The 114831-nt window shown below is 35.5% G+C and carries 129 protein-coding genes, 1 pseudogene, 1 riboswitch and 2 other annotated features (1 of these 133 only partly in view); of the genes and pseudogenes, 45 read left to right on the forward strand and 85 right to left on the reverse strand.

What is annotated here, in order from left to right:
• Positions 1 to 419: 419 nt before the first annotated feature.
• From P2Q73_RS12100 to P2Q73_RS12130, 7 genes are read right to left on the reverse strand one after another with little or no spacing between them, the layout of a single operon-like run.
• Positions 420 to 785 (reverse strand): Na+/H+ antiporter subunit G, encoded by a 366-nt coding sequence (locus P2Q73_RS12100; protein WP_082355309.1) that lies wholly within the window; start codon positions 783 to 785, stop codon positions 420 to 422.
• Positions 763 to 1047: a Na(+)/H(+) antiporter subunit F1 gene (locus tag P2Q73_RS12105; RefSeq protein ID WP_053591564.1), complete on the reverse strand. Its 285-nt coding sequence runs from the start codon at positions 1045 to 1047 to the stop codon at positions 763 to 765. Before P2Q73_RS12105 ends, P2Q73_RS12100 begins: the two co-directional genes overlap by 23 nt.
• Positions 1047 to 1529: a Na+/H+ antiporter subunit E gene (locus P2Q73_RS12110; RefSeq protein ID WP_275787521.1), complete on the reverse strand. Its 483-nt coding sequence runs from the start codon at positions 1527 to 1529 to the stop codon at positions 1047 to 1049. The genes P2Q73_RS12105 and P2Q73_RS12110 overlap by 1 nt, the downstream gene beginning before the upstream one ends.
• Positions 1530 to 1547: 18 nt before the next feature.
• On the reverse strand, positions 1548 to 3032 hold the full coding sequence (locus P2Q73_RS12115) for a Na+/H+ antiporter subunit D (protein ID WP_275787524.1): 1485 nt from the start codon (positions 3030 to 3032) through the stop codon (positions 1548 to 1550).
• The gene (locus tag P2Q73_RS12120) at positions 3025 to 3363 is read right to left on the reverse strand and encodes a Na(+)/H(+) antiporter subunit C (protein ID WP_275787526.1); all 339 of its coding nucleotides are present in this window, start codon (positions 3361 to 3363) and stop codon (positions 3025 to 3027) included. The genes P2Q73_RS12115 and P2Q73_RS12120 overlap by 8 nt, the downstream gene beginning before the upstream one ends.
• Positions 3364 to 3365: 2 nt before the next feature.
• Positions 3366 to 3788 (reverse strand): Na(+)/H(+) antiporter subunit B, encoded by a 423-nt coding sequence (locus tag P2Q73_RS12125; RefSeq protein WP_053591561.1) that lies wholly within the window; start codon positions 3786 to 3788, stop codon positions 3366 to 3368.
• Positions 3775 to 6186 carry a Na+/H+ antiporter subunit A gene (locus P2Q73_RS12130; protein WP_275787529.1) on the reverse strand — a complete coding sequence of 804 codons (2412 nt, stop codon included), beginning with the start codon at positions 6184 to 6186 and terminating at the stop codon, positions 3775 to 3777. Before P2Q73_RS12130 ends, P2Q73_RS12125 begins: the two co-directional genes overlap by 14 nt.
• A 343-nt stretch (positions 6187 to 6529) precedes the next feature.
• On the opposite strand from P2Q73_RS12130, the gene P2Q73_RS12135 reads away from it, so the two are divergent.
• Positions 6530 to 7216: a universal stress protein gene (locus P2Q73_RS12135; protein WP_053591559.1), complete on the forward strand. Its 687-nt coding sequence runs from the start codon at positions 6530 to 6532 to the stop codon at positions 7214 to 7216.
• A 185-nt stretch (positions 7217 to 7401) separates the two neighbouring features.
• Here P2Q73_RS12135 and P2Q73_RS12140 read toward each other — a convergent pair whose 3' ends face one another.
• Positions 7402 to 7797, reverse strand: coding sequence for an SRPBCC domain-containing protein (locus P2Q73_RS12140; protein ID WP_275787532.1), 396 nt, complete (start codon positions 7795 to 7797; stop codon positions 7402 to 7404).
• 41 nt (positions 7798 to 7838) lie between these two features.
• Complete coding sequence (locus P2Q73_RS12145) at positions 7839 to 9053, reverse strand: MFS transporter (RefSeq protein WP_156350781.1); 1215 nt, start codon at positions 9051 to 9053, stop codon at positions 7839 to 7841.
• 157 nt (positions 9054 to 9210) lie between these two features.
• Between P2Q73_RS12145 and P2Q73_RS12150 the strand changes: the two genes are divergently transcribed.
• On the forward strand, positions 9211 to 9912 hold the full coding sequence (locus P2Q73_RS12150) for a YetF domain-containing protein (RefSeq protein WP_082355386.1): 702 nt from the start codon (positions 9211 to 9213) through the stop codon (positions 9910 to 9912).
• 160 nt (positions 9913 to 10072) lie between these two features.
• On the opposite strand, the gene P2Q73_RS12155 is transcribed toward P2Q73_RS12150, so the two are convergent.
• Together P2Q73_RS12155 and nagZ are read right to left on the reverse strand one after the other, a co-directional pair.
• Positions 10073 to 10846, reverse strand: coding sequence for an alpha/beta fold hydrolase (locus P2Q73_RS12155; RefSeq protein ID WP_275787535.1), 774 nt, complete (start codon positions 10844 to 10846; stop codon positions 10073 to 10075).
• A gap of 4 nt (positions 10847 to 10850) precedes the next feature.
• On the reverse strand, positions 10851 to 12512 hold the full coding sequence (nagZ, locus tag P2Q73_RS12160) for a beta-N-acetylhexosaminidase (protein ID WP_275787538.1): 1662 nt from the start codon (positions 12510 to 12512) through the stop codon (positions 10851 to 10853).
• A 151-nt stretch (positions 12513 to 12663) separates the two neighbouring features.
• Between nagZ and P2Q73_RS12165 the strand changes: the two genes are divergently transcribed.
• Together P2Q73_RS12165 and P2Q73_RS12170 are read left to right on the forward strand one after the other, a co-directional pair.
• The gene (locus tag P2Q73_RS12165) at positions 12664 to 12984 is read left to right on the forward strand and encodes a winged helix-turn-helix transcriptional regulator (protein ID WP_053591556.1); all 321 of its coding nucleotides are present in this window, start codon (positions 12664 to 12666) and stop codon (positions 12982 to 12984) included.
• Positions 12985 to 13001: 17 nt separating this feature from the next.
• Positions 13002 to 13931: a DsbA family protein gene (locus tag P2Q73_RS12170; RefSeq protein ID WP_275787541.1), complete on the forward strand. Its 930-nt coding sequence runs from the start codon at positions 13002 to 13004 to the stop codon at positions 13929 to 13931.
• A 130-nt stretch (positions 13932 to 14061) separates the two neighbouring features.
• On the opposite strand, the gene P2Q73_RS12175 is transcribed toward P2Q73_RS12170, so the two are convergent.
• Complete coding sequence (locus P2Q73_RS12175; RefSeq protein ID WP_275787543.1) at positions 14062 to 14538, reverse strand: cupin domain-containing protein; 477 nt, start codon at positions 14536 to 14538, stop codon at positions 14062 to 14064.
• A gap of 2 nt (positions 14539 to 14540) precedes the next feature.
• Positions 14541 to 15128 carry a histidine phosphatase family protein gene (locus P2Q73_RS12180; protein ID WP_275787546.1) on the reverse strand — a complete coding sequence of 196 codons (588 nt, stop codon included), beginning with the start codon at positions 15126 to 15128 and terminating at the stop codon, positions 14541 to 14543.
• A gap of 120 nt (positions 15129 to 15248) precedes the next feature.
• Between P2Q73_RS12180 and P2Q73_RS12185 the strand changes: the two genes are divergently transcribed.
• Positions 15249 to 16007: a MerR family transcriptional regulator gene (locus P2Q73_RS12185; RefSeq protein ID WP_275787549.1), complete on the forward strand. Its 759-nt coding sequence runs from the start codon at positions 15249 to 15251 to the stop codon at positions 16005 to 16007.
• A 15-nt stretch (positions 16008 to 16022) separates the two neighbouring features.
• Here P2Q73_RS12185 and P2Q73_RS12190 read toward each other — a convergent pair whose 3' ends face one another.
• The gene (locus tag P2Q73_RS12190; protein WP_053592277.1) at positions 16023 to 16439 is read right to left on the reverse strand and encodes an NUDIX hydrolase; all 417 of its coding nucleotides are present in this window, start codon (positions 16437 to 16439) and stop codon (positions 16023 to 16025) included.
• Positions 16440 to 16462: 23 nt separating this feature from the next.
• Entirely contained in the window at positions 16463 to 16798 is a 336-nt protein-coding gene (locus P2Q73_RS12195) for an MGMT family protein (RefSeq protein WP_056831037.1), read from the reverse strand.
• A 155-nt stretch (positions 16799 to 16953) separates the two neighbouring features.
• Here P2Q73_RS12195 and P2Q73_RS12200 point away from each other — a divergent pair, with 155 nt between their 5' ends.
• From P2Q73_RS12200 to P2Q73_RS12210, 3 genes are all read left to right on the forward strand, one after another.
• A complete protein-coding gene (locus P2Q73_RS12200; RefSeq protein WP_053591550.1) occupies positions 16954 to 17277 on the forward strand; it encodes a PadR family transcriptional regulator in 324 nt (107 codons plus the stop codon).
• Positions 17270 to 18307, forward strand: a complete 1038-nt coding sequence (locus P2Q73_RS12205) for a DUF4097 family beta strand repeat-containing protein (RefSeq protein ID WP_275787553.1) — start codon at positions 17270 to 17272, stop codon at positions 18305 to 18307. The genes P2Q73_RS12200 and P2Q73_RS12205 overlap by 8 nt, the downstream gene beginning before the upstream one ends.
• A 323-nt stretch (positions 18308 to 18630) precedes the next feature.
• A complete protein-coding gene (locus P2Q73_RS12210; RefSeq protein WP_053591548.1) occupies positions 18631 to 19011 on the forward strand; it encodes a YmaF family protein in 381 nt (126 codons plus the stop codon).
• A gap of 152 nt (positions 19012 to 19163) precedes the next feature.
• Here the strand turns inward: P2Q73_RS12210 and P2Q73_RS12215 are convergent, their stop codons facing one another.
• The 4 genes from P2Q73_RS12215 to P2Q73_RS12230 all read right to left on the reverse strand — a co-directional run bounded on the left by P2Q73_RS12215 (position 19164) and on the right by P2Q73_RS12230 (position 22055).
• Positions 19164 to 19781 carry a trimeric intracellular cation channel family protein gene (locus P2Q73_RS12215; protein ID WP_275787558.1) on the reverse strand — a complete coding sequence of 206 codons (618 nt, stop codon included), beginning with the start codon at positions 19779 to 19781 and terminating at the stop codon, positions 19164 to 19166.
• An 83-nt stretch (positions 19782 to 19864) separates the two neighbouring features.
• Positions 19865 to 21046 (reverse strand): amidohydrolase, encoded by a 1182-nt coding sequence (locus P2Q73_RS12220; RefSeq protein WP_275787560.1) that lies wholly within the window; start codon positions 21044 to 21046, stop codon positions 19865 to 19867.
• Positions 21047 to 21061: 15 nt separating this feature from the next.
• The gene (locus P2Q73_RS12225; RefSeq protein ID WP_275787563.1) at positions 21062 to 21253 is read right to left on the reverse strand and encodes a hypothetical protein; all 192 of its coding nucleotides are present in this window, start codon (positions 21251 to 21253) and stop codon (positions 21062 to 21064) included.
• Between the two features lie 319 nt (positions 21254 to 21572).
• A complete protein-coding gene (locus tag P2Q73_RS12230; protein WP_275787566.1) occupies positions 21573 to 22055 on the reverse strand; it encodes a hypothetical protein in 483 nt (160 codons plus the stop codon).
• Positions 22056 to 22250: 195 nt separating this feature from the next.
• On the opposite strand from P2Q73_RS12230, the gene P2Q73_RS12235 reads away from it, so the two are divergent.
• The 4 genes from P2Q73_RS12235 to P2Q73_RS12250 all read left to right on the forward strand — a co-directional run bounded on the left by P2Q73_RS12235 (position 22251) and on the right by P2Q73_RS12250 (position 24560).
• Entirely contained in the window at positions 22251 to 22511 is a 261-nt protein-coding gene (locus P2Q73_RS12235; RefSeq protein ID WP_275787569.1) for a hypothetical protein, read from the forward strand.
• Between the two features lie 127 nt (positions 22512 to 22638).
• Positions 22639 to 23523 carry a GNAT family N-acetyltransferase gene (locus P2Q73_RS12240; RefSeq protein WP_275787572.1) on the forward strand — a complete coding sequence of 295 codons (885 nt, stop codon included), beginning with the start codon at positions 22639 to 22641 and terminating at the stop codon, positions 23521 to 23523.
• A gap of 18 nt (positions 23524 to 23541) precedes the next feature.
• Positions 23542 to 24105: a GNAT family N-acetyltransferase gene (locus P2Q73_RS12245; protein ID WP_275787575.1), complete on the forward strand. Its 564-nt coding sequence runs from the start codon at positions 23542 to 23544 to the stop codon at positions 24103 to 24105.
• A 2-nt stretch (positions 24106 to 24107) separates the two neighbouring features.
• Positions 24108 to 24560 (forward strand): MarR family winged helix-turn-helix transcriptional regulator, encoded by a 453-nt coding sequence (locus P2Q73_RS12250; protein ID WP_275787577.1) that lies wholly within the window; start codon positions 24108 to 24110, stop codon positions 24558 to 24560.
• Between the two features lie 305 nt (positions 24561 to 24865).
• Here P2Q73_RS12250 and dnaN read toward each other — a convergent pair whose 3' ends face one another.
• The 4 genes from dnaN to P2Q73_RS12270 form a co-directional block, all read right to left on the reverse strand.
• Positions 24866 to 26002, reverse strand: coding sequence for a DNA polymerase III subunit beta (gene dnaN / locus P2Q73_RS12255; protein ID WP_275787920.1), 1137 nt, complete (start codon positions 26000 to 26002; stop codon positions 24866 to 24868).
• Positions 26003 to 26137: 135 nt separating this feature from the next.
• Positions 26138 to 26614, reverse strand: a complete 477-nt coding sequence (locus P2Q73_RS12260) for a DinB family protein (RefSeq protein ID WP_275787581.1) — start codon at positions 26612 to 26614, stop codon at positions 26138 to 26140.
• A 40-nt stretch (positions 26615 to 26654) separates the two neighbouring features.
• The gene (locus P2Q73_RS12265; RefSeq protein ID WP_275787584.1) at positions 26655 to 27674 is read right to left on the reverse strand and encodes an STAS domain-containing protein; all 1020 of its coding nucleotides are present in this window, start codon (positions 27672 to 27674) and stop codon (positions 26655 to 26657) included.
• Between the two features lie 25 nt (positions 27675 to 27699).
• Positions 27700 to 28548: a GNAT family N-acetyltransferase gene (locus P2Q73_RS12270; RefSeq protein ID WP_275787587.1), complete on the reverse strand. Its 849-nt coding sequence runs from the start codon at positions 28546 to 28548 to the stop codon at positions 27700 to 27702.
• A gap of 67 nt (positions 28549 to 28615) precedes the next feature.
• On the opposite strand from P2Q73_RS12270, the gene aroD reads away from it, so the two are divergent.
• Entirely contained in the window at positions 28616 to 29368 is a 753-nt protein-coding gene (aroD, locus tag P2Q73_RS12275) for a type I 3-dehydroquinate dehydratase (RefSeq protein ID WP_275787923.1), read from the forward strand.
• A 32-nt stretch (positions 29369 to 29400) separates the two neighbouring features.
• On the opposite strand, the gene P2Q73_RS12280 is transcribed toward aroD, so the two are convergent.
• Genes P2Q73_RS12280 through P2Q73_RS12290 form a run of 3 tightly spaced genes read right to left on the reverse strand, consistent with a single transcriptional unit; the run spans position 29401 to position 30898 of the window.
• Positions 29401 to 29847, reverse strand: coding sequence for a GNAT family N-acetyltransferase (locus P2Q73_RS12280; protein WP_056831062.1), 447 nt, complete (start codon positions 29845 to 29847; stop codon positions 29401 to 29403).
• The gene (locus P2Q73_RS12285; RefSeq protein WP_275787590.1) at positions 29848 to 30354 is read right to left on the reverse strand and encodes a methylated-DNA--[protein]-cysteine S-methyltransferase; all 507 of its coding nucleotides are present in this window, start codon (positions 30352 to 30354) and stop codon (positions 29848 to 29850) included.
• Entirely contained in the window at positions 30347 to 30898 is a 552-nt protein-coding gene (locus P2Q73_RS12290; RefSeq protein ID WP_275787592.1) for a bifunctional transcriptional activator/DNA repair enzyme AdaA, read from the reverse strand. The genes P2Q73_RS12285 and P2Q73_RS12290 overlap by 8 nt, the downstream gene beginning before the upstream one ends.
• Positions 30899 to 31022: 124 nt before the next feature.
• Between P2Q73_RS12290 and P2Q73_RS12295 the strand changes: the two genes are divergently transcribed.
• Entirely contained in the window at positions 31023 to 31937 is a 915-nt protein-coding gene (locus tag P2Q73_RS12295; protein WP_275787595.1) for a DNA-3-methyladenine glycosylase family protein, read from the forward strand.
• A gap of 22 nt (positions 31938 to 31959) precedes the next feature.
• On the opposite strand, the gene P2Q73_RS12300 is transcribed toward P2Q73_RS12295, so the two are convergent.
• Positions 31960 to 32877 (reverse strand): stalk domain-containing protein, encoded by a 918-nt coding sequence (locus P2Q73_RS12300; RefSeq protein ID WP_275787598.1) that lies wholly within the window; start codon positions 32875 to 32877, stop codon positions 31960 to 31962.
• A 135-nt stretch (positions 32878 to 33012) separates the two neighbouring features.
• On the opposite strand from P2Q73_RS12300, the gene P2Q73_RS12305 reads away from it, so the two are divergent.
• The 3 genes from P2Q73_RS12305 (at position 33013) to asnB (ending at position 37090) form a co-directional block, all read left to right on the forward strand.
• A complete protein-coding gene (locus tag P2Q73_RS12305; protein ID WP_056831072.1) occupies positions 33013 to 33912 on the forward strand; it encodes an ABC transporter ATP-binding protein in 900 nt (299 codons plus the stop codon).
• Positions 33905 to 35140 carry an ABC transporter permease gene (locus P2Q73_RS12310; protein WP_056831074.1) on the forward strand — a complete coding sequence of 412 codons (1236 nt, stop codon included), beginning with the start codon at positions 33905 to 33907 and terminating at the stop codon, positions 35138 to 35140. Before P2Q73_RS12305 ends, P2Q73_RS12310 begins: the two co-directional genes overlap by 8 nt.
• A gap of 105 nt (positions 35141 to 35245) precedes the next feature.
• On the forward strand, positions 35246 to 37090 hold the full coding sequence (gene asnB / locus P2Q73_RS12315; protein ID WP_056831076.1) for an asparagine synthase (glutamine-hydrolyzing): 1845 nt from the start codon (positions 35246 to 35248) through the stop codon (positions 37088 to 37090).
• Positions 37091 to 37159: 69 nt separating this feature from the next.
• On the opposite strand, the gene P2Q73_RS12320 is transcribed toward asnB, so the two are convergent.
• From P2Q73_RS12320 to dapD, 3 genes are all read right to left on the reverse strand, one after another.
• Entirely contained in the window at positions 37160 to 37582 is a 423-nt protein-coding gene (locus P2Q73_RS12320) for a hypothetical protein (protein WP_056831079.1), read from the reverse strand.
• 378 nt (positions 37583 to 37960) lie between these two features.
• Positions 37961 to 39085, reverse strand: a complete 1125-nt coding sequence (locus P2Q73_RS12330) for an N-acetyldiaminopimelate deacetylase (protein WP_275787605.1) — start codon at positions 39083 to 39085, stop codon at positions 37961 to 37963.
• An 11-nt stretch (positions 39086 to 39096) separates the two neighbouring features.
• Positions 39097 to 39810 (reverse strand): 2,3,4,5-tetrahydropyridine-2,6-dicarboxylate N-acetyltransferase, encoded by a 714-nt coding sequence (dapD, locus tag P2Q73_RS12335; protein ID WP_056831083.1) that lies wholly within the window; start codon positions 39808 to 39810, stop codon positions 39097 to 39099.
• A 229-nt stretch (positions 39811 to 40039) separates the two neighbouring features.
• Between dapD and P2Q73_RS12340 the strand changes: the two genes are divergently transcribed.
• The 4 genes from P2Q73_RS12340 (at position 40040) to P2Q73_RS12355 (ending at position 44105) form a co-directional block, all read left to right on the forward strand.
• Entirely contained in the window at positions 40040 to 40852 is an 813-nt protein-coding gene (locus P2Q73_RS12340; RefSeq protein ID WP_275787608.1) for an ABC transporter ATP-binding protein, read from the forward strand.
• Between the two features lie 2 nt (positions 40853 to 40854).
• The gene (locus tag P2Q73_RS12345) at positions 40855 to 41556 is read left to right on the forward strand and encodes a hypothetical protein (RefSeq protein WP_275787610.1); all 702 of its coding nucleotides are present in this window, start codon (positions 40855 to 40857) and stop codon (positions 41554 to 41556) included.
• Between the two features lie 312 nt (positions 41557 to 41868).
• Positions 41869 to 43524 (forward strand): ribosomal protection-like ABC-F family protein, encoded by a 1656-nt coding sequence (gene abc-f, locus P2Q73_RS12350; RefSeq protein ID WP_275787613.1) that lies wholly within the window; start codon positions 41869 to 41871, stop codon positions 43522 to 43524.
• A 158-nt stretch (positions 43525 to 43682) separates the two neighbouring features.
• Complete coding sequence (locus P2Q73_RS12355; protein ID WP_275787616.1) at positions 43683 to 44105, forward strand: DUF4395 domain-containing protein; 423 nt, start codon at positions 43683 to 43685, stop codon at positions 44103 to 44105.
• 36 nt (positions 44106 to 44141) lie between these two features.
• On the opposite strand, the gene P2Q73_RS12360 is transcribed toward P2Q73_RS12355, so the two are convergent.
• The 13 genes from P2Q73_RS12360 to P2Q73_RS12420 form a co-directional block, all read right to left on the reverse strand.
• Positions 44142 to 44864, reverse strand: a complete 723-nt coding sequence (locus P2Q73_RS12360; protein ID WP_275787619.1) for a hypothetical protein — start codon at positions 44862 to 44864, stop codon at positions 44142 to 44144.
• Positions 44865 to 44883: 19 nt separating this feature from the next.
• A complete protein-coding gene (locus P2Q73_RS12365; protein WP_275787621.1) occupies positions 44884 to 45348 on the reverse strand; it encodes an NUDIX hydrolase in 465 nt (154 codons plus the stop codon).
• A gap of 180 nt (positions 45349 to 45528) precedes the next feature.
• Positions 45529 to 45675, reverse strand: a complete 147-nt coding sequence (locus tag P2Q73_RS12370) for a hypothetical protein (protein WP_156350784.1) — start codon at positions 45673 to 45675, stop codon at positions 45529 to 45531.
• A gap of 248 nt (positions 45676 to 45923) precedes the next feature.
• The gene (locus P2Q73_RS12375; RefSeq protein WP_053591518.1) at positions 45924 to 46643 is read right to left on the reverse strand and encodes a YebC/PmpR family DNA-binding transcriptional regulator; all 720 of its coding nucleotides are present in this window, start codon (positions 46641 to 46643) and stop codon (positions 45924 to 45926) included.
• 98 nt (positions 46644 to 46741) lie between these two features.
• Positions 46742 to 47170 (reverse strand): DUF1801 domain-containing protein, encoded by a 429-nt coding sequence (locus P2Q73_RS12380; RefSeq protein WP_275787626.1) that lies wholly within the window; start codon positions 47168 to 47170, stop codon positions 46742 to 46744.
• A 172-nt stretch (positions 47171 to 47342) separates the two neighbouring features.
• A complete protein-coding gene (locus P2Q73_RS12385; RefSeq protein WP_156316829.1) occupies positions 47343 to 47861 on the reverse strand; it encodes a DUF2179 domain-containing protein in 519 nt (172 codons plus the stop codon).
• Positions 47862 to 48164: 303 nt separating this feature from the next.
• Positions 48165 to 49877: a methyl-accepting chemotaxis protein gene (locus P2Q73_RS12390; RefSeq protein ID WP_275787629.1), complete on the reverse strand. Its 1713-nt coding sequence runs from the start codon at positions 49875 to 49877 to the stop codon at positions 48165 to 48167.
• A gap of 296 nt (positions 49878 to 50173) precedes the next feature.
• Entirely contained in the window at positions 50174 to 50608 is a 435-nt protein-coding gene (locus P2Q73_RS12395; RefSeq protein ID WP_275787631.1) for a GNAT family N-acetyltransferase, read from the reverse strand.
• Positions 50609 to 50621: 13 nt separating this feature from the next.
• Complete coding sequence (locus P2Q73_RS12400; RefSeq protein WP_275787926.1) at positions 50622 to 51080, reverse strand: SRPBCC family protein; 459 nt, start codon at positions 51078 to 51080, stop codon at positions 50622 to 50624.
• 10 nt (positions 51081 to 51090) lie between these two features.
• On the reverse strand, positions 51091 to 51522 hold the full coding sequence (locus P2Q73_RS12405; protein ID WP_056833089.1) for a MarR family winged helix-turn-helix transcriptional regulator: 432 nt from the start codon (positions 51520 to 51522) through the stop codon (positions 51091 to 51093).
• 40 nt (positions 51523 to 51562) lie between these two features.
• Positions 51563 to 52036, reverse strand: coding sequence for a low molecular weight protein-tyrosine-phosphatase (locus tag P2Q73_RS12410; protein ID WP_275787635.1), 474 nt, complete (start codon positions 52034 to 52036; stop codon positions 51563 to 51565).
• A 17-nt stretch (positions 52037 to 52053) separates the two neighbouring features.
• The gene (locus tag P2Q73_RS12415; RefSeq protein ID WP_275787638.1) at positions 52054 to 52461 is read right to left on the reverse strand and encodes a hypothetical protein; all 408 of its coding nucleotides are present in this window, start codon (positions 52459 to 52461) and stop codon (positions 52054 to 52056) included.
• A complete protein-coding gene (locus P2Q73_RS12420) occupies positions 52458 to 52670 on the reverse strand; it encodes a helix-turn-helix transcriptional regulator (protein WP_053591508.1) in 213 nt (70 codons plus the stop codon). The genes P2Q73_RS12415 and P2Q73_RS12420 overlap by 4 nt, the downstream gene beginning before the upstream one ends.
• A 155-nt stretch (positions 52671 to 52825) precedes the next feature.
• Here P2Q73_RS12420 and P2Q73_RS12425 point away from each other — a divergent pair, with 155 nt between their 5' ends.
• The 3 genes from P2Q73_RS12425 to P2Q73_RS12435 all read left to right on the forward strand — a co-directional run bounded on the left by P2Q73_RS12425 (position 52826) and on the right by P2Q73_RS12435 (position 54853).
• The gene (locus P2Q73_RS12425) at positions 52826 to 53206 is read left to right on the forward strand and encodes an NUDIX hydrolase (RefSeq protein WP_056831100.1); all 381 of its coding nucleotides are present in this window, start codon (positions 52826 to 52828) and stop codon (positions 53204 to 53206) included.
• 84 nt (positions 53207 to 53290) lie between these two features.
• The gene (locus tag P2Q73_RS12430) at positions 53291 to 54154 is read left to right on the forward strand and encodes an AraC family transcriptional regulator (RefSeq protein ID WP_275787642.1); all 864 of its coding nucleotides are present in this window, start codon (positions 53291 to 53293) and stop codon (positions 54152 to 54154) included.
• A gap of 228 nt (positions 54155 to 54382) precedes the next feature.
• Entirely contained in the window at positions 54383 to 54853 is a 471-nt protein-coding gene (locus tag P2Q73_RS12435) for a VanZ family protein (protein ID WP_275787645.1), read from the forward strand.
• Positions 54854 to 55206: 353 nt separating this feature from the next.
• Here P2Q73_RS12435 and P2Q73_RS12440 read toward each other — a convergent pair whose 3' ends face one another.
• From P2Q73_RS12440 to metG, 5 genes are all read right to left on the reverse strand, one after another.
• Complete coding sequence (locus P2Q73_RS12440) at positions 55207 to 55734, reverse strand: GNAT family N-acetyltransferase (RefSeq protein ID WP_275787648.1); 528 nt, start codon at positions 55732 to 55734, stop codon at positions 55207 to 55209.
• Between the two features lie 3 nt (positions 55735 to 55737).
• A complete protein-coding gene (locus P2Q73_RS12445) occupies positions 55738 to 56544 on the reverse strand; it encodes a nucleotidyltransferase domain-containing protein (protein WP_275787651.1) in 807 nt (268 codons plus the stop codon).
• Between the two features lie 74 nt (positions 56545 to 56618).
• On the reverse strand, positions 56619 to 57812 hold the full coding sequence (gene thrS, locus P2Q73_RS12450) for a threonine--tRNA ligase (protein WP_275787654.1): 1194 nt from the start codon (positions 57810 to 57812) through the stop codon (positions 56619 to 56621).
• 140 nt (positions 57813 to 57952) lie between these two features.
• Positions 57953 to 58166 (reverse strand) — a binding site (T-box leader).
• 337 nt (positions 58167 to 58503) lie between these two features.
• The gene (locus tag P2Q73_RS12455; protein ID WP_275787657.1) at positions 58504 to 59838 is read right to left on the reverse strand and encodes a CoA-disulfide reductase; all 1335 of its coding nucleotides are present in this window, start codon (positions 59836 to 59838) and stop codon (positions 58504 to 58506) included.
• Between the two features lie 692 nt (positions 59839 to 60530).
• The gene (gene metG / locus P2Q73_RS12460) at positions 60531 to 62183 is read right to left on the reverse strand and encodes a methionine--tRNA ligase (RefSeq protein ID WP_275787660.1); all 1653 of its coding nucleotides are present in this window, start codon (positions 62181 to 62183) and stop codon (positions 60531 to 60533) included.
• A gap of 48 nt (positions 62184 to 62231) precedes the next feature.
• Positions 62232 to 62492, reverse strand: a binding site (T-box leader).
• Between the two features lie 105 nt (positions 62493 to 62597).
• Between metG and P2Q73_RS12465 the strand changes: the two genes are divergently transcribed.
• Positions 62598 to 63137 carry a hypothetical protein gene (locus tag P2Q73_RS12465; RefSeq protein ID WP_056831118.1) on the forward strand — a complete coding sequence of 180 codons (540 nt, stop codon included), beginning with the start codon at positions 62598 to 62600 and terminating at the stop codon, positions 63135 to 63137.
• Between the two features lie 91 nt (positions 63138 to 63228).
• On the opposite strand, the gene P2Q73_RS12470 is transcribed toward P2Q73_RS12465, so the two are convergent.
• Positions 63229 to 65265: a catalase gene (locus tag P2Q73_RS12470; RefSeq protein ID WP_056831119.1), complete on the reverse strand. Its 2037-nt coding sequence runs from the start codon at positions 65263 to 65265 to the stop codon at positions 63229 to 63231.
• A 181-nt stretch (positions 65266 to 65446) separates the two neighbouring features.
• Positions 65447 to 65548: riboswitch (SAM riboswitch) on the forward strand.
• Between the two features lie 109 nt (positions 65549 to 65657).
• Between P2Q73_RS12470 and P2Q73_RS12475 the strand changes: the two genes are divergently transcribed.
• The 5 genes from P2Q73_RS12475 to P2Q73_RS12495 all read left to right on the forward strand — a co-directional run bounded on the left by P2Q73_RS12475 (position 65658) and on the right by P2Q73_RS12495 (position 70002).
• Complete coding sequence (locus tag P2Q73_RS12475; protein WP_481747157.1) at positions 65658 to 66824, forward strand: acyl-CoA dehydrogenase family protein; 1167 nt, start codon at positions 65658 to 65660, stop codon at positions 66822 to 66824.
• Positions 66825 to 66846: 22 nt separating this feature from the next.
• Positions 66847 to 67716: a transporter substrate-binding domain-containing protein gene (locus tag P2Q73_RS12480; RefSeq protein WP_056831123.1), complete on the forward strand. Its 870-nt coding sequence runs from the start codon at positions 66847 to 66849 to the stop codon at positions 67714 to 67716.
• Between the two features lie 81 nt (positions 67717 to 67797).
• Positions 67798 to 68505, forward strand: a complete 708-nt coding sequence (locus P2Q73_RS12485; protein ID WP_275787666.1) for an amino acid ABC transporter permease — start codon at positions 67798 to 67800, stop codon at positions 68503 to 68505.
• A gap of 12 nt (positions 68506 to 68517) precedes the next feature.
• Positions 68518 to 69231, forward strand: a complete 714-nt coding sequence (locus P2Q73_RS12490) for an amino acid ABC transporter permease (RefSeq protein ID WP_275787669.1) — start codon at positions 68518 to 68520, stop codon at positions 69229 to 69231.
• A gap of 15 nt (positions 69232 to 69246) precedes the next feature.
• Positions 69247 to 70002: an amino acid ABC transporter ATP-binding protein gene (locus tag P2Q73_RS12495; RefSeq protein WP_275787672.1), complete on the forward strand. Its 756-nt coding sequence runs from the start codon at positions 69247 to 69249 to the stop codon at positions 70000 to 70002.
• A gap of 114 nt (positions 70003 to 70116) precedes the next feature.
• Here P2Q73_RS12495 and P2Q73_RS12500 read toward each other — a convergent pair whose 3' ends face one another.
• Positions 70117 to 70320 (reverse strand): helix-hairpin-helix domain-containing protein, encoded by a 204-nt coding sequence (locus P2Q73_RS12500; RefSeq protein WP_275787676.1) that lies wholly within the window; start codon positions 70318 to 70320, stop codon positions 70117 to 70119.
• A 23-nt stretch (positions 70321 to 70343) separates the two neighbouring features.
• A complete protein-coding gene (gene fabI, locus P2Q73_RS12505; protein ID WP_275787679.1) occupies positions 70344 to 71123 on the reverse strand; it encodes an enoyl-ACP reductase FabI in 780 nt (259 codons plus the stop codon).
• 354 nt (positions 71124 to 71477) lie between these two features.
• Here fabI and P2Q73_RS12510 point away from each other — a divergent pair, with 354 nt between their 5' ends.
• The 7 genes from P2Q73_RS12510 to rbsK all read left to right on the forward strand — a co-directional run bounded on the left by P2Q73_RS12510 (position 71478) and on the right by rbsK (position 77474).
• Positions 71478 to 72482: a LacI family DNA-binding transcriptional regulator gene (locus tag P2Q73_RS12510; protein ID WP_275787682.1), complete on the forward strand. Its 1005-nt coding sequence runs from the start codon at positions 71478 to 71480 to the stop codon at positions 72480 to 72482.
• An 11-nt stretch (positions 72483 to 72493) separates the two neighbouring features.
• Positions 72494 to 73450 (forward strand): nucleoside hydrolase, encoded by a 957-nt coding sequence (locus P2Q73_RS12515; protein ID WP_275787685.1) that lies wholly within the window; start codon positions 72494 to 72496, stop codon positions 73448 to 73450.
• A gap of 27 nt (positions 73451 to 73477) precedes the next feature.
• The gene (locus P2Q73_RS12520) at positions 73478 to 74080 is read left to right on the forward strand and encodes an ECF transporter S component (protein WP_053591489.1); all 603 of its coding nucleotides are present in this window, start codon (positions 73478 to 73480) and stop codon (positions 74078 to 74080) included.
• A gap of 78 nt (positions 74081 to 74158) precedes the next feature.
• Positions 74159 to 74902, forward strand: coding sequence for an energy-coupling factor transporter transmembrane component T (locus tag P2Q73_RS12525; RefSeq protein WP_253278915.1), 744 nt, complete (start codon positions 74159 to 74161; stop codon positions 74900 to 74902).
• The gene (locus tag P2Q73_RS12530; RefSeq protein ID WP_275787690.1) at positions 74899 to 75774 is read left to right on the forward strand and encodes an energy-coupling factor ABC transporter ATP-binding protein; all 876 of its coding nucleotides are present in this window, start codon (positions 74899 to 74901) and stop codon (positions 75772 to 75774) included. The genes P2Q73_RS12525 and P2Q73_RS12530 overlap by 4 nt, the downstream gene beginning before the upstream one ends.
• Entirely contained in the window at positions 75752 to 76558 is an 807-nt protein-coding gene (locus tag P2Q73_RS12535; RefSeq protein WP_275787693.1) for an energy-coupling factor ABC transporter ATP-binding protein, read from the forward strand. The genes P2Q73_RS12530 and P2Q73_RS12535 overlap by 23 nt, the downstream gene beginning before the upstream one ends.
• Before the next feature lie 19 nt (positions 76559 to 76577).
• Complete coding sequence (rbsK, locus tag P2Q73_RS12540) at positions 76578 to 77474, forward strand: ribokinase (RefSeq protein WP_275787696.1); 897 nt, start codon at positions 76578 to 76580, stop codon at positions 77472 to 77474.
• A 204-nt stretch (positions 77475 to 77678) separates the two neighbouring features.
• On the opposite strand, the gene tatA is transcribed toward rbsK, so the two are convergent.
• Positions 77679 to 77882 (reverse strand): twin-arginine translocase TatA/TatE family subunit, encoded by a 204-nt coding sequence (tatA, locus tag P2Q73_RS12545; RefSeq protein WP_056831137.1) that lies wholly within the window; start codon positions 77880 to 77882, stop codon positions 77679 to 77681.
• Between the two features lie 277 nt (positions 77883 to 78159).
• Here tatA and P2Q73_RS12550 point away from each other — a divergent pair, with 277 nt between their 5' ends.
• The 4 genes from P2Q73_RS12550 to P2Q73_RS12565 all read left to right on the forward strand — a co-directional run bounded on the left by P2Q73_RS12550 (position 78160) and on the right by P2Q73_RS12565 (position 82708).
• On the forward strand, positions 78160 to 78417 hold the full coding sequence (locus P2Q73_RS12550) for a hypothetical protein (RefSeq protein WP_156316826.1): 258 nt from the start codon (positions 78160 to 78162) through the stop codon (positions 78415 to 78417).
• Between the two features lie 87 nt (positions 78418 to 78504).
• Complete coding sequence (locus P2Q73_RS12555; protein ID WP_275787701.1) at positions 78505 to 79278, forward strand: gluconate 2-dehydrogenase subunit 3 family protein; 774 nt, start codon at positions 78505 to 78507, stop codon at positions 79276 to 79278.
• Positions 79279 to 79298: 20 nt separating this feature from the next.
• Entirely contained in the window at positions 79299 to 81014 is a 1716-nt protein-coding gene (locus tag P2Q73_RS12560; protein ID WP_275787703.1) for a GMC family oxidoreductase, read from the forward strand.
• 281 nt (positions 81015 to 81295) lie between these two features.
• Positions 81296 to 82708 carry a cryptochrome/photolyase family protein gene (locus tag P2Q73_RS12565; protein ID WP_275787706.1) on the forward strand — a complete coding sequence of 471 codons (1413 nt, stop codon included), beginning with the start codon at positions 81296 to 81298 and terminating at the stop codon, positions 82706 to 82708.
• Positions 82709 to 82777: 69 nt separating this feature from the next.
• On the opposite strand, the gene P2Q73_RS12570 is transcribed toward P2Q73_RS12565, so the two are convergent.
• Complete coding sequence (locus P2Q73_RS12570; RefSeq protein WP_345798849.1) at positions 82778 to 83173, reverse strand: SgcJ/EcaC family oxidoreductase; 396 nt, start codon at positions 83171 to 83173, stop codon at positions 82778 to 82780.
• 98 nt (positions 83174 to 83271) lie between these two features.
• Here P2Q73_RS12570 and P2Q73_RS12575 point away from each other — a divergent pair, with 98 nt between their 5' ends.
• Both P2Q73_RS12575 and P2Q73_RS12580 read left to right on the forward strand, forming a co-directional pair.
• Positions 83272 to 83643, forward strand: a complete 372-nt coding sequence (locus P2Q73_RS12575) for a YkvA family protein (RefSeq protein ID WP_275787709.1) — start codon at positions 83272 to 83274, stop codon at positions 83641 to 83643.
• A 97-nt stretch (positions 83644 to 83740) separates the two neighbouring features.
• Positions 83741 to 84922, forward strand: a complete 1182-nt coding sequence (locus P2Q73_RS12580; protein WP_053591479.1) for an aminotransferase class I/II-fold pyridoxal phosphate-dependent enzyme — start codon at positions 83741 to 83743, stop codon at positions 84920 to 84922.
• 38 nt (positions 84923 to 84960) lie between these two features.
• Here P2Q73_RS12580 and P2Q73_RS12585 read toward each other — a convergent pair whose 3' ends face one another.
• From P2Q73_RS12585 to P2Q73_RS12645, 13 genes are all read right to left on the reverse strand, one after another.
• Positions 84961 to 86625: a sensor domain-containing protein gene (locus P2Q73_RS12585; RefSeq protein ID WP_275787714.1), complete on the reverse strand. Its 1665-nt coding sequence runs from the start codon at positions 86623 to 86625 to the stop codon at positions 84961 to 84963.
• A 273-nt stretch (positions 86626 to 86898) separates the two neighbouring features.
• Positions 86899 to 88293, reverse strand: a complete 1395-nt coding sequence (locus P2Q73_RS12590; protein ID WP_053591477.1) for an MATE family efflux transporter — start codon at positions 88291 to 88293, stop codon at positions 86899 to 86901.
• A gap of 349 nt (positions 88294 to 88642) precedes the next feature.
• Positions 88643 to 89002 carry a hypothetical protein gene (locus tag P2Q73_RS12595; protein WP_053591476.1) on the reverse strand — a complete coding sequence of 120 codons (360 nt, stop codon included), beginning with the start codon at positions 89000 to 89002 and terminating at the stop codon, positions 88643 to 88645.
• A 125-nt stretch (positions 89003 to 89127) separates the two neighbouring features.
• Positions 89128 to 89598 carry a glutathione peroxidase gene (locus P2Q73_RS12600; protein ID WP_056830707.1) on the reverse strand — a complete coding sequence of 157 codons (471 nt, stop codon included), beginning with the start codon at positions 89596 to 89598 and terminating at the stop codon, positions 89128 to 89130.
• 21 nt (positions 89599 to 89619) lie between these two features.
• Positions 89620 to 90054 carry a MarR family winged helix-turn-helix transcriptional regulator gene (locus P2Q73_RS12605; RefSeq protein WP_275787720.1) on the reverse strand — a complete coding sequence of 145 codons (435 nt, stop codon included), beginning with the start codon at positions 90052 to 90054 and terminating at the stop codon, positions 89620 to 89622.
• Positions 90055 to 90201: 147 nt separating this feature from the next.
• Entirely contained in the window at positions 90202 to 90729 is a 528-nt protein-coding gene (locus P2Q73_RS12610) for a GNAT family N-acetyltransferase (RefSeq protein WP_275787722.1), read from the reverse strand.
• Positions 90730 to 90731: 2 nt separating this feature from the next.
• The gene (locus P2Q73_RS12615) at positions 90732 to 91607 is read right to left on the reverse strand and encodes a DMT family transporter (RefSeq protein ID WP_275787724.1); all 876 of its coding nucleotides are present in this window, start codon (positions 91605 to 91607) and stop codon (positions 90732 to 90734) included.
• Between the two features lie 27 nt (positions 91608 to 91634).
• Positions 91635 to 92156 (reverse strand): tubby C-terminal domain-like protein, encoded by a 522-nt coding sequence (locus P2Q73_RS12620; protein WP_275787726.1) that lies wholly within the window; start codon positions 92154 to 92156, stop codon positions 91635 to 91637.
• Between the two features lie 203 nt (positions 92157 to 92359).
• Positions 92360 to 93307 (reverse strand): NAD-dependent epimerase/dehydratase family protein, encoded by a 948-nt coding sequence (locus P2Q73_RS12625; RefSeq protein WP_275787729.1) that lies wholly within the window; start codon positions 93305 to 93307, stop codon positions 92360 to 92362.
• Between the two features lie 481 nt (positions 93308 to 93788).
• On the reverse strand, positions 93789 to 94514 hold the full coding sequence (locus P2Q73_RS12630) for an IucA/IucC family C-terminal-domain containing protein (RefSeq protein ID WP_275787731.1): 726 nt from the start codon (positions 94512 to 94514) through the stop codon (positions 93789 to 93791).
• Positions 94515 to 95327, reverse strand: a complete 813-nt coding sequence (locus P2Q73_RS12635) for an ABC transporter ATP-binding protein (protein WP_053591469.1) — start codon at positions 95325 to 95327, stop codon at positions 94515 to 94517.
• Positions 95328 to 95357: 30 nt separating this feature from the next.
• Entirely contained in the window at positions 95358 to 96413 is a 1056-nt protein-coding gene (locus P2Q73_RS12640) for a FecCD family ABC transporter permease (protein ID WP_053591468.1), read from the reverse strand.
• Positions 96410 to 97414, reverse strand: a complete 1005-nt coding sequence (locus P2Q73_RS12645) for a FecCD family ABC transporter permease (protein WP_275787736.1) — start codon at positions 97412 to 97414, stop codon at positions 96410 to 96412. Before P2Q73_RS12645 ends, P2Q73_RS12640 begins: the two co-directional genes overlap by 4 nt.
• Positions 97415 to 97611: 197 nt before the next feature.
• Here P2Q73_RS12645 and P2Q73_RS12650 point away from each other — a divergent pair, with 197 nt between their 5' ends.
• A complete protein-coding gene (locus tag P2Q73_RS12650; RefSeq protein WP_275787932.1) occupies positions 97612 to 98589 on the forward strand; it encodes an ABC transporter substrate-binding protein in 978 nt (325 codons plus the stop codon).
• Positions 98590 to 98674: 85 nt separating this feature from the next.
• Here the strand turns inward: P2Q73_RS12650 and P2Q73_RS12655 are convergent, their stop codons facing one another.
• From P2Q73_RS12655 to P2Q73_RS12685, 7 genes are all read right to left on the reverse strand, one after another.
• Entirely contained in the window at positions 98675 to 99577 is a 903-nt protein-coding gene (locus P2Q73_RS12655; RefSeq protein ID WP_056830724.1) for a DMT family transporter, read from the reverse strand.
• A gap of 107 nt (positions 99578 to 99684) precedes the next feature.
• Complete coding sequence (locus P2Q73_RS12660) at positions 99685 to 101136, reverse strand: magnesium transporter CorA family protein (protein WP_056830726.1); 1452 nt, start codon at positions 101134 to 101136, stop codon at positions 99685 to 99687.
• A gap of 118 nt (positions 101137 to 101254) precedes the next feature.
• A complete protein-coding gene (locus P2Q73_RS12665) occupies positions 101255 to 101422 on the reverse strand; it encodes a hypothetical protein (protein ID WP_172794360.1) in 168 nt (55 codons plus the stop codon).
• 58 nt (positions 101423 to 101480) lie between these two features.
• On the reverse strand, positions 101481 to 101969 hold the full coding sequence (locus P2Q73_RS12670) for a YndM family protein (RefSeq protein WP_275787743.1): 489 nt from the start codon (positions 101967 to 101969) through the stop codon (positions 101481 to 101483).
• Positions 101970 to 101973: 4 nt separating this feature from the next.
• The gene (locus P2Q73_RS12675; RefSeq protein ID WP_345798850.1) at positions 101974 to 102960 is read right to left on the reverse strand and encodes a cytochrome c oxidase assembly protein; all 987 of its coding nucleotides are present in this window, start codon (positions 102958 to 102960) and stop codon (positions 101974 to 101976) included.
• A gap of 16 nt (positions 102961 to 102976) precedes the next feature.
• Positions 102977 to 103456 (reverse strand): DUF2243 domain-containing protein, encoded by a 480-nt coding sequence (locus tag P2Q73_RS12680; RefSeq protein ID WP_275787746.1) that lies wholly within the window; start codon positions 103454 to 103456, stop codon positions 102977 to 102979.
• Between the two features lie 522 nt (positions 103457 to 103978).
• On the reverse strand, positions 103979 to 105019 hold the full coding sequence (locus P2Q73_RS12685; protein WP_275787747.1) for an ATP synthase beta subunit C-terminal domain-containing protein: 1041 nt from the start codon (positions 105017 to 105019) through the stop codon (positions 103979 to 103981).
• Positions 105020 to 105205: 186 nt separating this feature from the next.
• On the opposite strand from P2Q73_RS12685, the gene P2Q73_RS12690 reads away from it, so the two are divergent.
• Positions 105206 to 105604: a VOC family protein gene (locus tag P2Q73_RS12690; protein WP_056830734.1), complete on the forward strand. Its 399-nt coding sequence runs from the start codon at positions 105206 to 105208 to the stop codon at positions 105602 to 105604.
• Positions 105605 to 106056: 452 nt separating this feature from the next.
• Here P2Q73_RS12690 and P2Q73_RS12695 read toward each other — a convergent pair whose 3' ends face one another.
• The 12 genes and pseudogenes from P2Q73_RS12695 to P2Q73_RS12750 all read right to left on the reverse strand — a co-directional run.
• Entirely contained in the window at positions 106057 to 107001 is a 945-nt protein-coding gene (locus P2Q73_RS12695; protein ID WP_275787750.1) for a hypothetical protein, read from the reverse strand.
• Positions 107002 to 107074: 73 nt separating this feature from the next.
• Complete coding sequence (locus P2Q73_RS12700) at positions 107075 to 107851, reverse strand: hypothetical protein (protein WP_275787753.1); 777 nt, start codon at positions 107849 to 107851, stop codon at positions 107075 to 107077.
• Between the two features lie 44 nt (positions 107852 to 107895).
• Positions 107896 to 108327, reverse strand: a complete 432-nt coding sequence (locus P2Q73_RS12705) for a hypothetical protein (protein WP_275787756.1) — start codon at positions 108325 to 108327, stop codon at positions 107896 to 107898.
• Between the two features lie 243 nt (positions 108328 to 108570).
• A pseudogene (locus P2Q73_RS12710) lies at positions 108571 to 108819 on the reverse strand (serine hydrolase domain-containing protein); the annotation flags it as partial.
• A gap of 31 nt (positions 108820 to 108850) precedes the next feature.
• Positions 108851 to 109357 (reverse strand): GNAT family N-acetyltransferase, encoded by a 507-nt coding sequence (locus tag P2Q73_RS12715; protein ID WP_056830737.1) that lies wholly within the window; start codon positions 109355 to 109357, stop codon positions 108851 to 108853.
• Positions 109358 to 109527: 170 nt separating this feature from the next.
• A complete protein-coding gene (gene clpP / locus P2Q73_RS12720) occupies positions 109528 to 110103 on the reverse strand; it encodes an ATP-dependent Clp endopeptidase proteolytic subunit ClpP (RefSeq protein ID WP_056830739.1) in 576 nt (191 codons plus the stop codon).
• 15 nt (positions 110104 to 110118) lie between these two features.
• Entirely contained in the window at positions 110119 to 110937 is an 819-nt protein-coding gene (locus P2Q73_RS12725) for an RNA polymerase sigma factor (protein WP_056830741.1), read from the reverse strand.
• A gap of 78 nt (positions 110938 to 111015) precedes the next feature.
• A complete protein-coding gene (locus P2Q73_RS12730; RefSeq protein WP_056830743.1) occupies positions 111016 to 111573 on the reverse strand; it encodes an isochorismatase family protein in 558 nt (185 codons plus the stop codon).
• Positions 111574 to 111717: 144 nt separating this feature from the next.
• Positions 111718 to 112089, reverse strand: coding sequence for a DoxX family protein (locus P2Q73_RS12735; protein ID WP_056830745.1), 372 nt, complete (start codon positions 112087 to 112089; stop codon positions 111718 to 111720).
• A gap of 121 nt (positions 112090 to 112210) precedes the next feature.
• Positions 112211 to 113404 carry a nucleoside transporter C-terminal domain-containing protein gene (locus P2Q73_RS12740; RefSeq protein WP_275787766.1) on the reverse strand — a complete coding sequence of 398 codons (1194 nt, stop codon included), beginning with the start codon at positions 113402 to 113404 and terminating at the stop codon, positions 112211 to 112213.
• Positions 113405 to 113822: 418 nt separating this feature from the next.
• Entirely contained in the window at positions 113823 to 114137 is a 315-nt protein-coding gene (locus P2Q73_RS12745) for a hypothetical protein (RefSeq protein ID WP_275787769.1), read from the reverse strand.
• Positions 114138 to 114206: 69 nt separating this feature from the next.
• Positions 114207 to 114831, reverse strand: the 3' portion of a protein-coding gene (locus P2Q73_RS12750) for a GNAT family N-acetyltransferase (protein WP_275787772.1). The gene runs 167 nt beyond the window's last position; the window shows 625 of its 792 coding nt (coding positions 168-792); the start codon falls outside the window, past its right edge; its stop codon occupies positions 114207 to 114209.

Below are 114831 nucleotides of genomic sequence, written 5' to 3' on the forward strand. Positions count from 1 at the left end.
ATACTAATCGAAAAAATGTAAGTGATAAAAACTTGCTTTTTTATAGCATAAGGGTTTCCTAAATGAAAAGCGGATAATAGTTTATTGGAGTGGAAGGCGGCGACTCCAGCCGGAATAGCAAATGTTTTCTGCACCGAAAGCGAAGCGTCAGGTGCATGAGCTGAAGACCCTGGACTGAGCGTAGCGAAATTAGTTTTTGCGACGAGCTTGCGCAGGAGCAACATTTTTTCTGCGACGAGCTTTGCGCAGGAGCAAGGGAAGCGGTTGAAGCCATGCCGGTGGAAAGCGTCCGCCTGGAACGGAAATTAACGAGTCCTAAATAAAAATCGAGTATGTGAACGACTTGTCGTTCACATACTCTTATAGAAATCTCAGTGAGGACTTTTTAGTGCCCTCGCTAAATCTTGGAAGGTGTTGATTTACTTACTTTTCTCTTCTGGAAATAAAACTTCCTTCAATTCGTCCTCCGCTGAAGAATTAGAAAGTTTCACTCCTGAACGATACGCCGCACGAGTTATGAGATGCCCCGAGACAGGTGCTGTTAAAAAAACAAATATAATCCCTAAAATTAACCTTACGCTAATAAATGCATCATGTACCCAAAAATAAACAAACGCTCCAGAAAGGGATAATAATACAGCTAACGTAGAGCTCTTAGTAGCCGCATGTGAACGGGTATAAATATCAGGGAGAGTTATAATACCAAAAGCACTAATAACACTCATAATACTAGCTAATAAGATTAATATAGCTGCACCAAGTTCAATTATCTGACTTGCGCTCAACGATAATCCCCCTTTCGATGTACTTCGAGAATGCAATTGTACTAATAAAAGCAAGAATACCTAAAATAAGAATCGCCTCTAAAAAGGCCATTGTTTTTAATACCATCGAAATAACAGCAATCGAAGATAGAAGATTGACACCAATCATATCTAAAGCTATTGCACGGTCTGGCATCGTTGGCCCTTTAATCATTCGAAAAAGAGCAATCGATATGGAAATGGCAAAAAAGGCGAGTGCAACTAAAAGAATCATCTCTATCATCAACGTGTCACCTCCATAATCGCTTTTTCAAATCGCTCAATTGATCTTAATACATCTTCTTTTGATTTCTCAATATCCATCGCATGAATATAAAACATATCACCTTCAGGATTTACTTCCATTACGACAGAACCTGGAGTAAGTGTTAATAACATGGCGAGTGCTGTGATTTCCCAGTCACCTCGTAGTTCAGTTTTATAAGTGAAAATCCCAGGTTTAATTTTATGTCTAGGATTTAATATTTGTTTAATAATTATAATGCTTGAAAACGTTAGCTCTGATATGAAGATAAATATAAGTTTTAATATAGAAACTAATCTTCTTAAGTAGAATTGCGTACCAAAAAAACGATGCATTAAAAAGATAATCCCTATCCCTACAAGGAAACCAGCGATAAAGGTTGTAATTCTTAGCTCATCTTCATCCTGTAATAACATCCATAAAAACGCGATAAACAAATTAAGTAAAAACTGTGCAGGCATGTATATTCACCTCTTCCTCTACTTTTCTCCACCTAAAACCGCTTCAATATAGATAGCGGGATTGACAAGAGTTTTTGCAGCATCACTTACATAGGTAGATATAAATTCTGCCCCAAGTCCTAGTGAAGCTGTTCCAATGGCTAATAAAACAATTGGAATTAGCAATCCTTTCTTAAGTGGCATTTCTTCTCCTAAACTAATAATTGTTTCACCGAAGAAGGAGTTTAAAAATATGCGAAGTAGTGAATACAACACCACAATACTAGATATAAATGCTAAAGCCAATAAAATATATGAACCTGCTTCCACCGCTCCTTGCCCTACCAGTATTTTCCCAACAAAACCACTTAGTGGAGGTATTCCTGTAAGAGACAATGTAACGATGAAAAATAGCCACCCAAACATCGGATAGTTCCGAATAAGACCACTTATCTCATCTATTTTATTTTTTCCAGTAAGTAGAATCATCGTACCGACAAGTAAAAATAACATAGCCTTTGCAATCATATCGTGGATAATGTAATAAATAGATCCTTCAATCGAAGCGGGTGTCGCAACTGCTAGTCCAATTAAAATAAATCCAACTGCAATGACTACATTATAAGCAACAATTTGACGCACATCCTTGAACGCAATCGCTCCCATACAACCTGCCACAATAGTGATTCCTGCCATTACACCGATTAAACTATGCGTAACATCTGGTTCATGATAAAAAATCAGCGTAAAAGTACGGAACAATGCATATATTCCTACCTTCGTTAGTAAAGCTCCAAAAAGTGCGGCTACTGCAGTCGGAGGAACACTATAAGAACCTGGAAGCCAATAGAATAATAACAATCCTGCCTTTAAGCTAAACACTAGCAAAAAGACGATGGCTATCGTTGTAAGTAATGGATCTTGTCCTGCTTCTGCTACTCTTTCTGCTAAATGAGCCATATTTAAAGTTCCAGTTGTGCCATATAGAAAAGCTAATGCTACTAAGAAGAACCAAGATGCAACCACATTTATGACCACGTACTTAATCGATTCTCTTAATTGTACCTTTTCCCCTCCAAGCGTTATAAGCGCATAAGAGGCTAAAAGCATCACTTCGAAACAAACGAATAAGTTAAACATATCACCAGTCAACAAAGAACCATTTACCCCTGCTATTAAAAATAATACAAATGGGTAGAAAAACATTTTCTCATGTCTTTCTCCGATTGAAGAAAAGGCATAAATTAAACAGATTGCTGTTACAATACTTGCTGTTAATACTAGTAACATGGAAAAAGAATCTGCGACAAAAAGTATCCCAAATGGAGGCTCCCAACCACCAAAATCTAACCGCAGAATACCTTCCGATTGAATGGTATTTAAAACAAAGACACTAACACACGCCACTCCAATCATTGCTAACAAACTAATGATTCTCTGTAAACGTATATACGAACGTAGAAATACGAGTATCACTCCCACCATAATCGGAATGATTAACGGCAAAACAATTAAATTATTCATCATTTGTTCCTCGCAATGCATGAAGATCATCCTGCCTATTTACTTGATAAGATCGAAAAGCTAAAACAAGTAAAAAGGCTGTCACCGCAAAGCTTATAACAATAGCAGTTAAAATCAATGCTTGTGGGAGAGCATCTGTATAAGGAGCGTCTGCCTGCTTCAATAAAGGTACATTACCTTTTTTTAAGCCTCCAATTGTTAAGATCAACAAATGAACTGCATGAGACAGAACAGCGGTCCCTAAAATTACTCGAATAATATTTCTAGAGAGGATCAAATAGGTTCCAACGGCTGTTAGTATTCCGATTAATATCATAATTAACGTTTCCATCTCTACTCATCCTCACTTATACTCAAAATAATTGTTACAACTACTCCGACAACGGTTAATGCCACACCAGCCTCGAAAATAGTCACTGTGGTGAGCTCTGTTTTCCCAAAGATAGGGAGATCAAAGTAGCCAAAAGACTGCGATAAAAAAGGCACACCCAAAATTATAGAACCAAATCCTGTAGAAGTTGCCATTAACACACCTAAGGCAGCTACTAGTTTAAAATCAAAGGGAAGACTCTTGCTGATCGATGCTATATCATGTGTTAAATAAAGTAGCACGATAGCAGATCCAAGCACTAAGCCACCTATAAATCCACCACCAGGTTTATTATGACCAGACAAAAACAAATACACACCGAAAGTCAGTATAATAAACACAACAATTCTAGTAACTGTCCGTAAAATAACATCATTGATCTTCAATGTCTTCTGCCCCCTTCTTTGCTCGTAACTTAATGAGAGTATAAACTCCTAAGCCGGCAATAAAGAGTACAACAACCTCTAACATCGTATCAAATGCACGGAAATCCCCTAAAATGGCATTCACAATATTTGCTCCACCAGCTAGTTCATAAGCATTTTCAAAAAATACCGATATCGATGCAAATGAATTGTAATTGATGACTGAAAAACCTATTAGCATGACAAATGCCCCAACAGCAATCGAGATGATTGCATTAATCATCTTATTATTGGATGATGATTTCTCTTTCTTCCAATCCGGTAAATGAGAAAATGCCAAAAGAAATAAAGCCGTAGTGACAGATTCTACAACAAGCTGGGTTAGCGCCAAATCTGGAGCACGGAATATAACGAAAAAGATAGAGATAGCGTAACCCAAAACACCATTCAAAAGAACTGCTGTCACACGAGATTTCGCAAATATCATTGCAACTGCAGCAATCGCCATTACGCCAACAAGTATACCTTCATACACTCGAATTGGAGCATTGTTAGCAGTGCTAAACGAAAATGCTGATGAAAATAATAAAAAGCCACCTGAAGTTACTATAAAGAACAAATAAATATAAACTAAATAATCTCTCAAAAATCCAGTCATATAAGACTTCGTTGTTAATGTAGAACTTACTTCACTGTCTGCAAGCAACCTATTATAAAACGCATTAAATGTGTAATTTTGAGAAAATAAGCTGTATATTGGCTTCCAACTTTTTAGTCGATAATACAGTATTGCCCCTACCAAAATAACACCAATCGTCATAAGTAATTCTGGTTTAATTCCATGCCAGGCAGAAATTTTCGGAGTGAGGCTTTCTGCCTCCGCGAATGTCGGATATACACTAAACATCGCTGGACGTAGTATATATTCACCTAGTAAATTAGGGAATAAGAATATACCTACCACAAATGCAACTAATATAAATGGAGAAATAAGCATTCCTATAGGTGCTTCATGAATTGGTTTGTCTAACTTTTCTGGTTGAGCTGGTCCTAAAAATGTTTTAAAAATGATAATCATACAATAAACAAACGTAAAGACACTTGCTATCCACGCTACGATTGGGAAAATGATACCTATGGAGTCGAGCGAGAAGACATTAGCATCAGTAATAGCTACTGTGGCTGCAAAAAACATCTCTTTACTTAAAAAACCATTAAAAGGTGGCAATCCTGCCATCGATAAACTTCCTATTGCAGCAATCGTAAATGTAAACGGCATGAGTGCCATTAACCCACCGAGCCTTCGTATGTCACGGGTCCCAAGTTCATGATCGACAATTCCCACTACCATGAACAAAGCACCCTTAAAGGTTGAGTGATTGATCATATGAAAAAGTGCGGCAAAAGTTGCTTGCGTATAAATAATCGAATCCTTCGAATACCCCAAATGAAGTGCAATCGACCCTAAGCCGAGAAGACTCATAATTAGACCTAGCTGACTAACAGTTGAATACGCTAGCAAAGCCTTTAAATCTGTTTGTCGAATTGCATTCAAAGAACCCCAAAATAATGTAATCATACCTACTCCACTAACCGCCCAAAACCAAACTTGTTCTCCACCAAAAATAGGTGTAAAACGGGCTACTAAGTAAATACCAGCTTTAACCATTGTAGCGGAATGTAAGTATGCACTCACGGGAGTTGGAGCTTCCATCGCATCAGGTAACCAAATATGAAATGGAAACTGTGCTGATTTTGTAAACGCCCCTATTAATATCAAAATCATTGCTGGTATAAAAAACGAGTGATCTGTCATCTCGCTTAGACTTGAAATAATCTCACGAATACTATATGTCCCAGTCATAGAGTGAAGCATTATAAATCCAATAAGCATCGCTACTCCGCCACTCACGGTAATAAGCATTGCTTTTTGAGCTCCTTGTCTTGAGCCTTTACGATGATGCCAAAAGGCGATTAATAAGAAAGAAGAAACACTTGTTAACTCCCAAAATACATATAAAACCATTAAGTTGTCCGAGAACACAACTCCCAGCATGGCACCCATGAATAGTAGTAGGTAGCAATAAAAATGTTGAAGGGATTCTTTAGATGAAAGATAAAAAATAGAATATAGAATAACTAAACTACCTACACCAGTTATAAGTAAACCAAATATCATACTTAAACCGTCTAAATAAGTAGTGAAATTAATTCCTAAATGAGGTATCCATTCATAAGTATGGATATATGTTTTACCACCTGCTATCGAGGGAATTAGCCTAGCAAGCATGACTAACAAAAAAATAGGGACTAAAAGGACAAACCAGCCTACATGAATTTTGGTAAATCGCCTATATATAAACGGTACGATTGCCGCAATAATAAATGGAATAACAATAATTAAACTAACAGGGAACAAAATTTAACCTCCTACTTGACAAATTTTGTAGAATTGTAATTTTACAGAATTATTTCATTTGAACTAGATGCTTGACTATACCACTAACTAGTAGCATAATAGGAATCCATATGGAGTCCTTATGTATTTTTGGAGATTTTTGAGGTGTAGTACAATGAAAGATTTGTGCCCATTCCTTGCCATGGGATATAAACCTAATTGAGGGATGCATGAATATACTTTGTAAATTATACACTAAATAAGCGCTTTTCGCACTTGAAGTGCTTGAGGATTAAACAATTTGAGATGAAATTAAATGGAAAGACGATAAAATTATTTAGCTGAAAAAGAGGTGTAGACTACCGTGAAACACACGAAAGGCAGAATGGATGAGAGTATATTGGTCTGCGTATACTATGGTCCTAATGGCGAACGTTTAATAAGAAGAGGTCATAAGATGGCTACTATAATGGATTGCCCTCTCTATATTCTTACAGTTGACCCTCTTCCATACGATGCATTCGATGCCGAGAAATCAAGTTATATTGAACAATGGCAGAATTTAGCTGAAGAACTAGAAGTAGACGAATTTATCATTCGCGATAACGAAAAACGCCCTTCACCAAAAGTAATAAAAGAAGTAGCTCATAAACATAATATAACCCAAATAATTATTGGACAAACTGCCCAAAGTAGATGGGAAGAGATTACAAAGGGCTCTTTTATGAATGTGTTATTACGTGAAATTCCTTTTGTTGATTTCCATGTTGTTTCCGTAGAACGATCTGTCAAAGACGAGGAAGATGGCATTTTCGAAAAAGGAGTACGTGCGTATTTGGTCGCGGATGGCGATGATTATAAAGTATCCTTTACATGTGCTAAAAACATGTGCCAAGAAGGTATTTTCTTTAAAGAAATTGGTACAGATTTTGATAATGGGATTTTTAAATTCATGCATAACAGCAAGATGCACCAAGTCCATATTCAAGAGAACCTGGTAACAGACAACTCTCAAGTTCCAGACGGGTGCAATGTTAAGATTAAACAATAATTTTTAAAGGAAACTCCGATGAGTTTCTTTTTTTTGAGCTTTTTGGCATTCGCGCTGGCAGCAGGCTGCCAAGGCGCGAGTGCCGTTGTCTTCTCTAAATAAGGATTAAAGAAGATTCTATTGTGTGATGCTCATGAGCACGAAGAATGAGCCCTAATAAAATGAACAATTATCAATAACTTAGCCTAAATAAAAGGAATTTCGTTACCTTCTATTAAGGCTTTTAAATTTGCTAATGACTCATCGAAGCCACCTGAATTCATCGTCACTCTAGCCCCATTATCTTCCTTTTCTATTACAAAGGATAGAAGAGTTTGTTGCGAGTCCAAATAAAGAGAAAATTCCTTATAAGTTCTTAGAACTACAATAGTTAAAGGCATCGTCAGTTTCTCGGAAAGATTATTATGCACACTAGGCATTAACGTAAATGTCGCTTTCTCCCCTACTTTCAGATTAGGTATTTCCCACGGAGAACCCGGAACATACCATCGTGAGATTTTCTTCTCTTCCGTTATAGCATCCCAAACAGTTTCTATATCCCCATCAATCCACACTGAACTTATATGTTCCATATCACTCATTACAATTTCTCCTTCTTTTAATAGAACCCCCTATTTCTTCTTTACTTTTGAACCGCTATTTTGCGATCTGTTGGTAAGGCAAGCGCAACCAATCCGATAAGGGGTAGCGTTGAAACGATAATCATCGTTGTGTATACACCGACGTTATCCATTAATATACCTATTAAGACCGCCCCTATTGCACCCATACCAAAGGCAAGTCCAACTGTTAAACCCGCCATAGTACCAATTTTACTAGGTACAAGTTCTTGTGCATAAACGACAGTGACTGAAAAACTTAACATGATGGAGAATCCAATAATTACTAGTAGTAAAACAACTGCCCAAATTGGGACATGCGGCAAAATGAGGCTTAAAGGAATTGGAACAGCCATTGAAAGTAAAATGACGTTTTTTCTACCAAATCTGTCTGCCATTGGACCACCAAAGAATGTCCCAACTGCTCCTAACACAAGGAATATAAAAATAAAAAGCTGTCCTTTTTTAATCGATAAATCGTAGTTTTCCATCAAATGAAAAATATAAAAGTTTGTCATATTAGTTACGTAAAAAGATCTCGCAAAAATAATGATCATTAAAAGTGTAAGTGCTATACCCACTTGTTTTTTAGAAAGAGGTGGCAAAGAAGAAAGTATTGTTTTTTTCCTTTTAGAAAGTTTCTCAACTTCTAACTCTTTCTTATACCAAATAGAAATTCTGGATAATAGAAAAATACCAATAGCTGCAACAATTAAGAAAAGTGCAGCCCCCTTTTGACCAAATGGTACTAGAATAAATGCACTTATTAATGGAGCAAGAGCTTGTCCAGAGTTCCCTCCGACTTGATAAATGGATTGCGATAGCCCTCTTTTAGAACCAGCAGCCATAAAGGAAACACGAGAACCTTCTGGGTGAAATATGGCAGAACCAAAACCAAGGAATACAACGGAAACAAGAATCATCCAATATTCGGTAGAAAATGCAATACCCGCTATCCCAACAAAGGAACTTATCATACCTAGCGGAAGTGCATATGGCATAGGTTTTTTATCACTTATAAAACCTACTACCGGTTGTAAAACTGAAGCGACGATATTCAACATGAAAGATATTAAACCTAACTGTGTAAACGTCAATCCTCTTTCTTCTTCTAAAACCGGAAACATTGCTGGAATAACCGATTGTAGTGAATCATTAAACAAATGACAAACTCCGATCGCAAACATAATAGGATAAACTGGATTTCCCATTTTATGCGAGGCATTAGCTATAGACATATCTTTCACATTCTTTCTAAGATTGATATACATGAATAGTTTTATTATAGCGCAAATTTCGACAATTAATTATAAATTAACAAGAAAGCAAGAATAGTTACTTTTTTCTAGGCAACACTAAATAGAAGTCATTTTAAAAGAGGTGTTTGAAATGAATATGGATACATTTTTCGAGTTAAACTTTTGGGAAATGTTAATTAGAACAACTTTTTCCTTTATAGTGCTATTAATATTAGCAAGAATATTAGGAAAGAAACAGCTGAGTCAATTGACCTTTTTCCATTACATCACAGGAATAACAATAGGATCTATTGCCGCTGAGATTGCCGCACAACACGAAACACCTTTTCTTGATGGCCTAGTATCACTAGTGTGGTGGACACTTCTTACACTATTAATGAGCTTTATATCACTGAAATCTCCGAGAGCACGTGTCTTAATAGATGATGAACCTACTATTATTATTAAAGACGGACAACTTGTGGTGAAGTCTTTAAAGACTGCTCGTTTACATATGGATGATGTGTTAATGCTGCTACGAGAACAATCTATTTTTTCCATACAAGACGTACATTATGCAGTTCTGGAGACAAACGGAGAATTGAGTGTATTTAAAAAAGTAGGTCAGCAAGAAGCTACTAAGACAGACGTAAAGGCTACAATTACTCTTCCAACATTTTTACCTTCTGAAATAATAGCGGATGGTAAAATAGTACAAAAAAATCTTACTGAATTAGATTTATCTGAGGAGTGGGTAATGAAAAAACTTCGAAAACAAGGAATCGATTCAGTGGATGAAGTGTTTTATGCACAAGTACAAACGAATGGTTCCTTATACATTAGTTTATATAATAAATAACATACACTTTTTAGAAGACCAATTCACAGAAAGTCGGTCTTCTATTAACATTAAAAACCAGAAAAAAAGGGGCTTTTAAATAGACTTTTGCTACATTTTAAAGGGTTGGTCGTGACTATCGTCACGACCAACCCTTCTTTTCAGGAAAACGTTTTCGAGTTCATCTTTCTTCAAAGATTTTAACCAGTTCTTTTGGCGCCTCGTACATACTCATATGTCCTACATCCTTTAGCACTACTTGTTTTATATTAACTCCATATGCCGTGAAGGTTTTCTCAGATGGGATAAGTTGATCTTCTGCCCCAGCAACAAGCACTACTGGTAATTTAGTAATATTAATTATTTCTCTTCGATCTTTTCTATCTCTCATTGCCATTAGAGCATTCTTAGCACCAATTGGAGAAGTTGAATATCCAATTTTAATCGCTTCCTCCACTAAGTTTTGATGACTTTTCACGTTATTTGGTGCAAATAGTTTTGGTATTAATCCGTCAACAAATACTTCTATCCCCTCATCGTCTATTTTTAGAGCTGAAGTATCTCTTCCTTTTTTAGCCTCCTCTGAATCGGGGAATCCTGTTGAGTGTATTAAGGAAAAACCATTTAATCGTTCGCTATATTTTTCTGCGAATGCGAGTGTTATATAACCACCTAAAGAATGACCAAGCATTGTTACCTTGTCTAGCTCCAAAGAATCTAAAAATTGGTGGATGAAGTCCGCATAATCGTCAATTTGATTCACATTATCCTGCACCTCCGATTCTCCATGACCCGGTAAATCTATCGCAATTACACGATACTGATTAGCAAGTAGTGGAACTACTCTACTCCAATATGCAGAACTTCCACAAAAACCATGAATTAGAAATAATACCTCTCCCTGACCTTCATCTATATAAGCTACACTTGAACTTTTTATTTGCACTGTTTTCATCTTTTCATCTCCCTAATATTTGTTCGATAGTTTGGTTTAACTCTTCTATGTTTACCCTATCTACTCGCTCATTACTCAGTTTATACTTTTCTTTTAATAAAAGGATTCTTTCCACACTGGTATTTATTCTTTCCTCTGAAATCTGTCCTTCATTAACAGCTAATAAAATGGAGTCTATCGCTTCCTTAATATTGACATAATCATGAGCAATTAAAACAATATCGTTACCAGCTTTCACTGCTTCTACAGCAGCCTCCCCAATTTTATAATTATCTAATATCGCCCCCATCGTCATATCGTCCGTTATTACAACACCATCGAACTTCAGCTTCTCCCGCAGTATATTTGTGATTAACTCATTCGACATCGAAGAAGGATAAGTCGGGTCAATTTTTGGCATAAGAATATGTCCAACCATAACAACGTCTGTACCATTTTTTATCGCATCGTTAAAAGGTATTAATTCTAATGCTTGTAATTCTTCTAAACTCTTTTGAATAATGGGTAGCTCTTTATGAGAATCTACAGCTGTGTCACCGTGCCCAGGGAAATGCTTCACTACTGGAATAACTCGTTGATGTTGAATGCCCTTCATCGTTTGAATTCCAAGGGTACTAACAATGCGTGCATTGTTTCCGAAGGAACGATCCCCAATAACCGGGTTTTTAGGATTGCTATTTATATCTAGTACCGGTGCGAAATCAAGATTGAAGCCAAACGCATTTAACTCTTTTCCTAAAAGATTACCAATATTATAAGAGAGTGAAGAATCGTTTAGCCTCCCAATTTCTTGATTTGTAGGCAATTGTATAAGTTCAGGTAGTCTGGAAACTCTCCCGCCCTCCTGATCAACACCTAGAAATATAGGAAACTTATTTTTCTCATTCTCTCCTTTCAATTCATTTAATAAGGAGATGGATTGATTGACATCCTTCAAGTTATCTTTAAATAAAATTATTCCACCAACTTTATCATTGGAAATTAGCAATCTTGACTCTTTAGACAAGCTAGTTCCGTCTATACCAGCGAAAATCATTTGCCCAACTTTTTCTTCCAAACTCATTTCCTTAATAACCGCGATATCAGTACTAACCTCCTCTTTAACTTCTGTAAAAATCGAAATATGGTCAACTTTAGGATTAGGTATACTTTCTGTTGGCTTTGGCAGCACCCACTTAAGTTGATACGTCGAAGTAACATTATATACAAGAATAATTTGATTGGTCTTTGCATCTTGATAACTTCGGACTTCATCAGCTTGTCCCTTTAGTTTCTTAATATCCTCTAATTCGATTTGCTGAATTTCTGGTGAGCTTGAGCGTATATCAAAAACAAGATTGGTGAGATGACCGATTGTTGCATCTTTAGAAAAATAGTCTTCATAAATCTTCGAGGAAAGTTCGTTCATTTTCTCTGGAGTCCCCCATAATTCATGGACTTCCTGAATATCTGTTTCTCCCACGAAAAACGGAATATCCCAGGCTTGACCCTTTTCTGCCTCATCAAAAACGAGAGAAACAAGATTCTCATTTTCTAAAGGCGTTTCTCTTATGGGTACTTCCTCCTGATGATTACCTTCTTTTATTTCTTGTTTGTTTCCCAAATACATTTTTACTGCAATCATAATGATAAATACTAAAAGGATTATCCCTACTTTTTTAATCATTTCAGAACCTCCTGCATAATAACCTTTCCCTCTCTGCTTTCTCTATTCTTATCCAATATTCCTTTATATTATAATTTTTAATATAATTATTATACTTGATATATTTTTTATATCATAATATACTTCTATTAGAATCGAGGGAATGAATAACATGAAAATTTGCCCATATCTAGAATCATCCTTTCAAATACTTGGCAGACGATGGAACGGTTTAATCGTGCATTACTTATCCAATTGCCCAAATTATACAGCTCATTTCTCAGACCTGAAAAAGGACTTAACTGATATTACACCTCGTGCTTTATCGTTAAAATTGACGGAACTTGCAGAACACGGTTTAGTCGAGAAGAAAATGAGCACGGAGCAGTCAGTTCAAATCTCCTATCACCTAACAGATACAGGTCAGGAGCTTGCGGAAGCACTTAAACCAGTGCATGCTTGGGCAAAAAAACATATTTCTTTAGAAAATTAATGAAAAGAGGGACAGATATGACGAATAAAAACGCTATGATGTGTGACTTAGAAACAGGTATATGCGGTCCTGTTGATGAAGGAAATACTGTAATGGGGCTAATCGACCTAACTGCTCCAAACAAAAAAATAGATGTATATTATGTTACGGATCCAATTTGTTCACACTGCTGGGCTCTAGAACCCACATTACGTAAATTTGTAGAAGAATACGGAAATTATATTAATATGCATACTTTAATGGGTGGTCTACTCGAAAAATGGGATGGATTTGCAGATGTTGCTAATGGAATTTCTGGACCAGCGGATGTCGCTGCCCATTGGCGAGAGGTAGGAGACCACACTCGTATGCCAATAGATGGATCATTTTGGTTAGAAGACCCTGTGTCATCTTCTTATATTCCATCTCGTGTATATAAAACCATTCAACAATTAGATGCAAACTTAGCACCTATTTTTTTACGTAAAGCGAGAGAAGCTGTATTTCCATTTAATAAAAACATTGCAAGTGATGAAGTATTAATCGACATCATCAATGAAATGGGATTAAAAGGTGAGGCAATTGTGAAAGAATCTCACCTTGCAGCAGCACAAGCTAGCCTGGAAGAAGATTTTAAAATGGCTAGTAAATTAGGTGTTCGAGGATTCCCTACTATTATTTTCTTAAACGAAGAACAAAAAGGAGTTAAAGTGGTAGGGGCCCGTCCATATGAATATTATGTGCAAGCATTACAACAAATGCTTCCTGATGAAAATATTCAACCTAAGAAGGCTCCAAAGCTACAAAATATATTAGTAAAAGAAGAGCTATTATTCTCCCGTGAAATTGAAGAATTATATGGCTTAGATCAACAGGATATTGCTTCATTTGTTGAAAAGGAATTAGTCGAAGGATCCTATTATGTGGATAGAGTACTTGGAGAGAATTATTTTAAGCTGATTAAATAAATAGGAAAATGCCCTCAAGTTTTAGTCTTGAGGGCATTTTAGTGATTACTTTTGCATTGTCGTTAATTACTTTAGTTCGTCTTTTTCCATCGTTGCTTACCAACCATATTGGTCTCTCTTTGCCAATACCTTATAATTTTTCATACGCCAGCTTGCGAATGATTTGTTCGTGCTGTGGATATTTGTCTAATAACTCGCTTTGAGTGAAAAGCTCGAAATCTTCATATTCAAACCCTGGTGCAACCATGCATCCAACGAGAGAAAAAGATCCATTCTCCATAACCGAGGACCCGAAAATAGAGTTTTTCGGTACAAGGACTTGTGGGGTTTCTCCATTTTCAATATCCAATCCTACCTTGTGCTCTACGTAGTTACCATCCTCATCAATCACATGCACTAATAACGAGCTACCACCATGAAAATACCATAGTTCATCGGACTTCAGACGGTGAAAGTGAGATACATCATCAGCTCCTAGTAAAAAGTAAATGCTAGTATATAACTTTCTACTGTTTACTGATTCTTCAGAAGCAAAGGTACTTTTAAAATATCCTCCTTCTGGATGAGGTTCTAACCCAAGATGTTTTATGTAATATTCTGCATCCATCATTAAACTTCCCTCGCTTCTAAGTGCTTCATACAATTAAACAAATGACATAAATTTTTATTTTCCTTTAATTCAACGACCGTTACAGATGTATTCCCGATATCCTTTGAAAATTCTCCATTAGGAATAAGTGCATTTAATAGTCTACTAATGAAGCCTCCGTGACTTACCACTAATACCCGTTTGCCTGGATGTGCTTGTTTCACATCTTCTATAAAAGACATCCCTCGAGAAATAATGACCTCTTCTGGCTCAAATCCCAAGTCCTGATTTCTCCATGCTGCTCCCCATTTGGCTACACGTTCTTCTTCGGTCGTTCCTTCTATTATGCCCCCACCAATTTCTCCTAACCGCTTATCTGTAAAAAGTTCAGCTCCAGATTGTTTTTCAGCTATGATCTCTGCAGTTTTTTTCGCTCGAATTAATGGACTTGTATATATGACATCCCATTCTTCCAATTGAATTCTATCGGCAACGCGCTCTGCCATTTCAATTCCTTCCTCATCTAACGGAACATCTGTATTTCCTTGCGCTCTTCCTTCTTTGTTCCAAGCTGTCACTCCATGCCGCACAAACCCTATTGTTGTCATATACTATTGCCCCCTCATACTTAGTTCTTTAAGTATAATAAAATGAAACAAAATGAACAATTCATACTTGACCTTGACGTTGCGTAAAGGTTTAGACTGTACTTATTAGGAGGTGATAGCGTGGAATATACGGTGCAAAAGCTTGGCCAGCTTGCAGGAATTAGTACCAGGACTCTTCGATATTATGACGAGATCGGGTTGCTTAACCCCGCACGCATTAATTCATCTGGCTATCGTATTTATGGGTCTGCTGAAATAGATAAACTGCAACAAATTTTGTTTTATAGGGAGCTTGGAGTGAATCTAGATCAGATTAAAGAAATTATGACTTCTGATACATTCGACCGTTCCATTGCACTGAAAGAACATCGAGAAAAACTGTTAGAAAAAAGAACGCAATTGGATTTATTAATTGCAAACGTCAATAAATCCATTCAACAAACGGAGAGGGGAATTATCATGTCTGATAAAGAGAAATTTGAAGGGTTTAAGCAAAAACTGGTGGAAGATAATGAGAAACAATATGGGAAAGAAATTCGTGAAAAGTACGGAGAGGAAGCAGTAAATAAATCCAACGCAAAAGTAAAAGGAATGACACAAGCTCAGTATGAAGAAGTTACGAATTTAGCAGAGGAGATTGCAGTAAATTTAAAAGCAGCAATTGCAACTGGTGATCCTAATAGTGAACTTGCTCAAAAGACAGCAGATTTACATCGCCAATGGCTAAGCTTTTACTGGAACGAGTATACGAAAGAGGCACATGCAGGTGTTGCTCAAATGTATGTGGACGATGAACGGTTTACCGCATATTATGATAAAATTCAACCTGGTGCGGCTGAGTTTTTAAGAGATGCAGTTCACATATACACAAAAAACTAAAAGGCATATTGCCTTTTAGTTTTTTTGCATGGAGATAACTGTTTGGATAATGTCTACATCTTCAGGATAGGCAAGAGGCAGCTTAGAAAGTTCATCCACTGGTTGCCAAGCAATTTCATGAATAAATTCGTCTGGATCTTGAATTGTAATTTCTCCGCTGACTATTTCGACTAAGAAATAATCTACTTTGTAGGATATTCCATAGTCGCTCAGTACCCCACTTTTGTAATGAACATTTTCCAATGTACGTACTCTGAAACCTGTTTCCTCCCAAAATTCTCTTTCGCAGCATTCTTCAAATGTTTCTCCTTCTTCTAGTGTGCCTGATGGAACAGTCCATTTCTTCTCTTCTCCCGGAGCAGCTTGAAGTACCATTAAAATTTCATTTTGATCATTTATACAAATTCCTGCTGCACCTTGCCAGCTAAACATATCCATTCCATTTCCTCTTCTCTTTAAATAAGATCTTCTTCAAATACAAGTACCTCAGATGCAAATCTGGACTTTTCTAAATCCACAAGACCATTTTGTCGAAAGCAAACTCCCTCATCTTCTAACATAGTCCTTTGTGAATAAGCAGACTCTTCATCCGGAATGGCAATTTCTCCTTTTGCATTAACCACACGGTGCCAAGGTAAACTGTGCTTGGCACTCATTGAATGCAGAATGCGCACTACTTGTCTTGCTCCCCTAGGGCTCCCTGCAATCTTAGCAATTTGCCCATATGTCATGACCTTCCCTGCGGGAATCGACTTTATTATTTTAATAACTCTTTCGGTAAAAGGGTTCATCACGTATCAATCCTTTCATTAATTCCGATTATAACTGATTCCTGACAAATATTTTATACTATTTTACTTAGTACCTTGCATAGAATAATACTAAATGATATATTACTATCAAAGGTACTGTTTATTGAATAGTAGTGAAGGGAGTGAAAGAAAAAATGAATATCCAGTTTAAAAAAGGCGTATTGAACCTTTGTGTGCTAGTTCTATTAGATAAACAAGATCGTTATGGATATGAGCTTGTCCAAAAAATATCAGATCAAATCTCTATATCGGAGGGCTCTGTTTATCCATTACTACGTCGATTGACAAAGGAAGGTTACTTCACAACTTATTTACAAGAATCCACAGAAGGTCCACCACGAAAGTATTACAAGCTGACAGAGTTAGGAAGAACTTATTTACATGAACAGTTAAATGAATGGAAAACCTTTACAAATGGTGTAAACAATCTAATCGAAGAAGGTGTAAAAAATGACTGAACAACAATTTCTAAGGGAACTGGAGCTTGCTTTAACGAAACTACCTACGGAAGAACGAAATGATATTCTATCAGACATAAAAGAATATTTTAGAAACGGTCGTGAAGATGGAAAAACAGAAAGCGACATCGCCGTTTCTCTAGGCTCTCCAAAAGAAATAGCACAGGAGATCCTAGAAAGCCATGTACCAGAAAAAATAGAAACAACCAATAAAATGATACACGTTCCTCACTCTAATTTTTCTAACGTGATGATGGATATAGATTATGGCTCTCTTAATGTTTTTCCTTCTGAAACAGATGAAACGTTTATTGAATTAATAGGTGAAAATGAAAAATTAGAACTAATAGCGGATGTAGTAAATGATACATTGTCGATTCAATTAAAAACAAAGAAATTCAATTTTTTTAGCTTTTTGTTCCTGATTAAAGAAATGAAAGTGAACGTAGCACTGCCGAAGAAACTATATTCGTCCATCGTCATGAAAACGGATAACGGTCGTATTCGAGCAGAAAAAATTCTTGGGAAAACAATAAAGGTCACTTCTGACAACGGAAGTATTGGTTTAAAAGAATTTGCCTCTACTGTTTTAGATGTAGAAACAGACAATGGTCGAATTGATTTGGAAAAAATTCAAGTCGATAAGCTTTCTACTCAAACGGATAATGGACGTATTGAACTCCGAAATATAGATGCTATACAAATTCGAGCAAAAACGGATAACGGACGAATTATGATGGAATATGTAAACGGTAATATCACTGGGAAAACAGATAACGGCAGAATCTCCCTGCTGACTACTACCTTGGATCGTATGATTGATCTTGAGACAGATAACGGTAGTATTCTTGTAGAAGCTGAAAATGAACCTACAAATGTAACGATTCAGGCCAAGACAGATTTTGGAGGAATTAATATTTTAGGTGAAAAAAACTCACGTACAGTGATTGGTCTAGGAACAAATAAAGTTAAGCTTTCTTCTGATAATGGTAAAATTACAGTAATTACGAAAAGTCGAGCAATGAATTAATTATAAAAGAGCGTTTGTATAAGCCCAATTATACGACGCTCTTTATTAGTTTTAATAACGAAAGAAAGTGTAACCTTTGAAAAAAGATTGATTAAATTCATGTAGAATCATCAAAATCTAAGTATAAACAAACCTCGTAATTCAACTTTTATAAAACATTTCATTGTTCAACAAAAAAACGTCACTCCTTCTTGAATCAACGCCATCGTACTTGTGATCATGTCCTAAAAGGAGATTGTACTACTCTCATTTCTAATACAGTTTGTATCCTTATTTATCTCAATTACATAAGTTATTGAAAATAGCAAAAAGGAGTTGTACATTTGGAAATCCCTGTTTCTGGATTCATGTATCATTCAGACGATTCGGATCCTCAGCATTCCCACCAACTTTTTATCACTTCATGGGATGGCAGACCCGTCCCTGCCCATGTCCACGAATTTAGAGGAGTTACTTCTTTTGATGCGGGACATAATCACAGATACGCTGGAATTACTGAACCAGCACCAAGTGGAGTCCAACACACTCATCGATACTTTACCTTTACATCTGTGGACGATCAACATCAACACGAAATTCGTGGAGTTACTGGTCCAGCTATTCCTCTTCCTAATGGCGGTCATTATCATGAGTTTAGTGGGGTTACTACTATAGATGGAATGAATCCTCATAGGCACAATTATAGCGGGAGAACTAGTTTATAAGCATTTGGGGTTTATACAAGTATGAGCATAAACAATACAACTTAAAGATACGAATAGTTTTTGAAATTTTCTCGGTTGATGTTATAAAAAGTTTTAATATTACGCCAACCTTCCCAAAGTATTGTTTTGAAGGCTAGCAATATCTTGTTTTTTTATTTGCCCATACTTCTTTTATTTTCAATGTTGCGTGGTAAATTCCAGTTAAAATAGACGGATAATAGCCTTAATATAACAATTACGATTAAGAGGGAATATGTGGAATAGGGACCGCGTATCCAATTTAAACCAATGGCGAGACCAGCTAATACTGCCCATAAGGCATAAATTTCTGAACGAAAAATCATCGGTTTTCGACCTGCAAACACATCTCTTATAATCCCACCACCTGCTCCTGTCATGGAAGCAGCTATAATTACTGCAATTAATGGAGCATCAATAGATACAGCATAATTTGCACCTTGAATGGCGAATGCTGCTAAACCAATGGCATCAAAAAACACTACCCAATTTTTCCAATTACTTATCCTTTCATTCGGCAATATATAAATTATAGTAATAGTCACAAATGCTATTTCAAATAAATAACCTTGTAACCATATATTCTCAATTGGTATTCCAATTAATAAATTTCTAACAAGACCGCCTCCGAATGCGGTTGTAAATCCTAAAAAGTAAATACCTAATATATCATAATCCTCTTCTATTGCGACAAAGACACCACTTATCGCAAAAGCAATGGTACCAATGATGTTAAGAATATCCCAAGTCAAAGCGTCGATTCCTCCTTTCTAAATGTCCCGGTTTAATCGCAAAAGAGTCGTTCAAAATGAAAATTTTGAACGACCCTACTTTTTTATTCTTGCATACTACAAACAACTTGTCCGACGGCTTTTGCTGCAACTAAAAGAGAATCTTCGTCGATATCAAATTTGGGATTATGGTTGAAATATGGCTTATCAACGCCTTTTGGTGTACACCCGATATAAAAGAAACAAGCAGGGAACTTTTCTGCATAGTAAGCAAAATCTTCGGAAGGTGCCATTGGCGGAACTTCTTTTACTTCTGTGATTTCTTTTATAGTCGCATTTTTAAGTGCTACTGCCACTTTTTCTGTAAGTTCAGGATTATTGTACAAAGGCGGATAGTCTGGTGTATACGTAAGTTTACAACTTACACCGAACTCTTCCTCCAGGCCTTTGACAAGTCGTTTTACTTCACGTTCCATCGTTTCTTTCGTTTCAACAGTCATGTAACGGATATCACCTTCAAGCTCTACGCTATCTTTTATCACATTAAAGGTACCAGCTCCATCAAACGATCCAATTGTAATTACCCCTATGTCAAATGGACTTAGTCGGCGGCTTATGATGGTTTGAACTGCGGTTACAAAATGAGCACCCGCAACAATTGCATCATTTGCTAAATGTGGCGAAGAACCATGCCCACCTTGGCCTTGAATTTTCAATTTCATGTAGGCCCTTCCATTAAAAGCATAGCCTTTATTGTAACCAACCATTCCAACAGGAGCAATTGGCAGTAAGTGAATTCCATACACTTCATCTAAATCATCCAACAGTCCAGATTCGACTATACTTTTCGCTCCACCTGGTGGAACCTCTTCAGCATGCTGATGAATTATTTTAATAGTTCCGGATAGTTCTGATTTCAGTTGAATTAAACAGTCTGCCAGAACTAACAAGTAAGCTGTATGACCATCATGTCCGCATGCATGCATGACGCCCTCATTTTTCGACTTGAAAGTAACGGGCGTTTCTTCTACAATTGGAAGCGCATCAAAATCTGCCCGTAATCCAATTGTTTTTCCTGGTTTTCCTCCTACTATTGTTACAATAATTCCGTAACCATTTCCGACGTTTGTTTGTACCTCGACGTTTTTTCCTTTGTAAAAGTTCACAATATATTGAGCCGTTTTTTCTTCTTTAAATGATAATTCAGGATGTTCATGTAAAAAACGGCGAATTTGAATCATTTCATCTTTACGTTCATCCAACATTTTCATTAATTTTTCTCTCATATCTGACAAACTCCTTTATGAAGCTTCATTTTTGCCTGCATTATTTGGAACCAAGAAGATAATTGATAACAATGCAATGACTGCGAAAATTACATTTGCAACAATACCTGCAGTTGCAACTGCATCTACTCCGCTTTTGTCTGCAATCATAGCATAAACAGACGCTGAAATCGCAACCCCGAAAGCTGAACCAAGGGAACTCTCCATTTTAGTATCTCCCTTATTATATCTCTTATAATTGCAGATTTTGCAATCCAAGGGTATACATCGAAATAACATAGGGAACTCAAAGCTAGAAACGAGCATTAATTAGGGGAATTCGAAGTTTGATTACTTGTTATAAACCCCGATCAAAACACATCTTGAATCAGTACTTTACGATAAATATAAAGAATCCATTTTGTGAAAATCATTAATCAAAATGGATTCTTAATCCAAATTCTGCGTTTCTGCCTTTCAAATCTTTTTTCATATTTCTTCTTTAACTATCCTGCCTTGTTAGTTGAAGAACATATACGAATATTAGTCACAAGGAAAAAATGAAGTCACCTAAATTATTTGGTTTATTTTCCGTAATTCTTGCTTCTATTAAAGGTCCCGTTTTTATAAAAAGATAAGAATCTTCAAATTCAAATACAAGTGTGGTTAAGATTTCGATATTCTCATCTTTATATCCGTATCCGCTTACTTTATTAATCAAATTATCTTTAAAATAAAATAGTGAGCCAATTATGATATGTTGATGTGGCGAAATGTCTGGTTCTTCCACATAGTCTAACGGTTCAGGGGTTTCCTGTTCGTTCATGATGAGGTGATCATCACCATCCTCGTCTTCAAACCAAATTATATTCCAATACCAAATTTCTAAAGTATCTGGGTTATTAATCTTTAAAACATATTCTGAAGAAAAAAGAACCAAATCATCTCCTCTAACATGAAGTTGAGTTGCATATATACCTTTCAATAAACATCCCTGCACCTGCTTAAGACTTTGCCATTCTATTTTCATTTTTTCATCCTCTTTTCCTTACTGTGTACTTCAACTAAACTGATGGGTTAATAACAAAAATTATGAAAAACGAAACATTCCAATATATGGTACGTATTATAAATGAGATAGTGATTTCAGTATAAAAAACATTGGTAAATGAGGTGTACCCTGCTTGATACTAATCTTAGTAAGCAGAATGGAGAGGAAAATAATATGATAAGACCAAATAGTAAATACGCAGCATATTCACTAATGTTAAGTATCATAGCTTTTGGTTTAATGCTTTCTCATTTCTTTTCGTCTTCTATAAAAGATTTACCATTCATTATTGATATTGCTTTTATTTTATTAGGGATATCGTTTCTTCTATCTTCTAATACCGAAATAAATAGCAGAAAATCTTTTTATATCCACTTGATATGCGGAACTGTAATTATTGTTATTTCTTTACTTAGTATTTATAAACAACTTTAATTTAAAATTGTTTGGCTTTTCTATATGACAGGAATGAATAGATTGACTATTGCACCCTAGAGATATTTAATATATATTTTATGTATATAAATAGTTTATACACATAAAGTATTTAAGGAGTTTATTTATGAGCGTTTCTTATACGGTGGAGAAAGACTATAAAAATAACAAAAAATTAAGAGAAAGCTTCAATGATTTAGCCAGTTCTATATTCGGTATCCATTTTGAATCTTGGTTTGAACATGGCTATTGGTCGCACAAATATATACCTTATTCTTTTACTAATGAAAATAAGGTGATAGCAAATGCTTCGGTTAATCTTATCGACGTAGTAATTGATAGTGAAATCAAGAAAGCAGTACAAATCGGAACTGTTATGACGGATCCTACTTATCGTAAACAAGGACTTGCCAGAAAGCTGATGGAGATAATTTTAGAAGATTATAAGGATGTCGATTTCTTCTATTTGTTTGCTAATTCTAACGTTCTAGATTTTTATCCAAAATTCGGTTTTGACGTGTATGAGGAGACACAATATTCCATGAAATTTAATGGAAGTAGCAACTATAATAATGGCTTTAAAAAATTATCTGGACATGACAATGAAGATTTAACGTTCATCTTTGACCACTCTTCAAAAGGTAAATTTGTATCTGACTTTTTCGCAACAAGGAATACGAATGAACTCCTAATGTTTTATTGTATGTACGTATTTCCAGAGAATATCTTTTATATTCCACAAGAAGATGTGATTGTCCTATGTAAAAATGAAGGTAACACTTTACATATTTTTGATGTGTTATGCGTGCATTCATATAATATAACTGAGTTAGCTAAGTATTTAGCTAATGAAGATACTAGCGACATTGTGCTTCATTTTACTCCCATAGGCGACACAACCATGTTTACAACTAAACCTTTTAAAGACAGTGAAACACTGTTTGTAAAATATAATCATCCACACACAAGATTACCTAAACATTTTAAACACCCTATTACATCACAGGCTTAAGAAAGGAAGAAGATACTTATGATTAACGATACATTCCCAATAATTGAAACAGAGCGTTTAATACTTACAGAAATAAAAAAAGCACATGCAGAGGATATGTTCCAATACTTATCAGATCCAGAAGTTATGAAATATTATGGGATAAGCCCTTTTACTACGATTCAGGATGCTTTGGACGAAATGGATTGGTACAATCAAATTCGTCTAGCGAAGAAAGGGATTCGATGGGGAGTATCTCTGAAAGAAAGTCATCAAATTATCGGAAGCTGCGGTTTCCTAAATTGGGAGCAAAAACATTTCCGCGCAGATATCGGGGCAGAATTGTCTAGAGAGCATTGGGGAAAAGGCATCATGTCGGAGGTTTTCCAGGCTATACTTAGTTACGGATTTCAAAGGATGAATTTAGAACGCATTCAGGCAATTATTGAACCTTTAAACATTGCATCACAAAAGCTAGCAGAAAAAAATGGATTTGTTAATGAAGGATTACTTAGAAAGTATGAATATGGAGATGGGAAATTCGATGATTTATTTATGTATTCTATCTTACGGGAAGAGTTCCAGATAAAGAAGGGCTTATAGAAATGGAAGACATAAAAGAAATCAGTGTGTATGTGAAGGAAGCTTTTGCTTTATTAGAAAAAGTAAATTCACAAGTTGCAAAAGAATTTGCCGCATTATTAGAGAACGAATTAACGCCAAAGCAACTCCTTATCCTACGTACTGTTCGGGATGAGGAAAGCATAACAGCAAATGAATTATCGGAGAGGTTATCATTATCACCCAGCTCTGTCAGTCAACTATTAAATAGATTGGAAGCAGGAAAATACCTCAAAAGAGAAATCAATGTAAACAATCGCCGAGAAGTTATCGTGATATTGGGTGACGAAGGTAAGTCGCTTTTTAAAGAATATGAAAAAATCGATGAATCCATTATTGAAAAATATTATTCGGAGTTTACAATTGATGAGGTCAAGACTTTCAGAAATCTTGTGCTAAAATTATATAACACCATTGAGTCGAAGAAGGGCTCGTAAATAGCATCGGAACATTTTTCTCTTCGGTAATTAAAGATTAAAATATCCCTATACAGTTAAAGAAGAGCCCGTATTGTTAGATAACGGGACTCTTCTTTTATTTTAAAAACAGCTATTTGGTTTCAGACATTGCCCCCTTCCAAGAGGAAAAACAGATGGGCTCGGTTTGAATATAATCATTTTTATTATCTGGACAGAAAAATTTTTATCCGGTCACATTTCTGTTTATTCGGTCAGAAATTTCTTTATCCAGTCATATTTCTAATTATTCGGTCAGAAATTTATTTATCCGTTCATATCTAAAATCAATATGTACGAACTGGGACAATTAATTGTAATAGAGTATCATCTTGAGCTGAGTTAATAATAAATGGACGCATGGCACCAGTTAGTTGGATGACTATATCTTGTCCATCAAAAGCTTTTAAAGCATCCATCATGTATTTTGCACTAAATGAAATTTTTATGCCTTCCCCTTCCATTGTTGATAATTCAATTTCCTCTTCGACGTTTCCAATCTCTGGAGAACTAGAGGATACTTCTACTTTTTTTCCTTCCAATGAAGATAAGCGAACAATGTTATTCCGTTCTTCACGTGCCAATAAAGATGCTCGGTCTATCGATTGATATAAAGCCTTGCTATTTAAGGTAAGAATCGTTTTGTACTCTATCGGAATTAATCGAGAGGTATCTGGATAGTTTCCTTCTAGTAAACGGGAGTAGAATAACACATCTTTCGTTTTAAATAATACTTGTTGGCTCGTCATTACGATATAAACAGGTTGAGCGGAGTCTCCAATAATTTTGCTTAACTCATTTAGGCTTTTCCCCGGAATTACTACATTAAATTCTCCTTCTGGCGGCTGCTCTAAAATGAGTTTAAGGCGAGCTAGACGATGACTATCTGTAGCTACACAAGTAAGTTCTCCATCTTTAATTTGCCAGTGGACCCCTGTTAATACAGGACGACTTTCAGATGCGGATACTGCAAATACCGTTTCACGCACAAGAGATTTTAATAAATCAGATCCAATTTCAAACTGTGAATCATCCTGAATCTCTGGGAGCAATGGATAGTCAGATGGGTCTAATCCAATTATATGAAACTCGGACTTACCAGAACTTATATACGTATGATTATTTTCTTTCACTTCTATTTCTACATCACTAGTTGGTAGCTTCCTTACAATTTCATTGAACATTCGAGCTTGCAAAACAATGGAACCTTCTTCTATAACGCGAATTACTTGATCCCCATCTTCTTCCGACTTTATAAAGGTTTGAATTGTAACATCTGAATCACTACCTGTTAAGTGTAATCCTTCTTCGGTGAGTTCCAATTTTATCCCCGTTAATATTGGAATGGTTGTTTTAGAACTAACAGCTTTCATTACATCATTTAATCCATCTAATAAACGGTGTCGCATCATTTCAAATTTCATCATTTTACCCCACTTTGTTTTTTCGATTCTTACAAACTATTCAATTAAAATGTAACATTATGAAAATTTATTTGCATCCGTTTTTATAAATATAAAAAGCCCTATCACAAAAATTGTGATAGGACATTAAATTTTCTATTTAGAAGCAAGACCTTTACCGATCAAATTAGCTGAAATAGGCTTTTTCCCAATTTCTCGAGCCCACACAGATAATTGTCCAATATGATGAATTTCATGAGCGATTATATGTCGTATGACTTCGCCCCATGTATCCGTCTCAACCCTACCATCAGGCATTGTATCGTAAAAAAGCTGATTTTCCATATTTTCATTCCAAGCAAGAACAAATGGCTCTACGTCTGATTTGAATCTTGCATCTAACTCTTTCACTTTTTCCAACGTATTGTAATCATCAAATCTCTCTTGAAAGTCTGGTTTTCCTTGCAGTATACGAATCCAGCTCCACTCGACATCCACAATGTGAAAAAGCGTATGCAATATTCCCCCTACTCCGCCCGTTCTCACTAAGAGAAGTTCTTCTTCGCTAACTTCTTCACACCATCGATACCACTCTTCCCTAACCATCCAATTGTAACGAAACATCATTTGCAAGAAAATCTCCCCCGATTCCCATACTGTAACTAATAATTACTTAAATGATTCTTCTTCCCATTTGCCCTAAAGCATAGTGAATGCCATGTTGAAGCGTTTGAAAGCAATCGTATTTCGATAGTTGTACATCTGATTGTGTAATGACCATACTTAAAGCCGGAGAAATGCCTACTAAGACAGTCTTAACTCCAATCAAAGAAGTAGCGGATGCAATATTTTCAATTAACCGAGCTGTGTACTTGCTAATATTTTCATCTAAACCAGTTAAATCAAGTATTAAGTAGTTTGCTTTATAGTTCGGTATATTATTTAATGTTTTTTCGACTAACTCCAATGAACGCTCTTCATCATATTTACCAATAAGCGGTACAACAACGATACCTTCCAACACGGGTATAATTGGCGAAGATAGCTCTTTTACAAGTTCAGAAAGGTCTCTTGTTTTATCTTCTACAAGTGCTTCTAATTGCATAATTTGTTCCATTTGTGTTCTTTTAGCTAATTCACTTATATTATTATTTACTGTTATATCTGAAGGGAAATACTTTACTTCGGTATGCTCGTAACCTTCTAATTGATAATGAACAACCTCGTACCAAATATTAATTCCTAATATTCCAGTCAATATTCCGGCATAGTGAGCTGGAATATATTTTCCACCTACAGACCTTCCTTGTGCTTCATTTATTTTATGTTCCCAACTATTTTTAAATTTGGCTTTAAAGGTATTAGCTTCTAAATCTAATTCTTCAATAACCGTAAGTCCCCAACCTGCAGAAGCATAAGTGGCCGTAATTAGCTTTGCAGCTTCTTCAACACCAACAGACTTCATGTTTTGAAAGTATTCTCCTACAACGAGCCCTTGTCTAAATCCTGTTGTTTCGAAGACCAATTGAGAAGCTTCCTCTCCTGTGATTTCCTCAATTGTTTCTAAGAATGATCGCATAGCTGAAGAAATCCAAAAAAGCATGGCATCTTGTTGTTCAAACATGAGTTTCCCTGTTTCCAAGTCCCAACTAAAATCGATACCATTTACTTTTATATTTGCTTGTTTCTCCATCTTTTATAATCTCCTTTTCTTGCTATTACCTTATAAATTTTAAATGAACTGAATCCATTAGCTTTTGATAACCAATTTCCTGATAGATTTTATTAGAAGTAGGATTTAGCATATCTGTGTAAAGTACACAAAACTGAAATTCCTTCAAAAGCTCTTTACTTCCCGCAGCTACCATTGTGCGTGCATATCCTTTTTTGCGCTGCTCTTTTGGTGTAAATACTAGTGAAACAGTCACACCATTCTCAGTAGGTCTTGCTTTTTTCATCATAGATACTATCTTTCCTTCATTTTCCCATAAAAATACTTCATTTGCATCTAACATCACTTTTACTTTCTTTTTTATTTCTTGCGGCCCCGTTTTTGGAAGTCCTGTATCCCCTTCAAAAAGGCTATACCATTTTTCTATAAGAGGTGCATCTTCTAAAGTTGCATAGCGCCATGTACCAGGACTCATTTCCAACGATTCAACCACCTGATCTAAACGATACAATCCTTGATCCATTGCGATTGAATAGCCTTGTCCTGTTTTCTCCCGCCATTTTTCTGCAAATTTGTATGCCCATTCTTTTACACTAATGATAGATTCTATTTTGATTGATTGTGCCATTAACTCTTGGATACATAAATCGATATAGGCTTCCATTCGAATTTCATCCACAAAAATAATATTAAATGGATGTGGAGGTGTCATTTGAAAAAGTGCTAACAACTCGCCATTTTCTTCAATCGTCGCCATGTAAGGATTATCATATTTCCCCTCTTTTATTCCTTGTAGTACGCCTAAAAACAAGCTAAACCTATCCTCATTTTTAAGTAAGAAAGGTGTAGCCATTTGAGCAAACTCCTCCGCATTTTCATACTGTCTAAAAATCATATTAACATCCCCCTTTGTATCTTTGTATGTTACTATAACTTAAAATACTGCTAGAGGGGAGTAAATGATGAAAGTTATTTCAATACGCAATATACATATTGGAGAAGGTATGCCTAAGATTATCGTTCCACTCATGGGGAAAAACTTAGAGCAGCTTCTTGTGGAGATTAAAACAATACAACAAGCCAGTCCAGATATTGTTGAATGGCGTGCGGATGCACTGGATGAAGTTGAAAGCTTAGAAGTGGTGTTAAAGACACTTTCTACAATTCGTGAAGCATTGTACCCTACTCCCTTACTGTTTACATTTAGAAGTCACCGTGAGGGTGGAAATAAAAAAATTGAGGACATTTATTACAAGCAATTACTTTGTAAAGTAGTGCAATCAAGACAAATTGATTTGATAGATGTAGAGTTATTTGATCCAAATGTAAGTGAAATAGTGGAAGTTGCTAAAATCAATAACGTCTACGTTGTCATGTCCAATCATGACTTTGAAAAAACTCCTGTGAAAGAAGAAATTATATTTAGGTTACAAAGAATGCAGGAATTAGGCGCAGATATCCCCAAAATAGCTGTAATGCCTAAACTTCCAACGGATGTTCTAACGCTTTTGGATGCTACCTATACGATGAATTCACTCTATGCAGATCGGCCAATTATAACAATGTCTATGGCTTCTACTGGCGCTATTAGTCGGATAGCTGGACAAGTTTTTGGGTCAGCAGCAACATTTGGTGCTGGAATAGAAGCCTCTGCTCCTGGTCAAATACCAGCAATTAAACTTCGAAGAATATTAGAAGTCCTAAATACAAATTAGAAAAAGAAGCTGTCCTCTTTGGGCAGCTTCTTTTATAGTTGCTTAGCTAGACGAATCATATCTACACAAGCAATTCCATTTTCAATAATCTCCTCTTCATAATGAAGAATGAAAAAGTCTTTATCTACACCTGTTATACGAAATCCACATTTTTGATAGAGAGCCAGCTGTCCAATACTGGAGTTACCAGTCCCAATCTCCATTATTTTATACCCTTGTTGCTTTGCTCTCTCTATTGCATCTAGGACAAGTAACTTTCCAATACCCCTTCCCTGTTGCTGCTCCGCTACTGCTACATTCACAAGCTCTACTGTTTCAGGTCTTGTTGGAAGCAATACATATACCCCTATTGTATTCCCATTTTGCTCCGTTATATAGCATTCTCCACGTTCCACATACTGTTTCACCAATTTTTCAGATGGATCTGCAAGTAATAGTAAATCTATTGGATATGCTTCTTTTATTCGCTTTGTTTGCATTTATGCTTCACCGGTTTCTAGTTTTAATAGTTTTTCTTTCATTTCTAATCCACCTCTGTAGCCCGTTAATGTCCCATTCTTTCCTACTACTCGGTGGCAAGGAATAGTAATAAGGACTGGATTAGCACCAATTGCTGTACCAACTGCTCGAATAGCGGTAGGATTATTGATCAATTCAGCGATTTCTGAATACGATTTCTTTTCTCCATAAGGAATTTTTCTTAAAGCATCCCAAGTAGCTAGTTGAAATGTAGTACCCTTTAGATCCGTTGGGAATGTAAATTCACGTCTTAGTCCATCTAAATACTCTTTAATTTCATTCGTATATGAGGTTAAAGCCTCATCACTCTCTACAAATTCATATTTTGGGAAGCGCTTCTTCACCCAAACTTCCATTTCTTCATATGACTTGTCTGGTGAACCTACATAACATAACCCTGATTCTGTTGCAGCAATATAAAATTTCCATTCGTTATGGATGAAATACATCCAATATAGTTTACTCATCAGAGCAGTTCCCCTTTTTTCTAAATTGAATTGGTGTATATCCTGTGACTCTCTTAAATAGTGTAATGAAATAGGGAATATTGGACATCCCTATCTCGTCGCCTATTTTACTAAGTGATTTATTAGTAGTCGTTAGCAATTTTTTTGCTTTCGCAATTCTAACTTGTTGCAAATATTCTAAAGGGGATATTCCCAATACTTTCTTAAATGTTTTTTGTAAATGAAAGGGACTTCCATGACCTATATCTGCAAGAAAAGCCAACGTGACCCGTTCATGAAAGTGTTGATCTATATATCCTGTAATTTGTTCAATCCATTCCTCATCAGGCAGTCGCAATCCAGTTGGCTTACAACGCTTACACGGTCGATAACCATCCTCAATTGCTTCATTAGCTTCTGTATAGATTCGTACATTTTCTTTTTTCGGAATTCGAGATTTGCAAGATGGCCTACAAAATATCCCTGTCGATTTGACTGCGTATAAGAAAACATCGTCATATGCTGAATTATTTTGAATAATTGCCTCCCAATGCTCGTCAATCATGAAATCACCTCCACTTTTAGTATACTTTTATTTTCTTAAAAAAGCTGATTGTCACATAATAATAGCAAGATAACGAAACTTTTTCCGTATATAATAAAATAAAAGTCAAGGAGGTGGTAACCATATGTTTTGGAATGAAGAAGATGAGCAAATCATTATAAATACACCTTCAAATTTTTCTTTTAAGCAGAACCTTCACTATTTATCTAGGTCTACGAATGAGTGCTTGTTTCTTATTAAAGAGGATAAGGTTAGAAAAGCCATTACTGTAGGTGAATATACAACTCTAATAGAAATTAAAGAACGAGATGACCACTCACTAGTTGTAGATTTTTTAGGAGATACAAGACCTCTAAGTATTAAAGCTCGTGAACAAGTAGCAGCATATATTATCGAATGGTTTGATTTGAAAACAGATATGAGTACCTTTTATGAGCTCTCTATTAAGGACCCCATTCTTCAAAAAGCTGTTACTAAATTTAATGGGCTACGTATTATGGGGATTCCAGATTTATTTGAAGCAATGGTTTGGGGTATATTAGGCCAACAAATCAATTTAACCTATGCTTATACATTAAAGAGACGATTAGTCGAACAGTATGGTCGATCAGTTATGTTCGAAGGTAAACAGTATTGGGTGTTCCCTTTGCCTCGGGACATATCGCAACTTTCAATTAAAGATTTAGCAGACTTAAAAATGACGGTAAAAAAATGTGAATACTTAATAGATGTAGCAAATCTAATAGATTTGGGATTACTTTCAAAAGAAATGCTTTTAGAAACAAAAGAGATAAAAAAAGCAGAAAAATTACTTACTAGCATACGTGGTATTGGTCCATGGACTGCTAACTATGTTCTAATGCGCTGCCTACGATTCCCTTCTGCATTTCCTATTGACGATGTGGGGCTTCATAATGCTCTCAAACATATAACAGGTTCTCAGCAGAAACCTTCAAAAGATGAGATTTTACAGCTTGCACAAGCTTGGAAGGGCTGGGAAGCTTATGCAACCTTCTATTTATGGAGATTTTTATACTAGAATATAAAAAAGCCCATCCTCCTCATTTAGAGTTGGATGGGTTGTCGAGAATAAGTATTTCCAATATGTCTTCAGAAACATATGTTTCATTGTCTTTAACAACTGGCTTTTCTTTAAATTTTCGAAGACTTCGATTGTAGCCATACATCTCTTCTCCACGCTTAATAGTAATTGAACTGTTTCCTAATTTTAAATAAACGATATTACGCTTTGGATGGTAATTCACTTTGTATCCTAGCTGCTCCGCTACTTTTCGAAGAGGAATCATTTTCGTGCCATTTTGCATAAAATGATCTTTCTCTATGATTTTTTGAACTTCTTTCATTTCAGGAGACTGATAGTTGATAGCTACTATTTTACTCGGTGCAGTTTGTGCTGGAATACTTTTGGTTTCTATCGTATAAAATACGATGAGTTCTTTTCCTCTTAAATCCTTTTGCGTTACTTTTTCTCCACGTTCATTTACTAAAACTGTTTCTTTGTCTATCTTAAGTTTCAATTTTTTATCTAAACTTAAGAATTGCTCATCAAACTTCCCAACTTTTACTGAGCTTGAATTTTTAGCGTCATGCACGATTACTAGCTCTGGAGAAATTTGAGCTGGATATATCATAAGCATCGGCTTATTTTTGTCATAATACGCGTCTATTCGTTGCCCTTTTTGGAAAAATTCCTTTTTCACTTCTTTTGTTGTTCCGCTATTAAACAAAAGAGTGTCATTCGAAACTTTAAAATTGGTAATAATAGGTTCTTTGTCTTCACTTTCAACAGTAAGGGTCACTAAGTCATCCGTTTTTACGATATCTTTTATTACTCCAGATGATTTTATAAAGTTCGTTGTATCCTGGTTGACTTCTTCCATGTCTGCATTAACGACCGGGTAATTAAATAAAAAGGTGGTTAATAGGATTACTCCAGCAAATATGCTTAGTTTTTTCATCAAATCTCTCCTTTTACTCCATATTATAGAATTTGACGTAGCTTTTACAAAAACGTTACAAAAAAATTGAAACATTATCCAAATGTAGTACGTATACATGAAAGGATACAAAAAATTAGAGAATGGAGTCTGTATATGACACTATCTATCAATCAAGTAACGAAAAGATATCAAGACTTTGTGGCCGTTGATAATCTCTCTTTCGAAATTGAAAAAGGAGAGATATTTGGATTAATTGGCCAAAATGGTGCAGGTAAAACAACTACGTTTCGTATGATTTTAGACCTTCAAGAAACAACCGAAGGCTCTATTACTTGGGATGGAAAAAATATTAATGCCATCGATCGAAATGTTCTAGGATATTTGCCTGAAGAACGTGGTATATTCCCTACTATGAAAGTAGAAGAACAACTGTATTTCTTCGGTGAATTAAGAGGGAAACATCGAAAAGACCTACATAAAGAGGTAGATTACTGGATCAAGCGTTTTGAACTAGAAGATAAAAGAAAAGCAAAAGCAGAGACTTTGTCCAAAGGGAATCAACAGAAGGTCCAACTGATTGCAAGCTTTATCCATCAACCAGAATTTCTTATTTTGGATGAACCGTTTAGTGGTCTAGACCCTGTTAATAAGGATTTATTGAAAGGTGCCATTTTGGAATTAAAGGACAAAGGGACAACGATTTTGTTCTCTAGCCACCAGATGGAAAATGTGGAGGAGCTTTGTGATCATCTTTGTCTATTAAAACGTGGTGTCTCTTTGTTTGCTGGTAGTTTGTTAGATTTGAAAAAACAATACGGAAAGACAAAGCTGATGGTTCGGTCTGATATTCCAAAAGAAGCACTGGCTAATTTGAATGGTGTTAAAGATGTTCAAGTTGGAAAAGAGCAGTATACCCTTACTTTAGAAGACGAATCGTATGCTCAATCCATTTTTGACTTTGTTTCAAATGGGAAGTATATAGAGAAGTTCAGTTTAGATTATTTATCCTTAGATGAAATTTTCAAAGATAAGGTTGGTGGAACACATGTCTAAGTTTTGGCTTCTCGTCAAGCAGTTATATACACAAAAAATCAAAGCAAAATCATTTATCATCTCAATTATTATATATGTCGGTGTTATTAGTGTGTTCATGTTTTGGTCTGATATTAAGGAAGCATTTTTCCAAGATGAGCCGTTGCAAGTTGCTTTATTGAATGAAACCGAAGCGGACATCGAGGCTCTATTCCAATCAAGTAATGATATTGAATTTACTTTCCCTACCGAAGAGATAGAAGAAGTAGAAAAACAAGTAGTGGACGGTGATTTTGATGCAGCTATTTTTATAAAAGATCAAGATCAATCATTAGCTGCAGAAATCGCAACTTTCGAGCCTCTCACATTTAACGACCAGCAAAGCATATCTGCTCAACTACAGTACGCAGGGAAGCTTTATGAAGTTCAACAGCTTAACTTAACAGCGGAGCAAGCGGAAAAAATTCTTCAGTCGGAAACGGTTATTTCGATGAAAAGTTTAGATGAATCTGCAACAGGAAAAAGTGAAGATGAAAAAGCAGCTGGTATTGGTGCTTCCATGCTTGTTGGATTTATAATTTATTCCTTTGTTATGAGCTTTTTATCGATGATCACAACGGATGTTGCATCAGAAAAAGGATCACGTGTACTAGAAGTATTACTTGCAAGCGTTAAGCCATCCACACACTTTATGGCGAAGCTAACAGGGACATTTTTATTGGCACTCACACAAATTGGCGCACTCTTACTTGTCCAGGGTCTTTTGTTTATGGTCATTGATGGGGGTTCAAAATGGGATACCGTTATAGAGATTGTTAATGAATTATCGTATTCATTTATCGGGTATGCGGTTCTGTTTTTATTGTTAACGATATTGTTATTTTTAATCATTGGAGCTTTGCTTGGTTCACTCGTATCGAAGGTAGAAGAATCTAGCCAAGCGATGATGCCAGCAATGATGCTTGGAGTTATCGGATTTTATGTACTGCTATCCGGAATGTATAGCCCGGATACATTGATCATTAAAATATTCTCTTATATCCCCTTTACTGCGGGGATGGTAATGCCACTTCGAATAGGAGCTACAGATATATCCTCATTCGAGCCAATGCTCTCTATGCTTATTTTAATAGGTACAGTTATTTTGATGTTCTTACTTAGCCTGTCCTTCTACAAGCGAAGTGTGCTAACATATAGCTCTGGTGGAATCATTCAAAAAATTAAAACAGTACTTAAAGTCACAACTTGACATTTCCTCAATAATCGTAAAAGTTTTTACTTTTACGATTATTTTTTTTGGCTCAATTGAGCAATTGCTGCATAAAATAATTCATGAAAGAAGGGATGCGAATAAATGTGTGGAATCACTGGTTGGATTCATTTTAATAAAGACTTACGAAACGAGCTGCCTATTGTAAAAAAAATGACGGAAACTCTAAGTAGACGAGGACCAGATGACAATAATATATGGTTTGGTCCCCATACGTTACTAGGTCATCGGCGATTAACTGTAGTCGATCCTGTTGGAGGAAAACAACCCATGGTCAAAACGTATGAACATAACCAATATACACTTACGTACAATGGAGAATTGTATAATACAGAAGACCTTCGAAAGGAACTGTTGAAACGTGGCCATACTTTTTCTGGTCATTCAGATACGGAGGTTTTATTGACTTCTTATATTGAATGGAAAGAAAAATGTGTTGATTATTTTAATGGTATTTTTGCTTTTGCAATATGGGATGAAACAGAACAAAAGGCTTTTATCGCAAGAGATCGACTTGGAGTTAAGCCACTATTTTACGCAGAAAGAAATGGCGGATTACTATTCGCCTCCGAATTAAAAGCACTTCTTGCCCATCCAGATATTCCAACGAAAATCACTCGAGTTGGCATGGCAGAAATAATTGGTTTAGGACCATCACGTACTCCTGGATCAGGTGTATATGATGGAATTAATGAATTACGTCCCGCACATGCCATGACCTTTTCAAAAAATGGACATCGTATTTGGCGCTATTGGAATGTAGAAAGCAAAGAACATACGGATTCCTTAGATGAAACGATAGAAAATGTGCGTTTCCTCGTAACTGATGCCGTAGAGCGACAACTAGTATCAGATGTACCTCTTTGTACGTTTCTTTCAGGTGGCATAGACTCTAGTATTATTACTGCAATTGCAGCCAATGCATATAAACATGATAACAAGGCCCCTCTCCACACCTACTCAATTGATTATGAAAACAATCAACAACACTTCCAAGGAAATGCATTTCAACCAAGCGACGACCGGCCATGGATCCAAAAAGTCTCCAATAGTCTCGGTTCACTTCACCACTACTCCATCATTAGTCAAAACCAACTCGTTGAATATTTGACAGACGCTGTACACGTTCGAGATCTTCCAGGAATGGCGGATATTGATTCTTCTTTACTCTGGTTTTGTAAAGAAATTAAACAAAATTTTACAGTTGGTCTATCTGGCGAATGTGCGGACGAAATCTTTGGTGGGTATCCTTGGTTTCATCAAGTAGCCAATTCCGATAGTGTCTTCCCTTGGATACGTTCAAAAAATGAACGGAATTCTCTACTTAATGATAGCTGGCACAAAAAACTAAATATAGATGACTATGTAGAAAATGCATATAATACGACACTCATAGAAACTCCATTATTGGATGGTGAAACAGAAATTGAAGCTAAACGAAGACAATTATTCTATCTGAATATGACTTGGTTTATGACGACTTTACTTGACCGAAAAGATCGAATGAGCATGGGCGCAAGCTTGGAGGTACGTGTTCCTTTTGCGGATCATCGTTTAGTGGAATATGCATGGAATATTCCATGGGATTATAAAATGGTAGGTAATCAAGAAAAAGGAATTCTAAGAAAAGCATTTCAAGGTATTCTTCCTACCGAAGTACTTTACAGAAAGAAGAGCCCTTATCCGAAAACCCATAATCCTGTTTACTCGGAGAAAGTTCAAAGCTTACTAAAGGAACAGTTATTAGATAAAAACTCCATACTGCATGAACTTTTTCATGCACATCGACTAAGTGATTTAATAAATTCGAATGGAGATGCCTTTAAAGTCCCTTGGTTCGGCCAGTTAATGTCTGGTCCGCAATTATTAGCTTATTTGGCTCAATTGCATATTTGGTTTAGGGATTATAATGTAGAACTTGTGGATTAATACCGAGAACAAATGAATTTAAAACAAAACGGTTTCCATAAGGACCGTTTTGTTTTCTTGTTGAATTATTTAACGTTTTTTACTACTAAACGCAATGAAAAACACAACTATTATTAATAGTAGCAAAAGAAATGGTAAAACTTTTTCCAGCCAGTAAGAAGGCTTTTTGTGTATAAACTCTGCTTTTACCCATTGTTTTTCTCCTGCTTCAACTGCAATTGCTTTATCTGATTGTATTCCCTTTATCTCATAATATTTTGTTCCTATTGGATAGTAGTTAGATGCATTACCAACGTGTTTGCCAGTTCTATTATTAGCTTTGGTTTCTACGTATCCTATAGCCTTGCCTATTTCACTTTCACCTACTTCTTCCTCTTTCACTTCGTAAACATTTCCATCCCATACAACAAAAAAATAAGCCCACTCTAAAGCATGAACAGTTGGAGTAATAGAAAATAGAATTAATATAAAAAACATTGCTACTCTTTTCATTAATATCCACACCCCACATTAATCATTTTTTTTTGGCTCTGTTATCATTTCCTTATGTACTCATTGTTACCAGGAAGTTTTTTAATCTCATTCCAAGCAGCGATCTCATCTTTTCTCTTTTTCCCTTTGTTCTTAGGATCTGCAAAGTAACACGTGAAAATTGATTACATTCAAATGTTGTTAAGTATGATGAGTCCTTCTTTTTTTCCTCTAACCAGTAGAAATTCCTAAAATCATTTTCATTTAAATCTTTAGATACAAACTGGTCGCATCGCTGTCGCCGCTATGTCTATTGATACGTTCTTTATGTAAATCGGTTTCATAACCTATTCAAAGAAAAAGGAGCGACCCATTAAGTTGGGTAGCTCCTTATTTTTATTAGCATGAAATTTTACGAATATAGGCATCTACAAATGGAACAAGATAATCAATGACCGCTTCATTTGGATTTAATTTTGCATGGTGCAATCCAAAAGAAGAATCTACCCCTGCCCAGAATAACATACCAGGAATTTCTTGTAGGAAGTACCCGAAATCCTCTCCAGTCATTGCAGCGTCACATAAGATAGCGGTAGTTTTTTTGTCTTGCTCAGCAAACGCTAAAAACTCATTAGTTATAGCTACTTCATTTTTAACTTGGTAATAAGAAGAACCATAATCGATATGAATATCACAATCAAACGCCATTTCAGTTGCTCGACAAAACGACTCAATTTTTTCTTTTATTGTCGACATTGTTTGGGCATCCATTGTTCTAATAGTGCCTTCTAAACGTGCTTGACCAGAAATTATGTTTTGAACTGTCCCGGAAGTCATTTTTCCTATTGTAACAACCGCTGGATCCATAGGGTTTATTGATCTACTAACAATTGTTTGCAGTTGTAGTAAGAGAGTCGCTGCTGCAATTGACATATCTCTTGCCTGATGTGGAAATGCAGCATGGCCTTCCTTCCCTACTAAATCAATAAATAGTTCGGATGTGTTTGCAAACAGCAGTCCTGGTCTAGTTGCAACAGTTCCTACTGGATACTCAGGTGCAATATGAAAGGCATATATTTGATCAGGTACAAGCTCCGGCTGCTCCAATTTCAACCATTCTCTCATTGGTAATGCTCCACCAGGACCTTCTTCTGCAGGCTGAAATAGAATAACGACATGATCATTAACAGGATTCTCCACAAGGGACTTTAACAGCCCAAGCGCTACCGTCATATGCACATCGTGTCCACAAGCATGCATCTTATCTGTATGCTCGGATTTGAATGGAAGATCCGTAGCTTCAGAAATAGGCAAACCATCAATATCCGTACGCCAACCTATCGTTTTTGTCGCATTTGTGCCCTCTACTCTAACTACTATTCCTGTTTTCCATGTAACAATTTTCAATCTTTCCTGGGGAAGTGAATGAATCTGCTCCAATAAATAAGCATTTGTTTTCACCTCTTGGAAGCCCAGTTCAGGAATACGGTGCAAATCCCGTCGAATTTCAAGTAAAGACTTCATAGGACACCTTCTTATAATTGACGTAGTTCTTGCATGATTTCCGTTTTAGATCTTGTTTTATCATCAATTTCTTTAATGACTTTAGCAGGTGTTCCAGCAACTACTGTATACGGAGGAACATCCTTCGTCACAACAGCTCCAGCAGCAACTACTGCACCTTTTCCAATTCTACATCCCTCTAACACAACTGCATTTGCACCGATTAGTACATCATCTTCCACAATAACCGGAGTTGCACTAGGCGGCTCAATTACTCCAGCAAGCACTGCTCCTGCGCCGATATGACAGTTATTTCCTACCGTTGCTCGTCCACCAAGAATTGCTCCCATATCGATCATTGTACCTTCACCAATAACGGCACCAATATTAATAACAGCACCTAACATAATAATAGCGTTATCGCCAATGCTCACTTGGTCACGAATAATCGCACCTGGCTCGATTCGCGCATTAATTCCCTTTAAATCTAAAAGTGGAATGGCAGAATTTCTACTTTCATTTTCTACAACTACATCTTCAATTTGATCTTTGTTTTCATTTAAAACTGGCTCAATTTCAGACCATTCTCCAAATAACACAAGAGAATTACCTTCTCCAAATACTTTTGTTTGTTCACCAAAAGAAATTTGATTGATGTCCTTCCCTTTTATGTATACCTTTACCTGTGTTGATTTTTTTGCATGTTGAATATAAGAAATAATTTCATACGCGTCTAGTTGCTTCATCCTCTGTTACCTCCTAAAATTATGTGTCAATTGTACAGGAATTTTTATAAAAAATCACGAATTTAAATACATTTCTCTAAATTTAATTGAAAATAAAGTTTTTTTGCATTTTATTACAAGTAGATTACTGGTGCCAGGCACCAGTAATCTACTTGTAATAGTGGTTTGGATAAATTTTCAAAATGGATTGTTATATGCTAGAATAATAGAAAAACGGGCAGTGGTGCTGATGAAGAAAATAATTTTTGAGGCCTCAAATGTAATGAAAGAAATAAATGGACATGTAGTCTTACAAAATGTTTCCTTTAAGCTTCATGAAAATGAATCTGTTGCTATACGTGGTCAAAATGGGTCAGGCAAAAGTACTTTATTAAAACTTTTAGCCGGAATTTATGAGCCCTCTAGCGGAAAAATCTTAAGAAATGGAAACAGAATTGGGTATGTACCGGAGCATTTCCCTGAAAACCTACGATTTAAGCTAAAGGAATATTTACTATTAACAGCATCCTTTCATGGCATATCATCGACTCAAGCGGAAAAAGAGTTGTTAGAGTATATCCATTTGTTTGAAATAGAGTCTTTTATGGACGTTCCTCTTAAGCGATGTTCAAAAGGCACGAAACAAAAAGTAGGTATCCTTCAAGCAATTCTAACTAAACCAGACATCCTTCTTTTGGATGAACCATTAACTGGATTGGATGCTACCTCTCAACAAAGTCTAATTGCAATTCTTGAAAAACTAAAAAAACAAATGACGATTATTTTTACCACTCACGAGGACCTGTTAGTAGACACTTTAGCCAATCAAATTGTATATGTTAAAGATGGTAGTATCTTAGTTCAAAAAGAAACTACTAGTATACACAGAAAGGTAAAAGTAAAATTCCCTAACAAGGCAATTTTTAATGAACTTGATATGATCGAAATTTACTTTGAAGAAGATACGGCATTAATAACGGTGGAGCTAGAAAAAAGTGATTTACTTTTATTGGATTTGTTAAATAAAAATTGTTCAGTACTTGAGGTCAAGGAAAGGAAGTAACTGTGCCAGGATTTATTAGATACCAATTGATAAGTTATATACGCTCATTCAAAATTATCCCTCCAGCAGCATCCTTTTTAATATGGGTTTTTGTTTTATATAGTTACAGCGGCGTGGAAATATTAAGTAGTTACGCAGTAACAAGCATCGCCATCTATATAGTCATGACCTGGGTATCGATGAGTATTTTTTCTATTGAAGAGGAAGCTGAGAAAAATATATTATTTGTCCACTTTAGCAAAAAGAACTATCTATGGGGGAAATGGATAATCTGTATCTTGATCTCCATTATTTTTATGTTGTTTGCAATTATCTATCCTATACTAATGAACAGTTTCAATGAAGCAATGACACTAATTCATATCGGCCTCTCTATTTTTATACATCTATTATTGGCCATATTTGGTATTTTTGTTGGATTCCTTTCTTCTATTTCATCATTTGTACCAAAGAAATATACATGGCTTTTTGCAGTTTTCATCATCGTTTTAACACTTTCATATGAAGGAATAATAGAGAAACTGGCTTTATTAAAATGGCTTTTTATCGTATTTCCTCCAGTTGTAAATGTTATTAATTTTTTTGAGCCTGACAGTTTAGATCAGTTTGGAAAAGAATTTTGGACGGTTTCAGCTTTTGCGATTATGTATGTCATTATTGGTTTTATTGTTTTAACTAAATTATTTTTAAAAGAGGAAAGTTGAGTTTAAAACGAAAGTATGAATATGATATAATGAAGACATCAAATTTTGAAGGGACGATGGGTGGCCGATGAAGTTTTAATCTTATTTCTCAGTAGAAGTTTTTCTGCGATATATTTGCGCAGTAACAAAATAAAACTTTACGAAACCGGAAATAGGATTAGTCTGCCCATTTTTCAAAATTACTGCAAATAATTCTCTACAATACGCTAACGCTTTGTAGTGGTTTTTTGCATATTCATTTAATGGTCAGTATGTAATCCTTCCGTTTAATATCGGAGGGATTTTTTTATTCCTCCAAAAGGAGAGGATTTTATGACACTACATGGCAAGTTAAACGATATAGGTATTATTTTTGGCGATAAGATAGTTTTACAAAATGTGAAGGCGGATATTATTTCCGGGTCTGTGATTGGTATTGTAGGTGGAAATGGAGAAGGTAAGTCTTCTCTACTCTCTTTACTTTCAAAAGAGTCTGCCACAACAAAAGGACAAATCGAGTGGTTTGGAGCCCCACCAACTATCAGTTACTTTAAACAGGAAGATGAACAATTTAACAAAACGGATTACGCTGATGATGAATGGATATACTTCAGTAAATGGTCTGTTCCTAAAGGTCGTAGTTACACCCATTTGAGTGGTGGAGAAAAAATGAAGAGAAGATTAGCACGCGTATTTGCTGAGAAGTCTCAAGTCCTATTACTAGATGAACCTACTAATCATTTAGATCAAGATAGCTTGTCTTTCCTGAAAAAGCAGATAAACGCTTACCAAGGAACAATTATTTTAGTATCGCACGACCGATACTTTTTGGATGAGGTAGCTGATTGTATTTGGGAAGTTGAAAATAAAAAATTGACGGTCTATATAGGGAACTACTCTTCTTATCGACAAAAGAAGGAAGAAAACAGATTAACCCAACAAAGACTTTATGATGCCCAGCAATCTAAAATACAGCAAGTAGAGAAACAAATATCCGAGCTAAAAAACTGGTCTTCCAAAGCACATGAAGAATCAACGAAACATGAATTTAATAAAGAATATTACCGTGTCAAAGCTAAGAAAATGGATGTTCAAATTCGTTCTAAAAAGAAACGGTTAGAACTAGAACTTTCTAAAAACACTATAGATAAACCAGAAGAAGAAAAAGAAGTGCTCTTCTCTATTGAAGGGAACAAGAAAAAAGGGAAACGTGTTGTAGAAGCCAAAAATATAACAAAGAGTTTCGAGGACAATCTTTTATTTCAGAATGCCTCTTTTACTATACAATCTCAAGAGCGGATTGGTATTCTTGGTCCTAACGGAAGTGGAAAATCGACATTTTTCCGCATGTTACTGGGGGAAGAATCGAGCGAAGGAGAGCTATGGAAATCAGAAGCGATGAATATAGGCTATTTACGTCAAACCGTATTTGATCTACCAGAAGAAAAAACACCCTTCGAATTTTTTGGTCCTACAGATTATGAGATTAGAGGTAAAATACAAACACTTATGATGAACCTCGGATTTTCAAAGGATCACTGGTCTCGCCCTATTTCAACAATGAGTATGGGTGAGCGAGTAAAATTAAAACTCATGGAATTCATACTAGACCAAAAGGATGTCTTACTATTAGATGAGCCAACCAACCATTTAGATCTTCCATCTAGAGAGCAATTAGAAAAAACGCTTTCCACCTATCCTGGTACCATTTTATTAGTTACACACGATCGTTACTTTTTAGATAAACTATCAAACAAACTGCTCATTTTTGAAAATAAAACAATAAAAAAAATAGACATGAGTTACAATGAATGGATAAATAAAAACAATGAATCCAATCTTGAAAAAGAATTATTAAAACTTGAAACAGAACGGCAGGCAGTGTTGGGAGCACTTAGTTATATACAAAAAAGCGATCCAAAATACAACGAGTTAGACCAAAAGTTTTTAGAACTAACAAAGCAAATTAACGAATTAAAAGGAAAATAAATTTCAGAGGCTATCCCTTAAAAGGGTTGCCTCTTTTTTTGTTAAAGCCACTCAAGATTTGTCAATTTCCCGGGAAATATGTAAGTATTAAATTATTTACAATTTCATCAAATCATCTTATAATAAATATAAATCCAATAAGAAAAGTAGGTTTTAAAATGAAAACAATCCCAAAACCTCTTGTCATGGCAAATCAATGGACAATTGTTGTGTCTGTTTTTATAGCTCTTATTATACAATCTGCGTGGATTTTATTTATTCCACTAATCGCAAATCTTTCTAGCTTATTAACTGGTTTTCATCCAATATTGGTCATAGTTAAACGTTTTTTATCGAAGCCTGCAAATCAATATATTCAAGAGGATTATGCTCAGTTAAGATTTAACCAATGGTTGGCAGTCGGCTTCTTATTCGTTGCAAGTATAAGTTTTCTATTAAATTGGGTAGTATTATTTAATATTGCTACAGTAATGGTTGGTCTCGCTGCTTTAATAGCAATCCTCGGATTTTGTATTGGGTGTTTCGTTCGTTTCCAATACCAACAATGGCAATATCGCAGAAAAAATTCAGCAGCTCACTAAAACCACAGCCTTTCCAGAAACGGGGGAGGCTGTTTTCTATTTACCAACCTTTATTGCTGTTTCACTTATAATGTATCCAAGCCTTAAACGACTAAACCATTTATCTGAATCACTAATCGTTCTATTTAAACCATTTATCTCTTCCTCAAATTCCAAACCTTCAACTGCTCGGTAATCGACTTGCCGTTTGACGATCCTATGAACAATCATCGCCCATTCCGCATCTGTCATCTTTTCTTTCGAATACCTAGTAATATATTCAGCACTTTCTCTCGTAAATCCACAAGATCCCGCGGTTATATCTACTTCTTTTCCAAGTTCCAGTGAAACTATATGATTGGTGATTTTTTCTGTTTCTATCCATTCAATAGGATGAGTCTTCATTGCTCGTTCTGTCCTGCCAAGTATTAAATAATCATGATTTGGTATGTCTCCTACCAGTACTTTTAATTCGTTTAAATGGTTTTTACCCCACGTTAAAACTCTATCGAAGTCACAGTAATGAAAGTGTCGCCCCTTCCCTGTTAGTGCATACTTCAATGCTTCCCTTCTGGCATTTGCCGCTCCTGTCTTGGGGATAATTTTAAAGTTAAAACGGCTATTTTCTATCGCTTTTATTAATTCCGATGAAGATTCTTCACTAATGGTAATAAAAAGTTCTTCATATATTTCTTCCAAGCTTAGTTGCAATCTTTTTAAGATTTCTATATTCTTTCCTTCCGGGTCATGCGTTACAGTGACTAATGATGTTTGCAGCAAAATATTCAGCCTCCTTTCTCTATTCCAATCTACCGAGAATATTGTAAGAATCTACATCCCATGTTTCATAAGGAATGAAATGAACAGCTCTCATTGCGTCTAATGTTCTAGATCTCATATGCGGTCGTGTAATATAGTCGGCAATATTATCTTCCGTTAGCCTAATAAACTGCGCTTCTTTTATTTCTTCCGGTTGAATTTTCATTTCCCCACTAATATAAGCTGCTTTAAAAACGACGGACAGTATATGCTTTGTTACATTGTAATAGACTCCAGTTACGCCTAATGGACGCACTATAATACCAGTCTCTTCAAAGATTTCTCTACTCAGTGCAACATCTAATGGTTCTCCCACTTCTACCTGCCCTCCAGGAGCTTCCCAAGTATCTGAACGCAAATGTGTTTTAACTAATAATGCTTCTCCTTTTTCATTTGTAACATACGCAGACACTGCAATAATATGCTTCGGATATTCGTTAGCCAATTTATTTTCTCCTTTTACTAATATAAATACCAAGAATAGTAATTATAACAAGTCATTTTTATCACCTGCGTACTCACCATCCCTTGTTACTATTATATAGCTTCCATTATTTTTAACGGCAAAAGCTTCATCGGTGCTTACCCCAACAATTGAATAATAATTAGTACCTTTTGGATAGGTTTATGAAAAGTTCCCAGAATAAGTTCCCTCCATGTCTGAATACTTCTCAAACGAGTTGGTCCAATCTGCTTGTGATTTACTTGGGAAAAAAATCGACATAACTAGCGTAAGAATGATTGCTGAAGAGAATAAATACTTCTTGCTCATCCTATGCCCCCCTTAACAGTATTGGACGTATTATATTATTTTCCGTTTCGTCCATTTTTGCACTGAGAATTAAATTCCAACTAAAACTCTTATAATTCCAACTAAGTTCTTCATTTTTACAACTAAACTTACTTAGTTTCCAACTAAAGCATCATTTTTTCCAACTAAACATCTTCAGAAGCAAAAATAAATAAAAAAAGCTGCCTCCACGTAGTTAAACTACGTATGAGACAACCTTTTAAACTATATTATTCTCCTAAGTCTACGTTATGGTAAACTTGCTGCACGTCTTCTAGATCTTCCAAAGCATCAATCATTTTTTCAAATTGAGCTTGTGCATCAGCATCTAAGGAGATGTCGTTTTGAGCAAGCATTGTTAACTCTGCTACCGTAAATTCCGATACGCCAGCTTCTCTTAATGCTTCTTGTACAGCATGGAATTGATCTGGTTCTGCATAAACAATGACAGAATCCTCTTCTTCGATAATGTCGCGGGCATCTACGTCCGCTTCCATTAATAATTCTAGTACTTCATCAGCTGTTTTTCCTTCTAAACCGATAACTGCAGTTGCATCAAACATATAAGCAACCGAACCACTCACACCCATATTACCGCCATTTTTCCCAAATGCAGCACGTACATCAGATGCAGTACGATTCACGTTATTTGTTAGAGCGTCAACGATAACCATTGAACCACTTGGACCAAAGCCTTCATAACGAAGCTCGTCATAGCTCTCTTCAGATCCACCTTTTGCTTTTTCAATTGCTTTATCAATAATATGCTTAGGCACACTGTATGTTTTTGCACGTTCTAAAACTACTTTTAATGCTTGGTTAGAAGTAGGATCTGGTTCACCTTGTCTTGCAGCTACATATATTTCACGACCAAATTTAGCATATATACGACTAGTATTAGCATCTTTGGAAGCTTTCTTTTCTTTAATATTGTTCCACTTACGACCCATAAAGTCCCACTCTCTTTCGCTTCATTAAATTTATACTGTAACATTATACATGAAATTCGCACTAAGTAGCAAAATAAATACATTAACTTCCATTAATATTAATTGTTCGGATACAAATTTTGTAAGAATTTAATAGATTGAGTAATCATCTCTTTTAGAACATCAACCTCAATATCGTCTAATTTATTAATGTACACACAGGATTTTCCAGCAGTATACTTTCCAAATCTCTTTAATGTTTCTTCACGTTCTGCATCACCGGTTGCAAAATACAAACTGATTTTCGCCTTTCTCGGAGAGAAACCGACGAGTGGAGCATCACCTTCGTGGCCAGATGCATACTTATAGTGATAGGATCCGAACCCAATAATGCTTGGTCCCCATATTTTAGCCTCAAAGCCGGACGTTTCCTCAAAAATCTCTAAAAGTTTATATGCGTCCTCTCTTTTCTTCGGACTATCTACCTTTTCAATAAATTCCACCACATCTTGTTCTGTTTCTTTTGTCTTTTGCTCATACTTAGACATTTATATATCTCCTTTATTAACTATTTTAAATCCACTATTAACTTTCTAACAAAATAACATAATTCCCTTTATTTTAATCACTAATAGATGCATCTTTTTAAGGTATCCCAAGAATATCATATAAAAAGAAAAAAGAGCCTATTCACCTATTGGAATAAAGACTCTTTCTCTCTTATTCAGTTAACTTAACTAAGAACCCTCCATTAAATCTAGAGGGTTCATATGAAATGATAAATGCCTTTGGAGATAAAGACATAATATAATTTTTTAACTTCAGTTCATTTTTACGTTTTGCTAAGACTTTCATACAAAGCCGTTTGCCATCTTTACCATCCGCAACCCAGGAAGTTACTCCATATCCTTTTGCACGAATTTGAGCAGGCAATTCAATTTCTAACGAATCTACAATTACTTCGAACACAATATAACCTAGTGCTAATCGATTTTCAATAATACTACCTAAATAAACCCCGAGTCCCCATCCAATACAATACGCTAATATATTTAAAGGTTTATCTAAATTATCTAATACCATCGTCAAACCCATTAAATACACAAACACTTCAGCCATGGATAAAAATGACGCTACACCCCTGTAGCCTTTAATTACTAAAATTAATCGTAAGGTTGTTAGTGTCATGTAGGTTACATTAATAATAACAATTAGCAATATTATTGAATCCACATCTATTCCAGCTTTCTTTATAAGTAATCTCTATACAAAATCTCGGTCAACCTCAAAAGTTTTCAATTTATCATACACCATTTTTTTGCCTTCGAAAGCTTTCAGATAATTCTGTAATATAAAACTTTGTTTCATCCGATTTCATGGTACTCGTTAGGGTATGTTCTCCAACTTACTAAATAATCGCGCTTACTATTCTCCTCAAGAAGCACATGAACGTATGATGAAATATGTAATAAAAATAATTAATATGATGGCAGAGAAATAGAAAAAGGGCATTCTTTGAATGCCCTTTTTGCTTGTATATATTTAAATTTTAAATTTGGTTACTAATTCATTCAGATCTTCAGCCATTTTAGCTAACACTTTAGAAGAACTACTGATTTCTTCCATTGAGGCCAATTGCTGTTCTGTAGAAGCTGCCACTTCTTCAGAGCTTGATGCATTTTCCTGAGCAAATGCGGCTAGTTCTTCTGCTGTATCAGAAACAGATTGTGTGCTTCTTGAAATCTCTTGGACAGTAGACGTCATTTCTTCAATTTGAGGAGTGATATTTCTTGTTTTTTCTAGTATTTGCATAAACTTCTCTGCTGTTTCAGTAGTGATTTGCATTCCTTCTTCAGCATTGTCCATTACTTCTCCCATAAATTGTACGGATTCGTTTGAATTATATTGAATGCTAGTAATAATTTCAGCTATAAGCTTGGTTGATGACATAGATTGTTCAGCAAGCTTTCTTACTTCATCTGCAACAACTGCGAAACCTTTACCATGTTCACCCGCACGTGCAGCTTCAATCGCTGCATTGAGAGCAAGTAAATTAGTCTGTGCAGCAATATCATTTATAACATCAAGAATCTTGCCCACTTCATTTGATTGGTGGGATAAAGAAGATATTACCTCATGTGATTTCTGAACAGAAGATTGAATATTACTCATTTGTTGTAAATTGTTTGCTACAATCATATTTCCTTCTTCTGCTTCTTTCGATGTATCTTTAGCTAGGTCAGAAATTTTACTTGATCCTTCTACTATTACATTAATTCCATTTAACACATCTTGTAATTCACTTGAATTGTGTTCAAGTTTACTAGTTGAGTGTTCAGCACCTGTAGCAATCTCCTCAATAGCATTAGCAACGTGATGTGTAGCAGCTGAAGTCTGCTCTGCACTAGCGGTAAGCTGTTCGGAAGCTGCAGCAACTTGTTGAGAGGTTTCAGCAACAGTCTGTATAATTCCTCTTACCCCACTAATCATTTGATTAAAGGAATTTGTTAATACTCCAAGCTCATCTTTCGATTGATAACTACCATGAACAGTAAAGTCTCCAGCCTCAGCTTTAGAAAGAAGTTCTTTTAGTTCGTTTGTCGGTCTTACAATCATCTTCATAATAATTAGTCCTACAAAAACTGAAACAACTATACTTGCAACTAATATTACACATAACATGATTATCGCTTGTTTGATATCATCCTGATTTTGTTTATTAATTTCTTCTGCATATTCAAGATTATATTGTTGAAGAGTCATTAGTGTTTGATCGATAGCCTCTCTCTTTTCACCTACTTCTCTTTTATATATATCATATGCTTTTGTGTTTTCATTTTTCATTGCAAAATTAATCATTTCATCCCTTGATTCAGTTAAATCTGCTACATCTTGATCATATTGATTTATAGATTCTATTTCTCGTTCTGTTTGAGCAATTTCTTTAAATTTGTTCATTTGTGATATGACGTTTTCAATTGATTTATCCATACTAGCTTTCAACTGAGCATTATCTTTAGGATCATCTGTTAATGTGATGCTCAGTAAATTACTATCAATTCTAGCATTTTCATATCTCACTTCGCCAAGCCATTGAGTAGGTTTTAATAATTGGTTATAAACTTCTTCTGATTTTTGTGCCATCTCTTTAACGTAGTTAAATCCTGTTAAGCCAATACATAAGGATGCTAGTGCTCCAATTCCTATTAACACTAATAACTTCTGAGTAACCTTTAAATTCCTTAAAATACCCATCTTTTTTCTCCCGTTCAACATAAGAATTTTTTAAAATGCGGAATATTGGCTAACGGGACAAAACCTGTGTTATCATCAGTGTTCACACCACATTATCAGTATTCATTCTCATATTAAAACACAGCTTTAGGCTAAAATAAATATATTTTTATTGTAAAAAATACCATAAAAATGTGAATGATTCCTAAAATTTTTAATAGATGTTTAGTATTATTGATAAAGACCCTAATAAAATACCATTATTTTATATTTATCTGTAATTAATAGTAAAAATTCTATAATTAAATTTAGGATACTTAGAGCTCTTTTTCCAACACAATCTTATGTTTCCCTTTTTCACTCACAAAAGTTTCTATTACGTTAAAACCAAACTTAATATTTAATATAAGCATTTCGCGTTTAATATTTCGAGAAATAGTTCGTACATTTATGTAACCCAACGACTTAATAAGTGCATGCTGTCTCCGCATTAACTCGGATGCAATTCCATTTCCCCGATAGTCAGTGTGAACACCACCTAACCAGCTATAAAAGGTATCGCTTGAATATTTATATCCAATTTTAAATCCAACAACCCGTTCTCGATCACAAGCAACAAAGATTATCATATTTTCTTTTTCTGCTAATTTCTCTTCACGAAGCTGCGACCCTTCAAAAACATGCTCATGTAAATCCATAATCCCATTTAGTACAGAAGCTTTTGGTATTCCTTCATAATAAATATAGTCCAAGTACCTTTCCTCCCTAAACATGTTTTGTTTCTGCAATTTTCTTCAACTCATCTGCTCTAACTAATATAAAATTTCTCATGTATTTTTCTAAAAACAATTTATCTGCAATTATCCCTATAAACCCGAAAGGAGCTTTATATTCAAATGTATCAGTCATCATTGTTCCCGTATCAAATTCGACAAACTCATGCGTATGCGTAAATGAATGAAATGCTCCTTTTACCATTACATCTACAAATCTAAATGGCATGTTCATTTCAATTATTTTAGCAGTCAATTTTTGTTTAAAACCAAAATGAGTTGCTTCCCAAGTGATAATATCACCCAAATTGAGCAGTCCACTTTTCACGCCGGCAACCGCCTTTTCATTTGTTTTTGCCGTAGTTTTAGTGTGAATCTCAACATTTCTAGCTAAATCAAAACACTTAGTTATAGGAGCCATAATATACGTTGTATGTTTTATTACAGGCATACTCAACCACTTATTTCTCCTCATGATCCAGATTTTTCAATATTTTTTCATATAAAGTCAACAGCTGTTGAAGCTCTTCGTCATTTAATACTTGGAAGAGTTCCATATGTAATTCCTCCCCTTTTTTCCTTGCTTCTTGGAGTAGGGCTTCTCCTTTAGGAGTTATACTAATTAAAACGTTTCTTCGATCTTCTTCATTATAAACTCTCTCTGCATAACCTTCCTTCACCAGTTTTGTAGAAGTGTTTGTAATCGCACCAGGCGTATATCCCAAAGTAGACGCCAAGACAGTTGATTTTTGCGGTCCTTTTTTTCTTAATTCTGCTAAAACAAGAATTGGGGAAAGTCCGATATTTTTATCAAAAGCTTTTGTCCATCTAATAATTGCTTCATTCGAGAATAATTCAAGAGTTCTTATTACCTTAAAAATATCTGGTTTCATTTACTCAACTCCCATACTTTTTCTTAACTCCTCCGAACAGTCAATTGAACTGAGCTTCGTGATTCGACTTTATACTATTTAATAGTGCCTGACACCCCTCTATTACAAGGTCATACGTTTCTTGAAAGTTTCCAGTGTAATAAGGATCGGGCACATCTTTTTTGTGATCTGTTAAATCTAAAAAACGTATTATTTTTGGATGATCTGGTTGACCAAGTATCTCTCGAATATTTGTCACGTTACTCGCATCCATCCCAATAATATAGTCAAATTTTTCATAATCAGTCTTCTCTAACTGTCGACCGACCATTCCTTCTGTTGAAATGTTATATTCTTTTAGTTTGGAAATCGTCCCTTTATGTGGGGGATCACCAATATGCCATGAGCTCGTTGCGGCAGAATCTACTTGAATCTTTTCATTTAAATTCTCTTTTTCAACTAAATTTTTAAACACCGCTTCAGCCATTGGAGAACGACAAATATTCCCTAGACATACAAATAACACGTTAATCATTTCTAATTTCATCCTTTCTATATTAGTTTTGTAACAAATACCCCAATTCCTATTAGAAAATATACCACCATCATATAAACAATAAGCATACCTGTTTCAATTGTTTCTACACCCATTGCGAATAGAATGAGTAGAAGAGCACCACTGCCTAAAAGAACAACATATAGGGTAATCGAGAAATATTTTTTCATTAATAATAGAGTACGTTCATCCACATCAGGCATTTTTCCATTCTTTTTCTGACGCCATTTCGAAATAAGCAGGAAAATGATGAAACCACCAACTATGCCTACTGTTATAGGGATCAGTAAATCAAAACTAAAGTTCCCCTCTTCTTTTCCAACAAGATAAACACCAAGTAACCCACCAATAAACATACAACCTATTACAACTGCATAAATAATGACTTCATAGCGTTTCTTCATTTTTCACTCTCCCTTAGGTAAAACAATTTCTCAATTGGTACATCAAAATATTTAATCAGTTTTAGCGCAAGCTCTAAACTGGGATTGTATTTATTGTTCTCAATTGCCGTTATTGTTTGTCTTGTAATTTGCAAATCCTCTGCCATCTGAATCTGTGTGATTCCTTTTTGTAATCGAATTTCCTTTATATGATTAATTACCTTCGTCATCTCTTGCCTCCAAAAAACGTAAAGATATCTTTACATATAGAATAAAATATTATTTTTTAAATGTAAAGATATATTTACATTCATTATTGTCACCTATTTCAATCAATTATTGTTATAATTTTACTACTAAATAAAAAGAAACAAGGGGTATTCACATGAGAAATCGAGGAGCAACTGTCATTATTGAAAATGATCGTGTTGCATTAATTAAAAGGACTAAACCACATATCACTTATTATGTGTTTCCAGGTGGAGGCATTGAAAGCGGTGAAACTCCTGAAGAAGCTGCAATAAGAGAAACGTTCGAAGAATTAGGCGTACACGTTCAAATTAAACGTCCACTAAAAGTATTAGAGCAAAACGGAAGACAATATTATTATTTAGCCGATATTATTGGTGGCACTTTTGGGGCAGGAACTGGTGAAGAATACACGCAAACTTCGGTCCAACGTGGAACTTACGAACCGATTTGGGTCAACATAGAGGACCTTCCTACACTAGATGTTCGTCCAAAAGAAATAGTTGAAATACTTTAAGCTAAAAAAACAGTCCAAAGTAAGCACAAAATGACAGGATGGGTTACTAGTTATTGCTTATGATGAATACAAGGAGTGAGTGCAATGGGTTGGGTAGAGTCGATTCAAAAAGCAATTAATTATATGGAGGAAAACTTACTAGAGGAGTTATCAATGGAGAAAATTGCAAAAGAAGCAAATTCCTCCGTGTTTCATTTCCAGCGAACCTTTTCTATCTTAACAGATATGTCTATCTCGGATTATATCAGACGGAGAAGACTAACATTAGCCGCGCAGGAATTAATGAACACGGATAATAAAATTATCAATCTCTCCTACAAATATGGCTACGACACTCCTGAAGCTTTCACAAAAGCCTTTCGTAAGCAACACAACTTGACGCCGAGTGAAGCACGTAAGATGCAAGGAAAATTACAATCATACAATCGCCTGATAATCCAGGTAAGCTTGAAAGGAGCAGAACCAATGAAGTATAAAATCGTGGAGAAAGACAGTTTCCAAGTGGTTGGATTGAAAAGAACGTACAATTGCAAAAATGGTGAGAACACACAAGGTATCCCTTTATTTTGGGATGAAGTGAACGGAGACGGAACGGATGATTTACTGTTCCAGTTAAACAATGGTGCAATCGATGGTGTGCTAGGGGTTTGCGTTGCAGATGAAAATTTTAAAGATAACAGCTTAATCGATTATTGGATTGCAACGAGCCATGTAGGTGACGTACCAGAAAACCTAGAAGCTATGGAGATTCCTGCTTCGAAATGGGTAGTGTTTGAGGTTCACGGTCCAATGCCAGATGCAATGCAGAATACATGGAAGCAAATATACTCCGAATGGTTTCCTTCTAACTCTTATGAGCAAGCAGGAACACCTGAGTTAGAAGTCTATTCCAATGAGAATCCATCGAATCCTGATTATTACTCTGAGATTTGGATTCCTATTAAGTAACTTGAAAACCCGATGAGTAATTTCTAGATACTCGTCGGGTTTTTATTATCCGATTATGCGATGTTATTATCCGATTGTTAAGGATTATTATCCGATTATTAAGGATCATTATCCGATTATTTCTATTTATTATCCGATTACTACTTATTGGGCTAAATTCGGAGCCAAGAAACTCCAAACTTCTCCTGTAACCACCCAAACTTTCAAATTATATGTTAAGGTTTTATTATGAAAAAAATTATTCCCTTACTAATCTTACTTATTATTGTATTCATTTCATCTGGACAAACAGCGGAACAGCAATCCCTTGAATCCACTCTTAAAACGTGGCTTCCGAATAAACCACTAGAATCCATTCTGTCCTATTTACAAATTCCCTATTGGGGCATTTTAGTTTCTATTGAAGAACGTGGATATTATGCTTTTGTTGAATTTTTAATTCGAAAAGCCACTCATTTCTTTTATTTTGGATTTATTGCACTTGCTATTTATGCTGCTTTGCCTAATATTAAATACCGAACACTTTCTGCAGTGATTTTGACATTCCTTTTCGCTGTTGCAGATGAATTCCGCCAGTCATTAACAAGTGGACGCACAGCAACCGCTCAGGATGTAATGCTTAATACCGCAGGTGCCATAACAGCTCTATTAATGTGGAAATGGATAAGAAGATGGAAACAAAAAAAAACCGCTATCTAGCGGTTTTCAGACTGTAGACATACTCTATTTTAGGTGTATAGAGTTGAGTAATAAATTCGGCAAGGACCACCACTTCGCTTTCCGTGGGCTTGGCTTCAGCCTCCTCGTCACTGCAAAAACATGTGCTCCTGCGGTTACTCGTCGCAAAGAAACTGGCCAAATAAAGTTCGGCCAGTGTCTTTCCTGCGGGTCTTCTGCTCAAGCTGTTCCCACAGGAGTCTTCGTGATGGTTCTTGCCTTATAAACAATTCCTTAAACATATATCTACTATTTTTACTTTTAATTGGATAAGTCAATCTCTTTAGGAAGACTTATCATTATAAACAATTGGTTTTTCATTGTTGATTTTCTTTTCAGTCTCTACATTGTTCTTCCTTATCTATAATAAGTGCCATATGATCTTCGTCAAAATATGTATCATTCATTTTCAATGCCTTTTCCTCTACTCCGAATATGGTAAATCCTAATTGTGAGTACAAGTTTTTTGCTGCTTCATTCGTTGAAACAACTGAAAGGTTAATTTTTTCAATTTCCTTGATGGCTTTCGCCTTGTTTACGGCTTCCACTAGTAAGGCTTTTCCAACACTTTGCCCTCGAACTTGGGGACTTACGTACATTGCATAAATATTTGCACGGTGCCTTAACTTTAATCCCCCTTCTTGAACTAATGTCACCATACCTACAAGTTTCTCGTGGTAATATGCACCAAATGTATAATTTCCTTCTGCTTGAAGATTCTTTTCCACAAGTTCAATAGGATTCGTTCTTTGTATTGCTTCCTCATAGCTAGTCCCAAAAGCTTCAGGATTCAGCTGTAAAGCTTCTAATCTCAATTCCCAGTAGGCACTTGCATCTTCTGGTGATAGCATTTTTATTTCCATTCCTTACACCTCCACAAAAAATTTTTCATTGCACAACTGATGTGCAAATAAAATAAAATCTCGACACTCTTCTGCTCTCATCCTATTACTGACGAACAGTGATTTCATAGTGCTTTCCGTTCTTATTCGGGCTCCCTCTTTTAACATTGGATACCATCTTTCCGGAAGGATATTTAGACATTCATTAACTGCTGCATCTTTCGAAAAAATATCCTTTTTCTCTAGAGAGCATATAATTCTACAAATCGTAGTAGTCGTGAACTCTATCATATCGTCGGACAAAAAGTTATCGACTTCTATCGTCTTATTAAACCAATAATGATTGATATTATAATTTAATGTTTTCATAACGTCTTCCCAGTTTGTAGGAATTTCTAAATCTTCAATTGGTTTACCTTGCAATGTAATGCCGTGTTTTTTTAAGACCCACCATGTAATATGATTAACATCCCAATGTCCTACATCTATTATTCCTTCCTCACAATAAGGATAAAAAGGTTGTTCTTCGTTTATTTTACCTACTAAATTTGCTTGGAGGTAAACACCGTCCATTCTATTTCCAAAGTGATTAGTATTCATTTTTGAATGAAGCTCTTTAATAGAGGGCAATTCTTGCTCACTAGCAGGTCGTTTTAATAAAACAATAAAATCAATATCGCTCTTATACTCATTAAATGCTCCTAATGCAATAGAACCATATAAATAGACACCTTCTATTAAATCCCCATTTAAAGTATTGTTAAGTTCGTTTGTATACAATTGAGTAAATTCCTGCAAATTTCTCGATAGACGATTATTTAAACTTTTCATGATATCCCCCTCTCCTATTCCATTCGTTAACATCATGAAAATTTCCTCTGTCTGAGGGGGAATCATGTTAATTTTCATTTCTCCTTTAAATGATCAATTAATTCATTAAGGTCCATTTCACCAATAGTACCAACCTTATGTTTTCTCACAGAGACTTTGTTGTTCACCATTTCCTGCTCTCCGACAATAAGCAAATAAGGATGTTTTTGCAAAGCAGCATCTCGAATTTTCAATCCTATTTTTTCCACGCGGTCATCTATTTCTATACGGTAGCCTTCTTGTTCAAGCTGCTCTTTCACTTTTTCTGCATAGGAAACATGTGCATCTGCTATCGGTAAAATTTTGATTTGAACAGGTGCTAACCAAAGTGGAAAACTCCCTTGGAAATGTTCGATAAGTATTGCTATGAAGCGCTCAATAGAGCCATAAATTGCACGGTGAATCATTATCGGCTGGTGTAATTCATTGTTTTCATCAATATACTGACAATTAAATTTTTCAGGCATTTGAAAATCGAGTTGAACAGTTCCACATTGCCAGCTACGTCCAAGTGAATCAAGTATATGAAAGTCAATTTTGGGTCCGTAAAAGGCTCCATCCCCTTCGTTAATTTGGTACTCTAGATTCTTATTCTTTAAAACCGACTCTAAAGCATGCTCTGCTTGTTCCCAAGCTTCTACTACTCCCATAAAATCTTGTGGACGAGTGGAAAGTTCTATTTTGTAACTAAAGCCAAAAGCGGAATAAAATTCATCCACCAAATCAAGCACTTTATCGATTTCACTTTCTATCTGATCTTCACGGACGAAGAGATGCGCATCATCTTGTGTAAATGCTCTAACGCGTAAAAGTCCATTTAAAGAACCCGATAACTCATGTCTGTGGACTAAACCTAGTTCTGTGTAACGTATAGGAAGCTCACGATAGCTTCTTCTTTTACTGTTGAAGATGAGCACTGCACCTGGGCAATTCATCGGTTTTATTGCATATTTTTGATCCTCTACTTGGGAGAAGTACATATTTTCGTGGTAATGATCCCAATGACCAGACTTCTCCCATAGTTCTTGTTTCATCATGATCGGTGTTTTTATTTCTTGATACCCTGCTATTCGATGCTTTTTTCTCCAAAAACCTTCTAGTTCATTACGTAACACCATTCCATTTGGCAAATAAAATGGCATTCCTGGTGCTTCATCACTTGACATAAACAACTCTAATTGCTGACCTAACTTTTGGTGACTAATTCGTTCTTCCGCTTTAATTGACATTAAAAACTCCTCCTATTTGATAAAATTCACATTGCATCCGGTTTTAAAAATCTGTGACATTTGCCAGTGGCTTTAAATTGATTCAGTTAGATTTAAACATCCAACTAAATAGATATAAAAAAAGACCACACCCATCCCGGTAAAGGGACGAGTGTGGTCGTGGTTCCACCCTAATTTTGCAACACAAAAAGTATTGCGCTCATAGAAGATAACGGTTTCCCGATTATGGTTTTACTTTCCCCATAATAGCTCCAAGGTGGTAAATCATTCTTCTTTCTTCAGGGTTCTCAGCCAATGACCCTGTTCTCTGATAAGAAATGAAAGAATAATTCATGTCCTCTTCTTCGCTTAAAACATATTTAATTTATAGGCTCTGATATTTATCAGTGTTGATGATTAGGTATAAATAAAAAAGACCACACCCATCCCGGTAAAGGGACGAGTGTGGTCGTGGTTCCACCCTAATTTTGCAACACAAAAAATATTGCGCTCATAAAAGATAACGGTTTCCCGACTATGGTTTTGATTCTCCATAATAGCTCCAAGGTGGTAAAACATTCTTTTTCCTTCAGGGCTCTCAGCCAATGACCCTGTTCTCTAAAAAAGAAAAAATAAATGAATCAAGTCCTTTTCTTCGCTTATGTTAAATTATTTTGTTTAGTATATGCAACAATGAAAAAATCGTCAAGTCTTATTTTTTACGTACTCGCTTCGCCAATTGTTGCAATGGATCCCAGACTCCGTTAAAAGGTGGGGAATAAGCAAGATCTAGATCTAATAAATCAGAAATGCTCATTTGATGAAAAAGAGCTGTTGCTAGCACATCAATTCGTTTATCTACTCCATCCCCCCCAACAATTTGACCTCCAAGAAGTAATTGATTATCTTTCCGATAAATCAATTTAATCTGCATTTCTTCCTTTCCAGGGTAATAGCCAGCGATGTCGTTTACTTGTTGCAAATGGGTTTCGTAGGAGATACCAAGTTGTTCCGCTTCTTTTTCAGAAAGCCCTGTTTTACCAAGGGATAAATCAAAAAATTTCATTATGGAAGTACCAACAATTCCTTTAAACTCTCTTTTTTGTCCCATCATATTAAATCCGGCTAGCCTGCCTTGTTTATTTGCTGTGGTACCAAGTGGAACATAATCGTTCTTTTGTTTAACCCGATTATAATGAGTAGCACAATCTCCAGCTGCATAAATATCGGGAATACTTGTTTCCAAGTGACGATTTACAATTATTGCTCCATTAGGTATTGTTTGTATTCCTGTATCTTTTAGAAAATCTGTCGTCGGTTTAACACCAGCTGCTATTAAAACTAAGTCCGTATGATAGCTTTTTTTATCTGTTATAACAATGTTTACACGATGGTTCCCAGAAAAAGATTGTACTTCTTCATTCAAAATAACTTCAACCTGCTGCTTTATTGCCTCTTCATAAATAAAACCAGACATATCTTCATCAAAAATATTCGCTAATTGGTTACTACGTTGAATTATTCGTACCTTTTTCCCAATGCCTACAAAATTCTCAGCCATCTCGAGACCAATATAACCTCCACCGATAATTGTCACATGGTTTACTTGTTCTAGATCTGCAATTATTGCTTCCGTATTTGGAATGGTTTTGATAGTATGAATACCTGCTAAATCTTTTCCTTCCCAGTCAGGTATAACTGGACTTGCCCCGGTGGCGATAAGGAGTCTATCATATTTTAAGGAAAATATATCTCTCGTTTGAAGAATATTTCCGGATATTGTTTTAGTTAGTGGATCAACATTTGTTACTTCATATCCTGTTTTGGCATCTATTCCGTATTTGCTCCGAAACATCTCTACACTTCTTGCAATCACATCGGTTGATGATGGGACATGTTTCCCTACTACATAAGGTAGACCACATTGACCATATGAATATATATGACCTTTTTCTAGCGTTGTAATTTTAGCAGTTGAATCTTGACGAACAATTTCCATTGCAGCACTCATACCGGCTGCATCTCCACCAATAATTACATAATGCATCCAAGTTCCTCCTATAATTCTCTTGTTTTTATTAATATAACCTATTATTCGTCATTTGAACTTCCTAAAATGTTTTTGCTTCAAAGAAGAGAACAAAACAGAATGAAATAACCACGTTCTTCGGTCTCATCGCGGTTAGTTTAATTGTATTTACAGTTAACTCACTCCAAGAAAATTGACTATTTAAAACTTTCCATCTATATACATTGTACAAATAGTGTGTTAAGTTAAGAGTATGGCAAATAGTATGGGACTACTAGACTTTCCTTAGTCATATCCCCTTTATAGAGAGGAGACTATTGTTATATGTCATTGTGTCACACCAGAATAATGCTTGATACGTTGCAAAAGTTTAGTAATAGTAACGTCACTTTAACTCTTAAGAACCCAGACCAAACGCCACTTCTATCTGTATGTTATCATAAAAATCATTTTGTAATAACGTATATAGATAGCCTCATAACTGAAACCCACGATTGTATAGAAAGTACATTTTCCGCTCTTGAAAGAGCTTATAATACCTTACTTCGAACCTCTAGCTGAATAGGGGTTTTTTTTGAGTGTTTTTATGAAGAAAAGAACTCAGATGTGCGCTTGCCGCACGCTACGCGAACCTCCGCAGAATGAGTCGCTTCTTGCGCGCTCTTGCTGCGTGCAAGGCACACCCTTGACATAGCTCTCATAAGCAAATTTCATGACGGATGAATATCTATATGAACCTGACTATTTAAATAGTTTAATTCTTCCTCTATTAACTTAATGTCTAAGCGTTCAAATAGTGGCTTTACAAATTTCAATGTGTAACTTTTTCTTTGAATAACGTTCCAATTAAAATCGCCTAGATTCAACATTTCTTTTACGGTCGTACTAGAGAACGGTAAGAAAGGCTCTAGTAGTTGAGCAAGATTCGAGATGATGAAAACACTAGTAACTAATGTATTATCACAAGAATCTTTGTCTTCATTCAATTGCTTCCATGGCTGCTCCATATCAAAATATTTATTCGCAAATCTTATAAACTCAAAGACCTCTTCGATTGCTTTTTTAAAATGTCCACCTTCAATTAAATCTCCAATAATAACATACAAATTCTCTACCTTTTTTAGTACATCTCTATTTATACTTCCCGTTGAAATAGTTCCAGCATAAGATTTTTCAATAAATTTTAATGTACGATTGACAAAGTTACCGTATGCACCCAATAACTCGGAATTGTGACTAAATATAAATTCTCTCCAAGAAAAGTCCGTATCTCTATTTTCTGGAGCGTTAATTGTTAGAAAATATCTTATTGAATCTGGGTCATACCTCTCTAAAATATACGGAACCCATACAGCCCAGTTTTTACTTGTTGATAGCTTCTTTTTCTCTAATGTTAAATACTCATTGGAGATGATATGTGTCGGTAGCGCGTTATTGTTAATCCCTAGTAGAATGGAAGGCCAGATGATTGTGTGAAATGGAATATTATCTTTCCCATGGACGTAGTAGGATTTTGTATATTCATTCCAAAATTGTTCGTCATTTTTTCCATTAAGAGATGCCCACTCCTTTGAGGCAGAATAGTAACCTGATACTGCTTCTATCCAAACGTAGACCTTCTTATTTTCGTATCCTTCCACAGGAATGCTAACGCCATTCGGTAAATCCCTAGATGCTGCTCGATCTATAAGACCTTCATGCAGATATCTCTCCGATAAATTTAATGCATTTTCTCTCCATTTTCTTTCTGTTTTAGCATTATTCACATATGACTGTATTTCCTTTTGAAATTGACTAAGAGCAAAGTAAAAATGTTCAGTGGATTTCACGATTGGTTCATTTCCACATATTTTACACTTTGGATCAATTAAATCTAAAGGATCTAATATCGTTGAACAATTATCACACTGATCCCCTCTTGAAGGATAAAAACAATTCGGGCATATTCCCTCCACATATCGATCCGGAAGAAACTGTTGATCATACTCACAATACATTTGATCAATCTCTTTCTTATAGACATAACCGTTCTCGAGCAATTGTAAAAATATTTTTTGGACAATCTGATGGTGGAATTCTCCGTCTGTCCGAGTGTATAAATCATAAGAAAAACCTAACTTTGCAAAACATTCTTCAAACTCTTTATGAAAGCGATCTGCGATTTCTTTTATTGTCACCCCTTCCTGATTTGCTCTAATGGAAATAGGTGTTCCATTGCAATCACTCCCTGATACATAAAGGACTTTTTCTCGTTTTAAACGATAATACCGTGCCAATACATCTCCTGGTAATAACGCAGCAATATGTCCTAAATGCAACGATCCATTTGCATAAGGCCAAGCTCCACCAATAAAAATACTCATTTTGACATCCCCTTTTTTAATTTAAATAAAAACAAAAAACCCCGTCCTAAAAAGGACGAGGTTAAACTCGTGGTACCACCTAAATTTATAAACAACTCCCGTTGTCTACCTTAGTGAGTATCAAAAACTAATACTCCAGCATTTATAACAAGTGCTGATTCTTGTCGTAGCTTACTAGTATACTAAGTAATACGTTCAGTACGAAGCTCAGAGACCATTTTCAAATAAGTGTTTTTTGCTTTTTTTCAGCAAACAAAGCTCTCTTTAAAAAAAACAACATTATTTTACTTTTCTCTTCATAGCATATGTGGATATTTGTTTATCAGAATATAACAAAAACGTATGAATAAGTAAAGCCATTTCGGTCTGATTCATCTATAATGAAACTAGAAATATTTTGAAAGAGGTGTTGATTTGAATTTCATTGCATGGACGATTATTGCTTGTGAAGTAGGATTTTGGGTCGTTATTTTACTTGGACTAATAACTAGATATATATTAAAACGTGAACGACTTGGACTTTTCTTTCTTGCTCTTACCCCATTAATTGATTTGATTCTTCTTGTCATTACAGCTACTGATTTATACAATGGGGCAACCGCAACGATGGCGCATGCTATTGCAGCGATTTATCTAGGAACATCAATTGCCTTTGGAAAAAGCATGATTCGATGGGCGGATGAGAAGTTTCTGTATTATATAAAAAGGCAAGGGACCAAACCAGTTCGTAAAACGGGGTTAGAATACGCGAAGCATTCGATGTTAGGTACTCTTCAACATCTCCTCGCCTATATTATTGGCGGAGGATTGCTCCTTGTTTTAATTTATTTAATCGATGATCCTTCAAGATCTGAGGCTTTGTCAGGTACATTAAAGGTTTGGAGCATCGTGCTTGGCATTGATTTTGTCATTTCCATATCTTATTATATTTGGCCTCGCACGGCTAAGCGATAAACCAATCTATTTTCGTTTTGTCGCATTCCGTTTTCTTAAACTATTGTAAACTGGAAAGGCAAGTCCCATTGATGGACTTGCCTTTTCTTATTTATACTGCTCGATCCCAGTAACGGTGTTTAGCTATTAAATTTACAAAACTTTCAACAAAGCTGTTACCGGTTTCTTTTGTGAGCACACCTAGTTGTCCTGTCAGTCTAAGTTCATCTAACAACTGATCACCATCAAATGTTGCTCCGATTGGTTTATAGTGAGTATATGCTTCTTTGATGAAATAAGCCGCTTCTTTATTAAACATAGCCGTCTTACCTTGCGAACTTACCACATAAACAGCATCAAATAAAACCGAATCGGCAGTTAGGAAAGTATGATCTACAGGTAACAGGGAACCATCTGCTCCTGCAACTGCTCCTCCATGATCACTTACAACCTCGGGCTGCGTTCCGCTTGCTTTTAAACTATCTAAAATAGCTGCAAGATTTGCGTCAAATCCATCTCCTACTAACACTGCGATTTTACGTGTGTCGGGTTTCATCATTGTATTCAGCTGACTTAATGCTGGAGATGATTTGCTGTTCTTTGTAAGATCGCTCCCTTGCACGACTAAGCCTAGGTTTTCCCCTACTTTCGTAGCCAATTCCAAGTCAACGTTTGCCAACATCTCTAATACTTGTTGACGTACTGATATTTCTAGACATTTTCCGAGCTCAAAGCTAAATGCATTTATTATATGAATTCTTTCGGGATTACTCATACTATTCCAAAACAGAGTAGCTTGAGAAAAATGATCTTTAAAGCTTTCACTTCGGGCACGTACCTTGCGTGCATCAATTTTCTCTTGATAGTGTGCATATCCGCCATCCGCTTCACTTACAGGAGCTGGAGTATTTCCTGCTAACGAGTTTTTATGATAGCTCACTCTTCCTACATTAATTGTTTGTCTACCATATCCATCTCGTTGGTTATTATGGAATGGGCAGACTGGACGGTTAATCGGTAGCTCATGAAAGTTAGGGCCACCAAGTCTTATCAATTGTGTATCCGTATATGAGAACAACCGTCCCTGTAGAAGTGGATCATTTGTAAAGTCGATACCCGGAACTACATTACCAGGATGGAAGGCAACTTGCTCCGTCTCTGCAAATACATTATCTACATTGCGATTCAACGTCATCTTACCAATAATTTTTACAGGTACTTCTTCCTCTGGCCATATCTTTGTCGGATCTAGAATATCAAAATCAAAATTAAATTCGTCTTCCTCCGCAATTAACTGTACGCCAAATTCGTACTCTGGATAGTTTCCATTTTCAATTGACTCATATAAATCACGACGATGGAAGTCAGGATCTTTCCCATTTATTTTTTGCGCTTCATCCCATACGACTGAATGAACACCTAGTACTGGCTTCCAATGGAATTTTACAAAATGGGACTTTCCTTCTTCATTTACAAAGCGGAATGTATTTACACCAAACCCTTCCATCATTCGGAAACTGCGAGGAATGGCTCTATCCGACATCGCCCACATAATCATATGAGCTGACTCTTGATTGTTTGCGATGAAGTCCCAAAAAGTATCATGCGCAGTTGCAGCTTGTGGAATCTCGTTATGCGGTTCTGGTTTTAACGCATGTATTAAATCAGGGAACTTAATGGCATCTTGGATAAAAAATACAGGAATATTGTTTCCTACTAAATCGTAATTTCCCTCTTCTGTATAAAACTTAGTAGCAAAACCACGTGCATCACGAGCAAGCTCACCCGATCCACGAGATCCAGCTACGGTCGAAAACCTTACAAAAACCGGTGTTTTCTCACCAGGTGTTTGCAAGAATTTCGCTTTTGTATAAGGTTGTAAGGATTCATATAATTCAAATACTCCATGTGCAGCATAGCCACGAGCATGAACTATTCGCTCTGGAATCCGTTCATGATCAAAATGGGTCATTTTTTCACGAAAATGAAAATCCTCTAAGAGAGTAGGACCACGTTCGCCTGCTTTTAAAGAAAATTCATCCTCTGAAACTTTTAATCCATGGTTCGTAGTAAGAGACTTATCTTTATCATCTACACGAAACTGTTCTAATTGTTCATTTTTACTGTTCTCATTTACTTTTTTATCCAAGCTTATTCCTCCTCTATTAAATTCATCACATACATACAGTTCCCCATAAAATGATGAAGAAACATCTTTTGTTCAAGTTGAATAAAATATTCACAAAATATATTAATTCCTATCTGTTTTGTATAATTTAGCATTGACTTCACTCAATTAACGTAGTAAACTCATTTCAACAACTCCATATTACTTATCAAGAGAAGCAGAGGGACTGGCCCTATGATGCTTCAGCAACCGCTAATTATGGCATGGTGCTACATCCAGCAAGAAACGTCTTGAGAGATAAGTGTACATAATATACATGAAACTCTTTTCGTTTTGAAAAGAGATTTTTTTTCATTTAATTCATACTTTAACAATAAGAATAGTACGTTACTTATTAAAGGAGACGAACACTGTTGAGTAATATATTTATCAAAACTGAAAAACAAAAAAAATGGCTTGATCAATTGCATCAATTTGAGGAGAAATTTAAAAGTAAGTCCGCAGAAATTGATGAACTTTCCATTTTCCCTTTAGAAAATGTAAAGGACTTAGTGGGGATTGGTTATGCAAGCCTTACATTACCTTTAGAGTTAGGCGGAGAAGGATTCTCTGTTTATGATATGGTTCTTTTGCAAGAAACACTTGCAAGCTATGATGCTAACACTGCCTTGTCTATGGGTTGGAGTTTAGGGGTTGTCGGTGAGTTGTACGAGAAAAGGCTTTGGAAAAAGGATAAATTAGACTTTTTCGCAAATGAGGTTATTAACGGTGCACTAATAAATCGTTCTGCAAGTGAGGCGCAAACAGGCAGCCCCACCCGTGGAGGACGCCCAGGTACAACAGCTGTAAAAAATGGAGACACGTGGGTAATAAATGGTCGGAAAATTTTCACAACGGCTTCTCCAGTTCTTTCCTATTTTTTAACTTCTGCTTGGATAGAAGAAAAAGAAAAAGTAGGTTTCTTTCTAATCAATAGAAGTCTAGACGGTGTATCCATCGAAGAAACATGGGATGTCGTATCGATGCGTGGAACAAGTAGCAACGATTTACTATTAGATAATGTAGTTGTCCATGAATCAGATCTAGTTGAACTGCCGGAGTTTGCCAGCGGAGGGAAAATAAATGGCTGGTTACTCCATATTCCAGCTACCTACCTAGGAGTTGCACAAGCAGCTCGCGATTACGCAGTTCACTTTGCTAACACACATTCTCCAAATAGTTTGAATGGTCCTATTGCGCAGTTACCAAATGTTCAACAGCTCATTGGCGAGATAGATTTAGAGCTTACGAAAGCACGATTTGTCATTTATGGAGCAGCTTCTTCCTATGACAACGAAGCTACAAGACATTTACTGACAAATGAAGTAAGTGTTGCAAAGCATATTGTGACAAACTCTGCTATAACAATCGTTGATAAAGCGATGCGGTTAGTTGGAGCGAAAAGTCTGCAAAGAACCAATCCATTACAACGCTACTATCGTGATGTTCGAGCCGGACTACATAACCCTCCGATGGATGATATGACGATTAAAAAACTAGCACTAACTGCATTGGAAGAAGAAAAAACCAAAAATAATTAGTTAAATAAGGGGAATGGTGAAAATGAAATTTAAAAAGTATTTAAAATTAGCAGCAGTCGGATTGGCATCCGTAACGATTTTATCAGCATGTGGATCAAATGATGATACAAGCGCAAGTACCAGTACTGAAAGTAACGGAGATGTACGTAAAGTAAAAGTAGCATACGACCAAGCTTCTAAACCAATTTCATGGCAAGACGAAAAAGGAAATGCGACAGGTTATGATGTAGAAGTGATGAAGTTAGTAGATGAGCTTCTACCTGAATATGAATTTGAATACGTGGGAACAACAAGCGATGATTTATTGATTGGAGTGGAACAAGGGAAATACCAAGTAGGTGTTAAAAATGCATTTTGGACGGAAGAACGTACTGCAAAATTTATCTTCCCTCAAGAATTCCTTGGTTTAAGTAGTACAGGTCTAGTCCTGAAAAAAGAAAATGAACAGATTAAATCATTAGAAGATTTTGCTTCAGCAGAACTTTCACTAGCTCCAATCGCAGCAAATAATGCACAATACACAATCATTGATGAGTACAACAAAGAAAATCCAGACAATCCGGTTAAACTCGAAGCTGGAGATGCGTTTACAGTAGACGTAGTTCAATGGGTGAATGAAGGACGCGTGGATGGTGGTATTACATTGGAAGGTGTCTTTGAAAAACAAGTACTCGCAGAAGATGGTCCATACTACAACTTAAAAGATGAAGTTGTTTATAACGAGTTCGCAGTAATTAAAACTTGGCCATTATTCAACAAAAAAGAACAAGAATTTGCTGATGCATACGACAAAGCTATCAAACAATTAAAAGAACAAAAGAAAACTAGCGATCTTAGCACAGAATTCTACGGTCGAGACCTATTTGAAGTATTGGATAGCGTAAAACGATAATTACAATATTACGATGAAGGCTGTTGCGCGTAGCATACGTCAACAGCCTTTACCATTTCGCATAGGGGGAGATTTAGCAAAATGGAAAAATATTTTGACGTTTCTTATATATGGAGTTCCCTTCCAGCATTGCTTCCGTTTTTGAAAGTTACATTTCTAGTAGCTGGATTATCTATTATTTTTGGAACCTTCTTTGGTTTTATCCTTGCAGCAATGAAACTAGGGAAGAATAAAGTAGGGAAAAAACTAGCTAATTTATATACAACTATTTTAAGGTGTACACCTTCTATTGTTCTTTTGTTTTTAGTGTATTATGGTGTACCTTCATTAGCTGAAAACTTTGGGATTTATTTGCAGGACCTTCATACAGGAGTATTTGTAGTTATTACATTTACTTTGCAGTTTGCCGCAATTATGTCGGAAGTTATTCGCTCTGCATATGAGTCTATTGAAAAAGGTCAATATGAAGCTGCTGTTAGTGTTGGTTTAAGCCCCTTTCAAGCATATCGTCGTATTATTTTCCCACAAGCTCTTGTTGTAGCATTACCTAACTTTGGGAACGGGATGATCGCGCTCCTTCAAGAAGGTTCATTAGCTTATACAATTGGATTAATAGATATTGTCGGCAAAGCAAATTTAATTATTGCCGCCAACTATAATTCTCATGCTTTAGAAATATTTATTGCACTAGCTTTAATCTACTGGATATTATCTATCCTCATAGAGAAACTCTTTGCACAACTAGAAAAAATGTTTAGTAAGGGCAAGCAAACAATTAGAACGACGTAAGGAGTGTTCAAAATGTCGGAAGGTTTAAATTATGAATTTTTAATAGATACGTTTTTTGTTGCATTATCCGGTGTGCCAGTCACTCTACTCGTTACAGTTGTAGCATTGCTCATTGCACTCCCTGCCGGCTTTTTGTTGGCATTAACAAGAATCAATCAAATACCTGTATTAAATAGAATTTCACAAGTATATGTATCTTTTGTTCGAGGAACCCCCGTCATAATTCAAATTTTTATTGTTTATGCTAGCGTTCCGCTAATTCTAACTTCTCTGTTCGAAAAGTATCAAATTAACATAAAAGTATATGAAATTAATCCAATTTGGTACGCGTTTATCGTTTTTTCTTTTAGCACAACAGCAATTTTAATTGAGGTTTTCCGCTCTGCATTAATCACTGTAAATAAAGGTCAATTGGAAGCAGCGCAATCTGTTGGTTTAACAAATTTTCAGGCCTATAGACGAATAGTTATTCCGCAAGCATTAGTAGCTGCCTTACCTAACATTTGTACTGCAACTGTAAACTTAATCAAAGCTACTTCTCTCGGCTATGCCATGTCCCTTCAAGAGATTACATTAAAGGCAAAAGTGGAAGCGAATGTTGGCTACAACTATGTGGAAGCATATATCGATATCTTTATCGTCTATATCATCCTTTGTAGCCTAGTAGAATATGGGTTCAAGTTATATGAAAAACCATTACGTAAGTATAAATACGCAAGTGCTTGATAAGGAGGCGTTCTAATGTTAGAAATTAAAGATATTCACAAGTCTTTTGGTACTAACGAGATATTAAAAGGGGTCGATTTGAAAATCGATAAAGGGGACGTAGTTGTCATTTTAGGACCGAGTGGTTCTGGAAAAACGACATTGCTTCGCTGTATAAATTTTTTAGAAAAAGCAGATAGCGGCAAAGCAGCTTTTGGAGATTTACATGTTGATCTACATTCTGCCTCTAAGAAAGATATTCAAATAATTCGGCAAAAAACAGCTTTTGTTTTCCAAAATTATAATCTATTTAATAATAAAACTGCTTTAGAAAATGTAACAGAAGGATTAATCATTGGACGCAAAGTGCCAAAAGTTGAAGCCGTAGAGATAGGAAAGAAGGCATTAGATAAAGTTGGGTTATCGGATAAATACGATTCCTATCCAAGCCAACTGTCAGGTGGACAACAACAGCGTGTAGGTATAGCACGTGCGGTTGCATTAAACCCAGATATTATTTTATTCGATGAACCTACTTCAGCCCTTGATCCTGAACTTGTTGGTGAAGTGTTAACTGTTATGAAAAACATTGCTAATGAAGGAACCACTATGCTCGTAGTAACACATGAAATGTCCTTTGCAAAAGACGTTGCTAAACGAGTTATCTTCATGGATGGAGGCGTCGTAGTTGAGGAAGGTACACCTCATGAAATATTCGTAAGTCCAAAAGAAGAGCGAACAAAAAAATTCCTAAAGCGTGTGTTACCAGAGGATTATACTTTTTATATTTAAATCAACATGTGAAAAATCAGCACCCTTGTCAGCGGTGGGCCAATGTTATTGAAACTCTCGTCCACTAAAATAAATAGAGTGGGATGAAGAAATCCCCTCTTCATCCCACTCTATTTATTTTTTATGTGCAAAAGACAATCCATTATCAGAAAGTGACTCTTGAAGCTTTTTAAAAACATTCTGACCAATACCGTGCAACTCCATAATTTCTGCTTCAGAGTACTTCGATAATTGTTCCAAAGTTTCAATATTTGCCCCTGCAAGCGCTCGTTGTGCTGGCTTTGCTAGGATTTTTTGAAAATCACTTTGGTTCGTCATTTCACTCTCTCCTCTTTGAGAGGTTAACCCATAATATTGTATCCGGAATCCACGTAAACAACTTCTCCCGTTACGCCTCTTGATAGATTACTTAGAAGTGCAACCGTCATATCCCCTACTTCTTCCTGTGTTACATTTCGTTTTAAAGGAGCTGTTTCTTCTATTTTATGCAAAATTGTATTAAAAGAAGAAATACCTTTTGCCGCTAATGTTCTAACTGCTCCAGCAGAAACTGCATTCACACGAATATTATTTTTTCCTAAATCCAACGCCAAATATTTAACAGAAGCCTCTAATGACGCTTTTGCAATGCCCATCACATTGTATCCTTCCAATACACGCTCTGCTCCTAAGTATGTCATCGTTACAATAGAGCCACCTTCTGTCATGAAAGGTGCAGCTTCTCTTGCTGCAGCAATAAGAGAGTATGCACTTGTATCCTGAGCAAATGCATAACCATCTCTAGATGTATTAATAAAATCACCTTTTAAATCTTCTCCATTAGCAAAAGCAACTGAGTGGACAACTCCATGTATTACTCCCACTTCTTTTCCAATCTGTTCAAAGGCTGCTTTCATACTATCGTCACTATTCACATCACATGCGACAACAAGTTTCGCTTCTAAATTATTATCTACTAATAACTTTTCAATTTTCCCTAAAGAACGTTCTTTACGATAAGTAAAAATGATGTTTGCTCCTACCTCATACAGTGACTTTGCAACTCCCCACGCAAGGCTTCGTTCATTCGCAACCCCCATAACAACAATATTCTTATCTTTTAATTGAATTAAATCTCTCATATTTACCTCCAAATTATTATCCGAATATACTATACCTAATATTAGTACCTGTTACTAATTTAATCTTACCATATCTCACCCAGTTGTACTATCCTCTCTCTTATTTTCATTTCATTTTTCAAATGTATGTTGTATTATTTCGCCAATAGGAGAAAAAAGTTTAGGATTGAATAAGATTTCTAACAAAACAAAAATATCTTAGTTGCAATTTTCATATAATCTCGATAGCAAGTTTTTTCACAAAATATTCATAATTTAATTGACAAATGCAAACGCTTACAATATTCTTTATTATAATTAGAGAAAACGTTTTCGTAAAACGTTTTCCTAACTGTAGGAACAGGTGATAAATGTATGGAGAAATTAACGATTAAAGATATTGCAAGAGAGGCCGGTGTTTCGATAACAACAGTTTCACGTGTCTTGAATAATAAAGAAGAAGGAATGTCAAAAGAAACTCGAGAGAAAGTTCTGGCAGTAATGCAAGAAGCAAATTTCCAGCCAAATAAGTTAGCACGGGGATTAGTGACCAAACGCTCTAGTATGCTCGGTTTAATTGTGCCAAATATATCTAACCCCTTTTTCCCAGAACTTTGCAGAGGTGCTGAAGATGAGGCGAACAAAAGAAACTATAGTCTTATCATCTGTAATTCAGATGATCAATTGCAAAAAGAGGAAAATTATTTACGTTTGTTAAAGGAACAACAGGTAGATGGGATTCTTCTATCGAGTAAGAATAGATTATCACAAACTAGCAAAGTTCTATTACAAAGTGGCAAAGTTCCATACGTATTATTCGATCGTGGCGAAGAGGCAAACAAACAATCTGGTGTCTTTTTAGACAATGAAAGAGGTGGATATTTAGCAGGTAAGCATTTAACAGATCTTGGCCATACTCAAATCGCATGTATGACAGGCCCTTCTGAAATTCTTAACTCACAACAAAGATTATCTGGATTTCAAAGAGCTTTAATGGAAGCTTCCATAGAGATTCCACCTTCGCTCATTTTAGTTGGTGGATTTCAGATGGATAAAGCATATCAAGTTGCAAAAGAATTTTTAAATAACAACCCTGTAACAGCAATATTTGCTGCAAATGATTTGATGGCTTGTGGTATTTATCAGGCAGCTCATGAAATAGGAATTCAAATTCCCGAACAACTATCTATAGTTGGCTTTGATGACATTTCATTAGTAAGTGCTTTAATCCCAAAACTAACGACAGTTAGACAAGACACATACGGAATGGGAAGAAAAGCAATCGAACTATTAATAAATGAGATAGAAAAAAAAGAATCTGAGGCTATAGTCTTTGAGCCTACATTAATCGTGAGAGAAAGTACGAAACAAATAAAATGAGGTGTAAATAAATGACCATACCTGTAATTATTGACTGTGATCCTGGGATAGATGACGTTATGGCACTAACTTTAGCCTTCGCACATCCGGAATTGGATATCAAATTAATCACGACAGAGCCCGGAAACCAAACGCAAGAAAAAACAATTAACAACGCACTTGCCTTTACAAGTTACATGAAAAGAGATATTGAGATTGCTAGAGGTTTAAATAATCCATTTTTTCGTAAACTCGAAATTGCTGATGACGTCCACGGCGAGAACGGACTTGGGGATGTCTTTTTCCCAGAACCGACTATTCGCTTAAGCAATCGAAATGCAATTGAAGCAATGAAAGAAACATTATTAGCTAGTGATGAAAAAATAGTTCTAATAGCTACTGGTCCCCTGACAAATGTGGGTGCCCTCTTAATAGCACATCCTGAAGTAAAATCAAAAATAAAATATATTTCCTATATGGGAGGAGCTGCTGTTGGGGGAAATATGACACCAACTACGGAATTCAATGTCTACGTTGATCCCCATGCAGCTGAAATTGTTTTTCAATCCGGAATTCCAATTGTGATGAGCGGACTAGATGTTACACATAAAGCTTATGTCACATTAGAAGAGTTAAAGACTATCGAGGAAATTGGCTCTGATTTTGCACATAAGGTAGTCAAGATGCTTCGTTTTTATGTAAATGCAGCAAAACAAACAGCTTTTCATGGACCAGATTTTGAAAATCGGATTCGTTTACATGATTTGTGTGCAGTATCTTATGTTCTGACACCTGAGTTATTTGATGGGGATAATTGTTACGTTGCTGTTGAATTAGAGGGAAGACTTACAGCAGGAACAACGGTTGTAGACTATTCACAACGAACTGGGCTTCCGCATAATGTGAAAGTATTACATACGGTTCACAGAGAGAAGTTCGTAGAACAATTTCTGAACGCCGTTAAAATAATGAGCCGTCAAATCGGTTAAATATAACATAACAAAGGGGAGAAATGTATGAAACGTAGTTTTAAAGATGATTTTAATATGATGGCAATGTTACTAATTCCTATTGCTGTAGCTATTAATCTAGTAGGTTTCCAGTTAGCCAATGTACTTCGGTTACCTATTTTCTTAGACACTATTGGAACGATACTAGTGGGTGTAATTGCAGGTCCTTGGGTTGCACTACTAGCAGGACTTATAACAAACCTAATTAATGCTATTTTCAATCCGGTATATTTACCCTATGCATTAACATCTATGGCGATTGGTATCGGAGCAGGTTACCTTTCTAAATACGGATTCTTCAAAAACGTACCTAAAACCATTGTTTCCGGTATCATTATTACTTTTATAGCCGTAATTGTCTCTGCACCAATAACAGTTCTAGTATTTGGAGGAGCAACAGGAAATACCTCTTCCCTAATTACCGCTACTTTCTTAGCATCTGGGCAACAATTATGGACAGCAGTTTTTTCTTCCAGCTTTATCACTGAAGTAGCGGATAAGGTTGTTTCTGTATTAGTCGTTTACTTTATCGTTAAAGGTATGTCAGATCGCTATTTATCTAAAATGAATTATGGAGATTTATATATGAAGCGTAATAACAAGAAATGATTTCAACTCTTCTCGTTCAACTTGTTGATTAAACAATTTAACGGGAAGAGATTATTTTTACAAGGGGGCGTATTTTATTTGAAACAGAATCTTTTACTTCAACTTCATCCAATGACAAAATTCTATTTCTCTCTCTTTATTTTAGGAATAGTACTTATTATGCCTGGATATATTTTTGCCTTTACTATCTTCCCTGTTTTAGTACTAATTGCAATGCTTGCAGGTGTAACGAAAGAATTTCTTAATATTGTTTTAAAGGCATTATTAAGTGTATTAATCATCGTATTCATTATGCAAATGTTGTTCTACCCTGGTGAAAATGTACTTTGGGAATGGGGAATTTTTAAAATCAAACAAGAAGGATTGAATTATGGGCTATTATTGACATCTCGCATTCTCGCTATAGGATCTGCATTTATATTATTTTTCCGCATAACTGAGGTACGAGATTTTGTTAAGTCTTTAGAAGATAAGGGTCTTCCACCAATGGGAGCCTATGTGGTGTTATCAACACTTCAAATTATTCCCGAAATGCGTCGTCAAGCTAACACAATTATGGAAGCACAAAAAACTCGCGGTGTAGAAACAGAAGGCTCTTTACTTGTTCGCGCTAAAGCTTTTATACCAACACTAACGCCCCTTATTTTATCCTCAATAGCAGGAACCGAAGAACGAGCAATAACGCTTGAATCGCGTGCATTTTCAGCACCAGTAAAAAAGACAAGCCTACACCAATTAACTAAAAATACTGCAGACCGTGTTTTACCACTAATCTATTTACTAATCTTAATAGGTCTACTTGTATGGAGGTTTTTCTTATGACAATAATGATTGATTTAAAAAATGTGTCTTATCGCTATCCAGTAAGCGATGATTTTGTATTAAAAAATGTGTCATTTTCAATAGAAAAAGGGAAATTTACAGCAATTATCGGTAATAATGGTTCTGGTAAAACAACACTTTGTAATACAATTCGCGGGTTCATTCCACATTTTTACAAAGGGGATTTAGAAGGAGAAGTTATCGTAGACAAAAAAAGAATGTCTGATTATCAATTAGGCCAACTTGGAGAAAAAGTAGGATACGTATTTCAAAATCCATTTATCCAAATTTCTGGAGTAAAAGATAATGTATTCGAGGAAGTTGCATATGGCTTAGAAAACCTAGGCGTTCCTGTGGAAGAGATAAAAAAACGGGTCGAAGAAGTACTAACACTAGTTAAGATTGAGCATTTACGTAACAAAAATCCCTTCGATCTCTCAGGTGGACAAAGACAACGTGTTGCTCTTGCATCCATAATCGTTATGGATCCAGATATATTAGTCATTGATGAACCGACTTCCCAACTTGACCCTATTGGTACGGAACAAATTTTTGATATTATCCGATTAATGAAAGAGCGTGGCAAAACCATTGTTTTAGTCGAACATAAAATGGATTTAATCGCTGAATACGCTGATAATTTGCTTGTTATGCACGAAGGTGAGTTAGTAATGAATGGGCCTGTTCGTGAAGTATTTGCAAATCCAGCGTTTAGAAAGTATGAAATCCAATACCCACATGTGACGGAAATTGCACTACAACTACAAAACTTAGGGATGCCACTTTCTTTCCTCCCTGTACGTGATATAGAACTAGCGGAAGCATTAAATATGACTGGAGTGAATGAATATGACCGAACTTCACTTAAATAATGTAAGCTTTTCATATCCAGACGGAACAAAGGCACTTGAAAACCTTACTCTATCCATTGAAACTGGGGAGCGTTTAGCAATTGTAGGTCAAAATGGTGCAGGAAAAACAACTGCAGTAAAGCTTATGAATGGTTTGTTAAAACCTACGGAAGGTAACGTATTAGTTGGGGACTGGGATACGAAAGATCATACTACAGCGCAAGTTTCGAGGAAGGTAGGATATGTATTCCAAAACCCAGACGATCAAATATTCCATAATGATGTTGAATCCGAGGTCCGTTTTGGACCAAAAAATATGGGATTTGAACCCAACCGTGTAGATGAATTAACAGCTTGGGCGATGAAATTATGTGGCATTTCCGAATTTGCAGAAGAAAACCCATATAACTTACCTTATTCCGTTAGAAAGTTTGTAACAATTGCGTCTGTATTAGCAATGGATTCTGATATTATTATTTTAGATGAGCCAACTGCAGGTCAAGACAAGATTGGTTTGCAAGTACTTGGTAATTTACTTCAAGCATTAGAAGAAAAGCAGAAGTCTGTAATCACCATTACCCATGACATGGAATTTGTAACGGACTATTTTACACGTATCGTTGTAATGGCGAACCGAAAATTAGTAGCAGATGACAATGCACAAATGGTTTTTTATAATGCAGACATTTTAGAAAAAAGCATGTTAAAACCTCCTGCTGTAGCTCAAATTGCGAAACTACTTAAATTTCCACCTGGACTTCTATCAAAGAGTCAATTAGTGGAAGTAATTTTAAAAACTCGTTAAGGAAGGAGTATAACAATTCATGAATATAACAGTTGTAGGGAGCACTAATATGGATCTTGTATACCTAGTTCCGCATATTGTAAAAGCAGGCGAAACGTTACACAGTACAAAACATGAGTTGTTTTTTGGAGGAAAAGGAGCAAATCAAGCTGTTACTGCTAGTCAGTTAGGAGCTAAAGTATATTTTATAGGTAATGTAGGTGCAGATAACTTCGGGGAACAAGTTAAGCAAAACTTACAAGCTAAAGGGGTAAATACTGATTCTGTCCAAAAAGTTGGGTTGACTGGGCAAGCAATAATTCAAGTAGCTGACTCTGGAGAAAACTCAATCGTACTATTTCCCGGAGCAAACTTTCTAGTTACAGCTGACCAAATCCATACAGATAGAAAGTTAATTGAAGCTAGTGACGTTCTCCTCTTACAGTTGGAAATTCCGATGCAAGCAGTTGAAATGGCTGCTGATATTGCTGCTAAAAAAAATGTACATATTATCTTAAATCCTGCACCTGCACAAAAAATAAGTGACTCTTTATTGAGTAAAGTTTCTATTTTAACACCTAATGAAACTGAGTTAGAAATACTTACTGGGTTAAAAACGGAAACCGAGGAAGACCTTTTCCATGCATGCTCCCTATTACTTAAAAAAGGAGTAAATGCAGTTGTTGTTACGTTAGGAGAAAAAGGCTCCTATTATATGAATAGTAATGAATATGGATACGTAAAAACAAATGTGGTAGAAGCTAAGGATACAACTGGAGCTGGCGATGCATTTAATGGGGCATTAGCTGTAGGTTTATGTCAAGGAAGCTCATTAAAAGATAGTATCTCATTTGCAACAAAAATTGCGACGTATGTTGTTACTCAAATGGGAGCACAACCCACTATCCCCTCCTCCCTTCAAGTAAACAAAGGATGAAATCTATTCTCTATTTATTAATTCTTATTTTGTTATGGGGTTCTGAATTTTAATTGCAGAAATAGCTTTAAGTTTTAATTAAACAACTAGTTTTTTGTACTTAACTATCTGTTTTTTTGCTGAACCATCCGATTCTTTGGCTTAGCCATTAATCTTAACAATTCCATCACAAAAGCCGACTATTAGCCAATAGTCGGCTTTTTTTTAGCTTTTCTTTTTATCCAAAGAGTCATTATTATCTATTTTAAATTCATCTGCTACTTCGTCAACGATATCTTTAGTTGAGTTTTTAAATTCTCTTAACGTTTGTCCAACTGCCTTACCTAATTGAGGTAGTTTTGATGGACCGAATACGATTAGGGCAATTACTAAAATGATTATTAAACCTGGTACTCCGATGTTTGGCATGGTACTTCCTCCTGTTAGCAAAAGAAATGTGTAGTATTTATCCAGCGGCAATTTATACATAAATTAGTTGTTTTGTATCACTAACACAATATACCTTTCTTGTTTAATTGTAAATAGATGAGAATTTAAATGTAATTTCAGAAAAAAAAAACTTTTTGTTTGTAATAAAAAATGTGTAGATTTTATGAAAAAAAAGAGTAAAATGGTGAACAGTTGTTTTGTATCATTATTATACAATATATATCTTATATTCTTCGCAGGCGAAAGGAGATTGAATGTGACAAAATATAATGTAGAAGAACTAAAAATATTAAACCAAGTATTTTTCGCTTTATTTATCGTAGCAGACTTTGCACTATTTCTTTTCTTCCACAGTAGTACCTTTCCTTGGTTCTCTTTACTAGGTTTTGGTATTGGCTTAGCGATAATCGTGCTTTGCTGGACAGGGAAAAAACATACATACTTTATCTCTTCATTATTAGTATGTACAGTTATTTTTTCTTTAGTTTATAACTGGCACGCCATTGTTCACTAATATATTTATTAGTGTTTTTTTAATCAGTATTTATCTAGATAAAATTTTAAACTAAGTATTCTTTTAATTCATTTAGGAGGTTATATTATGTCAGAACAAGATAAAAAGGCTCCATTTTTAGATAAACGTTCATCAAGACGAACTTTCATCAAAAATTCTGGATTAACAGTCGGTGGGGTCGTTCTAGGTGGGGCAATTGGCTCACTGTTAGGAAAAGATTCAACTACTAAAACAACTGAAACTCATGTTCACTCCCAAGCAACTGCTGTCAATTATAATCAAGCGCTTATGTATTTCGACAAAGCACAATTCGATACGATTGAGGCTGCTGCTGAACAAATTTTCCCGAAAACCGAAACAGGACCAGGGGCAAAAGAATTACTTGTTGCCTACTTCATAGACCATCAACTTGCAGGAAATTGGGGACTAAATTCAAAGGAATATATGTCAGGTCCTTTTTATCCTGCAGAGGCAACTCCTCTATTTGGTCATCAAACACATTTAAACAGACAGCAAGTCTTCAATCTAGGAATTGAAGCTTTAAATTCAGAAGCAACGAAAAAATATAATGCACGATTCTCAGAAATTAAAGACGAAGAACAAATTGCCATTCTTACCGCTTTTGAAGCAGGAGAGGTAACTTTGAATGGTGCTGTGACATCAAGCTTCTTTTTTGGATTATTAAAAAGTGCAACTATTGAAGGTGTTTATGCAGATCCACTATATGGCGGAAATAAAGATATGCAAGGTTGGAAAATGAAAAACTTCCCGGGCCATCAGATGAGCTATGCAGACATCATTGAAAAAGAAGAATTTGTGAAATTTGAACCTATGAGTTTGAATTCTCAACATAAACATTAATCGAAAGGGTGCTATAGATTATGGCGAAAAAATTACCGAAAACAGACATCGTTTTGGTTGGGGTAGGTTGGACAGGCGGTATAATTGCTTCTGAATTAACTAGAAAAGGTTATAAAGTAGTTGGTTTAGAACGCGGAAAAGAAAGAACTACTCAAGATTATTTAATGGTACATGATGAACTTAGATATCAACAAAGAAATGAAATGATGCAAGACCTTTCAAAAGAAACACTGACAGTACGTCATGACCGATCACAAAGAGCTTTACCTTACCGTCAGCACGGTTCCTTTTTAATCGGGGATGGCTTAGGAGGTTCTGGGGAGCACTGGAATGGTTTAACCTATAGATTTTTCCCTTATGATTTTGAAATTTATACAAAAACGGTAGAACGATACGGAAAGGATAAAATTCCAGCAGACATGCCTCTTCAGGACTGGGGAATTACTTATGACGAACTAGTACCGTACTTCGAAAAATTTGAAGCTATGGCTGGTATTTCTGGGGAAGCTAATCCTCATCCAGATGTTCCAGAGGTTAAATATCCTACTGCTCCTTTAAAAGAAACACCTTCTATGAAAATGTTTAAAGAAGCATCTCAGAAATTAGGATATCATCCTTATATTGCTCCAGCAGCAACACTTTCTGAAAACTATACAAATCCAGACGGAATTTCACGTGGTGCTTGTCAATACTGTGGTTTCTGTGAACGCTTTGGATGTGAATATGGAGCAAAAGCATCTCCAGTAGTAACTGTTTTGCCTGTTGCAAAAGAAACAGGAAATTTCGAAGTAAGAACTCATTCTGTTGTTCGTAGAGTACTACATACTAATGGAAAAGCAACTGGTGTATTATATGTTGATACACGTACTGGAGAAGAATATATCCAAGAAGCGAATGTAGTTGTCGTATCTGCATATGCACTTAATAACATTAAAATACTATTAAACTCGCAACTCGGCCGCCCATACAATCCTGAGACGGGTACTGGAGTAATCGGCAAAAACTATGCATACCAAATGACTTCTGCAGCATCCACAGGATTCTTCAAAGACAAAGAATTTAACCTATATGCTGGTACAGGTTCCCTTGCTGGAGTTTTGGACGATTTTAACGGGGATAATTTTGATCACACAGACTTGAATTTCATTCATGGTGGGAATATCGCACTTGGTCATTACGGAAAACGCCCAATTTCAAACAACGCTGTCCCTAAAGGAACACCAGGCTGGGGTAAAGAATATAAAGAGGAATCTATTTATTGGGCAAACAGAAGCTTAGGGGTAGGTTCACAAGGTTCCGTGATGCCGAATAAAGAAAACTATATTGATTTAGATCCGACATACAAAGATGCTTTCGGGGATCCTTTATTGCGCATGACGTTTAACTACAAAGAAAATGAAAGAAACCAACAAAAATATATAAGAGAAATTACTACTAAAATTTTGGAAGAAATGGGAGCAGATATCATTAATTCTCCTGGAGACCAAGGTGACTGGGACACGACAAAATACCAAACTACTCATAATACAGGTGGAGTTATCATGGGGGCAGATCCTGAAACAAGTGCATTAAATAGTTACCTTCAGATGTGGGACTGTGAAAACGTTTTTGTACCAGGTGCCTCAGCTTTCCCACATAACTCTGGTATGAATCCTACAGGAACTGTTGGGGCTTTAGCATACCGTGCTGCAGAGGGAATTGAAAAGTATTTGAAAAACGCTGGACCTTTAGTTTAATAAGAAAGCGAAAGTGTCTCAGTCAGCCCATGTAAGCAAATGTCATTTAGGCTTCGAGGGGCTGCTGAGGTCTGAACAAAATTACTAAGTAGAAAACTTATACTTTCTAATCCAATCATTATAAAAACAATATCTATTTATAGAATTAGCCAACAACTTGAAAAGCTACTAGCTTCTTTCCAAAAGAAGCTAGTAGCTTTTTCAATATTGGGACAAAGTGTATATAATAACCGCTGGTGTACTAAAATTAGAAGAAAAAACGAAACGAAAGAGTGAGTGTTTTGTATACGAAAAAGATAATCGTTTGGTTTAGAAAAGATCTACGAATACATGACCACCCTGCCTTATGGGAAGCAACACAGCAAGGCACTGTAATTCCTGTCTTTATTTGGTCAAAGGAAGAAGAAAAAGAATATCAAGCGAGTGGTGCATCTTTATGGTGGCTTCATCACTCTCTCCTTTCATTTCAACAACGAGTTCCAATCATCATTAGAGTTGGCAACGCATTAGAAGTACTGCAAGATTTAATACAAGAGACTCATGCAGACGCTGTCTTTTTCAATGAACGGTATGAACCATCTATTGTGGAAAGAGATAGAACAATTATTATTAAGTTGAAGGCTCAAAATATAGACGCTCGTACCTATAATGCAAATCTACTCTATAATCCAGAGGAGATGTTCAATAAAAGTCAAAAGACATATAAAGTATTTACGACTTTTTGGAAGAGGAGCATGCAAGTTAATGCACATCATCCAGTCCCTACTCCCCATGAATTTGAGGTTTATAAGAATCCAATAATAAGTGTGACAGTCGAGGAACTTCGATTACTTTCTTCTATAGAGCGAGTTGATCAATTAGGACTGTATTGGAAACCCGGTGAGCCGGGAGCAATTGAGATGTGGGAACATTTTATAAGCAACGGTTTATATAAATATGAAAGAAAAAAAGACTTTCCATCTGCCAGTGCAACATCTACATTGTCTCCCTACTTGGCATCGGGTGATATGAGTGTTCGTTCTATTTTTTATGAAGCTAAAAAGGATGACTCCCCCATGCTTCAATCATTCATTCGGCAATTAGTATGGAGAGAATTCTCTTATCATCAGCTTATTCAATCCCCTTCATTTCCACTGAAACCATTACGGTCAAATTTTGAGCATTTTCCCTGGCAAAAAAATGAGGAGAACATGACAAGTTGGAAAAAAGGGCTAACAGGTTATCCACTAGTAGATGCAGGAATGCGAGAACTATCCGAAACAGGTTATATGCACAATCGCGTCCGTATGGTAGCTTCCTCTTTTCTTGTAAAGCATTTGCTGGTTGATTGGCGAATAGGGTACGAATGGTTTCAACAAAAACTTGTAGATTTTGATGTGGCAAATAACGCAATGGGCTGGCAATGGGTTACAGGCTCTGGAATTGATTCTGCTCCCTACTTTCGAATATTCAATCCGATTATTCAAAGCGAAAAGTTTGACCCTAATGGGGATTATATTAGGAAGTGGGTTCCGGAACTTGCTAAACTATCCTCTCCATACATTCATCGCCCGTGGGTTACTCCTCTGAATATTTTGGAAGAAAGTAACATTCAACTTGGTTCTACTTATCCACACCCTATCGTTGATCATTCTAGTGCACGAGAACGTGCATTACGTGCATACGATTTAATAAAAGGAATAAAAAAAACATGAGGTTCCATCTCATGTTTTTTTAAAAAATTCAATGTTTCCTCTAATTCCTTTGTCATTTAGTCAACTAGCTCAGGTCTTCCATGAAAAAGAGTGGGAGTATTTTGGAATAGTCTTATTTGCCATTTCTCTTCTTTTAAAACCTACTACTAATGTGTGGTGCGTATTTACTGAAGGGTTGATTGTTGATTGATCGGGGGGAATCATTCCGGCAATCGAACGTAATAGAGCTGTGTTTTTATTTAGAAAAGATACATCTTTCACTTTATAAACAAATGTTGCAGTACGATGACTCTCAAAAACTGGACGTAAATGTTCAAACATGCTTTCACGCCAAACCTCTAAACTTCCATCATAACCAATCATGACACCATCTAATGAAAATAAATTGGACATTTCTCTTGCGTCCGCAATATTCCATGCATTTATCAGCTTTTTATATAATTCTTCAATATCTGTTATTTCCATTTTTCCTATCTCCCTTAAAACGATCTGTTATATCTTAATTTTCTTCCTATCCATTAAAGCGTATACTTATTTATAAAATGAGTTTAGGTGATAGATACATGATTTCAAGATTAAAAGCGTATGCCAAGAAAATTAAACAAGAAATTTTTGTACTTGTGGAAGCATATAAACATCCTGAATTACCTTTATACATAAAGCTCTTATCACTTCTTATTGTTGCGTATGCATTTAGTCCGATTGATTTGATACCTGATTTCATTCCTGTACTCGGATATATAGATGATCTTATTCTAATCCCTTTAGCCATTTCTATTGTCTTGAGATTAATACCAAACAACATTTTAAATGATTGTCGTAATTTAGCCGAAAAATCGGAAAAAGTGAAAAGGAATAATTGGTTTGCTGGAATTGTTATTATTTTATTGTGGATTAGTTGTATATATTTACTTTTTATTCTTTTCACAAAATAGTCATAACATCTAATATATTGCATGCATTATTTTTCACAATATTGATTTAATTTATGATAGAATAGGTTTTAAATTTGCTAGCGAGGAGTGCTTTTAATTGATTATCGAACCATCTAAAAAAATGTCTATTTTTGAACCTGCTATTTTCGGAGACTTAAAAGCAGCCGCCGCGCTTAAAAAAGCTGCAGGTTTTGAACTATATGATTTAAGTTTAGGTAGTCCTGACCTGCCACCAGATGAAAAAGCAAGAAAAGTATTATCAGAACAAAGTTATTCAGCCACTTCGTATGGTTATACACTAAATGGAACAAAACGTTTTTATGAAGCGGTTGCTGATTATTATAAACGACGTACGAATGTCATCCTTGATCCTCAAACAGAAATTGTACAAACAATGGGATCTCAAGAGGGGCTTGTCCACCTTCCTATCGCATTTTGTAACGAAGGAGATTATGTGTTAACTACCAATCCTGGCTATGTTGCGTATGATGCAGGGATTAAATTGGCCGGAGCAGTTCCATACTATATGAATCTATTAGAAGAAAATAATTTTTTACCTGATTTAGATGCAATTCCTGAGGAAGTAGCTTATAAAGCGAAATTAATGATTTTAAATTTACCAGGAAATCCAGTTCCAGCTATGCCAGATCCTGCATTTTTTGAAAAGGCTGTAGCATTTGCAAATAAATACAATGTTATTATTTTACACGATGCTGCGTATTCTGAATTTTATTTTTCTGGAGATTCTCCAAGCAGCTTCTTAGCGACACCGGGAGCGATGGAAGTAGGAATGGAAATCAACTCATTATCCAAAAGCTTTAGTCTTGCCGGTACGCGAGTTGCTTATATTGTCGGGAATGCAGAAATGATTACAATAATGAAACAGCTTAAATCAAATTTAGATTTTGGTATATTTGAACCCATCCAGGAAGCTGGAATTACTGCATTAAATAATGCAGAAGAGATAACAGATCGTTTGCGTACAGTTTTCACTGAACGTCATAAAGTTTTATCACAAGGCTTAAAAGATATCGGGTGGACAGTGACACCTTCTAGTGGAGGAATGTTCGTATGGGCAAAATATCCGTACGAAATGGATGATAAAGAGTTTGCATTTGAAGCAATTAATCAAACAGGTGTAGTTATGGTTCCAGGTACCGTTTTTGGATCTGCAGGAGCTGGATACGTTCGTGTTGCACTAGTACAAGATGTCCAGATTCTGAAAAAAGCAGTAGACCAATTAAAGAAACTTAAGATTCAAGTCCCTTCTCCTATTTAATATTAAGTTATAAAAAAACGTTTCTAAGTTAACCTCACTTAGAAACGTTTTACTTTATATAGATTTTTTCCAGCTCTTTTAGCTTCGTACATAGCAAGATCTGCATTTCTTAACATAACGCTATCTGTAATATTATCCTGCGTGGATAAAGCTATACCCATACTTATCGTAATAGTTAGTTCTGCATGTTCAACATTCCATGTACCTTCCATTACTCGCTGTATTTTTTCCGCGGCTTTAATAGCTTCTTCCTCATTTTCTACAAATGGGAGCATTACAATAAATTCGTCTCCTCCTAGTCGAGCAGCTATATCATGAGATTCAATAGATTGGCTTAGTCTCTTACTAAATTCCTGAATGACAAGATCACCAATATCATGTCCCCATACATCGTTAATACACTTGAAGTTGTCTATATCTAGAAAAATAATAGTAATTCCTGTCTTTTTTCCTTTAAGTAGTTCTGAAAATCGGTCACTTAGAAATCGCCGATTTGGCAAACCAGTCAACGAGTCATGATAGGCAAAGTACTCAAGCTTCTTTTCATACTCCTTTTGTATGGATATATCTCTAGCAGTCATGACCATAAACTGAAATTGATGTTCATCACTATAGACGGGTGATCCACTAATTTCGGTCCAAATCCAACCTTTCGTTTCATGCTTTGCTCTTAGCTGTATTTGAAATGGTTTTGCATGACGAATGGATTGCTCGAACCTGTTTTCAAATAATTTAATGTCATTTGCATGAATATTAATAGATGGAATTTGATTGCTATTATTCTCGTAATCGTATCCAAATACTTCTCTACTAGATGGCGAAACATACAAATATTCTTTGTTATGATTCATCATTATAACGACGTCATGGACGTTTTCAGTGATAATTCGAAAAATCTGTTCACTTTCCACATATTTAGATACTAGTTTGTCCAATTCCCTCATATCTTTTACAATCACATATATACCACTTATTATATGATGAAGGTGAATGGGAATGAATTTTACTAAACAACCAATACGTTCCCCAGTTTTGTCTACAAAGTTCAGACGATAATCTTTTAAATCTCCGTTAATCGATTCCGTAAAATATGTATTTGCGCTCTCCCGATCTTTTGGATCAACAAACTCGATAAAGTTTCTACCTATTAATTCCCCTATACTATACTTACTTAATTTTTCTGATGTTTTATTGCCACCTAATATATGACCATGCAGGTCCATTGTAAAAATGGCATCTGAATTTTTATAAAATAAAGAACGGTATTGAGATTCGGCTTTTACAAGGCGATTTTTCGTTACATCTCGGTCTGTTTCGGCTATTTTTTCATTTGTAATATCCTGTGTAATAGAAGTTATATGAGTAAAAGACCCATCCTCGTTAAATATAGGTGTTAGTGTAGACTTCCCGTTTCTAATCTCGCCATTTATATTTGTATATGTAGCTTCAAATGTTACAGGCTCCCCAGTTTTTAAAACTTTTGTATATTGTGCTTCTAATAAGGACGCCTTATCAAAATCGTGTACTTCTCGAAATGTCCTACCTATGGCTTTTTGGTCTAGTCGAATGGTTTCCATTGCTGCTTTATTAAAAAAAGCATAATAGAAATTAGTATCTTCTCCTACCTCCATAACAAATACCATTTCTTGTATCCCTTCCATCAAAACTTTTATGAAAGAAAGTTCCATTGATTTTTTGATCAAACTAATTCACCTCCAATTCAAGATACTTATATTCTAATTAAAACATATGATTGTTTAGATATCCTCTTATTTTTTTCTTGTATTTATTGTCATTTAAAAGCGCTAATAGCTCCGTTTAATAGAAAAACCTCTTTTCTATTATTTTCAGAGTGGTATGGATAGGGGGGTCATAACATCATTACCGCGTGATATTTGCGAGAGAATAGACATTGCCCTATTAACACCTCATATGCTTCTGAAAAACCTTTTAAACAACTAGAAAAGACGAAGCAATTACAATGCTTCGCCTTCATTTGATATAGTATCTTTCCCTTTAGGATGAATAAGTGCAAACTTTTCCCATTTCCTACTCTTCCATCTAAAATACATAATAATTGCACGTGTCCATTCGTCAGCTGCAATTGCTAACCAAACACCTGGAAGCCCTAAGTCTAATACAAAAACTAAAAAGTAACCAAGTGGTAAACTCATCATTACCATAGACAAAGCACCCATGAGGACCGGAAAGCTTGCGTCCCCCGCTGCACGCAAAGAGTTTATGATGACGATATTCATAGTACGGCCAGTTTCTAGTACTAAACTTAGCAGTAATACAGATGCCCCAATTTTAATGATTTGCTCATTATCCGTAAACAGGCTCATGAACGGAACTCTGAATATCATTACAATCGAAACCATTACTAGTGTGAAAAGAAGCGCCCATTTCACACTAAACCAGACAGATTTATAAGCTTCGTCCTTTTCATTTGCCCCAACGAATCTACCGACAATAATTGCAGTTCCCATACCAATTGCAACAGCAAAAAGATACGTGAACATAGAAATATTGACCGCATATTGTCTAGCTGCTAATGATTCTGCGCCTAGGTAAGTAACGTAATATAAAAATACAATTTGACAGCCCTGATATAAAATTTGTTCAAATGCAGACGGAAGACCAATTTTTAATATTTTTTGAATATATTCTTTGGAGATCGTAAAGTAATATTGCACTTGAACACGATATTCCATGACTCGATATAGCAACCAGAAGAATACTAGCAATGCGATCAGCCGACTGACAACGGATGAGATTGCTGCTCCTTGGACACCTAGTTCTGGAAAACCAAACTTACCGAAAATAAGAGCATAGTTTCCAAGTACATGGATAATATTCATACCTAATGAAACAAACATCGTCTGCTTTGTATAGCCATGTACACGGATAATTGCCGCCAATGCATTGATGACCGCTTGTAGAAAAATAGCTCCACCTACAATAGAAAGATACTGATGTGCATGAACTAACACATCTCCTGTTAAATTCATGGCAACCATCATGCTTTTGGAAAACAATACAAATCCGATACTAAGTAAAATCCCTACTCCTAAATTTAACGTTACTGCTAAGCCAGAAATTTTTGAAGCCTCTATATATCGCTTAGAGCCTAAATATTGTGAAACAACAATAGCTGCTCCGTTTCCTACTACTTCGAGCACTAAAATAGCGATGTGAATATATTGGTTTGCTGCTCCTACCCCTGAGACCGCATCATCAGAGAGAGCACTCAGCATGAAAGTATCCGCAATCCCCATGAGCATAAACAAAAACACTTCTAAAAAAATTGGCCAAGTTAAGTGAAATAAACTTAACTTTTCCCCTAAATCATTCTTCTTACTAAAAGCCACTAATATTCCTTCTTTTCAATTGTTTTTCAATAAGATGAATCTTATCACAAAAAGGTTATTCGTACTATCGAATTTATGTTAATTTTTTAAGATTAAACAACTAAAAAATATACAAAGAAATAAAATAATGGTCATCACTTTAATAGGACGACCATTCAGACAGTAGACAAACTCAAAGAATTTTGCGTTTATAAAGTTTAGGGAAAATAACCAAAGTATTGAACGAGAGAGATATGCTATTTACTTGTTAAAATACATATTAAATGGCAAAAGGTATCAAGAAGTCGCCATCTTAATACCTTTCGTCTATATTCTGAGTGGTCTTCCCTATACGAGGACGACCACTATTTTATTTCTCAATACCTATATGTTTATGAATATACTCTTTCAGTGCTGGTGGAGATAATTCTATTTCGTTTATTAGAAGACTATCCTTTACATACGCTAGTTTATTTCTCTCTGTCGCATATGATTGGATATGTAAAATACTATCAATATGAAGAATTCCTTCATTTGTAATCCCTAGTTCCTCATTCTCGTTACTCATCCATCCCTCTTCAAGAAGTTCTGCTATTATTTTATCAAAGTCTGGAAGGCTGTCTGTTACAGTGTCTTTTAGTTCTTTCAAAGCTTCTTCTTTATTTTCTTCTATAAAGTTATAAACATAATAAGCCAATAATATTTGATCATTCGATGTAAGTTTCCCCATTTTTTCTCCTCCTCATAAACCCTTTCCATCATTATTCCTTTTTTCTGAGGTACTTAAACATCATTGTTCCTATCAAAAAATGACTTGAATCACTATAACAGATTCAAGTCATCCTCTTATAATTTTTATAAAACGTGTATGATATCTTTTTCAAATGATTCTGGGTTATCGGTTGGGGAATATCTTTCCACTAAATTGCCCTCTTTATCGACAAGAAATTTAGTAAAATTCCATTTAATACTGTTTGATAGGAATCCCTTACTGTTTGTGGTTAAGTATTTAAATAAAGGATGTGCTTCCTTTCCATTTACTTTTACAATTTCATGCATTGGAAATGTTACACCATAGGTCATCCGACAAGCTTGGGCAGCTTCTTCTGAATTGGTCACCTCTTGATGAAATTGATTGGATGGGAATCCAAGCACCACCAGGCCTTGATCTTTGTATTGATTGTATAGCTTTTCCAATCCATCAAACTGATTGCTAAGACCACATTTTGTGGCAGTATTAACGATTAGCATCGGCTTTCCTTTATAATCGTTTAACTCGTATTCGACACCATCTGAAGTTTTTACTTTAATATCATAAATACTCAACATTATCACTCCTGGAATTTTTTATTCTACCTGTGTCAAGAAATTATTTAAACCTTTCAAGTTAGACATGAGTGTTTGCGTGTTTATATCTAAGAAATTACAACTTATTATTTTGTCCATAATCGCCTTTTCTATCGGCTTCTTTTCTCTTTTCGCTTTTTCTGTCAAAGAAATAATAAATGCTCGCTTATCTTTATCAGATTGTATCTTGTGTAACCATCCACTATCAATCATTCGATTTATAATAGGATTTAATGTCCCTATTCCAAGACCTAATCGATTACCGATATCCTTTGTTAGTAAATAATCTTCCTCCCATAGCGCCAACAACACTAGATACTGTGTAAACGTTAATTGAAAAGGCTCCAAAGTTCGAGCATATAATTTAGAAAAATTACTTGAAGCTTTGTACACCTCAAAGCATAATTGCTGATCCAGTTTTGAAGATTTAGCCATATAAACCACCTATACATAAATAATTATACATCGTACACGATATATTATTATTCTATAGAAAACCGTACAAAAAGTAAAATAAAAAGCATCTATCCTAATAAAAAAAGTGTATGTAGTTTTCACTTAGAAAACTTCCATACACTTCATTTAATGACTTAACTCCATCAGCCAACAATCTTTATATTCCCCTTCATGTAATTCTCGCTTAGGTAATAATTTTATCTTTTTAAAGCCGCACTTTTCATAGCAGTGAATCGCCCTTTTATTCCAAGTTTGCGGATCCATCACAATGATTTCTGCTTGTTTGTGTTCAATTAAATAGGAAACCATAGCACGAACCAATTTTTGTCCAATCCCTTTATTCCAATGCTTGTTTTCTCCTATGAATTGATCCATTCCATAGATATTCTCCTGTGTATACCCGTACTCTTCTTTTGTTTCATCATCTAATCGATAAAATTGAATATAACCCACTGCTTCCTCTTCCCACTCAACCATACAACCAACTTCATCTTCTGGATGAAAAAATACTTGTATAACCTTCTCTATATTAAATGGATTGTCCCTACCTTCGTAAAATTCAAGAACAACAGGATTGGAAAGCCACTCTGCTAATTTATGTCTATCTTCAAAATCTAATTCACGAACGATTAATCGACCTTTTTGAAATAGCATACTCATTCTCCTATGGAAGTTGTTTTTGGTTTAATTATAGTATAGATAATTCCTACGAAAATGAGGAGTATCCCAACGGTTTGTAATATGGATGGACGAAAATCTAATATAATAGTATCGAGTAAAATTGCAACGACCGGATCAACAAAAACCAAGGCCGATATGACGACAGTCGATAACTTTCGTAAACTATCAAAAAATAAATAATAGACAAAACCGGTATGTATCAATCCTGTTCCTAAAATATAGAACCAATTGGACCCACTTAAACTATGAAACACATCAAAATCCATAAAGGGGAAAAGTATAAGAATACCAATGGCTGTTTGGAGAAACGTCATTGCATAAGCACTCAAATGATCAATTCCTTTTCCAAGTAGCATGGTCATTGCATAACATAAGGCCGATAAAAACGCCCAGACAAAACCTGAATCTAAAAAGTTTGTCCATGAACTAAAATCTTGTAGTCCAATAATCAATATGCTGCCAAGAAAACATACAATAATAGCTAATAAAGAGGCGATACTCATCTTTTCTTTTAAAATCAAACTTCCTAATATCAATACAAATATAGGAGCAAGATTATAAATAGAGATGGCAATCGTAATCGACATTTCTTCAAAGGCTTTAAATAAAAACACCCAGTTAAGCACTAGAAAGATTCCACAAGCGATTGTTTGTAAAACTTCTCTCTTTTTCCAAACCTCCACTTTGTGTTGCCCTGAAATGACCCAACATAATCCTAAAAAAATAGTCGCACAAATACAACGGACAAAAACCAATTCCACCGCTGGTATGCCTGTCTTTCCGGTAAAAAAACCGATAGAGCCAAATATGGCCATGGATAAAGTCATTTTGAACATTGCTGCTCCATTCATCTAATTAAACCATCCCTTCCCAAGATGTCACCCTCCAACAAACAATGCACATTGACTAATAGCTATAAAGAAAGCAACGTTTTGTATTGGTGAGTCATCTTCTATTTCTAAATAGATTGAAAACTGATCTCCTATTTCTGCCTTCCATCGAGCAATTTCTTTTTCGTTATGTGTAAAAAGAGACCAGTTCTCCATTTCTTTTTGAATTCGGATTTGTATGTTACCATCAGTAATCGTAAGATCTGGGATTAGTTCTTTCCATTTGTCGTAAGCTACTATATATGTCTTTTGTTGTAAATGGTCTATCGCTTCATAATAAACTCTACCTTTTTTGGAAACTTTTTTACAAGTAAAAACAAGTGTTTCATTCGCATCATAGACTTTATAGTATAAAAAATAACGATAGTCCATTGCTTTATCAAAGAATTTTTTTAGGCTATTTGAATAATACCGTTCAAATGAATGAGTAATTTTTCCGGTATCATCGTATACATGGATTCGCGTTGTTGTTTCAATTGCATTGGGATGTTTATATGTATATTTTTGCATATATTATTCTCCTTTTAAATGTCTCCCTATTTCTTTAACCTTATCATACTTAAAACCTGCTTTAGAACAAAATTCTAAAGCAGGGTTTGACGTTGATAATTTAGTATATCTTCTAACGATTTTTTGAATGGAATTAAAGGTTCCCATCCCGACTCTAATAACTCCTTAGTCATTTGGCAATCCTCTAATCTTCTAAGCACAATCTACTCATTTACTTCTTCCTCTTGTACATTTATAGCGAAAGCTTTGTGGAAATAAAACGTCTCCCTTAATCCCTCTTCTATGCTATACATCGGACTCCACTTTAAGATGTCTAGTGCCTTTTGATTACAAAGACAACTATGTTTAATATCTCCTTCTCTTGGAGATGTAAATTCTTTTGGTGCTTGGACTCCGTTTATGTCACTTATTAGAGAGAGTATTTCATTAACGGAAGTTCGTTGTGAGGTGCTAATCTGTATCGTTTCTTGGTCTCCACACTCTATACTGGCGATATTCGCATCCACAACATCCTTTACATAGACGAAGTCTCTAGTTTGTTTTCCATCCCCATGAACGCTAATTTTTCCACCCTTATTAATACGATCGAAAAAGACAGATACAACTCCACCTTCCCCTTTTGGCATTTGTCTAGGCCCATACACATTTGCAAATCTCAAAATTGTATAGTTTTGTCTATAAAGCTCATAAAAAAGCCTTATGTAGGACTCAGCAGTCAACTTGGATAAACCATAATAAGAAGACGGGTCAGTATCATCCTCTTCGTTTAAGAGTCCTTTATCTAAATTTCCATATACTGCGGAAGTACTTGCGAAAATAAATTTTTTTACCCTTGCATTTTTGCAGGCTTCTAACATATTAATAGTTCCAATAATATTGACATCCGCATCATAACTAGGATTTTGTACAGATTTCCCTACATCCGATTGAGCAGCTAAATGAAAAATTGCATCTGGTCGAATATTCGTAATTATATTTTTTGCGTCTTCACTACAAATATCCACTACATGCATATGTGCTTGGGGATTTACTTGTCCAATTTGTCCTGAGCTTAAATTATCAAGAACGTGAACCTCCATTCCTTTCGAAATAAGTTTATCTACTAGATGCGAACCGATGAAACCAGCACCCCCTGAAACGATTACTTTCATAACTAATCTCCTTCTATTTTTCCATACTATATGCAGTACTAAAGATTATTAATGGGACATTTGCCAACAAATATAGATTCCTAAAAAATAGATGTTGAATAGCAAGGACATTCATTCATCGGAAAATTGTCTCTAATAACTGGTGTTTAATTAGCATAGAGAATATCTAGTAGAATGAGGAGGGTTTATAGAAACTTTGGAATTAGGGTTCAGAAGAATATAGCTATCTTAGAAGATAATACGAAGTTTTATGCTTTCGAGGTGGGAATGATCTTGTAGAAGCGGTAGCGTAGCAAAGTAAGATTATTTCAGATAAACGAATGACATGGTAACGCAGAAATTGTAGCCCCTTTATCAACTGTTTTTAATAAAGTTTCAATCAAAATTTCTCCAACCTCTTTAAATAAAGATGAAATTAAAGAATTATTGACTGAAGGTGGATTTTTAAAGGAAAAAGAAAAAAACTAGACATTTTTGGTGTCTAGTTTTTTATATGCGGACATGTTGTGCAATACTTACCACTATTCGTTAAATGCGAGTAACAGCAAGTAATTCTTTTCCTACCTCTAATTCCTAACTCTTTTTTGTAATATCTTGCTAAAGGATTTTCACTATACTCACCAAAGAGCTTACTTGATGTAGGTGAAAGGATAAAATGAAAGTCTTCCTCTGCACGTTTTACAACATTTCGAGATATTTCTTCCTCTAGCAAAACAGTCTCATACAGCCAGAAAATATAAACCGCAATATTTTCCCATAAAACAAGCTTCGACACTTTCGCGACATTAGAGAGAATGTTTAGTATTGGTGATAAGTGTTCTTTAAAAAGGCTCTCTATACTGCTTTCCCGCCAATCCTCTCGATTCCCTTCGAGATTTTGCACATCTAGATGGTGAAAGTAGAAAAAAGGAAGCCAAAGTTCATCACTATCTTTCGTTTCTAATGAGACATTTTCAAATGAGATATTTAATCTTTTATTACAAGTGGTCATCGTATACAAATAAATAACAGACAAAAATGCATATCTTTTTATAAAAATAGAAGCTGCAACCTTTATATTAGCAGCCCCAATGTGATGCTGTAAGGAAACTAAATAATTCTTTAAATAGGATTCATCCAAGAGTTTTGACGTTTCAATTGAAAGAGAAGAATCCAATTTTTCTGTAGTCAAACGTAATGTTCGGAGTTTATCGAGATTTAAATTCAATTAAAGTCCTACTTCCTCTAAAATGCATCTTCCCTTACCGAATGGAATACATAATGGCGTACCAAAAAGAGGATCTTTTGTAATCTGACAGTCCATACCAAACACATTTTTTACTAACGGACAGCTTATTATATGCTCTGGTTTACCTTGTGCATAAATTTTCTGATCCTTAATCGCAACTATATTATCCGCGTACCGGCATGCCAAATTTAAATCATGTAGCACCATTACGATTGTTCGTTTCTCTTTTTCATTTAGTTCATAAAGTAAATCAAGAATCTCAATTTGATGTGTCATATCAAGATATGTAGTCGGCTCATCCAAAAGGATAATATCCGTATCTTGAGCTAAAGTCATAGCAATCCATGCTCTTTGGCGTTGCCCTCCAGATAAAGAATCTACCGGACGATCTTTTAAGTCTTCAATACCTGTTGCTTTTAAGGCATTTGTTACTTTTTCTTCGTCTTCCTCTGTCCATTGCTTTAACCATGTTTGGTAAGGATATCTTCCTTGTTTTACTAATTGAAGCACAGTCAAACCTTCAGGGGCAATTGGAGACTGTGGTAGAATAGACATTTGCTTTGCAACATCCTTTGTGGACATTTTAGATATTGCGTCTCCTTCTAGCAATACTGCGCCGGTTTTCGGTTTTAACAATCGAGCAATTGAACGAAGAAGTGTTGATTTTCCACACCCGTTTCCACCAATGAAAACAGTAATTTCCCCTTTTGGTATTTGAAGATTTAAATCATTTATAATAATACTCTCCCCATACGAGAGGGTTAAATTTTGTGTTTCAATCACTTGTTTCATTTCAATACACTCCTTTTTTCAATATCACTATTATGCATTCCTTGTTTTAAACAATAAATAAATAAAATAAGGTGCCCCTATTCCTGCCGTAAATACACCCGCAGGAATTTCCAAAGGAGAAAACATTGTTCTCCCGATTAAATCAGCTAACATAACCAATATCCCACCAATTAATGCCGACACTGGTAAAAGTGCTCCAAAAGAAGATCCTACTAACCTTCTTGCCATATGAGGAGCCATTAAACCGACGAATCCAATACCACCCGCAAATGCTACAGAACCTCCTACAAGTGCAGTGCTTACTAACAATAAGAAGAAACGTTGTCGTTGAATACTTCCCCCTACTCCTGTAGCTATGTCATCTCCAAGCTCTAAAATATTTATATTTTTTACCATAATGAAGGCAATCGTAACAAAAATAATCGTCCACGGCACTAATATAGCTACATTACTCCAGCTAGAACCATAAACACTACCAGTAATCCATATATTCGCTTGGCTCGCCCTATAAATCGGTCCCATAATCATCATCAATGTAGTTAATGCTTGCATGAGCGCCGAAATCCCTATTCCGATAAGCACTATTCTTATAGGTGATACGCCGTTTTTCCAAGCTAGAACGTATACTAGGAGCGCGATGACCCCTGCACCAACAAACGCTGCAAGAGGTAGCCATTTAATACTTACCGTTAAAGAGTTATTTGTATCACTGAAGAAGGATAAAAAACTTACAACTGCCACGGATGCTCCGCCAGTTATTCCTAAAATGTCTGGCGAAGCCAATGGATTTCGTATCATTCCTTGAAGGATTCCACCAGCTACCGCTAAAGCAATCCCTACCATTAGTGCTACAATAATTCTAGGTAATCGGAATGATTGGACTACAAGCTGTTCCATGTCGCTTCCACCACCAAAAAGAACGCTCAAGACCGTTAGAGGGCTTAATCTCATATCGCCTAAACCGGTGCTGACAATAAATACAACTCCCGTAATTACAAGGAAACTTATTAAAACGAATATAGCTTTTTTATCAAATAGAAAGGATATTTTTCCTTTTAACGCTCTAAAGCTTTTGTATTGATTCATCGTGCATTAAACCCCTTTCTTGCAATGTAGATGAAGAATGGAGTCCCTATGATAGCAGTCATTACACCTACTGGAATTTCTTGAGGCATAATGACATATCTCGCTAATATATCTGCAACAAGTAACAAAATTCCTCCTAGAACACCTGAAAAAGGTATAAGCCAACGATGATCAATACCAACGATAAATCTAGTAAGATGGGGAACCACAATTCCAATAAAGCCAATTGGTCCGGCGATAGCTACGGATCCTCCTGCTAATAAAATGACGATAATTGCCACTACAATTTTTAAAAACCCAGTATTTACACCTAAGCCTTTGGCAACATCTTCACCCATAGATAGAACATTCATTTTAGAAGCTATAATAATAGAACCTAACCAACCTAACAGTAAATAAGGTAAAACATTTAATAAGATTTCCATCTTTCTACCTTCAACTGATCCAGCTAACCAAAATAGCACCTGCTCAAAAGCAGCTTCATTTATAACAAGAAATCCTTGTGTAAAAGAGGCAAACATAGCTGACATAGCGGCTCCAGCTAGAGTTAGTTTCATAGGTGTGAGCCCTTCTCTTCCTGTTGCGCCAATAGTATATACAGCAATTGCTGCTACTGCCGCTCCTAAAAAGGATATCCAAGTAAATGCTTGAAGATTACTTACCGAGAATAAAGTAACTGCTAAAACTACTGCAAATCCAGCTCCCGCATTCACACCAAAAATCCCAGGCGAAGCAAGTGGATTTTTCGTAAGAGTTTGCATTAAGACCCCTGAAATGGCTAAGCTACTTCCAACAGCAGCAGCAATAAGAGCTCGAGGCAACCTCACTGTTTCAATCACTATATGTTCATTGGAACCATTATTATTTTGAAAAGCATCTAGAATCATCTTCCAAGAAGTTTCCGTATATCCGTAAACGATACTTGCACACATTAATAAGACTAATAGAGAAACGGCTATGATTAGACCAAGTAATCTTTGCCCCTTTGATTTTAATAACATAACAGTAACCTTTCTAAGACACTTTTATAAACGCTATTTACACCCTAGTCTATTGTAAGTTTTAAGGAGTGTCAATGAGTTTGAGAATCATTTTCAATTTCTTATTGACATAAGTTAAATAGAGCACTATTATAAAGCTTGTATTGAAAATGATTATCATTAACATTTGAATTTAGGAGGCAATCTAAGTGAATAATATGAAAAAGTTTTTCGCTATTATTTCTATATTTTCTTTATTGTTATTAACAGCGTGCGGACAAACGAAAGAAGACGCTACTACAACAGGTAAAGAGGACAAAGAAGACACAAGCTATACAGTAGAACATGCAATGGGTACTACTACAATTGAAAAAACACCTGAAAAGGTTGTAATTCTTACTAACGAAGGTACGGAAGCCTTACTTGCTTTAGGAGTAACACCTGTAGGTGCTGTTCAATCTTGGTTAGGAGATCCTTGGTATGACCACATTAGTGAGGATATGAAGAACGTAGAAGTTGTAGGCGTAGAGCAAGAGGTAAATTTAGAAAAGATAGCAGCCTTAAAACCAGATTTAATTATTGGGAACAAACTACGTCAAGAAGCTGTTTACGAGCAGTTAAGCGCAATTGCTCCTACTGTGTTCTCTGATACATTACGAGGCGATTGGAAAGAAAACTTCACATTATACGCTAAGGCATTAAACCTTGAAGAAAAAGGAAACGAAGTATTAAGTCAATTTGACACTCATATAGAAGAAGTAAAACAAAGTCTAGGGGACAAAGTGAACCAAGAAATTTCTGTTGTACGCTTTATGGCAGGTAAATCTAGAATTTATTATACTGACTCGTTCTCTGGAGTTATTTTTGATCAATTAGGATTTAAACGTGCTGCTCAGCAATCGGAACTTTTTACAGCTGATAACAAGCTTGGTAATTTAGCTATAGAAGTAGGAAAAGAAGTTATACCGAAAATGGATGGAGATGTGTTATTCTACTTCACATATGCACCACAAGGTGACCAAGCAGCACTAGATACCGCTGCTGAATGGACGAACGATCCTCTTTGGAAAAATTTAAACGCTGTAAAAAGCGGGAATGTTTATGAAGTAAGTGATGCTATTTGGAATACAGCCGGTGGTGTTTTGGCGGCAAATATCATGTTAGATGAAATCGAAGATATCTTTAATAAAAAATAAATAAATAAAAAGACTACAAACTCGAAAAATGAGATGTTTGTAGTCTTTTTATTTTAGTAGGATTAAACAATTTATATTTAGTCTACTAGAAGTCTAGTTTTTTTACCTTTTCATTTCGTTTTATTTGCTGTAGCAAAAAGAAAAATACTCCCAGCAACACAAGTATGCCTCCCATAATTTGCATGGCTACGAGTCGTTCATTTAAAATAATTGCCGCTAAAATAGTCGCCCCTACCGGCTCTCCCAAAATACTCATAGATATAGTAGTTGCACTAACAAAATTCATTAGCCAGTTGTTAATCACATGTGATATGGTCGGCACTATTGCAAGTAGCACAAAAATACCCCATTCTTTTGCATCGTAACCACTTATCTGAACGCTTGTTGCAATATTGTACACAATCAACGCAACTGCTGCAAAAGCGAAAACAGAAAAGCTATATATCCAATGGGACACTTTTTTGACGACACTTTGTCCTATTAATAGATATCCCACCACAGCAATAACACTTAGGAATGAAAGAATATCTCCAATAATGGCATTTTTACTTAAACCAAAATCACCCCACCCTACCATAACTGCTCCTACAACTGCTATTGCCATCGTCATTAAGGCAGATTTAGTTGTTTGTTCTTTAAAGAAAATCGCTCCGCCAATCAAAGCAATAATGGGTTGGAGGGCAAGAATAATTGTCGAACTCGCTACAGTAGTTAACTTTAAAGAACCAAACCAAAGAGCGAAGTGAAGTGCTAAAAATATGCCAGAAATGAATAACAATACCCATTCTCTTCTAGTTATTTTTTGAAACTCTTTTCTTTTAATCAATACAATTGGTAATAATAAAAAGCATGCTAAAATCATGCGATACATACTTAAAATAGTTGCTGGTGCATTCGACCATTTCACAAAAATCGCAGCAAAGGAAATTGCAACTATAGAAATAATCAATGGTAATACGATGGATTTCGATGTAGTTCCTTGATTCATTATAACTTACCTCATAACTTCCCTTATTTTCTTTTCGTACTTTAATATAATAGATAACGAACGGAAAGTGAAACATAAAATAAACTTTCTATCTTATCGATAGAAAGTTATTTAAAGGAATCTCTTTTTCTTTTCCTATATATATTACGAATACCTTTTATTCCTTCCGTTGCAAGTAAAAGAACAGATAATGAAATCCCTATTAATGCTGTTAGCAGTGATATCCATTCAAAAAAGGAGTACCCCGATACTTTTGACCAATCCGTTTTCCCTTTCCAGTCTTCTATAATTAAGTTCATACCATAAATTCCTGAAACCACTGTAAAAACCGTTAACATAAATAACAACATGTTTTGTCTCTTATCCCGTTGTTTTTCCTGTGCCTGATTAAGGTCATCTACCGTATTTTTCACTTCTTCAAACAAAGTATTTATATTAAATGTCTCCTTCAATATTTTTGTAAGCTCTTTACCTTCCATTCGAACCGAAACATTTTTAAAAAAGTAGCGAGAATCGAACTTTGAAATCATTTCTATTAATTCCTCTACATATTCCTGATCCTTTGACCAACTTACTTCGCTATGTTCGAAAGAGAGTTTTAACAGCATTATTTTATAGTAGTAATGAAGCCATAAATTATAATAATGAATACCCATAAAGTGTGAAATTTCATCCTCTAACTCACGATTTTTTCCCACTGAAACAGTAGTCTGTGTGTGTTCAGAAGTAATAATATATGTACTTGGTGCCCATCGATCATACAACCGTTTCTCAATATAGCGTTCAATATATTTTGGATTATTCGCCGAGATAAACTCCTGCCCTTTTGAATCTTTTCCATCCAACTGTCCCATTCTAAATAATTGGTCATTTGTTATTGTCTGGTTCTCGCCTGCTATAAAAAAGGCAGACGCAAGCATTCGTTCATCTTCAAAGTAAGGTAAACTTCCGTAGTACCCTTCTAATTTCTTGTTTCGTATGATAAATGGCTTTAAATTATGGCATAAATAATCTAAAATAAGCTCACTCGTTGAATCAAACTTTCCGTTTTGATGAATTATTTTACCGCCTTTTTCCTCTTCAATCTTTGCCTCTAATACACGAAAATGATTCATAAAATCCAAAACATTCGTTAGACTTTCTTGTTTTTTATCCATCTCTGTGCGAATGGTTATTAATCCTATTCCAAATGGGCACAATATAATATCGATGCTATTTAAAGTAAAATCTAAGTTGTTTCCATTTACTTCGTAAACATAGGAGTCCCTTATTTGTTTGGAATAACGTAAAAAACCTCTGTCTTTAGTGGAAAAAGGAAATAGTTTGTCTTCAATATACGGTAGAAAAAATTGATCTAATTCTTTATGACTAATTTTAATACCTTTCCCATAATAAAGATCCTGTAAATCTATATTTTTTAATTTAAAATAGTCAAACTGGTGCTCTACTAGGCTCTCCATTAAATCAGCCCGTTCTTTCTCGCGAAAAGAAAAAGGAAATAAGAATGTCATATATGACTTGGAGATAGTAAGATTATGTATTTTTATTTTCTCCACCATCTAAACGACCCCCTGATCTATTCCTTTGATAGATTATACCTCAATCCGTGAAACGCTAAACAAAAACACAGTTCTTCCTAATATCCCTTTAGGAAGAACTGTATTCATTTATCGAGTATTATTTTTGTTTGTTGTTTTGTTTGTTACGATTGTTTTTGTTTTTATTATTATTTCGCTCATTGTTATTCGTATTATTTAAATTTTGAAAGTTGAAGTCGTCAGCGAACTCAGCTTGGTTGTTTTGGTTGTTATTACGAACCGTGTTATTACGATTATTGTTTCCCATGAAATGCTCACCTCCTTGACCATCTTAGATTGGTCTGAATGGAGGAAATTATACTTTTTTAATACATATTATGTGGCTTTGATTCGTCCTTCTTGTTATCACTAACGTCTCCAGACATTTTATCTAAATCTGCTTCTTCTGCAAATTCTGTTTGTAAATTAGTTCTTTGATAATATCCAGTTTTTTCATCTGGATTGGATTTTTCTGGTTCAAAAATATTCATTTGCATATAACGATGGAAATACATTTCACCAACTCCTAAAATTAAAGCAGATATAAATGCTGCTGTTCCTAATGCAATTGGTTCATCATATAGGTTATAACCCAGCAACCATATCACCGCATAAGCAAGAACAAAATCACCGATTGCCGCAAGGACATTGCCAATCCTCGGCAAAATAAACTCATCCCCAATAAAACCAACAACAGTTAAAACTACACTAGTTATTAATATTTCGGATAAATCGACACCAAAAAATAAGCCTAAAACAACCCAAAGAACGGCAGTAGTCATAATTAATTTAATTACAAATGATCTTATATGCATCACTTCACACCTTTCCTTCACTCTTTGTTGGTTGACCTGTTCTATCTTGATTTTCGCCTTTGACTTTTTTAGCAAACCATTCATTCAGTTCTTTATAACTCATCCCTGAATTCGCATTTAATCTTTTTACCTCTTCTATGTTTGTACCAACGACCGTATAATTCTCTGGATTATGCTTTATGTGAAACCCTCCCTTTTTATACGATTGTAAGTTAGATTGTTCCCGCAAACGGGAATGTTTGTACCACTGGAAAAACAAAACACAAATCAAACCTACTTCTATAGCATCACCACCATAGTACATAATCATCCCTCCAAGTTCGGACTGTAATCTCGTAATGCCAACTGGAGGATGGGCATAGATGTGCTTAGAAAGGATTGCATGACCAGACAACGCAAATAATAAAATTACGGATCGATAAACAAAACTTTTTCTATTTGGGGACGGATCAATATAAATGATTGAAATAGTAAATAAATAACCAGCAAGAAAAACATGGAAGTGAATGAACACATATAGAAGCATGTTTTGGTGCATCATAAGGAACAACTCAGTTGTATAAAGTAACCATAGACCTCCGACATTCAATACGGACGCGGTGATAGGATGATGAAGGATTTGCAGTGGCCAACTACGTAATACATGAGAAACTTTCCTTGCAACGGGTACAGGAAGCGTTCGCAATATAAGGGTCATCGGTGCAGCTATTGCTATAAAAAGCGGGGCAAGCATACCAAGTAAAAGATGCCCAATCATATGTGCGGAAAAATTTGTATGTGATTGTTGAGCCAATGGTCCGATGACTGTAATCGTTGCTGATAATATACCCAGTATCAAAAAAACCATACGATACACCGGCCATTGTTTTTTTCTGCGATTAGATATTATTACTGCTGTTATATAAAGAATGAATGCAAGAAGAAAAGGAGTAGCCAGGACCACTTGAAAAATGTCTATATCGCTAGTAGAGGCTTGGTGATTAGTATGCATATGTGTTCTACTCCTTTCATTGTGCTCTTTGTCGAGTACTATAAAGAAGGAATATACCAATAATAATCATAATTGCTGCAGAAATATTCCATACTAAATCATAAGGAAGAATATTTACACCATAACGAATTTGATGTAGTCCCATCCATTTATGCTGAATTATCCCATCATAAAGTTGAAATGCACCTGCTCCTAAAAATATTCCACCTATCCATCGCTTTAACCAGAAGGCATGGCGACGGTGAAGATCAGCTAGCAAGAAGGAAGATCCTATTGTTGCAAAAAAACTAAAGGCATGAAATAAACCATCGGATACTAATCCAATATCCGTCGTGGACTTATCATAAAAATGATGCCAATGAAGAAGCTGATGAAAAACAGCCTCATCAATAAACGCAACAAAACCAAAGCCAAATAGGATGCCTGTCCACATATTGCGTTGCGCATATAATAAACGATTTTCATACTTCTTAGTATTTTTAGTCACTGTATTCATTTGGTCCTCCTTAAGGAAAGTTTTGGTTAGTTTCCCCCCGAAAAGGAATTCCTAAACCAATTGTGGGGATTCCAACTAAAACAATTGAGTTTTAAAAAAGTGATGAACTTACTAGGAAGACGCTAACAAACACAGTTGTGACTAATTGTTTTTTTACAATTATAGGATATTCCAATTAAAGTGGCTCGTTTACCAACTAAATCCTCTAGGATTCCAACTAGGGCAGGCTTTATTCCAACTAAACACTCTTAGATTCCAACTAAAAATTTTAGCTAGTAAAAAAATGATGCATATTCCAGGAAAACACTAATAAAAATAACCGTTGACTAATAAAATCGTTTGAAATTTTTTATTTATAGGCTATTCCCAACTAAAGTATTCTACTTTCCAACTAAATCCTCTAGGATACCGACTAAACGCCCTAAATTTCTACTAACTATTTGAAGATTATTTTCAGCCGTTTGTAGCTTCTATTTTCCAATAATAAAGTGAGCGGAAAATAAATTCCGCTCACTTTATTAATTATTCTAAACTACCTTTAAACATTAGCTCTTTAATTGTAAAATTGTCAGCTTTACCCTCTAAAATATATTCAACATCTTTTAGCGTCTGTTCCATGGTTACCTCTTTACCCTCATGGCCCGTAACTTCTTCAGCGACAAAAAACGGTTGAGTAAAATAAGCTTCTAATCGTGTGCCACGTTCGTATGTTTCTAGATCAGTGTCTCGAATCTTATCTTTGCCATGAACTGTTACGATCGAACGCAGTTCTCGATATCTTCTTAATAACTTTTGAGCACGTTGCCTTAAGTTAAAATGACGTTGATCTAAATCTACTCCTTCAATTATTGAGGATGTAGAATATAACGGATGCACCGCTGGATACAAATGTCTTGTAGCGAGATCAACATCTAGTTGCCATACCGTTTCTAAAGGACCGTAAGGCATTTCCTCATCCACTACTTCTCCAGAAAGGTCTAATAATATGGTTGTAATATTATTAATACTTTCAGCCACTAGTTTTTCTTGTAAATCTAAAAGTTCTCCGGATACAATGTAGCTTTTATCCGTTATAAAAATGATATCCCCCGAAATTGCAAAAAGACTTTTGAAAGTCTCCTCAATCGATTTTGTTACATAGTCAGCTAATTCAATGGTCCCTTCTAATACACTGTATTCTGTTGTCGGTAATAAGAATACAGTTGTATAATTGCTCTTTTTAAATCGATGCATTAATTCAGCTAAAATGACAACCTGCCCCATACCTGGTCTAGCAATTAAACCAGTCGTGCCTTCTTTTACGAGCGGCGCAAAGAAATCCAAAGTTTTAATTTTCGTTTCAATCATATTCAACTTCTCCCCTCTTATTATAAGCTCATCTACCGTACAGTTAGCTAATGATGCAAGACCTACTAGCGTTTTTACCTCAGCCTTCCCTAAGTCAATTTTTCCTGTGCATAAATTCGAGACAGTAGCTGGTCGAATTCCTATCGATTTAGCAGCGGTTGTTAGGTTAGGTACTTTTCTTCTTAATAAGGCAACGTTCAAACGTATTTCATCCATAATTTTCCCTCCTCGTTACTTTTAATAGTAATTTATTTTACTTTTAAATGCAATATATTTTTCTCTTGAGAGTAAAAAATATTACTCTATAGATAAAATGTAAATTTTTTTACCTTTTTATTAAGAGGCAGGAATTCGCCATTCCTATGTGGAATATTTCTTAATAATAAGGAGGATTAAAAACGTATGACTCACTTCATTTCGCGCATTTCCACAATAGAGATTCCGGTAAGTAATTTAGAGACTTCCATTGATTTTTATACAACTGTACTTGGTGTGTTTATAGATTTTAAAGGTGAAAAGGCGGCAATGTTGTCTTTTCATCAAAAAGGAGTTCCTACGATTTATTTAGTAGAGACAGAGGACTTCCAACCTCTTTCGTTTTCTAATAATCAATCAAAAATAGAGCATAGTATTATCGATTTCTATACTCCTTTACTAAAGGACTTTTACAAATTTCTAGAAAAGAAAAATATTGAAGTGGGACCATTGAATATAAATGAGGAGGGCATTGGAGGATTTGGTTTTAAAGATCCTGACGGAAATCTGCTGAGTGCATGTAATATAGAACATCTTGGACAATAAAAAGAAAACTACTAATCGCACCCTTTAATACCTGTTTTCATTAATACCTGTTTTCAATCGATTCAGGAGTGCTATGGTCAGTCTTTGGCTACAACATTACCGTGAGATTAATGATAGGGGTGGTCGTGACTGCAGTCACGACCACCCCTTCTTCTTACGATAATCTTGTTGCCTTCGTCTGTCCTTCGCCCTCTTGAAACTTTTGGAAACAGGTTAATAAAGCCTTGGATTATTAGAGAATTGATTCTGTCTTATTCATATTGTAAGCTCCCGAAGATGTAATTTCGGTCGCTTTCCACTTACTTTATTAAGTAATCACTAACTAATTTTCTGGTTTTGCTTTATTAAGACAATCTTGTTTTGAATTGAAATGTTATATATCTAGTCGGAAAGAAAAAGCACCAGGTTCATACACAATGTAAAATTGTAGATGAACCTGGTGCTCCGTATTATTAGATTGTTATTGTGCTCAATGACTTATTTAAAAGAAATAATACCTTTTCATTAAATAATGAAGGTGATACTCGAGACATTTCTTCAATCGTTTTGTATTGAATTTGATGGAATTGAGGGTGATTTTCAATACCCCTTAAAATACTGTTCATAACTTCGTGTGCTTTTGGATTCATCATTATATCAGAAAATGTACTGTTTATAGAGAAAACATCTCCAGTTATTGATAATTCTTCTACTACAACATTTTGTGTATTAGGCATTAAAAACCAATCCGTTACGGAGTATATATCTACAACAGCAGGCTCTTGTGGTTTTGCCTCTACAACAGTTTCGATAGGACTAACTTCTGTTGTTGGAGTTGGCTGTGGTTGCTCATCGTTTTCAGTTCCCGGAGTAAGTTCGGGCTTCTCTCCCGTTTCCGGTGTTGGTTCTAGAACTACTTCTGGACTTGGAGTAGTCGGCGTTACCGGAGTTGGTACTGGAATGAGTTTTAATTCAACAGCTTGACCATCCATTTGTGCTTTTGCCTGATTTAGAATTGCATCTAAGTTAGCTAGAATTGCTGCCTTTTGCGGAGAATTGTCTACTTTCATACTTGCTCTAATTTTCTCCGCATGCGTTTGTAGCGCTGCAATGCGACTTTGTTTTTCAGAAGCAGTAAAAGCAGCTAGTTGTTCTTCTGCAATTTTCATTTCCTCTTGCAGTTGACCTTTCAATTGACCCATAAGCAAATCTCTTTCCGTATTAATAGCTGCATCAATTTCTTTTAGCGATTCGTCTTGTTTTTTAGAAAACCAATTTGCCATTAAAAGTTGAACGTCTTGATCAGCCAAAGCTGTTTTAACACCACCACCAAGTCCAATAGATAGGCATAGAGCGCCAGCTATTATAGTTGCCTTTTTAATAGGTTTTCTTTTATATTTTTCTAATCTACTTAGCATGTATTTTCCTCCAATCAGAAGAATAAGGACCTCTTAATAACGGAGGCCCTTATTAAGAATATTATAAGAGATATTAATTATTAAACGCTGTGTCTACAATGCCTTGTAATTCTGATTTCGCTAACCCTTCAAGTTCTACAGCTTTTGCAGTGATTAATCCTTGTTGAACAACAACTAATGCATCCCTTTTAGCTGTAATAATTCCACGAAGTTCAATAATTTTAGCATCAATTAGAGCAATAATTTCATCGGTAGTTTGAGTAGTTTCAGCAGACAATTTATTTTGAAGATCTGTTTTTGCAGCATTTATCGCATCATTTAAATCATTAACTGCAGTAGCTTTTGCTCCTTCTAAATCAGTTGTTAATGTTCCAATTGCTTCAGTACCCTTTGCTCCAGTGTGAACTGTTAAATCATTATTAGCGTAATTTATTGCCGATGTTCCCGCTTGATTGATTAATCCATTTGCAAAGCCTCTCAGTTGATCAAATTGACCAGATAGATAGGATTCAATATGTTCTTGCTCTTCTTTAATTGCATCTATATGGTCTTGCGCTTCTTTACTAATTTTTTGTTTTTTATCAGCCGATTCGCTATTTTTAGTTTGATTAATGCTATCTGTTGCTCCTTTTTTTAATCCGTTATATTCAGTTACTAAGCCATTTATTCTCCCATTTACATTACTCGCAACATTAGCTTCGATTTGTGAAGAAGCACTATTAAATTGACCGTCATACCAAGCTTTTAATTTTGTCCCAGCATCTGAAGCTCCAAATGCTACTCCTGCTCCTGCAAACAAAGTTACTGCTACTGTTCCTGCGACTACTTTACCTTTTACTGTTTTAATCATTTTAATATCTCCCTTAAGTTTTATAATTTTTTTAAAATAAGTCCTTAATTACCAAATACCTCTATTAGTACTTCTTCGATGTCTTGATCGATTTCGTATTCAATCTTCTCTTTATCTACGTAATCTTCAAGGTTTACTTCTTTTAGCTCGGTGACTGATTGGTCTAACTGACTTTTAGTGTCCTGTTGATACCCCTCAATACTAGCCTTTGATTCTTTTATCTGATTACTAATCATACCTAAAATGGAAGACTCAAAACTCTCTAATGTTTCCAATAGAAAGATATTTACTTCTTTGAAGGTTTTATCAATATCAGATGACACAAACTCTCTTTTACTTCCACTCTCCTTTACTAATGTTTGTCCATACCATTTAGAAAGGGTGTTTTGTGGGAGACCACTTGCATAAATGGTGCTGGCGCTTAGTAATACCCCGAGTAGTACAATAGTTCCAATTATTTTCTTAATATCTAGCACCCCTTTCTAGTTGCCCCTAAACATTCTATCCATGTACCTATTATTTTATAACTAATTTTCCAAATATATTTTTAATATTGTTTAATATCATTATTTTTTATGTAATAAGACACAAAAAATCACGCATCAAAATTCGATGCGTGATTCCTTTCACTCATAGTATCCTTCTATTTTTCTAAAAATATCAAATATATATAATTTTTATATCTATTTACCCAATAACTTTTTACCTCTCGATACCCCCTATGTTGTTAAGGTTAATTCCTTCTCCAATGATTTGATAATTTCTCCAATAATACCACTAGTTTGATGAACTCCTAGGTCGGTATTCGTCATAATTACAATGCCCGTCTCTAAATTAAGATGGGCAACCATCATACATTGAAAACTTACTCCCGAACCAAGCGAAGTAATTTCGAGTTCTTGTTCGGAATGATCGAGAAACACACCTAATCCGGTCAACTTGGCACAGCCTTGTGAAGATATCATTTCTTCTGCAACTCTTTTTTTCCGCCTAATTTTTTTATAATGTTTTATAGTAAATGATTGTCGCTTGTAATTCACCAGTTTCGGATTGGGCAAAGTTCGGAATCTTACCTGCTGGAATATAGCCTAATGAAGTGTAGAGGAGATTGGAGGGGTCTCCTTCTCTTGTGTCTAGAACCAACAAAGACTTTCCTTCTTTAATTGCTCTCTCTTCTACTTTTTCCATCAAGTAACGACCAATTCCATTACGTCTATAATGAGGATGTGTCATTAATTTTGCTATTTCAGCTCTATGAACACCATTCGGCTTTTCACATAAATGTAACTGTACACTGCCGACAATTCGATTGTTCCTTTTCGCCACAAGCAAGATGACATTAGGGCTTAGAACACCCTCCCAATAGTCCATAGCATCGGAAAGCTGTAGTGGTGGTAAAAACCCAACTGAAGCTCCATCATCTACTACTTGAACGAGTAGCTCTGAAAGTTCTTCCATATGCTCTTCCGTGGAAAAAAGTTGTTCCATTACCATTTGATTTATCATTTCTATCACCTCATATTAATGTGTTTTACTCTAATTCGACAAAGGTTTAATCTTTTCCTTTTAAAATAATGACATTTTCGTATATATGGTATAGACCTAAGGCATTGCAGTATTACTAACCATCATAGGATAACAAAAGCTCCTCATCTTAAGTGATGAGGAGCTTTTGTTTAAATAATTTGATCGATTATACCGTAATTCACCGCTTCTTCTGCTGTCATGAAATAATCACGGTCTGAGTCTTTTGCAATTTTGTCGATTGATTGGCCTGTTCGTTCTGAAAAAATGCGGTTGATCCGCTCTTTCATCAGGAGGATACGTCTAGCACTAATTTCAATATCACTTGCTTGACCTTGCGCTCCTCCAAGCGGCTGATGAATCATAATTTCACTGTTCGGTAAGGCAAAGCGTTTTCCTATTGTACCTGCAACGAGTATCGTTGCACCAAAAGATGCTGCCAACCCTGTACAAATAGTCCGAACATCAGGTTTAATTATCTGCATAGTATCGTAAATAGCAAAGCCGGCACTTACCGATCCACCTGGACTATTAATATACAATGAAATATCCTTTTCTGGATCCTCTGCTTCTAGAAACAGCATTTGTGCCACAATATTATTTGCAACTACATCATTGATTTCTGAGCCAAGGAAAATAATTCGGTCTTTCAATAATCTAGAGTAAATATCATAGGAACGCTCTCCGCGACTTGTTTGCTCCACCACATATGGAATAAGATTAGACATTTAATAACTCCTTCTTTAGGCTACTGCTAAAAGCTCTTTTTGCTCCATCCAAGCTATTTGCGACAGCAAGGTCGATAGCTCTAATTGATAAAAAGGAACCATTAGGACTCCACCATTTTTCTTTGGAATCGAGATAAGCACATAAGGAGTACCGCTACCCACAAAAGATTGTACCACTGGGATTGAATTACATTTTGGCTCATTAGTTTGAGCTTGCATGAACGGAGCTTGTATTTCTTCTTGATAAAGTCGTAAGACGGTGTCAGGACTTCCATTTTTTAAAGCATCTATATATGGAATAGTGCATTCTTCTTCAAGCTCGTAAAGGGGTTCTTGTCGGACTAGCTGTTTTAAGTTTTTACGAGCACGATGAAGGGCAGCTTTTATAGACCCTTCACTAGAAGAAAGAAAGTTAGCTGTTTCTTTTACAGTGTAACCAAAACCAAATACTAACAATACGACTGTCCGTTGTTTGGCTGTCAACTCGTTGAGTAATCGATTAATCGTCGGTGTTATTGATTCTGTATGAGGTTCATCATTTAATTTAATCTTGGTTACATCTTGATACATATCTTCTTCTATTTTTCGTTTACGATATTTATCAATCCACGCATTAGAAGCTATCCGATACAAATAAGCCTTCGCTATTTGTTTAGGCATTTTCAACCAGCTTTCATACGTTTTTACAAGGGTCTCCTGCATTAGATCTTCCCCGTCCCATTTGGTATTCGTAAGGGATAGACAATACTTTTTTAAATCGAGCAAGTAAGGCTCGATTGCCATCTCAAATTCATCATTCATTTCAATGGGAGTTTTTTCAACAAGCGGCCGCATGTTTATCCCTCCTAAAAATTTGTCTTTCACTTATATAAACGGAAAAAGGGAGCTAAAAGGTACGGCTTAAAAAAAAATTTATCGATACGTATCATGTGTCGGTTGAAACAAATCTTCATGCGCACTTCGTACAACGGAAAAATGTTCAACATTATAATGACCATGAAGTATTTTATTATGATGGTTAATGATTTGTTCTGCTGAAAGGATCGTGGAATCGTTTGTAGAATGCCCATCCCCAACTAACGTTACATCCATATTATTTACTGTTGCAGTTCTAACCGCGGTGTCAATACAGTGTTCGGTTTTACAACCCATAATAACGACGTGTTTGATCTCATTTTCCTCTAAGTAATTTTTTAGTCCCGTTCCGTGAAACGAATTAGTAGCTGCCTTATCAAATATTTTTACATCTATTGGAATGGTAATATCCGAGTGTATTTGAAAGCCTTCCCCTTTTCCCTCCGAAACATCCGTATCTCGGACAAATAATACGATTGCATTAGATTCTAAAGCTTTTGTTATCACTAAGTTAATGTTAGCAACTAGCTCTTTTTTCTTGAATACACTTTTTTCATTTTGATTCCCTTCAATCAATTCTTGCTGAGCATCGATGATCAATAAAGCTTGTTTCAATAGAAACACTCCTTTTCTAATTCAAATAGGTCTTCATTTGCAACCTGTTTATTTTATTCGACCATTTTCAATCATTTACCTTTTTATTTGAACTCATAAAAAAAGAAGGGATGAAATTCATCCTCTTCTTTAAAATGAGCTTTCTTAGAATCCAGGAAAGTTGGATAAATGACTAAAGTTAATGAAAAATACAATGAACGCTAATATGCCTAGAAATAAAATCGTGGATGTTTGTTTGAAAGAATCCTTCACGCGCAGATGTGTCAAAATTCCACCAATGGCTGTGATCCCAATTATTAGCGCTCCAACAGCTGCCCAGCTATGCGCCAAAATTCCGATAAATAATGCCAATGCCCCTGCTAATTGAACAATACCGGTAACAACGCGGAACCACTGTGGCAACTTCCAATGATTAAAGTTTTGAACATGCATCTTCGAGCCAGTTACTTTACCGTATCCAGCAATCAAAAACGAGAAACCTAATAAAACCTGCAAAATAATTGATATAATTCCCATTTTCACATCCCTCCTTTATTACTTTATATATGCTTGAAGGAACTAATATACGAAAACTTTTTTATACAAAAAAAGACTCGAAAAAATTCGAGTCTTTTTACGTTTAGTTAATGCGGTTTTATTACCAAACAAATAAACCTACAATTGCAGCACTTAATAAGGAAACAGCGATTCCGCTGACAAGAAGTTTCCAAACGTTTCTACCTATAATAGCTGACTTTCCTTCTGACAATAGGGAATTGTATGATCCATAAATCATACCAATCGTACTGAAATTAGCAAACGACGTTAAGAATGTCGAAGCTACAGCTACGGTATGCGGTGACAACGTTTGTAATTGATCTTTTAAGTCTACCATGGCAACGAATTCATTTGTCGCTAATTTTGTCCCCATTAGCTCCGCAACATACATAGCTTCTTGCATTGGTAAGCCAAGCAACAAGGCAAATGGACTAAAAATTACACCAAATATTTTTTGGATAGTCAGACCATCCACGAACACACCTAATATTCCATTTACCGCAGCAGTTAAAGCAACGTATCCAATAAGCATTGCTGCGATTACGATTACCATGTTCATACCAACCATCATACTGTTCGAAATAGTAGAGAAGAAATCCTTTTTCTCCGATTTAGGTGGTGTATAAATAATATCTTCTTCTTTTGTCACAGATATTGGATTTAGTAAGCTGACAATGAGTAGTGCGTTTAAACAGTTTAACGGAATGGCACTAAAAACATACTCGGCTGGGAGCATTGTTAAATAGGCACCTATTATGGATCCACTGATACAACTCATACTCATGATCCCTATAGTAAGTAAACGGTTATCCTTTAATACTGCTAGCTGGTTTCTTATAACAGCTAAGGCTTCCGTATTTCCTAGGAACATCATTTGAATGGAGTAAAAACTCTCTAATTTCGGTAGCCCTGATATTTTTGATATAACCCAACCAACTTTATCAATCAGCCAAGTTAAAATACCAAAGTAAGAAAGTATATCAAAAAAGGTTACGACGAAAATAATCGGAAGCAATGCACTAACTAAAAAATCCACAGATTCATTTCCAAAGGCAGATGGAATAACAAAAGCGATTCCTTCATTAGCACATTCGATTAGCCATATAAAGAAATCGGCAATTTTATTGATGACCCAACCACCGATATTTGTTCCTAACATAAATGCTGTAACAAGAAGTTCAACAATTAATATGGAAATAATCGGTCTCCATCTAACTTCTTTCTTACTTGGAGAACATAAATAAACAAGACCAAGTACCACAATAATACCTATAACATTCAATAAAAAATACATCCAAGCAACTCCTAGTTGTTAAATTAACTAGCCCTTATTTTTCATTATTTCCGTTGAATGAAAAAAATAAAAAATAGGGGCTTTAAAATAGAAAGAGTAGTTTATACCTACCCCTTCCCTTATTCATATTTAATCAAACTTCAAGTATTCTAAGCTTCTCTATCTTCAGCTATAAATGATTGACTCAAAAAATCCAAGTGGATACAAGAAAGATTTTATTTATACTACCCTTTCCCTTTCTCATAAGCAAGTGATTATCTCGAATTCGAAATTGCAAAATTAATACAAAAATTCACAAATAAATATTATTTTTAAGAAGTTCTTGCATATAAAATAGTATGAACAAAATTCTTTTTCTCATACTGATTAAGACAATGACAATAGGTCACCGAATTTTTCAGTGACCTAAAATTTCTTCCTATTTATTCTTGCTTGCTAAATGTCCTAAAACTAAATAAATAATTCCGATGAACATAATGAAAAGTTCACTTTTAAAACCACTCGGGCCAAATGATAGTAAACAGGTTATCATCAAGCCAAAACCAAGCATTAAACATAATCCAGTATAAATAAATTTCCAAGCTTTATTTTTAAGAAAAAATGAATCAATTCCAGTGATTAAACCAAACAGAAGCAATAGTATCATTAGGATTAATATAACTAATTTATCGGATGATGAATAATCATTACTTGTTTTTAATGCTGTTGATAAACTCATTCCTATAATGGACAATATTCCAAAATCCTATCTACTACTACCCCTAAAGTCTGGATACACATATCCGTTCATTTAATCACCTCTTTATCGGAATTTACTCCATAAAGCTTTGGTATAAGCTAATTTCATACCTACTCTTTCCATATTTCGATGGCTAGCACTTCCAAAAGATGTCTCACTTACAATATATTTTGCTCCTTTTTCCATAGCAACTTGTATCCGTTTGTGAAGTAAAGCTGCTTGTACACCTTTGCGCCGATATTCTGGCAAAGTTGCAGCGGCTGCCAATGTTCCAATTCCATCTTTGATAAACAAAACAGCAATTCCAGCAGGCACATCATTCACAAATGCAGCATAAAAATCCCAACCAGGTACATCAAATAAAACCTTATTATTTTGCTTTATACCATCTTGAGTAAAACCGGGAAGATCAAAAGCCTGGACATAAATTGAAGCGAATAAATCAAACTCATCTTTCAACAATGGACGTATCTCCACCTCTGATTGTTGGCTCTGTCCCTTTAAATTAACTGTTTCACCGATAAATGAATTATGAAAACCAGATTGATAATAACCATGTTCAGTTAATGCACGGAATAATGGATCCGAGCTATTTTCAGGTGTTATTTCTATTCTAAAGTTCATGGAAAGATCTTTATAAAATCGAAAAATTTCCTCTAAGTGTAGTAAATCCAATTCGTTTAACCCT

It is taken from the genome of Bacillus sp. Cr_A10 (assembly GCF_029222665.1).
GTDB lineage: Bacteria > Bacillota > Bacilli > Bacillales_A > Planococcaceae > Psychrobacillus.

Excerpts from the sequence above, each read along its gene's own strand:
- P2Q73_RS12510 (WP_275787682.1), top strand. The coding sequence starts at position 71,478 with ATGGAGAAATTAACGATTAAAGATATTGCAAGAGAGGCCGGTGTTTCG.
- dnaN (WP_275787920.1), bottom strand. The coding sequence starts at position 26,002 with ATGAAATTTGAAATGATGCGACACCGTTTATTAGATGGATTAAATGAT.
- P2Q73_RS12675 (WP_345798850.1), bottom strand. The coding sequence starts at position 102,960 with ATGCATACTAATCACCAAGCCTCTACTAGCGATATAGACATTTTTCAA.
- P2Q73_RS12240 (WP_275787572.1), top strand. The coding sequence starts at position 22,639 with ATGAGCGTTTCTTATACGGTGGAGAAAGACTATAAAAATAACAAAAAA.
- P2Q73_RS12105 (WP_053591564.1), bottom strand. The coding sequence starts at position 1,047 with ATGATAGAGATGATTCTTTTAGTTGCACTCGCCTTTTTTGCCATTTCC.
- P2Q73_RS12150 (WP_082355386.1), top strand. The coding sequence starts at position 9,211 with ATGGATACATTTTTCGAGTTAAACTTTTGGGAAATGTTAATTAGAACA.
- thrS (WP_275787654.1), bottom strand. The coding sequence starts at position 57,812 with ATGTCAATTAAAGCGGAAGAACGAATTAGTCACCAAAAGTTAGGTCAG.
- P2Q73_RS12620 (WP_275787726.1), bottom strand. The coding sequence starts at position 92,156 with ATGCAAAAATATACATATAAACATCCCAATGCAATTGAAACAACAACG.
- P2Q73_RS12375 (WP_053591518.1), bottom strand. The coding sequence starts at position 46,643 with ATGGGTCGTAAGTGGAACAATATTAAAGAAAAGAAAGCTTCCAAAGAT.
- P2Q73_RS12285 (WP_275787590.1), bottom strand. The coding sequence starts at position 30,354 with ATGAGTAAACTATATTGGATGTATTTCATCCATAACGAATGGAAATTT.
- P2Q73_RS12660 (WP_056830726.1), bottom strand. The coding sequence starts at position 101,136 with ATGGTGGAGAAAATAAAAATACATAATCTTACTATCTCCAAGTCATAT.
- tatA (WP_056831137.1), bottom strand. The coding sequence starts at position 77,882 with ATGCCAAACATCGGAGTACCAGGTTTAATAATCATTTTAGTAATTGCC.
- P2Q73_RS12120 (WP_275787526.1), bottom strand. The coding sequence starts at position 3,363 with ATGGAAACGTTAATTATGATATTAATCGGAATACTAACAGCCGTTGGA.
- P2Q73_RS12175 (WP_275787543.1), bottom strand. The coding sequence starts at position 14,538 with ATGGATGCAGAATATTACATAAAACATCTTGGGTTAGAACCTCATCCA.
- P2Q73_RS12145 (WP_156350781.1), bottom strand. The coding sequence starts at position 9,053 with ATGTCTATAGCTAATGCCTCGCATAAAATGGGAAATCCAGTTTATCCT.
- P2Q73_RS12420 (WP_053591508.1), bottom strand. The coding sequence starts at position 52,670 with ATGACGAAGGTAATTAATCATATAAAGGAAATTCGATTACAAAAAGGA.
- P2Q73_RS12300 (WP_275787598.1), bottom strand. The coding sequence starts at position 32,877 with ATGAAAAAACTAAGCATATTTGCTGGAGTAATCCTATTAACCACCTTT.
- P2Q73_RS12515 (WP_275787685.1), top strand. The coding sequence starts at position 72,494 with ATGACCATACCTGTAATTATTGACTGTGATCCTGGGATAGATGACGTT.
- metG (WP_275787660.1), bottom strand. The coding sequence starts at position 62,183 with ATGAGTATTTTTATTGGTGGAGCTTGGCCTTATGCAAATGGATCGTTG.
- P2Q73_RS12170 (WP_275787541.1), top strand. The coding sequence starts at position 13,002 with ATGACGAATAAAAACGCTATGATGTGTGACTTAGAAACAGGTATATGC.
- P2Q73_RS12535 (WP_275787693.1), top strand. The coding sequence starts at position 75,752 with ATGACCGAACTTCACTTAAATAATGTAAGCTTTTCATATCCAGACGGA.
- P2Q73_RS12570 (WP_345798849.1), bottom strand. The coding sequence starts at position 83,173 with ATGGAAATAACAGATATTGAAGAATTATATAAAAAGCTGATAAATGCA.
- P2Q73_RS12640 (WP_053591468.1), bottom strand. The coding sequence starts at position 96,413 with ATGAATCAATACAAAAGCTTTAGAGCGTTAAAAGGAAAAATATCCTTT.
- P2Q73_RS12520 (WP_053591489.1), top strand. The coding sequence starts at position 73,478 with ATGAAACGTAGTTTTAAAGATGATTTTAATATGATGGCAATGTTACTA.
- fabI (WP_275787679.1), bottom strand. The coding sequence starts at position 71,123 with ATGAGAGATTTAATTCAATTAAAAGATAAGAATATTGTTGTTATGGGG.
- P2Q73_RS12740 (WP_275787766.1), bottom strand. The coding sequence starts at position 113,404 with ATGTATTTTTTATTGAATGTTATAGGTATTATTGTGGTACTTGGTCTT.
- P2Q73_RS12440 (WP_275787648.1), bottom strand. The coding sequence starts at position 55,734 with ATGGAAATAAAAATGCTATCACCAGAAGATGCAAGTGCCTACTGGGAA.
- P2Q73_RS12670 (WP_275787743.1), bottom strand. The coding sequence starts at position 101,969 with ATGCATATAAGATCATTTGTAATTAAATTAATTATGACTACTGCCGTT.
- P2Q73_RS12370 (WP_156350784.1), bottom strand. The coding sequence starts at position 45,675 with ATGAGCAAGAAGTATTTATTCTCTTCAGCAATCATTCTTACGCTAGTT.
- P2Q73_RS12195 (WP_056831037.1), bottom strand. The coding sequence starts at position 16,798 with ATGAACCCTTTTACCGAAAGAGTTATTAAAATAATAAAGTCGATTCCC.
- P2Q73_RS12735 (WP_056830745.1), bottom strand. The coding sequence starts at position 112,089 with ATGGGAATTATATCAATTATTTTGCAGGTTTTATTAGGTTTCTCGTTT.
- P2Q73_RS12320 (WP_056831079.1), bottom strand. The coding sequence starts at position 37,582 with ATGAAAAGAGTAGCAATGTTTTTTATATTAATTCTATTTTCTATTACT.
- P2Q73_RS12610 (WP_275787722.1), bottom strand. The coding sequence starts at position 90,729 with ATGCTATTTCAAAAAGGTCGATTAATCGTTCGTGAATTAGATTTTGAA.
- P2Q73_RS12245 (WP_275787575.1), top strand. The coding sequence starts at position 23,542 with ATGATTAACGATACATTCCCAATAATTGAAACAGAGCGTTTAATACTT.
- P2Q73_RS12725 (WP_056830741.1), bottom strand. The coding sequence starts at position 110,937 with ATGCGGCCGCTTGTTGAAAAAACTCCCATTGAAATGAATGATGAATTT.
- P2Q73_RS12690 (WP_056830734.1), top strand. The coding sequence starts at position 105,206 with ATGACTCACTTCATTTCGCGCATTTCCACAATAGAGATTCCGGTAAGT.
- P2Q73_RS12400 (WP_275787926.1), bottom strand. The coding sequence starts at position 51,080 with ATGCCTGTAATAAAACATACAACGTATATTATGGCTCCTATAACTAAG.
- P2Q73_RS12695 (WP_275787750.1), bottom strand. The coding sequence starts at position 107,001 with ATGCTAAGTAGATTAGAAAAATATAAAAGAAAACCTATTAAAAAGGCA.
- P2Q73_RS12575 (WP_275787709.1), top strand. The coding sequence starts at position 83,272 with ATGATTTCAAGATTAAAAGCGTATGCCAAGAAAATTAAACAAGAAATT.
- P2Q73_RS12495 (WP_275787672.1), top strand. The coding sequence starts at position 69,247 with ATGTTAGAAATTAAAGATATTCACAAGTCTTTTGGTACTAACGAGATA.
- P2Q73_RS12165 (WP_053591556.1), top strand. The coding sequence starts at position 12,664 with ATGAAAATTTGCCCATATCTAGAATCATCCTTTCAAATACTTGGCAGA.
- P2Q73_RS12555 (WP_275787701.1), top strand. The coding sequence starts at position 78,505 with ATGTCAGAACAAGATAAAAAGGCTCCATTTTTAGATAAACGTTCATCA.
- P2Q73_RS12295 (WP_275787595.1), top strand. The coding sequence starts at position 31,023 with ATGTTTTGGAATGAAGAAGATGAGCAAATCATTATAAATACACCTTCA.
- P2Q73_RS12235 (WP_275787569.1), top strand. The coding sequence starts at position 22,251 with ATGATAAGACCAAATAGTAAATACGCAGCATATTCACTAATGTTAAGT.
- P2Q73_RS12140 (WP_275787532.1), bottom strand. The coding sequence starts at position 7,797 with ATGAGTGATATGGAACATATAAGTTCAGTGTGGATTGATGGGGATATA.
- P2Q73_RS12490 (WP_275787669.1), top strand. The coding sequence starts at position 68,518 with ATGTCGGAAGGTTTAAATTATGAATTTTTAATAGATACGTTTTTTGTT.
- P2Q73_RS12390 (WP_275787629.1), bottom strand. The coding sequence starts at position 49,877 with ATGGGTATTTTAAGGAATTTAAAGGTTACTCAGAAGTTATTAGTGTTA.
- P2Q73_RS12445 (WP_275787651.1), bottom strand. The coding sequence starts at position 56,544 with ATGAAAAGTTTAAATAATCGTCTATCGAGAAATTTGCAGGAATTTACT.
- rbsK (WP_275787696.1), top strand. The coding sequence starts at position 76,578 with ATGAATATAACAGTTGTAGGGAGCACTAATATGGATCTTGTATACCTA.
- P2Q73_RS12155 (WP_275787535.1), bottom strand. The coding sequence starts at position 10,846 with ATGAAAACAGTGCAAATAAAAAGTTCAAGTGTAGCTTATATAGATGAA.
- P2Q73_RS12190 (WP_053592277.1), bottom strand. The coding sequence starts at position 16,439 with ATGTTTAGCTGGCAAGGTGCAGCAGGAATTTGTATAAATGATCAAAAT.
- P2Q73_RS12220 (WP_275787560.1), bottom strand. The coding sequence starts at position 21,046 with ATGAGAGAAAAATTAATGAAAATGTTGGATGAACGTAAAGATGAAATG.
- P2Q73_RS12455 (WP_275787657.1), bottom strand. The coding sequence starts at position 59,838 with ATGCATTATGTAATTATTGGTGGAGATGCAGCCGGTATGAGTGCTGCA.
- P2Q73_RS12500 (WP_275787676.1), bottom strand. The coding sequence starts at position 70,320 with ATGACGAACCAAAGTGATTTTCAAAAAATCCTAGCAAAGCCAGCACAA.
- P2Q73_RS12665 (WP_172794360.1), bottom strand. The coding sequence starts at position 101,422 with ATGGGAAACAATAATCGTAATAACACGGTTCGTAATAACAACCAAAAC.
- P2Q73_RS12715 (WP_056830737.1), bottom strand. The coding sequence starts at position 109,357 with ATGATAAATCAAATGGTAATGGAACAACTTTTTTCCACGGAAGAGCAT.
- P2Q73_RS12595 (WP_053591476.1), bottom strand. The coding sequence starts at position 89,002 with ATGGGGAAACTTACATCGAATGATCAAATATTATTGGCTTATTATGTT.
- aroD (WP_275787923.1), top strand. The coding sequence starts at position 28,616 with ATGAAAGTTATTTCAATACGCAATATACATATTGGAGAAGGTATGCCT.
- P2Q73_RS12250 (WP_275787577.1), top strand. The coding sequence starts at position 24,108 with ATGGAAGACATAAAAGAAATCAGTGTGTATGTGAAGGAAGCTTTTGCT.
- P2Q73_RS12180 (WP_275787546.1), bottom strand. The coding sequence starts at position 15,128 with ATGACAACAATAGGGTTTGTGCGGCATGGAGTGACAGCTTGGAACAAA.
- P2Q73_RS12380 (WP_275787626.1), bottom strand. The coding sequence starts at position 47,170 with ATGTCTAAGTATGAGCAAAAGACAAAAGAAACAGAACAAGATGTGGTG.
- P2Q73_RS12115 (WP_275787524.1), bottom strand. The coding sequence starts at position 3,032 with ATGAATAATTTAATTGTTTTGCCGTTAATCATTCCGATTATGGTGGGA.
- P2Q73_RS12355 (WP_275787616.1), top strand. The coding sequence starts at position 43,683 with ATGAAAACAATCCCAAAACCTCTTGTCATGGCAAATCAATGGACAATT.
- P2Q73_RS12530 (WP_275787690.1), top strand. The coding sequence starts at position 74,899 with ATGACAATAATGATTGATTTAAAAAATGTGTCTTATCGCTATCCAGTA.
- asnB (WP_056831076.1), top strand. The coding sequence starts at position 35,246 with ATGTGTGGAATCACTGGTTGGATTCATTTTAATAAAGACTTACGAAAC.
- P2Q73_RS12225 (WP_275787563.1), bottom strand. The coding sequence starts at position 21,253 with ATGGAGAGTTCCCTTGGTTCAGCTTTCGGGGTTGCGATTTCAGCGTCT.
- P2Q73_RS12410 (WP_275787635.1), bottom strand. The coding sequence starts at position 52,036 with ATGATTAACGTGTTATTTGTATGTCTAGGGAATATTTGTCGTTCTCCA.
- P2Q73_RS12650 (WP_275787932.1), top strand. The coding sequence starts at position 97,612 with ATGAAAAAGTTTTTCGCTATTATTTCTATATTTTCTTTATTGTTATTA.
- P2Q73_RS12265 (WP_275787584.1), bottom strand. The coding sequence starts at position 27,674 with ATGGAGAAACAAGCAAATATAAAAGTAAATGGTATCGATTTTAGTTGG.
- P2Q73_RS12560 (WP_275787703.1), top strand. The coding sequence starts at position 79,299 with ATGGCGAAAAAATTACCGAAAACAGACATCGTTTTGGTTGGGGTAGGT.
- P2Q73_RS12330 (WP_275787605.1), bottom strand. The coding sequence starts at position 39,085 with ATGAAGTCTTTACTTGAAATTCGACGGGATTTGCACCGTATTCCTGAA.
- P2Q73_RS12415 (WP_275787638.1), bottom strand. The coding sequence starts at position 52,461 with ATGAAGAAACGCTATGAAGTCATTATTTATGCAGTTGTAATAGGTTGT.
- P2Q73_RS12485 (WP_275787666.1), top strand. The coding sequence starts at position 67,798 with ATGGAAAAATATTTTGACGTTTCTTATATATGGAGTTCCCTTCCAGCA.
- P2Q73_RS12340 (WP_275787608.1), top strand. The coding sequence starts at position 40,040 with ATGAAGAAAATAATTTTTGAGGCCTCAAATGTAATGAAAGAAATAAAT.
- P2Q73_RS12700 (WP_275787753.1), bottom strand. The coding sequence starts at position 107,851 with ATGATTAAAACAGTAAAAGGTAAAGTAGTCGCAGGAACAGTAGCAGTA.
- P2Q73_RS12425 (WP_056831100.1), top strand. The coding sequence starts at position 52,826 with ATGAGAAATCGAGGAGCAACTGTCATTATTGAAAATGATCGTGTTGCA.
- P2Q73_RS12200 (WP_053591550.1), top strand. The coding sequence starts at position 16,954 with ATGAATATCCAGTTTAAAAAAGGCGTATTGAACCTTTGTGTGCTAGTT.
- P2Q73_RS12680 (WP_275787746.1), bottom strand. The coding sequence starts at position 103,456 with ATGAATACAGTGACTAAAAATACTAAGAAGTATGAAAATCGTTTATTA.
- P2Q73_RS12480 (WP_056831123.1), top strand. The coding sequence starts at position 66,847 with ATGAAATTTAAAAAGTATTTAAAATTAGCAGCAGTCGGATTGGCATCC.
- P2Q73_RS12625 (WP_275787729.1), bottom strand. The coding sequence starts at position 93,307 with ATGAAAGTAATCGTTTCAGGGGGTGCTGGTTTCATCGGTTCGCATCTA.
- nagZ (WP_275787538.1), bottom strand. The coding sequence starts at position 12,512 with ATGATTAAAAAAGTAGGGATAATCCTTTTAGTATTTATCATTATGATT.
- P2Q73_RS12405 (WP_056833089.1), bottom strand. The coding sequence starts at position 51,522 with ATGAAACCAGATATTTTTAAGGTAATAAGAACTCTTGAATTATTCTCG.
- P2Q73_RS12635 (WP_053591469.1), bottom strand. The coding sequence starts at position 95,327 with ATGAAACAAGTGATTGAAACACAAAATTTAACCCTCTCGTATGGGGAG.
- clpP (WP_056830739.1), bottom strand. The coding sequence starts at position 110,103 with ATGTCTAATCTTATTCCATATGTGGTGGAGCAAACAAGTCGCGGAGAG.
- P2Q73_RS12270 (WP_275787587.1), bottom strand. The coding sequence starts at position 28,548 with ATGATTTTTAGACAGTATGAAAATGCGGAGGAGTTTGCTCAAATGGCT.
- P2Q73_RS12605 (WP_275787720.1), bottom strand. The coding sequence starts at position 90,054 with ATGGCTAAATCTTCAAAACTGGATCAGCAATTATGCTTTGAGGTGTAC.
- abc-f (WP_275787613.1), top strand. The coding sequence starts at position 41,869 with ATGACACTACATGGCAAGTTAAACGATATAGGTATTATTTTTGGCGAT.
- P2Q73_RS12615 (WP_275787724.1), bottom strand. The coding sequence starts at position 91,607 with ATGAATGGAGCAGCAATGTTCAAAATGACTTTATCCATGGCCATATTT.
- P2Q73_RS12655 (WP_056830724.1), bottom strand. The coding sequence starts at position 99,577 with ATGAATCAAGGAACTACATCGAAATCCATCGTATTACCATTGATTATT.
- P2Q73_RS12280 (WP_056831062.1), bottom strand. The coding sequence starts at position 29,847 with ATGCAAACAAAGCGAATAAAAGAAGCATATCCAATAGATTTACTATTA.
- P2Q73_RS12435 (WP_275787645.1), top strand. The coding sequence starts at position 54,383 with ATGAAAAAAATTATTCCCTTACTAATCTTACTTATTATTGTATTCATT.
- P2Q73_RS12110 (WP_275787521.1), bottom strand. The coding sequence starts at position 1,529 with ATGCCTGCACAGTTTTTACTTAATTTGTTTATCGCGTTTTTATGGATG.
- dapD (WP_056831083.1), bottom strand. The coding sequence starts at position 39,810 with ATGAAGCAACTAGACGCGTATGAAATTATTTCTTATATTCAACATGCA.
- P2Q73_RS12205 (WP_275787553.1), top strand. The coding sequence starts at position 17,270 with ATGACTGAACAACAATTTCTAAGGGAACTGGAGCTTGCTTTAACGAAA.
- P2Q73_RS12645 (WP_275787736.1), bottom strand. The coding sequence starts at position 97,414 with ATGTTATTAAAATCAAAGGGGCAAAGATTACTTGGTCTAATCATAGCC.
- P2Q73_RS12230 (WP_275787566.1), bottom strand. The coding sequence starts at position 22,055 with ATGAAAATAGAATGGCAAAGTCTTAAGCAGGTGCAGGGATGTTTATTG.
- P2Q73_RS12685 (WP_275787747.1), bottom strand. The coding sequence starts at position 105,019 with ATGGATGAAATACGTTTGAACGTTGCCTTATTAAGAAGAAAAGTACCT.
- P2Q73_RS12305 (WP_056831072.1), top strand. The coding sequence starts at position 33,013 with ATGACACTATCTATCAATCAAGTAACGAAAAGATATCAAGACTTTGTG.
- P2Q73_RS12290 (WP_275787592.1), bottom strand. The coding sequence starts at position 30,898 with ATGATTGACGAGCATTGGGAGGCAATTATTCAAAATAATTCAGCATAT.
- P2Q73_RS12430 (WP_275787642.1), top strand. The coding sequence starts at position 53,291 with ATGGGTTGGGTAGAGTCGATTCAAAAAGCAATTAATTATATGGAGGAA.
- P2Q73_RS12310 (WP_056831074.1), top strand. The coding sequence starts at position 33,905 with ATGTCTAAGTTTTGGCTTCTCGTCAAGCAGTTATATACACAAAAAATC.